This window comes from Mycobacterium sp. DL99 (assembly GCF_004762045.1).
Lineage (GTDB): Bacteria > Actinomycetota > Actinomycetes > Mycobacteriales > Mycobacteriaceae > Mycobacterium.
In genome coordinates this window covers 6,382,583-6,496,515 of record NZ_SJOM01000007.1, presented here as the reverse complement: position 1 = coordinate 6,496,515, position 113,933 = coordinate 6,382,583, and the positions used below count along the sequence as shown (strand labels likewise).

Here is a 113,933-nt window from a genome sequence, read left to right as displayed (position 1 = left end):
TCGCAGCGGCGCACCGCATCGCGGATATGGCTGTAGGTGGGGGAGTGCTGTGGCTGCAGTTGCACACCGATGCGTATGGGGTGGCTCACTTTTACGAGGGTACTCAGGGGTGATCCGCAGCATAGGCTGATTGTGTGCAGCGGATCGCGACTGTCGTGCTCGCCGTTTTGCTGGTCGCGATGCCGATCAGCGGGTGCTGGGCCAGGCCGGCTCCCTCCCAGCAGGACACCGGGAGTCCCACGCCGGCACGACCGCAGAACTCCGTGTCAGAGCCGCAGTTCCCACGGTTCGAGGATTTCACCGCGGTCCCCGTAAACGACTACACGAGGCCATACGAAGGAGTTTTCTTCTCGACTCCGAGCGGTTTGGTCTGTGCTGTGGGCTCGGACCGATTCGGTTGCCACGGGGAGATACCCGGTGCCCCCGGCGGCGCGAACGCGGTCGCGGTCAGACCTGACGGCTCAGTGTGGTTCCTGAAGACGGCAGATCCCGTCCCGCAACCCCAGCCGCCGGTGCTGCCGCCTGGCTCACGGCTTTCCGTCGGCTATGTCGATTGCGTGGTCGGTCCCGATGCGTTGACCGCATGCCGGGTTCGCCGCGAACGGCCGGTCGGGTTCGTGGTGCGGGCGGACTCCGCAGCCCTCACTCCCGTGCCGCGTCTGCCCGCCGGCTTCCCCGATCCGCGGCAGTACGTGTTCGACTCCACGAAGGTCTACTCCAAGCACGGTGGGGGCAAGAACATCACCGAGTACTTCGCGGTCGACGGTGACCTGCGTTGTGAGATCACGTCGTTCTCCGGTGTCCGGGCCAGCTGCCGAGGTCCGATGCCGGGTCGCAACGACAATGTCGTCAGCTTGAACATTTCGGAATTGGCCTGGGGCCGCAGCGATACCGCGATGGATCCCGAGTACGCGGACCCGCTACCCCTTCTCGACCAGGGGCGGGTGGTCGACAGCCGCGACCCGTCCGGGTGGTGCCTGGCGCTGTACGGGGGCGGGGTCGCGTGCAGCGACGACGGGGGTCACGGTTTCGTGATCACCTCGAGCGAAAGCTGGTCGTTCCCCTGAGAATTAGTGCGGCCGGTGACCCTGCAGCGCCGATAGCCTGGGGGAGTTCCGGGCATACACGAAGGGGGAATGTTGACGGCCGTGGTGATGTCCCCGAGTTGGCGCCGGTCGATCCTGCCACGCCGCGACGGCCCCGAGGTGCCGATCGCCGACGTGCGTGACGACGTCGTCGCAGGCATTCGAACCGCGATCACCGACACCCACCGAGTCGAGTTGGAAGCGGTCGCCGGCTACCGCGGAATGGTCGAGGAGCTGGCCGTGGCGCTCCGACGGTTTCTGGCGCCCGGTGGCAACGATCCATTGGGCGCCGCGGTGATTGCCGGACTGGAACTGGTCGCCGATGCCCGGCCGGCGGACTGGGTGGATTTCTGGATCGCCGACTACGGATTCGAGTTCGCGGCGCTGGCAGTGATGCGGTCCCCGCGATGGGTGTTCAATTTCTGGTCCAGCACGGATTACCCGATCCCCCGAATGCCACATGGTGTCGACCGATTCGGACTGGCCCGGCGGATGCGGGAACGGCTCACGCGGATCGAATCCGCCCACTACGACCGAGTGATGTCGGCGATCGACACCGCTCGCGACACCGCACAGGCCAAATGCGCTGCCGCGTTCATGTTCCCGACGAACCAACAGTGGGTCGTCGAAGCGTGCCGCACCCCGATCGGCCTCTCCGAGGACCGCTCGCGCCTGGAGTTGTTGACCTCGGTCGACTCGATCGACGATGTGCACCGCCTGCTCTTCGCGACCAGCGGAGCCTCGTACTACCAGGACTACCGCCATATCCTGCCCACGCTGGTCGATCGGTTCGGTGACGCCCTGGTCCCGATGCTGGACCGGCTGTTGCGCGAGTATCTGTCCAAAGAACGCGTCGGGGTGGTGGCCGAGGCGCTCGCATGTCTGCCCGCCGACGCCGCGTTCGAGACACTGTTGACGTATTCCGGCCGGGAAGGTGTCCGGCCGGGGCTGGCCCGCGCGGTACGCAACTTCCCGCACCGGGCGGACCGCCTCCTCGCGGGGCGTGACGACGACCTGGCCCGGGAGTTGCTCGGCGCGGCCGTGCCTGCACCGGCTGCGCTGTCGCAGGCGTGCGCCTTGCCGGAACTGTTGGCCACTCCGCCGTGGAAGCGGGCCGCCAAGTCGCCGAAGCTGCCTGTCCCGTCCCGGCCGCTACGAGCGCCATCACCCGAACTGTTTTGGACTGACGAGGAGCTCACGGTCGCCCGCCGAGTCGCTGCGCAGCCGCCGAGGATGCTGCGCAGCTGGGCCGACATCGAACGGCATCGCGAGGAGTCGGGCGAATGGATCTGTGAGCGCGACATTCTCGTCCACGGTCCAGACCGCCTGGTGGAGAAGCTCATCGCCTCGGGCTGGACACCGCAGTGGCGGCCGTACTACTACGGCGAATGGTGCGGGGCGGCACTCCTTCGGCTCGGCCCCCGCCTGGACTACCTCGCCCTCGCCTACGCGGACAAGTGCTCTGATGTGGCTTACCTCGGCCCCATCCGTAGCGAACTCGTCGCGGTCCGGATCGCCGAATGGCTTTCTGGACAACGCCGTTCGCTGATCGCTGTGGCCCGTGCCTACCTGCACCGGCACGGACCGGACATAGCGCCGTACCTGCTGCCTGCGGCCACCGACGCCGCCGAGACCCGTGGTGCCGCCCACACTGCGCTGCGCTACCTCGCGGCACACAACTCGGTCGACGAAGTGATCGAGGCGGTGCGCCGGCACGACGCCGAAGCTGTCCCGCTTGTGACGGCGGTGTTGGCCGTCGACCCACTGCTGGTACTGCCGAAACGTGTGCCCCGGCTTCCGGATTGGGCTCGGTCGACGCTGGCTACGCCCGTGCGGCTGGCCGACGACTCGCAACTTCCACCCGACGCGGTGGAGTCCGTCGCGGTGATGCTGATGCTGTCCGGGCCGGTGCTCCCGTACGCGGGGGTCACCCAGCTGATGGACCTGTGCGAAGTGGCCAGCCTCAATGCGTTCAGCTGGGCGCTCTTCGAGGCGTGGTGGGCGTTCGGCGCGCCGGGTGCGCACAAGTGGGCCCTGGACGCGTTGGCGTGGTTTGCCGACGACGAGAGCGTCGACCGCATCGCCGAGATGGTCAAAGCCTGGCCGAGCCAGGGCAGGGGCGGACGGATACCGCACGGGCTGGACGTCCTGAGCACCATCGGCACCGACCACGCGCTGCTGACGTTGTTCCGGCTGTCCAAGAAGGGGCGGTCGAAGCCGTTGAAGGACAAGGCGGCTGAGCGGCTCGGCGAGATCGCCGTCGCGCGGGGTCTTTCCGACGAGCAGATGGCGGATCGCCTGATACCCGACCTCGGACTCGACGAAGCGTCGGCGGCGGTGTTCGACTACGGCCCCCGGCGGTTCACGGTCGAGTTCGACGAATTGCTCCAACCGGTGGTGCGCGACCAGAACGGCGCGCGGTTGCGTAGTTTCCCGAAGCCCGGCGTGCGTGACGACGCCGAGGTTGCCGAGGAGTCGCATCGGCGGTTCACCCGTCTCAAACGCGAGGCCCGAGTCGTGGCCAAGGAACAGCTGCCGCGGCTCGAAACCGCGATGATCCACGAACGCCGTTGGACTGCAACGGAATTTGAACTGATCTTCGCGAATCACCCCGTGATGGTGCACCTGGCCCGGCGTCTGGTGTGGGGGCAGTTCGACGAGTCAGGGTCATTGGCAACCACTTTTCGGATCGCCGAGGACCGCAGCTATGCCGACGTCGACGACACCACTGCGGTGCTGGACCCGGGCCTGCCGGTCGGGATCGTTCATCCTCTGCACGGCGGTCTGGCCGGCTGGGCCGAGGTGTTCGCCGACTACGAGATCCTGCAACCGTTTCCGCAGGTGGCGCGTGAGGTGATCCGGGCGACCGGAGAAGAGCTGGCCGGCAAGACCCTGCGGCGCTTCGAAGGTGCGCGGGCCGAGACCTTCGCATTGCTGGGCCTGGCCAGTCGCGGCTGGACGGTCGGTGAGCCGCTCGACGGCCCGCTGCGGCACGACATCAGCCGCCCGGCACCCCGGAGTCGATCGGTGGGCATCTGGGTGGATCCGGGCATACCGTTCGATCCGCGGGAGATCGACTCCCAGACCATTCAGGTGGAAGTGAGTGAGGGTACGTTCGGCGATCTCGGTGCGGTGTTCACCTCAGAGGTCGTCACCGACGTCACGGCGGTGCTCAGTCGCTGAGCAGGCCGCGCAGTAGCTGCACGAGTGCCGCCGGCTGATCGCCCTGCACCGAATGCCCGGAGTCGGCGACGACGTGGGTGCGCTGGAAGCCGGGCGCGGTCCTGGCGAAGGTGTCGGCGTCCTCGTCGTTGACGAAGAACGAGTTGGCCCCGCGGATCAGGGTGGTGGGCATGGTGATCGCCGGGACGTCGTCCCACAGGCCCTCAAACCCGTCACCCTTGCGGAACGTGTCGTACCGCCAGGTCCAGGTGCCGTCGTCGAGCTGTTTGGAGTTGTGGAAGACGCCGCGCCGCAACGAATTCCGGTCCCGATGTGGGGCGGCTGCGACGGTCACGTCGAGCATCGCCTGGAATGTCGGGAAGGTGCGGTTGTCCCGCACCAGGGCGACGGTGCCCATCTGGGCCTTGGTCATCTCGTTGTGCCGCTCGGGTGCCGACGGTGTGACGTCGACGAGCGCGAGTTCGGGTACCAGCCGGGGTTCGGTCGCCGCGATCCGCAGCGCGGTCAGGCCGCCCAGCGACATGCCGACCACCAGCCGCGGGTTGGGGGCGTGCGCCTCCAGGACCGGAATCAGGCTCGCCGCATTGAGTTTCGGGCCGTAGTCGCCATCCTCGCGCCAGGCCGAACGGCCGTGGCCGGGCAGATCGACGGCCAGGGCGGGCTCGCCGAGGCCGAGGATCACGGTGTCCCAGGTGTGCGCGTTCTGGCCGCCGCCGTGCAGGAACACGATCCGTGGGGCGTCGGTGCCGAACTTCAGCGCGCTGATCGGCCCCTGCTCGATGCGTTCGACCGCAGGCAGCGGGCCACTCGCGCCGATCTGTTCGGCGTTCTCGTGCAGCAGGCCGAACTCGTCAAGACCAGTCAAAGCGTCGTCGCTCACCACGGGCCCTTTATACGCCGAGAGTGCGGTGAGATCGCATCCGGATGGAAATTCGCGATCTCACCGCACTCTCGGTGAAAGAAGAACTAGCCCTCGATGAAGGTCTCCAGCTCGACGCGCGCGACGTCGTCGGCGATCTGCTTGGGCGGGCTCTTCATCAGGTAGGCCGAGGCCGCCTCGATGGGGCCGCCGATGCCGCGGTCCTTGGCGATCTTGGCGGCGCGCACCGCGTCGATGATCACACCGGCCGAGTTCGGCGAGTCCCACACCTCGAGCTTGTACTCCAGGTTCAGCGGCACGTCACCGAAGGCGCGGCCTTCCAGGCGCACGTAGGCCCACTTGCGGTCATCGAGCCACGCGACGTGGTCGGACGGGCCGATGTGGACGTTCTTGTCCTCGACCTTGCCGGCCAGCGAGCCGGTCAGGTTGGAGGTGACGGCCTGGGTCTTGGAAACCTTCTTGGACTCCAGGCGCGAGCGCTCCAGCATGTTCAGGAAGTCCATGTTGCCGCCGACATTGAGCTGGTAGGTGCGGTCCAGCGTGACGCCGCGGTCCTCGAACAGCTTGGCCATCACGCGGTGGGTGATGGTAGCGCCGACCTGGCTCTTGATGTCGTCGCCGACGATCGGGACACCGGCGTCCTCGAACTTCTTGGCCCACACCGGGTCGGAGGCGATGAACACCGGCAGCGCGTTGACGAAGGCCACGCCGGCGTCGATGGCGCACTGGGCGTAGAACTTGTCGGCCTCTTCAGAGCCCACCGGCAGGTAGGAGACCAGCACGTCGACCTTGGCGTCCTTGAGCGCCTTGACCACGTCGACGGGCTCGAAGTCGGAGATCTCGATGGTGTCGGCGTAGTACTTGCCGATGCCGTCGAGGGTCGGGCCGCGCTGCACCGTCACGTTGGTCGGCGGCACGTCGGCGATCTTGATGGTGTTGTTCTCGGAGGCGAAGATGGCCTCGGACAGGTCGAAGCCGACCTTCTTGGCGTCCACGTCGAACGCGGCCACGAACTTCACGTCACGCACGTGGTAGGGGCCGAACTTCACGTGCATCAAGCCCGGCACGGTCGTGTTCTCATCGGCGTTGTGGTAGTACTGCACGCCCTGGACCAGTGACGATGCGCAGTTACCGACGCCGACGATGGCGACCCGGATTTCTCCTGCGTGCTCAGACATGGACGATCTCCTTACTCGTTCTGTGTGCTCGGCCTGGGGCCATGTGCGGGGCTGTGCTCATGCGTTTTCCGAGCGTCCCTGCGCCGTACGTTCGGCCGCGATCAACTCGTTGAGCCATTTGACTTCTCGTTCACTGGACTCCAGGCCCAGCTGGTGCAGCTGACGGGTGTAGCGGTCGAACGAACTACTGGCCCGCGTCACGGCTTCGCGCAGACCTTCCCGGCGTTCCTCCACCTGACGGCGCCGCCCCTCCAGGATTCGCATCCTGGCCTCGGCCGGGGTGCGGTTGAAGAAGGCGAGGTGGACACCGAACCCGTCGTCGGAGAAGTTCTGTGGCCCCGTGTCGGCGACCAACTCGCTGAACCGCTGCTTGCCGGCATCAGTCAGCTGATACACCCGCCGAGCCCGGCGCACCTTGGTCGGTCCCAAGGGTGCGGCGTCCTCGACGATCAGGCCGTCGGCCTGCATGCGACGTAATGCCGGGTAGAGCGAGCCATACGAGAACGCTCTGAACGCCCCCAACAGACCCGTCAATCGCTTGCGCAGCTCGTAGCCGTGCATCGGTGATTCGAGCAAGAGGCCCAGGACTGCGAGCTCCAGCATCGAGATCACCCCTTTCGACAGATCAGATGGAATTGATCGCTACGACGGATCAACACCTCGCCAAACTGTATCGCGCCGATATATTTGGCGCCAAGTGAATGCCGATAGTCATGGACCGGTGGCCGGGCCCGAGCGTCACGTCGGAGCGATGACGAAGGCCCGGCGAATGCCGGCGGCAGCCGAGGGCCGGCTCACCCGTTGTTGCGGTACATCCCCTTGACGGTGCCGTCCGGGTACAGGTTGATGGTCCCGCCCCCGAAATCGCTGCTGACGATGACATCGATGTTGATGGCCTCAGGCGTCGACGGATCTTCCGACGGCGTGATGCGCAGCCAGGTGCTCTTCACGTCGGCGCGTTTGGTGTTGAGCGTGTCGGGCGCGCCCCGCATGATCCCGAGAACCTTCTCGTAGTCGAACGCCGCGAGGTCGACGAGCCGGTCCTCGCTCCTGAGAGTGCTGGGCGAGCTGCTGGGATCGCCCCATCCGCCGGTGTACCGGTAATAGACCTTCATCCGGCTGTCCCGCGGGTCCGGCCGATACGCCATCGCCGAGTCCGGATCGATGTGAAGTTCGAAGCCCATGGTGTTGCCGAACTTCTGCCGCATCTGCTCGAACAGTCCCTTGACCCCGTTGAGCGATTGCAGCTGTGTCGGCGGGGTCAGCACCACCGGGTCGATGCCGTCGGGCACGGCTCCCGGGTCTGGGTTGAAGCTCAACGGTGAGGAGGTGTTTCCGTACAAACCCCAGCCGATACCGATCCCGAGCATGACCAGCACGGCGGCCGAGGCCAGCCGCAGCCCCCACCCGGAGCCGGCCGGCTTGCGGACGCGGGGCAGGCGGGGCTTGGTCAGCGTCGGCAACTGCACAGGTGCGTCCGCGTTCTGCAGATCCTCGACCAGGCGGGCGAGATCCCCCAGGGTCGTGGCGTTGGTCGCCGCCGACACCCGTTGGCGGTGCTCTTCCATGGACAACTGGCCCTCACCGAGTGCGTTGTCGAGCACTTTGCAGGTGTCGTTGCGATCGCTGTCTTTGGCCCGCGTGGTCGGGGTCTGCCGAGTTGCCACGCCGATGATCGTAGGAGGTGTGACGCGGTCGCGCCTCGGCGTGTAGGGGGTCGACGTACTCTGGTCATCGTGCGATTGCAGAGACAGGTGGTGGACTACGCGCTTCGGCGGCGGTCCCTGCTGGCTGAGGTCTATTCGGGGCGCACCGGCGTCTCGGAGGTCTGTGACGCCAACCCGTACCTGCTGCGCGCGGCAAAGTTTCACGGCAAGCAGAGTTCGGTGATGTGTCCGATCTGCCGTAAAGAGCAGCTCACGCTGGTGTCGTGGGTTTTCGGTGATCATCTGGGCCCGGTATCGGGCTCAGCGCGCACCGCGGAGGAGCTGGTGATGTTGGCAACTCGTTACGACGAGTTCGCAGTCCATGTGGTTGAGGTATGCCGCACCTGCAGTTGGAATCATTTGGTCAAGTCATATGTCCTGGGCGCGCCTCGGCCGCCGAAGGCACGTGGCACTCGAGGCACGCGCAAGTCGGCGCGTACGGCCAGTGAATAGCGAAGGGCGCCATAGCCGGTCAGCCAACGACATCCGTAATGCGGCTGACCGCCTCGGCGCGCGCGAAAACCGGCCGCCTGCGCGAGAGAACACACCGGCTCGGGAGAACCCGCCTGCGCGGGAGAAGCCCCCGATGCTGGAGAAGCCGGCGATGCGGGAGAACCGGCCTCCGGGTCGCGAGAAGGCACCCACGGGACGGGAGAACGGTCCCGCGGGTCGTCCCGGTCGTCCGGTGGTACCGCCCGACGATCGGCTCACCACGGTGCTACCGCCGGTACGTGACGGCGGGCCGGCCCCGCTCGATGTCGTCAGGGCGGCGATGGGCGGCACCCCGCCACCCAAACCGCAGCCACCCAAATCTCCGCCTCCGCCCCCGCCGCCGGGAGGCGGCCGTGGATCGGGCCCCTCGGGTCCGTCTGGGCCGGGCCCCAAACCGACGCGGCAATTCCACATCAACTGGAAGTTGGTGCGACGCCTGTCGATAGCCGCGGTGGCGGCAATGATCCTGCTTCCGCTGGTGACTTTCGGTATGGCGTACATGATCGTCGACGTCCCGCAGCCCGGTGACATCCGCACCAACCAGGTTTCGACGATCCTGGCCAGCGACGGCAGCGAGATCGCCAAGATCGTGCCGCCGGAAGGCAACCGGGTCGACGTCGGCATCGACAAGATCCCGGAGCACGTCCGCAATGCGGTGATGGCTGCCGAGGACCGCGATTTCTACACCAATCCGGGCTTCTCGTTCACCGCGCTGTTGCGCGCGATCAAGAACAACCTGGTGGGCGGTGATCTGCAGGGCGGATCGACCATCACTCAGCAGTACGTCAAGAACGCATTGGTCGGTGACGAGCGCTCAGGCGTCGGCGGTTTGATCCGCAAGGCCAAGGAGTTGGTCATCTCGACCAAGATGGCCAGCGAATGGTCCAAAGACGCTGTGATGCAGGCGTATCTGAACATGATCTATTTCGGCCGCGGCTCGTACGGGATCGCGGCGGCGGCCAAGGCGTACTTCGACAAGCCGGTCGAGCAACTCAACGTCGCCGAGGGTGCCTTGATGGCCGCGCTGATCCAGCGCCCGTCGACGCTGGACCCCTCGGTGGACCCGGAGGGCGCTGCCGAGCGGTGGAACTGGGTGCTCGACGGCATGGTCGACATGGGCGCGCTGTCAGCCCAGGACCGGGCCGGTCAGGTGTTCCCGCCGACCGTGCCGCCGGACCAGGCCCGCCAGGCGAACCAGACCACCGGCCCGAACGGACTGATCGAGCGGCAGGTCACCAAGGAACTGCTGGATCTGTTCGACATCAGCGAGCAGGCCCTGAACACCGAGGGTCTGCAGGTCACCACCACGATCGACCCGCAGGCCCAGCAGGCCGCGGAGAACGCGGTGTCGAAGTACATGGACGGGCAAGACCCCGACATGCGGACCGCGGTGGTCTCGATCGATCCGCATGACGGTGCGGTCAAGGCCTACTACGGCGGCTCGGACGCCAATGGCTTCGACTTCGCCCAGGCCGGTCTGCCGACGGGTTCGTCGTTCAAGGTGTTCGCGCTCGTCGCGGCCCTGCAGCAGGGCATCGGCCTGGGCTACCAGGTCGACAGCGGGCCGATCACCGTCAACGGCATCAAGATCAGCAACGTCGAAGGTGAAGGGTGCGGCACCTGCTCGATCGCCGAGGCGCTCAAGCGGTCGCTCAACACCAGCTACTACCGCCTGATGCTCAAGCTCGAGCACGGTCCCGAGGACGTGGCCAAGGCCGCACATGATGCCGGCGTGGCCGAGAGTTTCCCGGGCGTCGAGCACACACTGTCCGAAGACGGCAAGGGCGGCCCGCCGAACAACGGTGTGGTGCTGGGCCAGTACCAGTCCCGGGTGATCGACATGGCCTCGGCGTACGCGACGCTGGCGGCCTCCGGCGTCTATCACAAGCCGCACTTCGTGCAGAAGGTCGTGAACTCCTCGGGGCAGGTGCTGTTCGACGCATCCAGCCAGGACAACGGTGAACAGCGCATCGACAAGGCGGTCGCCGACAACGTCTCAGCGGCCATGCAGCCGATCGCCGGTTGGTCGCGCGGACACAACCTGGCCGGCGGGCGCGCCTCGGCCGCCAAGACGGGCACCAACCAGCTCGGCGACACCGGCGACAATCGCGACGCCTGGATGGTCGGATACACGCCGTCGCTTTCGACCGCGGTCTGGTTGGGTACCTCGGACGGTGTGAACCCCTTGAAGACTCCGGGTGGTGGCCCGGTCTACGGATCCGGGCTGCCGTCGGACATCTGGAAAGCCACGATGGACGGTGCGCTGAAGGGTAGCGACAACGAGACGTTCCCGAAGCCGACCGAGATCGGTGGCTATGCGGGTGTGCCGCAGGCCCCTCCGCCCCCGCCCGCTCCCGGTATGCCGGGCGGCCCGCCGATCGCGGTGATGCCCTCGGAGACCGTGATTCAGCCGACCATCGAAGTGGCCCCGGGCATCACGATCCCCATCGGCCCCCCGACGACCGTGCCGATCGGACCGCCGCCGGGAGCTCCCTTTGCGCCGGGCGGTCCGGTGCCACCGCCGCCTCCGTGACGGACCGGGTATCGCCGGCTCCGCTCGCCGAGGACGAGCGGAGCGCCGACGACCGCGACCTACCCAGCCGCAATGACCGGCTGGCCGAGGCGCTGTCGCAGACGGTCGGTGGACCCGTCGGCCGTCATGCGTTGATCGGGCGCTCACGGTTCATGACCCCGCTGCGAGTGATGTTTGTGATCGCCGTGGTGTTCCTGGCGTTGGGATATACGACCAAGGCCGCCTGCCTGCAGACGACGGGCAAGGGCACCGCAGGCGAGCGGGTGGCCAACTGGGAGAACAACCGGGCTTACTACGAGCTGTGCTACTCCGACACGGTTCCGCTGTACACCGCGGAGCTGTTGAACCTCGGCAAGTTTCCGTACAAATCCAGTTGGGTCGAGAACGACTCGACCGGCAAGCCGCGCATGCAGTACGACGGCAGCCCGGCGATCCGCTACATGGAGTATCCGGTGCTCACCGGGGTTTACCAGTACGTGTCGATGTCACTGGCCAAGACCTACACCGCGGTGACCAAGCTGGTGTCGGTCCCGCTGGTGGCCGAAGTGGTGATGTTCTTCAACATCTCGGCTTTCGGCCTGGCGCTGGCCTGGTTGGCCACGATCTGGGCCACCTCGCGCATGGCCGGTCGGCGGGTGTGGGATGCCGCGCTGGTGGCGGGGTCCCCGATTGTGATCTTCCAGGTGTTCACCAACTTCGACGCGCTGGCCACCGCAGCCGCCGCGGGCGCGATGCTGGCGTGGGCTCGGCGAAAACCGGTGTGGGCCGGGGCGTTGATCGGAATTGGCGTGGCGGCCAAGCTGTATCCGCTGCTGCTGTTCGTCCCGCTGGTGCTGCTCGGGCTGCGCACCGGCCGTCTGCGTGAGGTCGGCAAGGCGGCGCTGACCGCGGTCGTGACGTGGTTGCTGATCAACCTCCCGATCATGGTGCTCTTCCCGCGGGGGTGGTCAGAGTTCTTCCGGCTCAACACCCGTCGCGGCGACGACATGGACTCGCTCTACAACGTGGTGAAGTCGTTCAGTGATTGGCGCGGCTTCGACCCGGACCTCGGTTTCTGGCAGCCGCCGACGGTGCTCAACACGGTCACGGCGGTGTTGTTCGCGGCCTGCTGTATTGCGATCGGCTACATCGCGTTGACGGCACCCCAGCGACCCCGGGTGGCGCAACTGGCGTTCCTGGTGGTGGCCGCCTTCCTGCTGACCAACAAGGTGTGGAGCCCGCAGTTCTCACTGTGGCTGGTGCCGCTGGCGGTGCTGGCGCTCCCGCATCGCCGAATTCTGTTGGCGTGGATGACGATCGACGCCCTGGTGTGGGTGCCGCGCATGCTTTATCTGTACGGCGAACAGAACAAGGGACTGCCCGAGCAGTGGTTCACCACCACCGTGCTGCTGCGCGACCTCGCGGTGATCGTGTTGTGTGCGTTGGTCATTCGCCAGATCTATCGTCCGGAGCTCGATCTGGTCCGCCACGGCGGCCGCATCGACGACCCCACCGGCGGGGTGTTCGACCGCGCGCCCGACAACCCCCCGCGGTGGTTGCCGGACTGGCTGCGGCCCTCGGCTGACCGAGTCCGGATCGATCTCAAGCCGGACCCCGAGCCTGAGTTGGCCGACTCAGCCTCCGTTTGACACGCCAGAGTGACGCTCGGTGCCGGCGGCCACGCCGGCGTGACAACGGGTGGGATCAGCCGTGATGCGGTGGACATCCCGGGTATTGCATCGGATACCCCTGGGAGGGTGGAAACGGCGGAGGCGGGGTGTCCTGAGGTGCAGAAGGAGGCTCGTTCGCTCGGATCCAGGCGCCGGTCGAAGGCAGCATGGCCAGTACGAGCGTGGCGAGCACGTAGATGAGAACCAGGATCCAGAGCAGGAAGCCGGCGGGGCGGCCGTCGCGGGTCGCGTCGGTGTAGGTCGCGGCCATGCCGATGACGGGGACCGGGATGGTCAGCACGGCACCCACGACCACCATCCGGCGACCAGTCCTTTTGGCCTGGTAGAGCTTTTTCGCGCCGCTGAGCATGAGCAGTCCGTACCCGCCGAGCACCAGAGATGTGATGGCGATCGTTATCAGCGCTTCGCCGAGTTTCCCCCGGCCGTTGCTCAGATCCACGAACGTTCCGACCACCCCGGCCAGGAGGAGAACGAAAACCACCACCGCGGCCACGCCCGCCAGGACGGCGGCGGAGACCCCGGTGGCACGGCTGGTCGGGCAGGTTGGCCCCGGTTGCGGCTGGGGTTGCCCGAATCCGGGCTGGTTCGAGTAGACCGGCGGCTGGACCTGGAAACTGGGCTGTTGCGAAAAGTTCTGTTGCTCGGGAAACCCCTGACCTTCGGGCCAATTGGGAAAGGTCACAGATCCCCCCGGATCCACGCCGTGGTTGACGGCAGTGAAGCCGTCACGATGATGCCAATCGGCAGTGCGAGGCTCAGGATTGCCAGCCCGTTGATGGCACCGGCCCCGTAGCTGGATGTCGCGGCCAGACTCAGGCCGAGACTGATCAGGCTTCCCGCGATGATCAATCCGCAGCCGATGACGATGAGGCGGCGGCCAATCATCTTGTGTCGCAACAGCGCCACCGTGCCGGCGAGGAGCAGGAGTCCGCAGGCGACGCTCAGCAGCGTCGCGAGGACCGTCATTGCGAGCACTCCGGGGGTTCTCAGGGCCAGGGTTCGCAAGCCCGCGTCACCGGCCAGAGCGGCGAGTCCGGTCAGGCCGAGGATGCCGTTGCTGAGGGTCAGCAGGGCGCCGATCCCGGCCAGGACAGCTGTGAGGATCGCCGTGACCCCGCTCGGCGATGCGGTGGGCGCCGGCGCCAGTTCGTTCGGCTGCGATTCGCCCTCCGGATGGTCAGGTTGTTGGAGGCCGAGCTGCTCCGCGTAACCGGGCTGATGGGGATAATCCTGACCCTCGGGTCCATGGGGAGAGGTCACTGTGGCTCCGATCGTGGGAGAAGGGCGTACCCGCACATACGGATTCGCAGATTAGCGAGGGTCACCAGCCCGGATACGGCGGGTAGGGCTGGGGCGCAACCGGTTTCTGCTTCGCTTCGATCCATGCCCCAGTCGACGGCAGTAGGGCCAACACGAGTGTCACGATGGGGAAGACGAGAGTCACCAACGTGAAGATGCTGCGGCCGTGGGAACCGAAGGAGGATGCCTGGGCGGCAGTCGCGACGAAGATGACGAGGGTACTGAGGATTGCCATGGCGCACGCCCCGACGACAAGCCGGCGACCGCGCATCTTTCGTTCGTACAGCAGCACCGCTCCGATGGCGTTCATCAGGCCGAAGCCGGAGTTGAGCACGAGCACACTGATCAGCACCGCCACTTCCCGGCCGGAGGCGGCGGAGCTGGTGGCCGCTGCCGCGATGGCGATGGCCGCGATCACGCCGCTGCCGAGGCCTGCCACAGCGCCGAAGGCCGCGAGCACGGCGGCGGTGATTCCCGTGGCACCGCTGGGTTCTCCGGCCGCCACCGCATTGGCCTGCGGTTCGCCCGAATTGCCGGACAGCACCGGGATAACCGGTTGTTGTGGATAGCCCGGCTGTGGCGGATACCCGGGCTGGTCAGGAAACCCCTGACCGAACGGCCCGTTGGGAAAGGTCACAGATCGCCCCTCGATCTTCGATGTTCGACAGGCCCAAGCTATGCGGATTTCGCAGATCAGGGCTGTTTCCGGTAGCCTAACCCGGTTGCCGACGCAGGCGACCCTCCTGCCACGGACACGCCGTGGCCGCAACGACCATAGGAGGTGATGGGTTCCTTATGCGTCCATACGAAATCATGGTCATTCTCGACCCGACACTCGACGAGCGCACCGTAGCTCCCTCGCTGGAGGCGTTCCTGAACGTCATCCGCAAGGACGGTGGCAGTGTCGACAAGGTCGATATCTGGGGCCGCCGCCGGCTGGCCTACGAGATCGCCAAGCACGCCGAGGGCATCTACGCCATCGTCGATGTCAAGGCTGAACCGGCCACCGTGTCCGAGCTCGACCGTCAGCTCAACCTGAACGAGTCCGTGCTGCGGACCAAGGTGATGCGGACCGACAAGCACTAAAGGCTGTCAGTCGTCGGCGGGGCTACGTAGGCTTCGCGCAAACGGACATGCCTATCCCAGGAGGATCTCGTGGCTGGTGACACCACCATCACAGTTATCGGAAACCTGACCGCTGACCCGGAATTGCGTTTCACTCCGTCCGGCGCGGCTGTCGCCAACTTCACCGTTGCCTCTACGCCGAGGATGTTCGATCGGCAGAGCAACGAGTGGAAGGACGGCGAGGCGCTGTTCTTGCGGTGCAACATCTGGCGTGAGGCCGCCGAGAACGTGGCGGAGAGTCTCACCCGGGGTTCGCGGGTGATCGTCACCGGTCGGCTCAAGCAGCGCTCCTTCGAAACCCGTGAGGGTGAGAAGCGCACCGTTGTCGAGGTCGAGGTCGACGAGATCGGTCCGTCCCTGCGCTACGCCACGGCCAAGGTCAACAAGGCCAGCCGCAGTGGCGGTGGTGGCGGCGGCTTCGGCGGTGGCGGTGGCGGTGGCGCTTCGCGCCCTGCCGAGCCCAAGGACGATCCGTGGGGTAGTGCACCGGCGTCAGGCTCCTTCAGCGGGGCCGACGACGAGCCGCCGTTCTGATCAACATCGAAATTTTTGCAAGGAAGAGATAACCAATGGCCAAGACCACTAAGAGGCGGCCGGCACCGGAAAAGCCGGTCAAGACTCGGAAGTGCGTGTTCTGCTCCAAGAAGGGCAAGGGGCAGATCATCGATTACAAGGACACCGCGCTGCTGCGCACCTACATCAGCGAGCGCGGCAAGATCCGTGCCCGTCGGGTGACCGGCAACTGCGTCCAGCACCAGCGCGATGTCGCCATCGCGGTGAAGAATGCCCGCGAGGTGGCTCTGCTGCCGTTCGGCTCGTCGACGCGGTAGGGGATAGACCAATGAAGCTGATTCTCACCGCTGAGGTGGAGCACCTGGGTGTCGCGGGCGACGCCGTCGAGGTCAAGGACGGCTACGGCCGTAACTATCTGCTGCCCCGCGGGCTGGCCATCGTGGCCTCCCGTGGTGCCGAGCGCCAGGCCGACGAGATCCGCCGGGCGCGCGATGCGAAGTCCATCCGTGGCGTCGAGCACGCCAACGAGCTCAAGACCGCGCTGGAGGGTCTGGGCGAGGTGTCGCTGCCGGTTCAGGCCGCTGCCGACACGGGCAAGCTGTTCGGCTCGGTCACCGCTGCGGATGTCGTGGCCGTGATCAAGAAGGCCGGCGGCCCCAACTTGGACAAGCGCACCGTGCAGCTGCCCAAGGCGCACATCAAGTCGGTCGGTACGCATCCGATCACCGTGAAGCTGCACACCGGGGTGGAAGCCAAGGTGTCGCTGAATGTCGTCGCGGAGTAATCCCGTAGCGGAGTAAATCCGCCAGCACTCAATCGCCCGGGTGGGAGCCTGCACAGGTTTCCGCCCGGGCGTTTGCTGTATCTCTGGCGAACCCACAGCGGAAAACTCTGGACAGCGAAGCTCACCGGGTGTTAACCGGCGCGGTTCCTGTGCGCAACACAACACGCCCGGGACGGCAACCCGGCACGACACGCCGAAGAACTTTCCATACACAATCACTGACAGCCTTTGTGGGACCCTGACCTGGGAAAACAACAGATTGTTCTGGAATGATCCACAGGTTCTCCCCAGAGCCTCAACACTGCGACCGAGACCTATCCCCACACCATCCACAGGTTGATCAACAGGGGTGGTTTCGGGCGGCGCCAGCAACGTCTACCGTGATGCGTCGCAGCGCCGTCATGAAAGCTTTGTCGGAGCCCTGTTTTACAGTTGCAGTACCGATTCGAATAAACGTTCGAGCCCATCGCGAGGTGGGGCTCGGAAGGGGGTGGGGAGTCCGTGGCGGTGGTGGACGACCTGGGGCATCCGGATTCGGAGATGGATGGCCCTCCGCCTGGGGAGGACTTCGGCCGGCAGCCGCCGCAGGACATGGCGGCCGAGCAGGCGGTCCTCGGCGGCATGCTGTTGAGCAAGGATGCGATCGCCGACGTACTGGAGCGGTTGCGTCCCGGAGACTTCTACCGGCCGGCGCACCAGAACGTCTACGACGCGATCCTGGATCTCTACGGCCGGGGTGAACCCGCCGACGCCGTCACCGTCGCCGCCGAACTCGATCGCCGGAGCCTGCTGCGCCGCATCGGTGGCGCCCCGTATTTGCACACCCTGATCTCCACGGTGCCGACCGCTGCCAATGCGGGTTTCTATGCCGGCATCGTCGCCGAGAAGGCCCTGCTGCGCCGGTTGGTGGAGGCGGGCACCCGGGTGGTCCAGTACGGCTACGCCGGGGCCGACGGCGCCGATGTCACCGATGTGGTGGACCGGGCCCAGGCCGAGATCTACGACGTCACCGAACGGCGCGCGTCCGAGGACTTCGTCGCGCTCGAAGACCTGCTGCAGCCCACCATGGATGAGATCGACGCGATCGCCTCGGCGGGCGGGATCTCCAAGGGTGTGCCGACCGGGTTCACTGAATTCGACGAGATCACCAACGGTCTGCACCCCGGGCAGATGATCATCATCGCGGCCAGACCTGGCGTCGGGAAGTCGACCCTGGGTTTGGATTTCATGCGGTCCTGCTCCATCAAGCACCGGATGGCCAGCGTCATTTTCTCGCTGGAAATGAGCAAGTCCGAAATCGTCATGCGTCTGCTGTCGGCTGAGGCGAAAATCAAACTGGCTGATATGCGTTCGGGCCGGATGAGCGATGACGACTGGACCAAGCTGGCCCGCCGGATGAGCGAGATCAGTGAGGCGCCGCTCTACATCGACGACTCACCGAACCTGACCATGATGGAGATCCGGGCCAAAGGCCGACGCCTGGCTCAAAAGGCGGATCTGAAGCTCGTGGTCGTGGACTACATGCAGCTGATGAGTTCGGGCAAGAAGTACGAGTCGCGTCAGCAGGAAGTCTCGGACTTCTCCCGAAGCCTGAAACTGATGGCCAAAGAACTTGAAGTGCCGGTGATCGCGATCAGCCAGCTGAACCGTGGGCCGGAACAGCGCACCGACAAGCGGCCACAGGTCTCAGACCTTCGTGAGTCGGGCTCGCTGGAACAGGATGCCGACATGGTCCTGCTGCTGCATCGCCCCGATGCGATCGATCGTGAAGACCCGCGTGGCGGTGAGGCCGACATCATCCTGGGCAAGCACCGTAACGGCCCGACCGCGAATATCACTGTGGCGCACCAGCTTCACTTCTCGCGGTTCACGAACATGGCGCGCTAGGCGCACTGAACTGTAGGTTCTCAAGTTTGACTGCACCTTCTCAGGTTCGGCTGCACCAACGCTGCACCCGTGCGGTGAACTTGAGACATGCGGTGTGAGACAAGAAATGAGACGCCGCGACCTGTGGCTATGCGATGGGGAGCGATGTCGTTACCGGTGTCTCGGTCCTCTAGAAACGAGACAGCAATTTTCCTTACCGCGAAGGCGCTGCCGGCTGTGTCGCGGTGCGGAGTGCCGCGACTCCCATGCCTGCGAACAGGGCCGCTCCGCCTCCGGCGACAATGGCGCCGGTTGTTGACAGAGTGCGTGCCCGGACGCCGCGCACCGCGGCTATGACATCGAGTACGTCGGTGAGCAGGCCCAGCTGCAGTGCGCGCGTCTGTAACCGAGGTGACGCATCGTCGGTGATCGCAACAGCCAACGTCAGCTTGCGAGAGCCGACCTGTTGAGTTGGGGCCAGCCATGCGGCAATGCCGGTGGTGAACCGTAAAGCGGCGAAGGTGCGGATGAGCACGCTGCGTTGCATGTCCCCACCCTTCACGAAGGTGAAGCCCCCTTCAAGAGCCACGCCTGCGAGACAGGATGTGACCGACGTTGTTTCTTTAGTTATGAGATCGCGTCATCCGGGTGGTGTGACAATTGGCCGGCTCCGTCAGGAACCTTACTGTTACCTTAAGTTTCTCTTATTTTCCTTATTTTATGTGTAGGGTCTGCTCGTGGACGCAAGTAATGGAGAGGGCAATGACAGGGCGCAAAGCGACAAAACGCCTCAGCTCCTGCCGATCGGCGACGCGGGCACGGCATATCGTCTGATCTTCGAGCGTGTCGATGCGCTGGTTCGCGGGCGTGCCGGGATCGCTGATCTGGCAGTACCGGCGTGTCCCGGCTGGAACATCCGACAGGTGGTTGCGCACCTGGCTGGCGTTGCCCAGGATGTCGTTGCGCTGAATTTGGAAAAGAAGGGCACTAGCCCGTGGGCGGACGCGCAGGTCGCGCGGCTCGGCGGACACGGCATCGATGACTTGCTCGACATGTGGCGGCAGTCGCTCGACGACGTGGGGGCGAACCTCGCTCTTGCGTCGGATGCTGGGGTATGCCAGCTCGTTTTCGACACCGTGACTCATGAGCACGACATTCGCGGTGCGCTGAGGGAACCAGGTTCTCGCGCTGGCGATCTCGCGTTCAAGGCGGCCCTGGGGTTCGTGACGACGATGGGTGACCAATTCATCCGGCAAGCGCAGCTGCCGGCGCTGTGGTTGAACACTCCCACCATCGGCTCCGTACAACTCGGTGACCCACACACTGCGCGCGGTCACGTCGCACTCAACGTCTCGGATTTTGAGGCCCTGCGTTCCTTCGGCGGTCGACGCAGCATCGGGCAACTGCTAGCGCTCCCTTGGGACGGCGATCCGACGAACCTAATGCCCATCTTCACCGACGTGCTTCCTGCTTTTACCAACGGCGGCTTACGACCTCCAGCCGACGACCTCATCGAATGATCCCCAACGCAATGCGCCGACCGACAGGTCCAGCCGCCCAACGTCCGGCCACCGTTGGGCGAGCACTTACCAAGCCCACATGGGTAGAGCAATGGCAAATGCCGTCGACCGTCTTTGGGCGGTGGCACGCGTCGTGACGGTTTCAGAGGACATCGCGGCCGAACGAGCCATGCTGGCTAACACTCTGGAGGTTGTCGGCCCTCACGCTTCGGCCGGATGCGGTGATTGGACAGCATTCGACCTTGCGGCACACATCGTCGCCGCCGACCGGGCGGCCGGAACGCTCGCATTCTGCATCCGAGTGCTGGCCGCACGGGGCGTCCAATTCAACCCAAAGCCCAAGGTAATCGCCGCCGCCATACACCGTGAACGTCGTGATGGATATCCCGCACTCGTCGCTCGGATCCGCCAGCGCTCTCCACGCTTGCTGTTAACCCCGGCGGTCGCAGCCTCCACACTTTTTGAGGTGTGGATGCATCACGACGACCTCACCACGACCCACGGCCTCGCCCACGGCGCTCCGGACCACCTTGCCCTGGCAATTCCGCCACTAGTGCGGTACCAGGCCAAACATCTGCCCTCTACCCGGTTGATCATCCGCACGACCCACGGGCACGAGTGGACTTTCGGTCCTGATATCGGCGACTCTGCGGCCGTCGTATTGTCCGGGTCCGCAACCTATCTCATACGTTGGCTCTCAGGTCGAGGCTCACTAACGGCACTTGACGTAGAAGCAACACCAGCCGTAGTCGCGCAGCTGCAAGCCTTCGTCGGCAGCATCTAATTGCGCACGCGCAGCACCATCCGGGTCAAGAAATTCTAGAGATTCGAGACAGGATCTGATCGACCTCGAATCTCTAGAAATGAGACAGGCGTTCGGGGTGTGAGCGAGCGCAGGGCTATAGCCGCTGGTTTCTTCTCGATCGACTCAAGTTGCGTGAAAGAGTGAGTTGATGGGCGCCGCTCCTCGCTCTTCGTTTCTTCGCTATTGGTCTGCTGCCGGGGTGGCACCTCGCCCGCGGCATACGCCTGACAACGACCGACCTGGACTGGAATCACGGCAGGGGACCAGAGCTGACCGGAACGGGGGAAGCCGTGCTGATGGCGGTCTCCGGTCGACACAGTGCCATCGGGGAACTGGCCGGCCCCGGGCAGCAGGTCTTGGCCTGGCGGCTTGCCCGCCGACAACGCCGGATGCACGATCGCACGCGGCCTCGTCCGCGGTAGTCCGGAGGACCTGAAGCCGTCAAAGACGACGCCAACCTCTAGGTAATGCAGCACTTCGTGAGACAAATCGGAGTGCAGCGCTAATGAGACGGCTCGAAATGGCCTGGTCAGCAGTGCTCGCCAACGCAGCCAGCTGTGAAAACCTACAAGAAGCTCTGTCGGTTGTCACGGATGATGGCCCGGGTGCTGGTTGGCCTGCCGATCAACGCGCAGCGGAGGGCCTGACGGTCGCAAAACTGGCCTGATTCCGGATCCAGACGACGCCGCAGGCGGAATTCAGGGGGTTTCCCCGATGTCCCGGCTACCTCGACCTCGCTATGGTGAGCCTCCTGCGTGGGTATCAAGCGGGTGTGGCGAGGAATGGTGATCGCGGTGCGGCAGCGTTGGCGACGGGTGTTCGTCGGGGTGTTGGTCGTGCTGGCCGGTGTTGTCGTCGCGGCAGCGGCAGGGGTCGCGGCGACGCTGGGGATGGTCGCACTGATCACCACACCGGGAGTTTTTCTGGTCGTGGGGTTGGCCGTCTTCAGTGCCGTGGTGTTCAGCACTGCCATCGCCGGATTCCGCATCGTGCGGGCCCCGCACCCGCTCGCCGGTGCGACGGTGACGGCAGCGGCGGTCACCCTGTTGACGCTGGTGGGGGCGAGTATGACTGTGCTGCAACCGTTCCCGGTGCGGAATGCCGCTCCAGTGCCGGCGGACGTTCGGTACTGGGAACTGCCCACCGGCACCCGGGCCGCCTATGTTCACGCGCCCGCGGCGACCGGTTCGCCACATCGGGCCACACCGGTGATCTTTCTGCACGGCGGTCCGGGTACACCGGGTGAGGGCATCCCCACCGGAGGAGCCGAACTCGCCGCAGACGGGTTCGACGTATACGCGTACGACCAACTCGGCGCGGGTCGCTCGAACCGGTTGGCCGACGTGACCGGGTATACGGTGGAGCGTCAGGTCGCGGACCTTGAGGCGATCCGTCGCACCATCGGGGCCGAACAGCTCATCCTCGTCGGTCGGTCGTGGGGAGGTTCCCTTGTCGCGCAGTACCTGGCCGCGTATCCCGACCGGGTCGCGAAGGCGGTGTTTGTGGCCCCGGGCGCGATCTGGGGCGGCGGCTATGCCGAGGGGGACGTCGGCGAACCCTGGGACGACATGACGACGGATCAGCAGTCGCGTTACGACGAGCTGACCAGCAGCCCGCGGATGTTTGCGCAGGCACTGCTGATGGCGGTCAACGCGAATGCGGCCCACGCGCTGGTGCCCGATTCGGAGGCCGACTCGTGGATGCACGCCGTCGCGCTGGCCGGCCGCGACGCCACTTCATGCACTCACAGGGTGACCGCGCCGCCACACGAGAACCCCCAGGGTTTCTACGTCAATCAGCTCACCAAAGCTGATTTCGACAAGATCCCGGATCCACGACCGCAACTGCGCAACGTCGAGGTTCGTTCCCTCGTCATCGCTCCGCAATGCGACTTCATCCGCTGGGCCGTCACCCGCGAGTACCGCGATGTGCTGCCCCGCTCCACGCTCGTCGACTTCCCCAACGCTGGGCACGCCGTTCCGTACGACCAACCGGACGCGTTTATCCGTTTGCTCCGCGCATTTGTCCTCGACGAACCGTTGCCACTGCCCGCGTACGCGGCGCCCGAGCCGCCCCCCGGACGCTGGACCCGTTGACGCGGAACCCACGTCGATCCAGGCCCTGCGGCGATTGGGTCCACAGAAGGACAACCTCTTCGCCTCATCGGCGATAGCGGAACCGCAAGAGCCCCAAACTCATCGGGGACCGAGGGGGCGACGCCTGACGGCGCACGAGTAGACATCGCAGGACTCGGTTGAAGGCGAACAGATCGTGCCGAGAACGGCTAACGCCGGTGATGTAGTACATCTCGCTCATTTGGCATATCGACGCGAAGGCGTCAGCCCCGATACGCCTGGATGAGCCAGTGCGCGGCGTTGTAGAAAACGCCTTCATCAGTGAGATGTTGGGAGATGCTGTCGCGCAACTCCTTTAGTGCGCGACTGCGCGAGCAGTCGTCGAGCTCGGCGAACGCCGACGCAGACTGAGCGTAGAGGAAATCGAAGGCGTCTTCGATGTCTCGGCCGTAAAACATCGGGGCCTGTAGTGGGGTCATCACGATATCGACAAACCCGGCGCCGCCCAGGAGTTGGTGCACGCGAGTGGGATCACTGAGCGAGAAGGGGTTCGGCGAGTCAGGCGGTGGAGCCGGTAGATCGCGTCCGCCAGCGGAGATGGTGCGGAACGTGCGGATGCCCTCATTGCGGTCGAGGGGTTGCCACACCAGCTGAACGAACCGCCCGCCTGGTCCGAGGGCACGGGCGATGTTGGCGAATGCCATGGGCGGGTCGCCGAAAAACATAGTTCCGTGCCGGCTCACCGCGATATCGAATCGGGACTCGCTGAAGTCATGTACCTGCGCGTCCGCTTGAACGAACGACACGTTGCTCAGAGCTTCCGCTGCTGCACGGGAGCTGGCCAGCGCCAGCAGTCGCGATGACAGGTCGATCCCTAGTACCAAACCGCGGTGGGCGATCCGTGCGGCATCGCGGGTGACTTGGCCGGCCCCGCACCCGATGTCGAGGACCGCTGAATCCTCGGCGATGCCGGCGGCGTTGAGGAGTTCGGGGTGATAGGCGGCCATGCCTTGGTCAAATCTCTCAGCCCTTTCCGACCAGAACACGCCGTTGGCGCCGTCCCAGGTCTGGAATTGCTGGCGGTTGGTCGAATCGAGGGCGGAAATATCAGGCATCGGGCTGTCCTCTTTTCGAATAAAGGCCTTTCGCGCCCGGCGTTGGACGCATCGACTGGATCGATGACGGCCCAGGGTGCGTGCTGTGCGGGTGGAAATGCAACCTGGACCACCGTAGCGTCAGGACGGCTTGACGAGTTTCCCCGCCAGACGGCCGTACACCGGCGGTTCTCCTGGCCACCGCACACGGCTCCCGAGGGGATCGCCAGCCCGACGCAGGCACCGTCGGTATCAGTCCGTCCGCGACTCGACTTCAAGCTGCGTCACCTGCGCCCGTTGCCTCAACGGTGGTGGGGCCGGGCTGGGCAGCAATCGCATCGACGCGTGGGTAGACATCGTCGGACCCAGTTCGTAGCCTGTCCGGGACATACGTAGCCGGACCACGATCGGTCCCCGCAGCAGAAGGACCGTGACAATCCGAATGACCGGGGTACGCCATTCACTTCGGCGAGCGGCGTACGGTTCGGCAGCCGCGGTACTGGCGTTGGCGATGTCGACGGGCGACGTGAACGCGGACCCCGCGGCCGACGCGATGTCCAAGCTCAACGAGTTGTCGCGTCAGGCGGTGCAGACCCGCGAGGCCGTCACAACGGCCCAACGCGACGCCGATGCCAGGCTGGCCGCCCAGACTGCGGCCGAAGATCGCCACCGCGCCGACCTGCAGGCCCTCGAGGTCGCAAACGCCCAGCTACAGCCCCATCAGGCGGCTGCCAACCGGGTGGCGGTCATGACGTACATGAGCGGTGGCACCGGTCAAATGGCGGCGGTGCTCACCGCAGGCTCCCCCCAACAGCTGATCGGCCACCTGTCACTACGGCGGGTCGTGGCCACCGAGGCGACTGAACAGATGAAGGCCTTTCAAGCAGGACGTGAGCGCGCCGCCGCCGCTGTCCGGGCCTCTGAGGCGTCGGCCGCCGAGGCCCGCGCCGCAGCCGAGCGGTCTGCCGCGGTGCGTACAGACCTGCAGGCGAAATGGGGTGAACTGCAGCGTCAGATCGCCGCCGCGGAGGCGCAGTACGCGGCGTTGACTCCAGGTCAGCGGGCGGTGATCGACAACGCGGCCGCGGCCCCGCCCGTCGATCTCCCGGAGTCGTTACCCGTCGGCGTCGCGTCTGAGGCCGGGTTACAGGCCAACACCATCGTGGCTGCGCGGGCTGTCAGCGCGAGGTTTCCCCAGATCGCCGACATCGATGGGGTGCGGCCGGACTCGAAGCCATGGCATCCCAGCGGTCTGGCGATCGACATCATGATTCCCAATCCCAGCAGCCCCGAGGGCATCGCGCTCGGAGACGAGATCCTCGCGTTCGCGATGAGTAACGCGGCCCGATTCGGGTTACAGGATGTGATCTGGCGGGGCACCTATTACACGCCATCCGGCCCACAGGCATCGGGTTACGGACACTACGACCACGTGCACATCACCACGACGCCTCGCCACTAACCGGCGCTAGACGTGCCCGCCGGGGAACATCGTCTTGACGGCCTGAGTGACGGTGTCGCGAGCGTCGGAGGCGTCACCGGGTTCCAGGGAGCTGATCACCATCACGTAGCGGCGTTCGGGTCCGATCGTGCCGGTGGACACGTGTAGCTGGTTGGCGCCGCTCCAGCAGCAGAACCAGCCCTGCTTGACCGCGACCGGCTCGGCGTAGAGCCCGTCCGGGATGCCGAAGCGCTGCGGGTAACCGTCGGTTCCCGTCGGTGTGGATTGCGCGAGGTTGGTCATGATCACGTCGGCCTGTTCGGGGGGCAGCCCGCCGCTGCCGTCCAACAGCATGTCGTAGTAACGGACCAGGTCGCTTGCGGTGCTCTGCGTGACGTCCCAGTGTCCGTTGTACGGCGCGGTGGTGCCCTTCAACCCGTACCGCGCCACGATGCGTGAGATGACGGCGTTTCCTCCGCTGCGGTCCCAGAATGTCTGGGCCGCGCTGTCGTCGGAGGAGCGCAGCATGATGTCGAGCGACTTGCGGTCGGCAGCAGTCAGTTTCGTCTCGCCCTTCGATTCCTGCAGCAGCAGGTCGTCGGCGATGAACAGCTTCACCACCGAGGCGATCGGGAAGGGTTGGTTGGCGCCGTTGGAGATGACCCGGCCGGAGTTGCGGTCCAGCACGACGATCTCGACGTCGGCCCCGGACTTGGACGCGTCGGCGGTGGCTTGACGGGTGCGGGCCTCGAGCCCGTCGAATGGCGTGGTGGGCTGGGCATCGAGCTCGTCCAGTGGCGCCAACGGGGGCTGCGGGGCGATAGCCGGTGCCTGGGGGACGCTGTGAGCTGATGGCATGCCCCAGACCTGTGCCGCACAACCATTGACGAGCATCGCCACGCTGGCGATTGCCATGCTCGTCATAGCCGGCTTCGACAGCCGCCTCCGCATAAGTCCTCCAAATGATTCAGAACCTGGGCAGCTGGAATGGACTCTGCGCCCGCCGGTCGCCCCAGCCTAATCGGCCACCCAGACGATCGGCGACCTGAGTCGAGGCTGGGAAGAGAGAGACAGCGTGGAGAGCACCTGTCTGGGATGAGCAGGCCTAGGATCCGAGCCGTGGGGATGGAAAAGGTGAAACTGCGTCCGCGAAGAGGATTCGTCTTCGGAATGGTCGCCACCGTCGTGGGCAGCGTCTTGATGGCATGTTCGCCGGGATCTGCGCCGACCGCTCTGGTGGCGGACGTGCCGTTGCAGTCGGGCGAGCAGACCGTGCTTCCGTTCAGTTCCTTTGACTACCGGGAGATGGGGGTCGACGCGAAGAGTGTCCTCTACCTGGGTGGTACCGGCGGGTTCGCGACGTTGACCCCGGGGGCGGCCCGGCCGACCCCGATGAAGCCCAGCGGCAATCCTCCCGTGTCGACGTTCGGGGTGGCACCGGACAGCCGGTTGTCGTTCGTCACTCTCGGTGGTGTGGTCGAGACGATCGCACCGGGGGCCACCACCTCGGAACCGCTGCCTTTCGACAAGCTCACAAAGTACGGCCAGATGGCAGTCGGCAAGGATGGCTCGGTCTACGTGACCGACAACCAGAGCAACAAGCTGTTGAAGCTCGCTCCCGGTGCGACCGCCCCGACGGAGCTGCCCGTCGACATCGGAAATGGCTTGGGGCACTTGGTGATCGATGCCGACGACAATCTGTACTCAGCCAAGGACGGCAAGATTGTGAAGGTCGCGAAGAACGCGAAGGAGGCCGAGCCGATTGCCGGGGTGACGGACAACGTGGCCGGCCTGGCGGTGGACGCAGCGGGCAATCTCTATGCCACCGACCGGCAGGCCGGCACGGTATCCCGGATGCCGGCTCGCGGAGGTGACTGGGTCCAACTCCCGTTCAAGGGCCTTCAGCGCCCATCGGCCATCACTGTCGATGCCGACGGCAACGTCTATGTCATGAATATGAACGTCCGCGAGACGGATACGAGAGACACCATCGTCAGGCTCGCCGCCAAGTAGCCCCGGTGCCCACCTTTCGATCTCACGGGTGGAAGTTCCACTGCCCGCAATCCTGGGCCAGCACGTCGTTGACGTCGACTTCGAGCCCGCCGACCACCGGGCCGGGATTCGACGCTGTGCTCACTACGCGCTGGTAAAGAACTGCGGCAGGGTAGACCTGACCGCCGGACCAAGAGCGGGTCTGCCACGCCCACACGTGACCGGGCGATTGCGACTTGCCGATAACGCCATCGGCTGCAGCCCACTGGCACGGCCTGATACCCGCGTAGATCCCGGTGCGCTGCACCCCGATCACTGAGTTGATTCCGCGGAACCATGGCAGCGCGACGGCGTTCCAGGTGTTGCGGTCGATGTCGTCGTCGACGCTGAAGAAGATCGGTGCGCTCTGTCCACCCCCTGCCGCGGTGTGCAGTTGCCAGGCGGTGCGCGCATCGGCGACACCGCCGGCGTACCCGCGGGTGAAGTCCGACGGTGCGGTCCCGCCGGGCTTGCCGTATTGGTAGTTGCTGACGATCACCAAACCGGCGGCGGTCAGCTCTCGGGCATAGGGCAGGGTGATCGGCTTGGCACCCATGGAGGAGCCGGGCCGCGATGTCGAAACGTAGTTGATCACTCCGGAGTGACCTGCGGCCCGGATATCGCGGGCCGGAATCTGGCGCATGGCGAAGTCGATCAGTGTGGGTGCGGCCGCCGACGCCGTGGGCATGCCTGCTGATGCCACGCCGAGCCCGGCCAGCGAGGCCGCGGTGGCGTAGCGCAAGGCGTCACGCCGGGAAACCTGCACCGCGTGATGTTAACAAAGTGACTGCTGTGACTCGTGTTGCCTCACGCGCCGGTGTCAGTTCGATGCCGCACTGTTATCCAGCTGGTGCTGTGTCCGTTCTGGCTCTCGGGACCGTCACGACAACAAGGTCACGACAACACGAAGACCACCGCCGCGAGCAGCACCGCGGCAGCGACGAATGCCACCGCGCCGGCTGTCCAACGGTTGTTCTTGACCCAGATCCGTACCGACGGCACTGTGATGTAGATGTGTGGTTCCGCGCTGACCATGCAGCCCCCTCATGCCGTTGTCGCCAGGCTACGGCGCCGGTGTCACGTCGGTCCCGGCACCCTTGACCGAAGCCTTGGCCCGATTCTCGGCCCGGACGCCCCTCTTGCCCCGCACGAACCCGGTCGCGGAGATCGCCGCCGACAGCAGTGCGTCCTCACCGTTGACGAACGGGTGGAACCCGACACCGGCACCACCGCGGCCCTTGACCGGGATATCGGCGACTTCGGTGACTTTCCAACCCTTTTCGGAGATCGACAGGATGGCCTCGCCGTTCGCGCAGGAAATCGGCAGCGCCGCGATCACCTCGTCGCCATCACCGGCCAGCTTCACCCCGGCCACACCGTTGCCGGCCGCACCCTGAGGATTCACGGCGGCGGGGTCGATGCGCAGGATCTTCCCGCGCCGCGTCACCAGCGCCAGGTGGTAGCCGTCGGCCAGCACACCCGACCGCAGCAGCCCGGTGATATCCGGGGCCACCGGGATATCGCGGATCTTGAACGGCAGGCCGTTGCCGGTGGTGAACTTGACGCGCCCGTCGGTCCACACCGCCCAGCCCAGGCCCGAGGTGAGCAGGTCGCCGTGGCTTTCGGAGAACACCCCGCGATCGTCCAGGCGCCACGCGGCATTGACCTTCCGCTCGCGGGGACCGTCTTCATCGGCGCTGGACGCGACGGGTGTGGCATCGAAGTCCAGGACCGTGCGACGGTCGAACTCGGGCCCTTTGAACAGTTTTGCGGTCTCCACGAGCTCTTTGTCGATCACCTTCCGGCGCGCATCGGGATCGGCCACCAGCTCGGTGAGCTGGGCGAACTCGGCATCCAGTTTGTCGGCTTCGGCCTGCAGCTCGATGACGTCGAGTTTGGTCAGTCGTCGAAGCTGCAGTGCCAGAACATAATTGGCCTGCTCTTCATCGATCTGGAACCGCTCCTGCAGCCCCTGTCGAGCGTCGTCGACGGTGTCGGAGCCTCGGATCACCGCCACGGCAGCGTCGATGTCGAGGTGGATCTTCATCAGGCCGGCCACCAGATGACGTCGTGCGGTGACCTTTTCCAGCCGGTACTCGCTGCGGTGCAGCACCACCGAGTCACGTAGATGCAGGAATGCGCCGATCAGGTCCCGCACCGACCACCAGCGCGGTACCCGGTCCTCGTCGAGCGCGACCAGGCTGGCGGCGAATGTCGACTCCAGTGGGGTCAAGGCGAGCAGCTGGTCGCGGATCGTCTCGGCACTGTGTCCGCGTTTGGCGGTGACCACGATGCGCAGCCCGTTGCGGCGGTCGGTCAGATCGGACATGTCGGCCACACCCGACATCTCGCCGGACTCGACCAGGGCCCGGATCCGGTCTTGCACAGTGTTACTCGCGACACCGGGCGGCAGCTCGGTGATGATGCAGTTCTTTCCGTCGACGGAAATCGTGCCGCGCACCGTGAACGCGCCCTTGCCGGTGGTGATGTACTCCCGTAGCCCGCTGGCGCCGACGACGGTGGCGCCGCATCCCCAGTCGGGGCCGGGAATGAGCTTCATTAACGTGTCGTCGGTGGTGTTCGGCCTGGCCAGCAACGCTCGGCAGGCCGCCATGATCTCCCGCGGATTGTGTGCGGGCACCTTGGTGGCCCAGCCCTCGGCGATGCCGACGGCGCCGTTGCAGAGCAGCACGGGCCATTGGGCCGGCAGCATTGTCGGCTCGACCCATTCACCGTCAAACGTCTGGACCATCGGAACGGCGTGATCGTCGAGTTCGGCGGTCAGTGCCGCACCGGGCGCCGACAGCCGCATCTCGGTGTAACGGTCCGCAGCGGGTATGTCGCCCTGGATACGGGGGAACGCGCCTTGTCCGTCAATGACTTTCACCCGCTGGAACTCGGCGGCCATCAGCGCCGCGGCGCCGTACATCGACGCCCCGCCGTGGGGGTGCAGGTTGCCGGTGACCGCCGAGCAGATCTTCGACGATTTCTGCGGCTTGTTTCCGGGCAGCAGTTTCGACTCGTGCATCTGGTAGAGCAGACGCCGCTGACCGGGCTTGAGCCCGTCGAATGCGGACGGGATGGCGCGGTCGCTGACGCTGTAGAGCGCGAAGGTCAGCTGATAGTGGTTCCAGTAGTCATCGGCGCTCTGGTCGAGCACCAGGTCGGCGTTCTGCTCAGGAACGTCCAGGGTGGCGGTCACGTCGTGCTCCTAGGTCAAGTCCAGCGTGGAGGTGTCGACGCGGGAGGCGATATCGGCCATCCACGTGCGCCGGCCCTCGGGTGGCCCGCCGAACAAGGTGTGGTGCAGCTTCTTCTCACCATCGTCGAGATGAACCCGAATCACGGTGCGGCGCTGCGGATCCAGCACGGTATTCCAGAAGTCGTCGGCGTCCATCTCGCCGAGGCCCTTGTTGCGTTGCACCTCGACCTTGCGTTTGGAGGTGGCCTTCAACTGGGCCACGGCAGCGTCACGTTCTGATTCGTCCTGACAGTAGATCCGCTCGGTAGCGTCCTTGACCACGAACAGCGGCGGCAGCGTCACATACACCATGCCGGCTTCGACGAGTGGGCGGTAGAAGTCCAGGAACATCGAGATCAGGCTGGAGTTGATGTTGCCGCCGTCGGGGTCTGCGTCGGAAGCGAACAAGATCCGGTCGTAGCGGCACAGCTCGGGGTCGCAGTGGTCACGCACTCCGCAGCCCAGGATGCGTTCGATCGAATCGAACTCGTCTTTGGCCCGTGCCTTGCTCAGAGCGAAGCCGTACACGTTGGGCGGCTTGCCTTTCAGCGGGAAAGCGGCCTGGAATGTGGCGTCGCGCGCCGCTTTGATGGTGCCCAGTGCGGAATCGCCCTCACAGAGGAACAACTCGGCACCCGACCCGCGGCCCGATTCCCGGCTGGGCAGCAGCTTCGGTGGTAGCGACAGATTCGTGCCCAGCCCTTTGGCTTTCGATGCCGCACGGGACCGGGCTTTGGCGCCCTCGGCGCTGCGCCGCGCGCGGGCGGCCTCAAGCGCCAGCTTCGTCCACAGGGAGACGGTGTCGCCGTTGGCGGGGTTGGCTGCCCAGATGGTGACGCTGCGCGCGACATCCGGGGCCATCGCTACGTTCAGCGACCGCGACGACACCGCGGTCTTGGCTTGGGAATCCCACGCCACGTCGGGAGCGCGGGTGTCGACCGCCAGGGCGGTGACCGCGGCGAAATCCTGTGCCTCCGGGCCGTCTTCGCCTTTGGCCAGACCGAGGTCGCGGATTCGGGACGCGCGGTCGGCCAGGGCTTCGGAGAGCCCCTTCACCGCCGCCGTCAGGTGCGATCCGCCGTTCGGGGTGCGCACGGTGTTGCAGAACGCGGCCACGGTCGCCGGTTCGGCCGGGCCCGCGGTCAACGACCAGCGGAACGGGGTCGGGCCGCGTCCGGTGGTGTACTCGCCGCGGCCCTCCACGACGGCGCGGACGTCGGGCAGCGGACTGCCGGCGGCGGTGCACATGAGGTCCAGCAGGGTTTCGGTGCCCCACGGGCCGCTGAACGGCTCGAGCAACGCGGGCGGAACTTCCTCGCCGGGCCAGCCGTCGTCGACGACCGTCAGGTGCACCCCGGGCGACATCCGCGCCGCGGCGTGCGCCCGCAGCAGTACCTCACCGATGTCCACGCTGGAATCCGGCACCACGGTCGGGTCGAAAAGGATGCGCACAGTGGTGCCGTGTGCATCGGGCTTGCGGTTGCCGGAGCCGCGCAGTTTCTGCGTGTCGGCGCGGGTGAACTCCGCGTCGGGGTCAAAGTCCTTGCCGTCGAACACCCCGGGGTAGCCGTGGCCGAAACTCTGCAGGTAGGTCTTTCCGGCCCGGCGCACCGTCACGTCGGTGCGCGCCGAGATGAACACCGCTGCGGCGGCGCCGATCCCGTTCAGGCCGGCCCCCGTGCTGGCCGCGTCGGCGTGGGCGGAGAACTTGCCGCCGGCCCGCGCGGTGCCCAGTGTCTTGACGATGCCGTTCTTCCCGGTCACCGGGTCGGAGTCGACAGGCAGGCCGCGGCCGTCGTCGGCGACGCTGACCGATCCGTCGGCGTGCAAGGTGATCGTCACGGTGGATCCGCCGTGGCTGGGATCGGCGACCTCCTCGACCGCGTTGTCCACGAGCTCGCGCAGTGCGGTGTTGAGCACGTCGAGGCCCAGGTTCACCGCCGGCCGCAGGCGTGTGTGCTGGACATCGTCGAGTTCGGTGATGTCTGCGGCGTTGTAACTCACTGCTGGTCCTTTCCACCAGAGTCGCTGGCAGAGCGATCGGGCCTGGTCGCGGGGGGCTCACCCCGGCATGCGGGCTTTCTGCGATCGTCATCGTCGACAAGGTGTGCCGCAGGAATGGTAAGCGGGCATACCGACATCGCCGTGCATCCCTCCCGTTGTCCGTGGTGTGGCGAGATCCGCATCACTCCGGGGTCAGACCCGGAGTCTGAGAATCCGCGGCCGGTGAACAGGCAGGTCAGAAGACGCGATGGGTGGACTGCTGTCGATACTTCGTGGAGGTTGCAGTCGTGGTGTGCGTCACGAACCCGGCAATTCGGGGAGTGGTCCCCGCAAATGCGACGATGAGGCCATGACCGCAACGCTTGTCGCGAAGAACGTGGCCGGCGGATTCGCCCACCGCACCTTGTTCGAGGGGCTGGACCTGACCGTGGCACCCGGAGACGTCGTCGGGGTCGTGGGAGTCAACGGTGCGGGCAAGAGCACACTGCTGCGCATCCTCGCCGGAGAGCTCGAGCCGCTGGACGGTGTCGTGAGTCTCGCTCCGGTCGACGGTTTCGTCGGGTGGCTACCGCAGGAGCATGAGCGGGTAACGGGTGAGACCGTCGCCGCCTACATCGCGCGGCGTACCGGGTGCACCGAGGCGACCCTGGCGATGGAAGCCGCAGCCGAAGCCTTGGCGGACCCGGCAGCCGACGCCGACGCCTACTCCGTTGCGCTGGACCACTGGCTCGCCACCGGCGCCGCCGACCTCGACGAGCGGATGCCGGTGGCGCTGGCCGATCTCGGGTTCGACATCGACGAGGTGCGCCCGGATTCCACCCTGATGACCGCATTGTCGGGCGGGCAGGCGGCACGGGTCGGGCTTGCGGCACTGATGTTGTCGAGGTTCGACATCGTCCTGCTCGATGAGCCGACCAATGATCTCGACCTCGAAGGCCTGGCCCGGCTGGAGAACATCGTCTCCGACCTCCGCGGCGGCGTGGTGCTGGTCAGTCATGACCGGGAGTTCCTGGCCCGCACGGTAACCCGTGTCCTGGAACTGGATCTGGCACAGAACAGAACCACTGTCTACGGCGGCGGCTACGAAAGCTACCTGGAAGAGCGGGAGGTCGCTCGCCGGCACCGCCGGGAAGAATACGACGAGTTCGCCGAGAAGAAGGCCGATCTCGTGGCGCGGGCACGGACCCAGCGGGAGTGGTCGAGCCAGGGTGTGCGCAACGCGATGCGCAAGGCGCCCGACAACGACAAGAACCGGCGACGGGCGCAATCGGAGTCCAGCGAGAAGCAGGCGCAGAAGGTGCGCCAGATGGAGAGTCGGATCGCCCGGCTGGAGGAGGTCGAGGAGCCTCGCAAGGAGTGGACCCTGCAGTTCACGATCGCGGCGGCGCCGCGGTCGAGTTCGGTGGTGGCGACGCTGGACAATGCGGTTGTGCGGCAAGGTGATTTCGCACTCGGTCCGGTGTCGCTGCAGGTGAACGCCGGCGAGCGGATCGGTATCACCGGCCCGAACGGGGCGGGGAAGTCGACGTTGCTGCGGCTGCTCCTCGGCCGTCGGCAACCTGACGACGGACGCGCAAGCATGGGCGCGAACGTCGCCATCGGTGAAATCGACCAGGCCCGAGCTGATTTCACCGGCACCGGACGGCTCATCGACCGATTCGAGCGGCACGTGCCGGACTGGCCGACGGCCGATGTTCGCACTCTGCTCGCGAAGTTCGGACTGAAGGCCGACCACGTGGAACGCGCGGTCGACGACCTGTCACCCGGCGAGCGAACCCGTGCCGGGCTGGCATTGCTACAGGCGTGTGGCACCAATGTGCTGGTTCTCGATGAGCCGACGAACCATCTGGACCTGCCCGCCATCGAGCAGCTCGAGCAGGCGTTGGAGACCTATGACGGTGCCCTGCTTCTGGTGACGCATGACCGCCGGATGCTGCAGAACGTTCGCCTCGACCGATCGTGGCTGGTCGACAAGGGGCAAGTCACAGAGTTGTAGGAGCTAGCGCTCCACCGTGGCCAGGACGGTGTTGTTTGCGTCGACGATGTTGAGCTTTCGTAGCTTTGGCATCGGAATGGATGTCGCCCCTTGCACGACCCCTGCCCCGGTCGGCATTGCCGCCCAGGTGGCCGCCGGCTGCATCTGTCCGCCGTCGTCCATCGTCCGCAGTGTGAATACACCGTCGGTTGGTAGGTGGTCCAGGTCGAGCACGATGGCGGTCCCCCACGGCTTGGGCGTCAGGGTCACCGATCCAGAGGCTCCGGCGGCGGCTACCGAATGCATCGCAAAGGTGCCCGTACCCGGCGGAGCCGGCTCACTGCGCGGGATGACCAACACCAGTGCGACGGCCGCGATCGCCGCAGCGCACGCGCCCACGACCACCCGGCGGCGGACCCGGCGGTTCGCTGCCGCACGTCGTGCGGCGAGCATGTCGCGCAGCGCCAGTTCCGACTCGGCACGGTCGGCGGGTTCGGTTTCCAGGTCTATCGGGTCGATCTTGCTCAGGAGTGCCGGAAGGGGCGCGAAATCGGCGACTTGAGCGCGGCACTGCGCACATTCTCTGAGGTGCGCCTCGAACTGTCCGCGTTCCTCGGCGTCGAGTCCGCCGAGGATGTAGGCGCCCAGAAGGACATGAGGTTCGTCGATCACAGCAGCCCCATCTCGTCGAACACCGCCCGCAATGCGCGCACTGCGTAGTAACTGCGTGACTTCACGGTACCCACAGCAACATTGAGCCTATCCGCTGCTTCAGCCAGTGTGAGGTCATCGAAGTACAGCGCCTTGACCACCTCGCGATGTTCGGGGGACAACCGTTGCAGGGATTCACCGATGACGATCCGCTCCAGAGACTTGTTGACGGCATCAGCGCTGGGCAACGCGATATCGGTCTCGACGAGCACTTCGCCTCGCCGTGACCGTCGCCGCCATTGATCGACGATGACGTTGCGGGCAATCGTGAACAGGAAGGATCTGGGATTGCCGTCGTCTGTGTCGATCTGGTCGATGTTCTTCCATGCCCGGGCAAACGTCTCCTGCACGACGTCCTCACGGTGTTGTACATCGACGACGTGGCCGGCGACGAACCGTCGGACGGCATCGCCGTGGATGGTGTACAGCATGGTCAAGAGCTGATCGTCAGCCGCACGACCAAGCTGTGCGGCTGACGATCGGCGACGTCGTGGACGGTTCAGCACGGCTCAGTACCGCGGGAGCCCGTCAGATTGCACGACGCCCCACTTGGAGTCGCCGAGTTGCTTTCCCACGCCGTTATGCTGCCCGGCCGTCTTGTCCTGGACGAACGTGTAGAGCGGGCGCGCGTTCAAGGTCAACTGGCGGGTGCCGTCGGGACGTAGGTACACACCCAATACTCCATCAACCCCGGCCGCTTGCGCCGGTAGGGGGTCGGGGGCAATGACGGCCGGCCATTTCTGCAGGCAGTCCTCACCGCATCCGCTGCTTGCGGGGGTGTCGCCCTGGAAGGCATATACCGTCATTCCCTCGGCGTCGATGACGATCTCGCCCAGGTCCGATGTCTGCTTCGCGGTGATCGGTGCCGGGGTGACCGGCTCCTCGGCGTGTGCGTAACCCGGCGCGATGAGTCCGGCCACCATGCCGGCGGAAAACAGGCCCGCACCAACAGTTCTTCTCATCCGATTGATATCCACGGGCTTACGTACGCCGGCGCAGGTCGATAGGTTCATCGTTTCCGAAAGTCATTCGGCGCAACATGCCATCGCGCAGTGTCAGTGTGTGCAGAAGCACCGCTGACACGTGTGCGGCGATCAGCACGACCAGGCCGTAGGCCATGATCGAGTGGCCGTTACGAAGCAGGCCGTACAGGTCAGCGTCCACCGGGGCGATCGGTGGCAGCCGTACGCCGCCCAACACGACGGGGACTCCGCTCGCCGACAGCATTGCCCACCCCAGCAGCGGCTGCGCCAGCAGCAGCACGTACATGCCGAGCTCAGAGCCGATGACGGCGATGCGCTCGACTCGCCCGACCGTGGCAGGCAGGGCGGGCCCGCGATCAGTGAGCCTGTTGATCAGACGGACCACGAATACCAGGAACACCAGGGCACCGAGAGCTTTGTGCACGCTGAGCAGCACTGCGTAGTCCGCCAGAGAGTTGGCCAGGACGAACCCGACGAGCAGCGTGCTGAACACGAGCGCTGCGGCCAACCAGTGCAGGACGCGGGTGCCGAGGGCGTAGCGGGAACCGGATTGTGGGGCCGAGGCGATCATCGCGCCACCTCCCCGGTCTCGACCTGTGGGGCCGCTCCGGCAACGCCGGCACGGCGGCGGAACGACGCCGCGTACACCGCCGAACGCGCAGGCAGCAGTGGGTCTTCCGAGGGCTCGATCCCATCCGGTAGCACCATGGGGTCGAAGTTGACGTCACGGGCGTTTCCGGCCGATTCCGTCGCTATCGAGTCGAGCACCACGGTCCCGGTGTCGATCGTGCGGCGATCCGCAGGCCATGCGCTGGTCGCATCGCGCACGTCGTCCTCCGGTTCACCGATCGTCACGAGAAACCGCCAGCGCAACGGGCCGGACCGGATATCGCGAATAGCGTTGTCGAACAGCCAGTTCGGGCCGGCCGGCGATGTGGAGGGTGGCTTCACCTCCTGTAGCGGGATCAGCGACCATCGCACCGGTATACGCTCACCCGCTGCGTTGACGAAGTAGAAGGCGTTGAGCCCGCGGAAGGTGCTGTCGGCAAAACCAGAGGTGGGCGGTTGCTGCTTGATCGTCGACATCGCCCTGGCGGTTTCGGGGTGGGCGGTCAAGAAACGGGCCATGGCGGCGGGATCCGGCTTCCCGGTATCAGGCACCGGTTTGGAAGCCAGCAAGCGGTCATAGAAACCCTGCACCGAATTGTCCTGGAATACCGGCAGGTTCAGCATTGCGGTCCGCCATTGCTGGCCACCGGGATATCCGATCGCCAACCCCAGGCCGCGTGGGGCCGCGGTGGTATCGGACACCGTGGGGTTGCCTCCCGGCACGGAGAACCGTCCGACCAGGGGAGTGCGGCCGACGCGGAAGACTGCGGCCGTGGTCACGTCGGCACCCGCACCGTTGCTGTCGAAGTAGCCACTGACCGCAACCCCCTTGGCGTGATTGAGGCGATAGCCGGGGTGGATCCCGGCGACCCGGTGGAACGCGTCGACGAATGCCTGAGGGGTCAGTCGCCGCTGTGATCCGAGCGGACCACGCGCGTACAGCACCGCGCCGAGGTCGGCAGCCAGGAACCCGCCGACGGCCGCGATCCCGACCAGGACGCTGCGCCGGCTGGGTGAAGTGCTGCGCCACGATGAGGGCACGATCGATTTCCGGTCCATTGGCGACCTTCCGAACTCGGTAGTTGGGGGCTGGTTTCCCGGAGGAATACGCCCACGGGGCACCGAAGGTTCACCGCGGATCCGGCCATCCCATCTCCAGCGGAAACTGGCCCTCGATCAGATGACGCTTCAAGACTTTTCCCGTGGCGGTGCGCGGGAGCTGATCGACGAATGTCACGTCGCGCGGAATCGAGAAGCGGCTCAGTCGGTTCCGCACGTAGTTCTTGACGGTGTCTTCGTCGAGTGACGACCCCTCGGTGCGGACCACGAAGGCCGCCAGACGCTGGCCGAACTCCGGATCTGGCACGCCGACCACCGCCACATCGGCGACCTGTGGCAGGACGGCGAGAGCTTCTTCGACTGGCCGGGGAAAAACGTTCTCGCCGCCGGAGATGATCATGTCGTCGTCCCGTCCGGCGACGAACAGACGTCCGCTGGCATCGAGGTACCCGAGATCGCCGGTGTCCATCAGCCTGTCCTCGACGGCAGGCGAGGTCGCGTTCGTGTAGCCGTCGAACAGCATGTCGTTGCCGACGAAGATGCGACCGACGGTGCCGGCCGGCGCGATGTTGCCGCGGTTGTCGAGGATGGCGACGCGGGTACCGAGCGGCGGCCGGCCCGCCGTGGTGGGGGCGACGCGCAGGTCGGCGGGATCGGCGATCGTCGCCCAGGACACCTCGGTGGATCCGTAGAAGTTGTAGAGAACGTCGCCGAAGGTTTCCATGAACTTGGTGACGGCCGCGCCCGGAATCGGCGACCCGCTGCTGGCGACCACCTTCAGCGACGACGTGTCGTATCTGCTGACCACTGCGGCCGGCAACTCGAGAATGCGCTGCAACATCACCGGAACCAGGATCACCACGGTGCAGCGGTGGCGCTCAATGGCTTTGAGGCATTCTTCGGCGTCGAACCGTTCCATCAGCACCACCGTTGCCAGCAGCGGGGTGCTCACCTGCAGCGCGGCGAGACCCCAGGTGTGAAACAGCGGCGCGCACAGCAGCATCACTTCGCCACGGTGCAGCGGCATGCGCGACAACATCGCCGCGATGGCGCCGAAGCCGGGCGGCGTGGGCCGTCGGGCACCCTTGGGCGTGCCGGTGGTGCCCGAGGTGAGAGCCACCAGCTTGCCGGGTTGTTTCGGTGGCGCCACCGGTGCGGCGCCGGTGCCGGTGGAAATGAGATCGTCCAGCGAGCGCCGGTGCCGCGTAGCCGAATTCGCGTGTATCGAAATTCGCGGGATATCCGCGGAGACGTACCGAACCTCCGGTTCGAAGTCGCCGTCGACGAATATGGCGTCGACGCCGTGGCGGTTGACGATCTCTTCGATCGCGCGGGCGGCAAGGCCGGTGTTGAGCAACACCAGGTCTGCACCCAGCTTGCTCGATGCCACCATGCACTCGACCATCGCCGAGTGGTTGCGGGCGAGAACCGCGAACGTGCTGTCGCTGGTGAAACCGATTACGGCAAGGCCCGATGCCAAGCGTGTGGTGCGCTCGGCCACGTCCGCGTAGGTCGACGTCCCGTCCCCGTCGATCGACGCTGTTGTGCGCGGTGATCGCACGGCTGCGGCGGTGAGGCCGCCGGCGAGCGTGAATCCCCATTTGGCGAGCGAATTGAGTTGGCGAAGGCCGCGATCGGGTCGAGACGCGCGCACCACACCGCTGGTGATCATGGTCTTCAACACGTTGAGTTGCAGAGATCGCCCATCGCCCATGTTGACCAGCTGCGAGGACGGCTTGCCTTCGAGGTGGTCCGAGATTCGCTGCAGCCCTTCACGGATCCAGCTCTCGACAGCGTTGTCGCTGGCTTTTGAGATGTCGGGGTGGAGCGTGCCGACCGCGAAGATCCTCAATGCGATCCGAGCACCGCCTCCTTCGGGAGTCAGGCGGATCGAGGCGAAACAACGCCCAGTCTCCGTTGCATCAAGGCGCAACTCCATGCCCGACAGGCGGACCGTCCGGCGTATCTCGTGAACGACGACGGCACCGCGAGAGGTGGACAGACGGACCTCGAAGAGCTGCGGGTCGCCGGCAGCCTGCTCGCACGACCCGATGCCACGAAAGAACCGTGGGTACAGATCCGGTGCCGCCAGGATGGGCCAGATATCCGGACATGGGTGATCGAGCGTTGTGTCGACGGCGATCACGTCTCGTGCCACGGTGGTTCTGCCAGGGTTTCGGTAGTTAGCTGCGACTAGCCATTGTGGTTCATCTGTCCCCGGTACGGACCTGTTTCGCGAACGAACCCGAATGTAACCAATCCCCGGGGGTGGAGTTGGGCCGGATCCGTGGATACGCTTCGGTCCGTGACGCGATCTGCCTCACGGCGCGAAGTCCTCAGGTATGCGGCGCTGTTCGCGCCGGCATGGGCCGTGCCGGGAGCGCTGGCCGCGTCGGCCGGCACGCCGACGGCATCTGCCGATGGCCTGCAACTCGTCGATTTCGCCGACCGGTTGGTCCAGCCCGAGCAGATCAAGTCCGCGGGCTTCGGCGGCGCGCTGGTCTACGTCTCCGAACTGCGGCCCGGAGCCACATTCGATTTCAAACCGGTCAACCGGGACTACGCGGACCGCCTGCGGGCGGCGGGCCTTCAGATCGTCAGTTGCTATCAGTTCGGCAAGCCGGGCTGGCCGACGCCGTCGGACTTCACCCGCGGCTACGACGGGGGAGTGGCCGATGCGCAGACGGCGCTGGGGCTGCACACGGCGGCCGGGGGCCCCGCGACGGCTCCGATCTTCTTCAGCGTCGATGAGGATATCGATGCCTCAACGTGGAAAAGCCAGGCAGTCCAATGGTTTCGGGGCATCAACTCGGTCCTGGGCGCCGCCCGTACCGGAATCTACGGTGGCCGCCGTCAGTGCGGGTGGGCCATCGCCGACGGTGTCGTCGGATCCTCGACCAGCCCGGGCTATCGGTGGGCCTGGCAGACCAAGGCATGGTCACGTGGGGAGCGTGAACCGGCCGCCGTACTGTTCCAGAGGGAAGTCGTCACCGCGTCCGATCCGGGCTTCGTGATCGACGGCATCCATGTTGACGTGAACGATGTTCTCGCTGCCGATTACGGCCAATGGGATCTCGCCAGATAGGAGTCACTGCCATGAGCAACACCGACATGCTGGACGCTGCCGCAGCCACGGGAACGGCGATGGAGCAGGCGGTAGCGATCTTCATGCTGCATCCGGAGAACTTCGGTGCCAGTGTTGCCGCCGGCTACGAGAACCCGTTGGCGGGCTACGTGGCCGGCCGCGGCGGAGTGCTGGGCGAGGCGACGGGCGCCACCGTCAGCGCGGTCTTCGCGGTGTTCGAACCGAGCGGGTTGGCTGCGATGTGGGACGAGGGCATTGCGGTGCGCGGTGCTGCCGGTGCGGCGCAACAGTATTGGGATCAGGCCGCGGAGTTCGGGCGTAAGTACCTGTCCGGTGCCCAGGGGCTGGACCGCATCGCCGCCTTGGGAGAGAAGCTCATCGCCGCGGCGCCGATCGCGGGGCTGCCGCTGTACGCCGGGTGGCGTGCGATGCCGTTGGACGAGGATCCCGCCGCGCGGGCGTTGCAGGTGATGTTCGTGCTCCGCGAACTGCGCGCCGGTGTGCACTTCAACGCGCTCACGATCTCGGGCATCGCACCGGTTGAGGCGCACATGCTCAACAAGGGTCCGCAGTACACCACGATGTTCGGTTGGCCCGAACCGTTCGCCGACGGCGCAGACAAGAAGGACCGTTACGCCGAGATCGAGCAGGCGACCAACCGGCGAATGGCCGAGATCTTCGCGGCCGCTCTCGATCCGGCCGAGGCGCAGGAGCTGGCCGAGCTGAGCACGGGCGCGCTGGCCTCGTTGAAGGCGAACGTCCCAGGCTGAACGGACTGAACCGTGCGGCTGGGCCCGGAGGAACGCGAGCGGGTGTTCGCAGCGGTGGCCGACGAGCGCCGGTCGATCGCCACCCTGGTCGAAGGGCTGGACGAAGACCAGCTGGCCACGCCGAGCCTGTGCGCCGGCTGGGACGTCAAAACCGTTGCGGCACATCTGGTCAGCGATTTCACCGATGGGTTCTGGGGCTTTCTGGCCAGCGGTCTTCGGCACGGCAGCATCGACCGCGGGATCGACGCGCTGGCCCGTCGCCGCGCGCAAGCGTCTGCGGCTGAAATAGCTGAGACACTGCGCGGCCGGGCCGGCCACAGACTGAGCCCACCGGTCACAGGTCCGCTGTCAGGCCTGACCGACGTGTTGGTACACGGTGCCGACATGCGGTTACCACTGGGGCTTCCGCATCACCCGGATCCGCAGCATGTCGCGCGGGTGCTCGATTTCCTCACCAGCCGAACGCAGCTCGGTTTCTTCCCGCACCGGCGCCTGCGGGGTATCGCGTTGCACGACGCGGACACCGGGCGGACATGGGGTGACGGCCAGGTCATCACCGGTCCGGGCGTCGCGCTGATGCTGGCGGTGTGCGGACGCACCGTCGCGTTCGACCATCTCGCGGGCCCGGGACTTCCCGTGCTGCGCTCGCGCCTGCACCTGCCGGATTGAGCTCTCTACCACGCATTTCGTCGCGTTTTCATCCGGCAGCCGAGGTTTGCTCCTTAAGCTGACCACGACCACCAAATCCTGTGGCCATTCGAAACGTCGAAGGGCCTGGACGATGACAGCTGCCAATAGGTTTCCGACACGTGTGCCGCGGTCACGTGTTCGATGGCCTTGGGAAAAGGGCCGGGTCGTCGGGTGGCCGAAGGTTGCATTCGTCAACTTCGGGAGGCAGCGGCGATGACAAAAGTATTCCGGAAGGTCTGGCTACCGATCGCCATCATGGTTGCCCTGACAGTGGGTGTGCTCACGGTGTCGCACCTGCGGACCATCTTCGGTGCCCATCCGGTGCTGGTGACACCGATCGGCGCGGACACCGCGGAGAAATTCAATCCCAAGGTCGTCACCTATGAGGTGTTCGGCTCGGGCTCCACGGCCGTGATCAACTACAAGGACCTCGACGGCATTCCGCAGCGCACCGGAACCGTCCCGCTGCCATGGACCTTGACGTTGACGACCACGGCGCCCTCGTCGTCTCCGAACGTCCTGGCCCAGACCGACGGCCAGAGCATCGGCTGCCGGATCACCGTCGATGACGTGGTCAAGGACGAACGCACCAGTACCGGCGCCAATGCACAAACCTTCTGCTTGGTGAAGGCAGCATGAGCGCGCCGGTGGACGACGCCCCGACCGCTCCCGTTCCGGGGCCTCCTCACAGGTCGCGCCCGGCGATCCCCCGGTTCATCCGGATCTTCGCTGTCCCGATCATCGTGGTCTGGATCGCCATGATCGCGATACTCAACACCGTTGTGCCGCAACTCGAGGCTGTAGGCAAGATGCGGTCGGTGTCGATGAGCCCCAACGATGCACCATCGATGATCGCCATCAAACGCATCGGCACAGAATTCGAGGAATACCGCAGTAGCAGCTCGGTGATGATCGTGATCGAGGGCCAGGACAAGTTGGGCGCCGAGGCGCACGCCTTCTATGACCAGATGGTCCGCGACCTGCGCGCCGACACCAAACATGTGGAGCACGTGCAGGACCTGTGGGGTGACTCGTTCACTGCCGCGGGAGCCCAGAGCGTCGACGGCAAGGCCGCTTATGTCCAGGTGTATCTCGCCGGCGATCAAGGCGAGGCATTGGCCAACGAGTCGGTGGATGCCGTTCGTCAGATTGCCGAGAACAGCCCGGCGCCGCCGGGGATCAAGGCGTATGTGACAGGCGCGGCGGCGACCAGCTCGGATCAGAACAGGGTCGGCGACGAGAGCATGCGGATGATCGAGATGGTCACCTTCGGGGTCATCGTCGTCATGCTGTTGGTGATCTACCGATCCGTGACCACAACGCTCCTGCTGTGCGTACTGCTCGTCGCCGGACTGACGGGTGCCAGCGGGCTGGTCGCATTTCTGGGCTACTACAACGTCTTTGGCCTGACCACCTTCGCGACCAACATGGTGGTGACCTTGGCCATCGCCGCGGTCACCGACTACGGGATCTTCCTGATCGGCCGCTACCACGAGGCGCGCAGGGCCGGCGAGGATCGAGAATCGGCGTACTACACCATGTTTCACGGGACAGCCCACGTGGTACTGGCCTCCGGCCTGACCATCGCGGGCGCCACCTTCTGCCTGCACTTCACCCGGTTGCCGTACTTCCAGACGATGGGCTACCCCCTGGCCGTCGGCATGGTGTTCGTTGTCGCGACAGCCCTGACGTTGGGAACCGCGCTCATCTCGATAGCCAGTCGCTGGGGCCGGTTCCTGGAGCCCAGGGGGAAGTCGAAATCCAGAGGGTGGCGCCGGGTCGGTACCCTGGCCGTCCGCTGGCCCGGCCCACTGCTGGTGGTCGCGGTGTCGGCGTGCCTGATCGGCCTGCTCGCGCTGCCCGGCTACCACACCATCTACAACGATCGCAGATATCTGCCCCCCGACGTGTCGGCCAATGTCGGATACGCGGCGGCGACCCGGCATTTCTCCGAGGCCAGGATGAATCCGGACGTGATGATGATCGAGACCGACCACGATATGCGGAATCCGGCCGACTTCCTGGTGATCAACAAGATCGCGAAGGCGCTGGCGCAGGTGCCCGGTATCGCCCAGGTGCAGACCATCACCCGACCCGATGGCAAGCCGATCGAACACTCGACGATCCCGTACACGCTGAGCCAGAGCGGTACCGGCCAGATCATGGGCAACGACTACCAGCAGGGCGTCATCGCCAACATCCTGGCCCAGGCCGGCGAGATGCAGACCTCCATCGACACCATGGAGAAGATGCAGTCCATCACCCAGCAGATGGCTGCGGTCACCCACAGCATGGTGCAGAAGACGAAGAAGACGTCGACGGATACCAATGAGGTTCGCGACCACATTGCCGACTTTGATGACTTCTTCCGGCCGATCCGAAACTACTTCTACTGGGAACCGCACTGTTTCAACATCCCCATCTGTTGGTCGCTGCGGTCGATATTCGACACTCTCGACGGAATCAACACGTTGTCTGACGACATTCAGGATCTCGTACCCGACCTGGAGCGCCTGGACGCCCTGATGCCGCAATTGGTCGCATTGATGCCGTCGATGATCCAGTCGATGAAGAACCAGAAACAGATGATGCTCAATCAGTATCAGGTTCAGAAGACCCAGCAGGACCAGACCATGGCCCAGCAGAAGGACAGCACCGCGATGGGTGAGGCGTTCGACAAAGCCCAGAACGACGACTCGTTCTACATTCCTCCGGAAGCCTTCGAAACCGACGACTTCCAACGGGGAATGAAACTGATGATGTCGCCAGACGGGAAGGCCGTGCGGTTCACCATCATTCACGAAGGCGATCCGCTGACCCCGGAGGGTACAGCTCGTTCCGAGGCGCTCAAAACAGCTGCGGCGGCAGCGATCAAGGGAACACCGTGGGAGGGATCGTCGGTCTACCTCGGCGGTACCGCAGCGATGTTCAAGGACATGCAGCAGGGCGCCAACTACGACTTGCTCATCGCGGCAACGGCCGCGCTCATGTTGATCCTGATCATCATGATGATCCTCACCCGGGCCCTGGTGGCCGCCGCCGTCATCGTCGGCACGGTCGTGGTCAGCCTGGCCACCGCCTTCGGCCTGTCGGTGGTGCTCTGGCAACATCTCGTCGGCATCCCGTTGCACTGGATGGTGCTGCCGATGTCGGTCATCGTGCTGGTGGCCGTGGGGGCGGACTACAACCTGCTTCTGGTGTCGAGAATGAAAGAGGAAATCCACGCCGGCTTGAAGACCGGCACCATTCGCGCCATGGGCGGCAGCGGCCCCGTGGTCACCGCGGCGGGTCTGGTGTTCGCGTTCACCATGGCGTCGATGGCGGTGAGCAAATTGATCGTCATCGGCCAGGTCGGCACGACAATCGGCCTCGGCTTGCTGTTCGACACGTTCGTGATCCGGGCGCTGATGACGCCGTCCATCGCCACCCTGCTCGGGCGGTGGTTCTGGTGGCCCCAGCGGGTGCGTCCTCGTCCGCCGCGCTCGCCGTGGCCCAAGCCGATCCAGCGCGATCCGGCCGAGGTGGCGTCGTGAGGCGGCTTCAGCGGGTCAGCTGAAGCGGATGTTCATCGTCGCCAGGCCGAAGATCTTCTTGCCGTCGGCCTTTGCGGCGACGATGACGACACCGTTGCGGGTCTCCGGGTCAAGCGACTTGATCTTGCCGCTGAACTCGATGTCAGCGCCTTCCTTGGCCGACACGATCGCGGGCTGGGACAGCCGCACGGCGTAGCGGGTGACGGCCCCCGGATCGCCCGACCAGGTGGAGACGAATCCGGCACCCAGGCCCATGGTGAGCATTCCGTGTGCGATCACGTCGGGCAGCCCGGCCAGCTTGGCGATGTCCTCGTCCCAGTGGATCGGGTTGGCATCGCCGGCCACGCCGGCATAGTTCACCAGGTCGCCGCGGGACAGCCGGGTGTGGTGCACGCCGATCTCGTCGCCGACCTTCAGGTCATCGAAGGACGGGGTACCCGGCGTGCGGGTGGTGCTCTCGGCGATCCGGATCTCGCCCTCGGGGCGGACGGTCTTCTCGTACTCGTCGTCGCCTACTCCGAAGATGTCGACGTCGTGCATCATCGCCCGCTGGACGGCGGTCTTGATCTCCGGATTGAGATCTTCGGCGGTGACGCCGACGACGGTGGTGTGCAGGGTGTGCACGCGCTCGCCGGCCCGGTCCGTGAAGGTGTTGGTGACGGTGATCATGTCCCGACCGGCGATCCGGCGGACCGACGTCAGCTCGACGTCGACGTGCAGCTCGTCGCCGGCCACGATCGGGCGGTGCTGCTCGAAGACCTCTTCGGTCTGCAGGTAGGTGTCATAGCCGACGACGATCGACTCGAACATGCGCCGGTTGCAGGCCATGGCCGGGGTCGAGGTGAAGGTCAGCGGCGCGACCAGGCCCGAGTAGCCCAGCTTCGCGGCGGCGTCGACGTCCCAGTGTGCGGGGTTGTAGTCCTGCACGGCACGGGCGTACTCGCGGACCTTCTCGCGGCCGACCAGGTAGAGGCCGTCTGCCTCGTAGTAGTGGCCGACGCGGGCTTCGAGCGCCGATGCTTCTGGTGCTGCGGTCATGAATTTGCTCAACTTTTCTATCGGCCCGTTCGCTGAAGCCGACGAAAGCACACTAACGTCTGACCGCCATTACGCGTACAACCGGCAGCGCTCGATGAGAATCCGGGCCAGCCGCTCGGGCTCACTCACCATCAGGCAGTGACAGGTGTCCATCTCGATGAGGGTGTGCACCCCGCCGAGCGCCTCGATGTAGGTGCGTTGCCGTTTCGGTCTCAGCGCGCGATCGCGCAGGGTGAAGATCCAGGTGCGCGGGACATCGACCGGCATTCCGCGCCGGGACACTTTCTCCGCCATGACGGCAATCGATTCCGAGTGAAGTTTGCCTGCCATGAACCGGCGACGGACGCGGGGCACCCCGTTCAGATACGCGAATCGCACCAGCCACTTCGGTGTCACGCTGGGACGGTTCCGCCTCACTCCACGGAGGGCGACCCTCTTGAACGGAACACGAATGCCGCCGCCGTGCACGAGAACCAGCGCGGGCAATGCCATCGCGGACCTCCTTCAGCTCCGGCTCCGGTGAATCGTGGCACCTCTGGCGGGCGTCGTTGCGAGTAATCAAGTACCCGATTACCGGTCACGATCGGCCGATATGGTTCGGCCATGCCCGACCTCAGTAACTCCGAGCTCGTGTCTGCCTACGCCGCCCAGTTCAACCAGTCGGTGCTCAATGGGCACGCAGTGGCCTCGCCGCTGGGCCTGTGGCTGTTGTTGGCGTTGGTCGGCCCGACGGCCACAGGAGAGTTCCGGCGCGATCTCGAGGCGGCGCTCGGTACGACGGTCGACGATGCCGCCGCGCGGGCCGGCGCTCTGTTGAGTGAGCCGCACCCGGCGGTGTCTGCCCTCGCTGCGGTGTGGGACCGCGAGTTGGGGCCGGCGTTCGACGAATGGGCGCGCACCCTGCCCGATGTCGTGGAGCGGGGACCGGTCCCGGAGCAGGCGCAGGCCGATGCCTGGGCGCGGTCCCAGACGAACGGATTGATCGACCAATTCCCGCTCCAGCTCAACGAATTGACCAGGCTGGTACTGGCTTCCGCGCTCGCCACCGATATCGGCTGGGCGCAACCGCTGGGCACCACGAATGAGTTGGGCGGGCCCTTCGGTGAACAGATCAGCACGGCATTGACGTTCCGGGACGGAATCCAGCTGGTGGTCGACACCGAGGCCGCCGGGCTGGTCGCGGTGGCCGCACCGCCCTCGTCGTCGTCGCTCGATGTCTTCAGCGTGATCGCCGCGCCCGAGGTGGTGCCCCACGATGTGGACACCGCAGCGCATCAGGTGGCGGCGATGCTGCGGGGTGACGGATGCGCGGCGCGTCGTGTCCCGGTCGAGGAACTGGCTGACGGGCATGCGTGGACGGTGACCGAGCGGCACGAGCGCAGGGTGGGAGGCCCCGACGTTCACGCGGAGTGGAGCACGTACCTGCCGGCCTGGTCGGCGACGAGCGACCACGATCTCGAGAACGCACCCGGTGTGGCCCCGGTGTTCGGCGCGCTCCGCGGCTTCGCGCGGCCCGAGGACCTACCGGTGGAGTTCAGCGCCCGGCAGTCGGTCGTCGCCGCCTATACGCGAGAAGGTTTCAAGGCGGCTGCGGTGACGGCGATCGGCATGGTCGCCGGATCCGTACCCCGGTTCCATGAGGTGTTGGTGCGCCGGATCGAGATCCGCTTCAACCGCCCGTTCGCAGTGCTGGCCTGCGCGGACCGCTATGACGGGCCGGAGGCCTGGCGTGGTGTGCCGGTATTCAGCGCGTGGGTCACCGAGCCACAGGACACCGTCATCGACGAGGTCGGCCCGCCGCGGCCAGTCGCTGTTCGATGACGGCCAGTGCCCGGTCCGCCCAGTCGAGGTTCTCTTCCTCGAACCGGATTCCGCGCAGCAGTGTCAGATAGGGGCCGATGCGCTCGGCCTCGGCCAGGTACGCGGCTTCGGTGCGCCCGGCCAGCAGGAGGTCTTGCACGCGGCGGTAACGCGCGAGTTTGGCGGTGGCCCATTGCCGGCGTTCGGTGAGCGCGTCGCGGACCGCTTCGATATTGCCGGAATCCACCGCCTGGACCTGAACGAGGAGATCTTCGCGGATCGCGCCGGGCTTCGGCGGCACCTCGGTGAACTCGAGCAATGCCTGCCGGCCCGCGTCGGTCAGTGAGTAGAGGCGCTTGTTCGGTCGCCGGTCCTGCTCGACGAGCCGGGCGGCGATGAGACCGTCGGCGGCCATACGGTCCAGTTCGCGGTAGAGCTGCTGAGGGGTGGCCATCCAGAAGTTGGCGACCGACGCGTCGAACCCTTTGGCCAGGTCATAGCCGGATGCCTCGCCGTCGAGCAGCGCGGCCAGGACTGCGTCGCGTAACGCCATGAGCAGATGCTAGCAGCGAAGTGATTATTCAAAATATTGACTATTGAAAGCCGTCGCGCCTAGCATCGCCGCTAGTTGATGAATCGGGTATTGGAGGTGGCATATGCATCCGTTCAGGAAGGCAGTGGAGGCCCGCGACGAGGCCGCGATCGAGGCGCTGTTGGCCGACGACGTGGTGTTCACCAGCCCGGTGGCGTTCAAGCCGTATCCGGGCAAGCCGATCACGGCAGCGATCCTGCGTGCCGTCATGCGGGTCTTCGAGGACTTCCGGTACGTCCGGGAGATCGCCGACGCCTCGGGCCAGGATCATGCGCTGGTCTTCGAGGCCACGGTGGACGGCAAGAAGATCACCGGATGCGACTTCCTGCATCACGATGCCGACGGCAAGATCGATGACTTCATGGTGATGGTCCGGCCGCTGTCGGGTGCGACCGCCCTGTCCGAGGCCATGGCCGCGCAGTTCGAGCGGATCAAACAAGAAGCCGCAGAACAGATTCAGCGAGAGTCCGCTCAGGCCTGATCAGCGGCTCGCCGCTCCGGCTTGATCAGGGCCTGATCAGCGTCCCCGCGTCCGAGGCCGCTTTCTTCAGTTCCGGAATCGTCATGCCGGCGTAGTCGGCATTGACCGGGCCCGCCGCGGTTCCCAGCCACGGCACGACGCCGGGATCCGGGGTGACACCCAGGTGGTAGGCCTGGATGCCGGGCAGGTGGTACTGGAGGAAGTTGCCCAGCATGTCGACGAGGAAGATCACGCTGCGGATGGGGCCGGTGCCCCACAGCGCCGCGGCGTTGATCAACGGCGTCGCAGCGGCAGGATCACCGATCATCACGATCGAGCCGTAGTGCGGCTTGCTGCCGCCGCCGGGCACGTACTCAGGCATGAACGGTTGTAGCCCGGGTATATCGGTGGAGAAGTAGGCCGCGGTATCGCCGTAGGTGAGGACGTTGACGAACCCGGAGTCGGCCCCGTTGCCCGGCACCGTGGTGTTGAGACCGGGGCTCTCGAAACCGACGCCGCCCAGGCCTGTCTGCTGGGCCACGTACGCGGCTTCCCAGCCACCGAGTGAGTGGCCGGTGACGAAGATGTCCTCCTTGCGGTAGCCCTGCGCGATGGCGGCGGCCTCCACCTCCCGCTCGAAGGCCACCGAATCGGTGAAGGCCCACGGCGTGGTGTCGGTGAAGATCACCTGCGTATCGGCGATCACCTGGGAGACGGCGATCAGCGGATTGTGCAGCAGGTTCGTGCCACCCGTGGTGCCCTGGTAGGCGATGATGATCTGGCCGTCGGGCGTCACCCATGCTTTGGCGGACATTCCCGACAGCACGTTGGTCGATTCCATCTGCTTGCCGTTGACCACGAACGGTTTCAGGTCGCCGGGGGTGCCGCCGAATACATACGCGGCGGTCGCGGCATTGAGGAACTGTGACACCGTCGGGGTCTTGCCTGTCGTGGGCCCGTCGTAGGTCATGGTCGGCGGCACCGGTTGCGCCGCAGGCGTTTTGGTCAGTCCCAGCTGTCCTTCGATCTCCCGGAACGCCGCGAAGATCGCATCGTTGATCGGTGCGAAGTTGATCGGGCTCTTCGGGCCGTTGGCCGCCACGGTGATGTCCAGCACCTGCAGGACCGTGTTGACGATGCGGCCGGGCAACTCGGCGATCTTGGCGATCGGCGACAACGGCTCCGGGGGTTTCGGAGTCGTCTTGGTGGTGCTGGATACCGCGGCGACCTTCGCCGTCAGGGGGATTTCGTTCGCGGCGACCTTCGGGGCGGCTTGGATGACCGCAGTGATTTCCGGGAGGGTCGCCGTGCGTTCCGGCGCCGGAGCCGGCGACAGGGCGGAGCCGACGTCCTCGCGGTCGGTGACGGCTGACGGGGCGATCGCCGCCGGGCGCTTCGCCGTCACGCGGGGTGTGAAGTCGGACTTGGCCAAGCGCGTGCCATCGATCCGCAGGGGTGCGGCCGTCTTGATGTTACGGAGTTTCCCGCGGACGATGTCGGCGATCGACTCCGGCTGCGGCGCTGTGGAAGTCGGCTGTGCGGCGGGGGAGTTGACGTTATCGTTCGACGGCGTCGGGTCAGGAGCTGTCTTGCCGGCAGTGTCGGAGGCGTCGGTCTTCGCGGGCGACGAGGGCCGGTTCGGACGTGTGCCACGCCGGTCGGTCGGCTTCTTGGGTCCGTGGCCGGTTCCCGTACTCGAGTGACTCGACGTATGGCCCGATGAGGTCGATGAACCGGTCGTGCCGGGGTCCGCCCATGCCACCGGGTGGGCACTGGCGCCTGCGATGCCGATGCCGATGGCCACGACCGACAGGCCGTACCGCAGTGGTATGCGGCCGGCGTTCTCCGGGCAGCGCGAACTGTTCACCATTACCGATGTCCCCCTTGACATTCCGCGGAAGTGTCCGGACCGCTGCCAACGGGAATGTCAGCCGTCGCGAACACACGCCGGCCCAATATATGACAACGTGCGATGGCAGTCTTGGTTTTTGCGGCCAATGTGACGGCCCGGCGTCGTAGTCTCAGGTATGCGGTTCAGGGGTCTTGCCGGGGTGAGTGTCGTTGTTGTCTTGGCTGCCGCGGTGGCCACAGGATGCACTACGACCGCGGGTACACCCGTGGCGAAGACGACGAGCGCCACGGTGTCCGAGCCTCCCAGGGCGGCGGAGTCTCCCAAGGCGGCCGAGCCAACCGGTGCGCCCGTGGGCTCGGCGGTCATGAAGGTGACCGGCGGTAGTGCCCCGGTGACCATCCGCTACCGGATCAACGGCGGTACGGAGCAGACCGAGACGAACGTGACGCTTCCGTGGGAGAAGCAGTACTCCGTCTTCGACAAACTCGAATCGGAGGTTGCCGCGGACGGTGGGAGTGCCGCGCTGACCTGCACGATCATGATGGATGGCGACAAACTCGTGTCGTTCAAGACCGAGGTGAAGCCGGTGTGCAACTTCTCGTACTGGGGTTAGCGATCTGCCGGCTCACGGTTGGCTGAGCTCCTCAAGCGAAAAGTCCGGTGCCACAGGTTCATCGGTTCGTACCCTGCCGGCGGCAGGAGCTTCACGCTGCACCCCCGAGGCATGAAGCTCTTGACAACATACAACCAATTGGTTGTATGTTGGTCTTGTGACCGAGAGCGATGAGGACCGGGCAGACGCCCTGTTCCACGCGCTCGCCGACCGGACCAGGCGGGACATCATGCGCAGGGTCCTGGCGGGGGAGCACTCGGTCTCGGTGCTTGCGGCGAAGTACGACATGAGCTTCGCCGCGGTGCAGAAGCACGTCGCCGTGCTGGAGAAGGCCGGGCTGATCACCAAGCGACGCAACGGTCGTGAGCAGCTGGCCAGCGGCGACGTGCAGGCAGTGCGGTCCGTTGCGTCCATGTTGACTGAGCTGGAACAGGTTTGGCGTGGCCGCATCGCACGCATCGATGAACTGATCGCATCCGATCCCCAGGAGGACTGAACCATGCCCGTGACCGATGTCCAACACGACCTCGACAATCTGACGCTGACGATCACGGCCGATTTCGCGGCGCCGGTGGAGCGCATCTGGCAGGTCTACGCCGACCCGCGTCAGCTCGAGAAGGTGTGGGGCCCACCGACCTACCCGGCGACCGTGGTCGACCACAGCCTCACACCCGGCGGTCGCGTCACCTACTTCATGACCGGCCCGGAGGGCGACAAGCACGCGGGATACTGGGTGGTCACGGCCGTGGACGAGCCGAGCAGCTTCTCGTTCGACGACGGATTCGCCGACCAGGATTTCAACCCGAACCCGGAGATGCCGGTGTCCAAGAACGTCTACACCTTCGCCGAACACAACGGCGGCACGCGCGCGATCTACGTGAGCACCTACTCCTCCGCCGAAGCGCTTCAGCAGGTGCTGGACATGGGCGTGGTCGAGGGTGCTTCGTCGGCGATCAATCAGATCGACGAGCTGATCGCGTCCTGATTCCCGCGCGACCCCTCTGACGCCGCGGCGCGGGCGCCCGGTTTACCGGTGCCGTCCGGCCGTGGCGGCCACGGGACGTGACTCGGCCGCGCTCTCCTCGGCGTTGCGATCAGGTGCCAGCATCACGGCGGTGATCGGCACGACGAGTGCGAGCAGGCCGATCACGAAGACGGGGAACAGGAACGAGAACACCTCGGGCCCAGCGGGAACCGGCATCGTGTGATCGACAGTCACTCGCACTGCGGCCATGCCGGTGTAGTGCATGCCGACGACGGCGACGCCCATCACCAGGCCGGCGACGAAACGCAGTCCGCGTGATTCGAGGACGAGTGTGAACCACAGCGCGGCGGTGGCCGCGACCACGGCGATCACGAACGAGAGGACGACAAGGGTGGTGTCGTAGGTCATCGTGCCCTGCATCTGCACTGCCCACATGCCGGTGTAGTGCATGACCGCGACCGCCAGGCCGGTGATCACACCGCCGGCCAGCAGGCGGCGCAGATCGAAGTCCCGGCCGATGGTGATCAGCCCGACGAACACCGCGACGATCGCGATCACGGCCGACGCGACCGTCCAGCCCAGGTGATACCGGACCATGCTGCTGGGGATCGCGAAGCCGAGCATCGCGATGAAGTGCATGAGCCAGATGCCAACCCCGCCAATGGCGATCGAGGCCATGAGCAGCCAGCGCAGCCGATCGCGTCCACTGGTTGCGGTGGCACCACAACGGGTGCAGGCCAGGCCGACGACCGAGCCGGTCACCGAGACGATGTACGCCAGGAACAGCAGCCAGAGGCCCATGTCGAAGTGATGTACTTGGTGGTTCATGACGGGTTCCTCGAGACTGTGAGACTGACGGGCGGTGGAGCTAGACGGCTGTCGACGGAAGGCGTTCCAGCGCGAACGAGGTGATGGCGATCAACGCGTTCTTCGCCGAATCACGGTCCCGTGCATCGACATTGATGATCGGGACATTGGGGGACACCGACATCGCCTCGCGCAGCTCTTCGATGCTGTGGGTCGGGGAGTCGTCGAACTCGTTGATGGCGATCAGGAACGGCAGGCTGCGGGCCTCGAAGAAGTCGACGGCCGCGAAGCTGTCCTCGAGCCTGCGGGTGTCGACGAGCACCACGGCGCCGATCGCACCGTGGACCAGGTCGTCCCACATGAACCAGAAGCGCCGTTGCCCGGGTGTGCCGAACAGGTACAGCACGAGATCGTCGGCGATCGTGATCCGGCCGAAATCCATGGCGACCGTGGTGGTTTCCTTGCCGGGGATCGCCTCGATGTCGTCGTGGCCCTGCGAGGCGTTCGTGACCAATGCCTCGGTGCGCAACGGCACGATCTCCGACACGGCGCCGACGAACGTGGTCTTGCCGACGCCGAAGCCGCCGGCAATCACGATCTTCGTCGACGACACCGTGGGGCCGGAGTCAGAGTGCGCGTAAACCACTGAGGGTCCTTTCGATCAGTAGGCGCCGTTCTGCAACGGTCGAGCGGTCGGTCAGGGTCGCGTGAACACGAAGGTGGCCGCTGTCCACCAGGTCGCTCACCAGCACCCGGGTCACCCCGATGGGTAGGCCGGCATAGGCCGAGATCTCGGCGATCGACGGCCGGGTGTCGCACAACCGGACGATCACGGCGGGGATGTCGCCCGGCGCGCAGTCGAGCTCACCGGATGACAGCAGGGCCTCCACCGGAGCCTCGATCGGCACCTCGACCCGCGCCCGGGTTCGTCCACCGGTCAGGGTGTACGGCCGCACGCGACTGGCGGACCGCTTCTGCTCGGGTCTGTCCATGCTCAGGGTCATCGAGCTCCGGGCGTGGCGCGCGGCGTCGCCTCGACGGTCTTGCCGACCCGGTCGACCAGCAACGCCATCTCGTACCCGACCTGCCCGATGTCACACGAGGTCGAGGCCAGGGTGGCCAGATATGAGCCGTTGCCGACGCCCATCAACAGCAGGAACCCGTCGTCCATCTCGACGATCGACTGGCGTACGTTCCCCGCCTCGAACAACCTCGCGGCACCGGCCGACAAGCTCGCCAAACCGGAGGTGACCGCGGCCAGTTGCTCCGCACGATCGGCCGGGAGGTGGGAGTTCGACGCCATCAGCAGACCGTCGGCCGACACCAGGATCGCGTGGGCCACACCCGGCACGTCGCGGACGAAGTTGGACACGAACCAGTCGAGGGTCCCGGAGGTCCCAGACGGTGCTGCAGCGGACCCCGCGGACCGTTCATGTGGTTGCGTGCCGGCGTTCATCGATCTCCTTCGATTCGGCTGTGTGCTGCGTCGGTCTCGGCTCGGCCCCTGCGTACGCCGGCCAACTGTCGGCTCAGGATGTCTCGGATGGCCGCGGGATCGTTGGGTCCGTCGGGCCTGGCCCGGGTTTCCGATCTTGCCTCATCCGGCACCAGGCGCGCTCCGCGTTCGCGGATCGGCAGCCCGGATGCGGTGTGCCGCTTCGGTTCCTGTTCGACGGCCTTCGCCGCGGCTTCCCAGCCGGCGTCGGCGGCGCTGGCCCAGACCCGGTTGCGGAATTCCGGTGTCGTCGGATCCATCAGCCACTCCGAGGCCATCCGCTCGAAGATCGGCGCACTCTCGGACTCGACGTCGCGCCACGTGGATTCGCCTGCCCGCTCTGGTTCCGGACTCGGCTGATCCGAGTTGGCCTGGGTGGAACCGCCGGACGTGAAGTACGAAAGCGGATTTCCGCGCTGCGGGCGTTCGGGTTCTTCGGGGACTGCGGCGGGGGCGGGGGCCGGGATGGTCGCGGGATGTCCGTTGACACCGCTGGCGCCGGGCGAGCGCTTCGGCAGTCCGTTGGTGGTCGCCTGGACCGGGGCATCCGGTCCACGTTCGGGCTGCGCCGACGGGGCCGGCGAGGCATTGATGCCGGCGAGCGCCCCAGCGCCGGTGTGCGCACTCCGCGCGTTTCCGGCGGCTCGCGGCCGGGGATCTGCAAGCGAAGACTCGGAGAACGAGCCGGTTCGCAGATCGTCGAGCGTTTCGCCCATCCCGATGGGCGAGACCAGCGTGCCGGGCAGGTGCACACTCGCCGTCACACCGGGCCGCTCGGTCAACGCCGAGGTGGTCCGCAGCCGGACCGTGGCCTCATGGCGTCGCGCCAACCGGCCGACCACGAAAAGGCCCATCCGCTTGGCGGTTTCGGAGGTCACCTCGCCACCGAGCGCGAGTCGCTCGTTCGCGGCGGTCAGATCGTCCTTGGGCATGCCCAGGCCCCGGTCGGCCACCTCGACCAGCAGGCCGGCGTCGACTGCGCGCCCGACGGTCACCAATACCGGCGAGTCCGGTGGTGAGTAGCGCAGGGCGTTGTCGAGCAGCTCGGCGATCAGGTGGCCGATATCGCTTGCGGCCGAGCCGGCGATGGAGACGTCGGCCATGTGCCCGACCTGAACCCGGCGATACTCCTCGACCTCGGACATCGCGGCGCGCAGCATGTCGGGCAGTGCGACGGGTGCTGACGTGCGGTGACGTTCCACGGTGTCGGCGAGGACGAGCAGGTTGTCGCCGTTGCGGCGCATGCGCGTCGCGAGGTGGTCGAGACGGAACAGGTGATCGAGCCGGACCGGATCCTCCTCATCGAGCTCCAGCGTCTCGATGAGGGCCAGCTGCTCTTCGACCAGTGAGCGGCTTCGTCGGGACAGGGTCTCGAACATGTCGCCGATCTGCAGGCGGACCCCGTGCTCGCCGGCCAGGCGGACCGCTTGGGAGTGGATGTCGTCGATCGCGCGCGCGAGCTGCCCGACCTCTTCGTTGGTATGGAACGGCAATGTCTGGATCTCCGGCATGCCGCCGCCCTTGCTGAGGCGTTCGATCTCCTCGGGCAGCTCAACCTGCGCCACCTGCAGCGCACCCTGGCGCAGCCGGCCGATCGACCGGATGAGCGAGCGTCCGACGGCGAGGGCGAAGACGAGGGCGGCCAGCACGGCGCCGAGGATGATCGCGGTGTCACGCAGGGCGTCGGAGCGCAACACGTTGGCCCGGTGGTGCAGCGTGCCGTCGAGGTCGGAGGACAGGCGCTGCGTCATCGCGCGGTACTGGTCGACGCTGGCCCGCATCGCTTCGGTGAATGCGGGTGCGTGCACGCTGTCGCCGGACGGATCCATGTAGGTGTCGCGACGGACGTCGGACTCCTTGGACAACGCGGCGGCTTCGTCCGTGGGCGTCAGCCGGCTGAGCCGGTCGATAGCCGCGGCTTCCGCGCCTGCCGCGTCCGCGACCTCGGTGCGAAGCTCGTCCGTATCGGCGAAATCGGGGGCGGCGATCAGTACCCGCTGCGTCGTCAATGCACGTTGCGCCGTGAGCGTGTCCACGAGTTGGTCGGCGAGCGGTCGCACGGTGCGGTCATCGACCGTCCCGGTGGTCGTCGCGATAGCCGAGACGACGCCGGACGCCACGTCGGACGCGCGCTCGGCGATCACCCGCTGGGGCAGCGGTCCGGAGTTGATGTCGTCGCGCAGCGTCTTGGCGGTCGAGGACGCCGCCGTCAGCTGTGCGGCGGCCGCCGGGTCGAACTCGGCGGAGGTGATCAGGGTGTCGAGGGCCTTGGCGGTCTGGTCGAACTGTGCGAGGGGTTCCTCGAGCGGTGCGCCCGCGGCCGCGGCGTAGGCCAGCCCGTCGAGCCGGTCGACCAGCTCCACCGCGGGCACGACGATCACCGCGTTGTCGGACGCGAGGTTCAACCGCGAGGCGGCCGACAGCTCGTTGTAGATGCGAGCTGCGCCGAAGGTCGCCGCGAGCAGGATCGGCAACACCAAGGTCGCCGCGACCTTCCACCGCAGCGGCCAGCTCTCGATCGACGCGCGAGACGCCAGAGTCACGGCCGGACGCTCATGTTCTCCGACGCTCGGATCATGTGCATCCACAGCCGTACCACCCTTCACCGAGCAAATTGACGTTCCAGCAGGGGTACTCGGCCACCGGACAGGGTAGGTGATAGGTAACGATTCCGCATCGACGGGGCTAAGGGCGGCGCGTTCGCTGGCGCGCTTCCTTAACTTGTGTCCGCGCGCTACGTGCAGGTTTCCGTACAAACTAAGAAGATGCGGCGATCGGCGCCGCCCCATCGGGCAGAGGTCCGCCGCGATGGACGGATTGCGGTAGCTGGCACCGCAGGCCGCGATGACCTTGATCGCTCGATCAGTTCGGATGAGCGCTCGGGGCAGCAAACATGGCGGCGGAAAATGTCAAATTCGCGAGTGTGAAATGAGTGTGAAATACGTCTCTGTCGCGCTTCTTTCAGTGTGCGAACGCTGCTTAAGAGGGATCCTTAATGTGTCCACGGCCAACTCGATGCATCGTCTCAGCTTGGCCGAGCACGCTCGGGACTGAATAGACACCGAATAGAAGTGTCGTGAAGCTCCACCGGAGGTCAGTGAAAATGGCGACAAAAGCTGCCGGCTCGACGGTCATCGAGCTGGCGACGCACCCGCTCTGGTGTTCGTCGCAGCGCTACTCCAGGGAGCTGGCCGCGGCCAAGCGCAGGCATCCGTCGTCCTATCGACCTGAGGCCGAAGATGACGCGCTCGACGTCGAATCTCAGCGGCCGCTGCCATCGGGCTTGCGCACCAACGCTCTGGTGACCCCGCTGTCCTGCGCTCGGGTCCTCAAGTTGAACAGCGCGGCCGGCGAGCTCGTCGGGGACTGACGCCCCGAAGTTCCGGTCGATCTGCCGTGGCCGAAACGTGACGAACGCTTGACCGAATTGTCTACGTGTGACTACACATTCGGACAGCTGCGGGCCAATACCATGACATCGTTCAAGATCATGGGGGCATCGCAGAGAGATCGGTTTGATGCGCGCGGTAGTTCAGGGTGTTCTCGTTCTGGTCGTGGTTGTCATGACCTATTTCTCCGGCGGTACGAATAGCGTTGACACGGCGGCGGTGAGCCTGCCGTTGACGTCGACCATCGAATCGATCGCGCCGGCCCAGGGCGCTGTCGTCGGCGTGGGCCATCCCGTGGTGGTGACGTTCAAGAACCCGATCACCAACCGGTCATCGGTGGAACGTGCCCTCGGGCTGAAGTCGACGCCGGTGCGTACGGGCACCTACGAGTGGCTCGACGCCAACGTCGTGTCGTGGACCCCGGCACAGTTCTGGCCCGCGCACAGCACGGTGATGCTGTCGGTCGGCGGGATGCGGACGGAATTCCAAACCGGCCCAGCCGTTATCGGTGTTGCCGACATCTCCGATCACACCTTCACGGTCACCATCGACGGGTTGGGTGAAGACCCACCGATCGCCCTGCCGGCACCGCATCATCTGCCGCACGCCGGCGAACCGGGGGTGCTGCTGGCCTCTCTCGGGCGTCCCGAGTACCCGACCCCGGTCGGCACCTACACAGTTCTCGGGAAAGACCGCACGGTGAAGATGGATTCGAGCAGCGTCGGCATTCCCGTCGATGCGCCGGACGGCTATCTCCTGGACGTGGATTACGCGGTCCGATTCACCCATCGGGGTCTGTTCGTACATTCCGCGCCGTGGGCAGTCCCGTCGATGGGCCTGGACAACACCAGCCACGGCTGCATCAGCCTGATCCCGGCGGCCGCCGAGTGGTACTTCAACACGGTCAACATCGGTGATCCGGTGATCGTGCAGGAGTAGTGAATCCTGCTGTGAGGCAACGGTAAAAAGGCAATGAGAAAGGCGCCCGGCTGGTGAGCCGGGCGCCTTTTTGCGCTCCGTGACGAGGTGGGATCAGCCGTCCGCGGGACCGGGCAGCGTGGGAGTCCCGGCGACCGGGCCGCCCCCGGGCGAAACGGTCGGGACGCCCTTTCCGGTGCCTGCGGCGATCGCCACCGGAGCGGCGATAGGTGCAGCCGCGGGGACCGGAGCGGCGGCCGGTACGACCGGCACCGGCGGTGCGAGGGGCACCGGAGGCACCGGCACCGGCGGTGGTGCGAGTGGTACCGGCGGGACGGCAACCGGTGGCGGTGCCAGTGGTGCCGGCGGGACCGCGGCCGGGACGATTCCCGCGGCTTCGACTGCCGCAGCCGCGCACGGCGCACCGGGCGCCGCACCGGCGGCACCGTCGACGCACTTGTACCCGCCTGTCTTGAGTTGCAGCGCTGCCGCGGCGTGCGGGCTCAGCGCTACTGCGGTCGCTACTGCGGTCATGCACAATCCTGCGCTGACAACAGTTTTGACCGTGATATGAGCAAAGGTGGCCATCCCCGATCAGCTCCCTTGATTCGTGTGGAAATTACATCGGTGAAAATTGTGACGAGCTGAACCGTAGAACTGTCTGAAATCGGTGTCCACACAAGTTTTCAGATGGTTGCGGGGTTGACATGTGAGCGAGCCGTAGTCGTGACCGCATCGTTTCCAACCGGCGGCGTACGTCGTGATATGGCGTCGCGCGGCAATGGCCCAACTCTGCGCGAGGGCGCGATTCTCGCAAACATCATTGACCGAGCTGCATCCGGATCCCTTTGGCCACAAGTTGTTCGAAGGTGTAGCTGAATTCGCCGCGACGTCCGACGGAGAGCACGTAGCGATCCTGACCTTCGGTCAACGGCACGCTGAAGGAGAAGGTGCAGCTGGCGGCGTCGCCCTTACCGGGCCCCAGGGTGGTGGTGGCGAGTACGTCGCCTTTGCCGTTCTTGACGGTGACGATGGTGCCCGGATTGACGTCGGAGTATCCGTTTGCGCCTTGGCATGCTGTTCCGTCGGAGACGATGCCCTCGGCGCCCACGTTGTCAGAGAGAATGAAAGTACCTGCGACCGTCGTCTTTTCGAGCACATGGAAGCCTTCGGAGAAACGCGGGCAGAACGCTTCGACGGCGATCTTGTCGGCGAGTAGGCCCTGTTGGGCTTCACCGTCTTCCAGCCGGCGGCACACCTGCCGCCCGTGGGCGACAGCGTTGGCGTCGGAATTGAACTGATCGCTGATCCCGGCATCCTTCAGTGCGGCAAGGTATCCGGCCTCCGGCGGGGGCGGCGGTCTGTGGCCCGCCACCAGGAGGATCCATACCACCGCGGCGGTCATCACGATGATCGCCGCCGCCGCGGTGGTTCCCAGCCAGGTCGACCGGATGCCCGCGGTCTTCAACTCGAGGTAGTCGGGCAGCATCCGGCCGCCGACGGGGTCGGTCGACGTGGTCCGGCCGTCACGAACCCGATTCGTCGGATGTCCGGTGACGAAGTAGCGGCCTTCGTGGCGGGCCGTGGGGTCCGGTCGCCATCCGGTCGGTGCGGTTTCGTGGATCTGCCCGCAGCGGCTGCAGGTGTCGGTTTCATCGAGCGGGGATCCGCAATACGGGCAGGTCATAGCGGACGATCCACCACGGGCAATCGACAGCGGTTCGCCTGCGTCATCGATGGGCCATCTGTCATCACTACCCGTTATATGCCGCTCGGTCCGCCTGCACAGCGGGCCGCTCAGATTGGCTGCCGGGAAAATCCCGTCGCACATTCGGGTAGTGCGGTACTCGTGCCTGCTCGTGCGTCTCGGCGAAGACTTCACCCATGGCCGAAGTCAAGCTCGTATCGCTTGTCGCCGTTGACGTGATCGTGGCCGTGGCTGCGCCGATCGCGGCTGCCGAGCTGTCGGAGTACTGGCCACTGCAGGTCGGGGCGGCGCTGGTCGGACTGTGGACGTTCCTGATGGTCTGGATAATTCAGCATGGCAACTCCGACCCGGAGCGCAACCGAACCGCGGTGCGGGATGCGATCGTCTCGGCCTTCGTCACGAGCTATCTGATCATCGTCAGTTGGAGTCTGTTCTCGCGGGCGAACAACGGGCAGCCGATGGGCAATGTGGATCCACTCGCCCACACCCTGCTGGCCCATTTCACCTACCTGACCGGGATCGTGGTCGCCGCCCACGTCGGCGCCGGTGCGCTGGAATCCGTGCGCGCCAGGCGCTCGGGCACCCCATCGGATGGCGGAGACCAGGACACCGCGGCCTGAGGACGCTGAGCAGTTGCACGGCCCCGCCGCGGCGGGGCCCCGGACCTGCGTATACCGTGCTGGTCATGACACGGGTGACGGTGATCACAGGCGGCGCAGGTGGCATGGGACTCGCGACGGCCAAGGTCGTCGGGCGGGACCAGCCGGTGGTGTTGTGCGATGTGCGACAGGAGCGCCTCGAAGGCGCGGCCACCGCGCTGGCCGACCTGGGTATCGCGGCCGCGATCGTCAATGCCGATGTCACCGATCGGGAGGCCGTCGATCGGCTGTTCGAGACCGCGGCCGGGCTCGGCACGGTCGGCGCCGTCGTCCATGCGGCCGGGGTCAGCCCGAGCATGGGTGACGCCGAGTACGTCATGAGAACCAACGCGCTGGGCACGCTGCACGTGAACGAGGCCTTTTTCGCGTCCGCGGGCGAGGGAGCGGCGATCGTCAACGTGGCATCGATGGCGGCGCACCTGCTGCCCGAGGAGATCATTCCTGCGCAGCACTTTCCGCTGGCGCTGCAGGACCAGGACCGATTCCTCACCGAAATGCTCGCGGCGTGCAACATCGCTCCGGAGGACATGCGGTCCGGTTTCTCCTACGCGATCAGCAAGGCGTTCGTGAAGTGGTACAGCTCGTCGCAGGCCGAGCGGTTCAACGGCCGCGGCATCCGCATCGTCTCGGTTTCCCCGGGCTCCATCGACACCGAGATGGGCCGGCTGGAGGAACAGGCGGGGGCGGGTGCCATGGTTGCCGACGCCGCGGTGCCACGGTGGGGCAAGCCGGAGGAGATGGCCGATCTGCTGGCCTACTGCGTCAGTGACCGGGCCGGTTACCTCACCGGTACGGACATCCTCAACGACGGCGGCGTCGTCGCCTCGATGCGGGAACGCGCCCGGCTGGCCGCTGCCGGCAGTTAGTCAGCCGCGCACGGGCTGAACGCCCGTGGGATCATTGATGGCGGCATGGGGGTGCCGGGCCTGAGTGGCCTGGTCGTTCAGCGTCAGCAGTTCGGTTTCCGAACGCCGGTCGGGGGGGCTGGCGTCGAACCTGTCGGGACATTGCCCGCGGACGCGTCGTCGACAACTCGCTGTGGAGTTGGGATCGCGCGTGCGACGGGTACCCCTTGGTGCCGTCAGTGTTCGCACAGGGAGATGCGTTTTATTCGTAAAGTGATGCAGGTCAACAGGAAAGACGACGGTGCCGGTTTGGGCCGTCGTGCCGCGTTCAAGCTGTCGCTGCTCGTCACCGCGGGCTTGTCGGTGGCCAGGGCGCCGGAGGCCCACGCGAAAATCGACGGCCACGGAGCCCGCTGGTCGCCCGAGCGGGCGCACCGCTGGTACGCCGTGCAGGGTTGGCTGGTCGGCGCCAACTTCATTCCGTCCAACGCGGGCAATCAGTTGGAGATGTTCCAACCGGAAACCTATGACCCGCAGCGGATCGACAATGAGTTGCGCATCGCCCGGTTGGCCGGATTGAACACGGTGCGGGTGTTCCTGCATGACCAGCTGTGGGCCCAGGGCCACTTGGGCTTTCAGAACCGACTGGCCCAGTTCGTTGCTCTGGCCTCCAGCCACGGCATCAAACCGCTGTTCGTGCTGTTCGATTCCTGCTGGGACCCGTTTCCCCGGTTGGGGCGCCAGCGGCGGCCACGGCCCGGGATACACAACTCGGTGTGGGTTCAGAGCCCGGGTGCGCAGAACCTGGACGATCGCCGGTACCGGCGAATGTTGCGTGAGTACGTCACCGGGGTGATCAGCCAGTTCCGTCATGATGACCGGGTACTGGGGTGGGACCTGTGGAATGAACCCGACAATCCCGCAGCCAACTACCGCGAGGTGGAACGGCAGGACAAGGTCAGCCTGATCGAGAAACTGTTGCCCGAGGTTTTCGCCTGGGCCCGCTCGGTCGACCCCGTGCAGCCGTTGACCAGTGGTGTCTGGGACGGGGCCTGGGCGGACCCACAGCAGCGCAGTGCGATGGCCACGATCCAGCTCGACCTCTCGGACGTGCTGACCTTTCACAGTTACGACGATCCGGCCGGATTCGAGGCCCGGATCGGCGAGCTGGCACCCATGGGACGTCCGATCCTGTGCACCGAATTCCTGGCACGAGGTGAGGGCAGCACGGTCGAGGGCGTGTTGCCAATCGCCAAACGGCACAACGTCGGTGCCTACAGCTGGGGCCTGGTGGCGGGTAAGACGCAGACCTATCTACCGTGGGATTCTTGGGATCATCCCTATAAGTCGCCCCCGCAGGTGTGGTTCCACGACCTGTTCCACGCGGATGGACGACCGTATCGGGACGGTGAGATTCGCACGATCCGAGAGCTGACCGGACGGCCGTACCCCTGACGCGAGCGTGAGTTCAGCGCCCACCCATGCGACTGACGTCGGCGATCGCGGCGACGAACTGCTCGGGTGCCTCCTGCGGCACGTTGTGTCCGATGCCGTTGAGGATGCGGTGTTCGTAGGGCCCGGTGTAGAGCGCGCGGTAGCCGGCTCCGTCCTTGGCCGCGCCGTCGAAGTCGGAACCGATCGTGATGGTCGGAACCGTGACGGGCGGCTTGCCGGCCAGCCGTGCCTCGTCCGCGTCGTAGCGGGCCTCACCGGGGGCCAGGCTGAGCCGCCACCGGTAGTTGTGCACGACGATGTCGACGTGGTCAGGGTTGTCGAACGCCGCGGCGGACAGGTCGTAGGTGGCGTCGTCGAAATGCCACAGCGGTGAGGCCTTGGTCCAGATCAGCTTGTTGAATTCCCTGGTGTTCTCGCGGTAGCCGAGTTCACCGCGCGGGGTGGCGAAGTAGTACTGGTACCACCAACCCAGTTCGGCCTCGGGCGCCAGCGGCTTGAGGTTGGCGGCCAGGTTCACGGTGATGTAGCCGCTGACCGCGACCAGTCCCGCGCAGCGTTGCGGCCACAGGGCGGCAACGTTGTTGGCGGTGCGTCCGCCCCAGTCATATCCGCCGAGCACGGCCTTGGGGATGTTCAGCGCGTCCATCAAGGCGATGACGTCGTGCGCCAGTGCGGCCTGCTGACCGTTGCGCACGGTGTCGGCGGAGCGGAACCGGGTGGAACCGAAGCCGCGCAGGAACGGCACGATGACGCGAAAGCCCCGCTCGGCGAGCAGTGCCGAGGCATCGGCGTAGCTGTGGATGTCGTAGGGCCAGCCGTGCAGCAGGATCACCGCGCGCCCATCGGCGGGCCCGGCCTCGGTGTAGGCGACATTGAGTTCGCCGGCGTCGATCTGTCTGACCGGGTTCATGGTGTGCGACGGCTTGGCCGGTGGTCCGGGTGGCGGAGCGGGCGCGGGTGAGGTGCCGCAGGCCGCCAGCGTTGCCGCGCCGGCCGCGGCCGCCGTGAGGAAGCCGAAGTTCCTTCTACTCAAACCAGTCACCGTTGCTGCTCCTTCTCGCGGGCTCGTGGTATCCATCCCACCCGCACCACGCCATCAAGTCCAACGATTGGATCTGATGAGACCTATCGATCAGATAGATAGGCTGACACGGTGGAGTTACGACAGATCGAACACTTCATCGCGGTCGCCGGCGAGATGAGTTTCACCCGTGCCGCCGAGCGGGCGCACGTCGTCCAGTCGGCGTTGTCGACGTCGATCGCGAAGCTGGAGCGTGAGCTCGGGGTAGAACTGTTCGACCGGTCGCGGCAACGGATCAGCCTGACCGCCGCCGGGGAGGCTTTCCGGTCGCATGCCTACGAGGTGCTGCACGCGGCCCGTGCGGCAGCTGAATCTGCCGGACAGTTCCGTGGATCACTCATGGGTACGGTCGAATTCGGCTCGTTGATCTCCTATGGTCCGGTCGATGTCGCCGGTGCTCTCGGCGACTTCCACCGTGCCCACCCCTTTGTCCGGTTGCGGTTGCGGCTGAGCCAGTCCGGTGCATCGGCCTATCTGGCGGCACTTCTGGAGGGCTCGCTGGATCTTGCCCTGGTCTCACTGCCCAACCGGTTCCCGGCCCAGCTCGACATGAGGCTGCTGTTCGAGGAGCCCATGGTGTTCGTCTGCCGTGACGACCATGTCCTGGCGCGACGTCGCCGTCTCGAGCTGGGCGACCTGGCCGGTGAGGATCTGGTCGGCTTCCCACCTGAATTCGGACTGCGGCGCCTGATGGACGAGGCGTTTCACCGGGCCGGCGTGCAACCCCAGACGCAGTACGAGGTTCCGGCCGGGTTCGCCGCGATTGCCGAACTGGTCGGCACCGGCCTGGGTACCGCATTCATGCCGGCGTCCGAGGCGCGCCGCTTCGGCGATCTGCGGACCGTTGTGTTGCGCGACCCGCCGGTGTGGCAGGTCTATCTCGCCGCGCCGCCGGTCGAGCGGATGACACCGGCCGCGGCGCGGCTGGCCGAAACCCTGCTCGACGCCGCGGCTTCGGCGCCCGGTTAGCGAGCCAGCGGACTGTAGAAGACCAGGCCGTTGCCCTTGTTGTCGTACACCACAGCCCGGCGCTCGTGGGCATCGTCATACGGGTGCTTGATGATTCCGCCGCCACTTTCTTCGATGGCCTTGGCCGCACCGTCCACGTCGGCGGTCTTGATCCCGACGACGACCTGGCCGGGGATCGGGTGATCCACCGACGTGGCCAGGGCCAGCGTGAGAGATCCACCGTCGAGCGCGGCGAAGTGGGCGCCGTCGCGGAACTTCAGCGGCATTCCCAGTGTCTCGGTGTAGAAGCGGATCGATTCATCCAGGTCGTCGGTCGACAGAATGATCATCCGTACGTCGTGGTCGCTCATCGGTTCCTCCTTTGGACGGGTTCTCAGACTATGGCAGCCCGCCCCGCCCGAACAGCGTCCAAGTCTCTACTGGTATAGAGACTTGGGCACCTTGTCCGTACCGCCGAGTTCCAGGAGACGCCGCCGATGACGCTGCAATTCGATCTGTCGCACCGGCGGGTGTTGATCACCGGCGCCGGACAGGGTGTCGGCCGCGGTCTGGCCGCTGCCTTTGCCGCCGCAGGGGCCACGGTGCTGGTCAACGACCTCCGAGGTGACCGGGCCGAGGCTGTGGTCGCGGAGTTGCGAGAAGCGGGCGGTGATGCGGTGGCGGTGCCGTTCGACGTCACCGACTACCAGGCGGTCACGCAGGCAATCATGACGGTCGGGCCGGTGGACATCCTGGTCAACAATGCAGGCAACGCCGGCGCCGAGGGCTTCGCCGCCCGGATGCCGTTCGCCGAATCCACCCCTGCGGACTGGGATCCGTTCCTACAGGTGAATCTCTATGGCGTACTGCATTGCACGCGCGCGGTGCTGCCGGCGATGGTGGAACGGCAATGGGGCCGGGTGGTGACGATCGTGTCGGATGCCGGGCGAACCGGCGACGCCAGTGGCGCGGTGTACGCGGCGGCCAAGGCCGCTGCCGCGGGCCTGACCCGGTCGATCGCGCTGGAGAACGGCCGCTACGGCATCACCGCCAACAACATCGCGTTGGGCACCATGCGCACGCCGCTCACCGAACCGTTGTGGGCCGAGATGGCCGACTCCCCGCAGGCCAAGGCGATCCTGTCGCGCTACCCCATCCGCAGGCCCGGCCTGCCCGAGGACGTCGCCTACCTTGCTGTGCTGCTGGGCAGCGACCACGGCTCCTGGATCACCGGCCAGACGCTACCGGTCAACGGCGGTTACTCCTTCGCGATGTGAGGTGGCCGGGGCCGCCGCGACGATCGCGGTGATGATGTCGTGGAGTTCCTCGTCGGAGTTGATCGTACGGTCGCCGCGGGCCAGGGCAAGCATCAGTCCGCTGATGAAAGTCAGTAGGACATAGGCCTTTTCATCGATCAGACCCGGGTCGGTGTCGGCCGGGCAGAGCGCGACCACGACGTTCCGGTGCAGTTCGAAGAACCGCTGTTGGTTGTGGCTGAACGCTTCGGCCAGGGCGGCGTCCCGGCTGGACGGCATGACCAGCTCATAGCGGGCCTTGCTCCGGACCAGGCGCGCCCCGGTTCCGGACCGGATGACCAGGCGGGCCAGGCCGGCCGCCGGCGATGGGCCGTCACCGCCGTTCTCCGATCGGGTGGCCGCGGTGAGATCGGCCAGGTCGAGATCGGCGATGCGGTTGGCGGCCGCCCGGATCAGCGCCGAGCTGGTGCGGAAGTAGAACGACGTGGTCCCGTCGGCAACCCCGGCCTTGCGGTCGACCTTCAGATGGGTGACACCCTTGATGCCCTCGCGGGCGAGCAGAGCTATTGCCGCATCGCACAATTCGCGTCGGCGTTGTTCGGGGTTCTGTTTGCCTCCCATGCCGAACCTAGCGGCGGGCCGGCTCAGGCACGTGTTCGGGACGCACCCCGGTCCCCACAAGGTACGCGGGGATCGCGGTGAGTTGGGGGAACCGGCGCATGATGCTCACGAGTGCCCCGGGCGGGGTGACCTCGGCGCCCGCCATGACCGGTGCCAGCACCTGACGATGCAGGATCCGTTGGAAGCCTTGGGTAATGGTGGTCGCCACGGTGCGCGTGCGCTGCACGGCGGCCAGGTCGGACTCGGTGACCCGGTGCTCGCGCAGCGGTTGGTACAGCACGCGTGCGGCCGCGGCGGCGTCCTGGATCGCGACGTTGATGCCCACCCCGCCGACCGGCGACATGGCATGTGCGGCATCGCCGATGCACAGCAGACCGTCGCGATGCCACCGCGGCAGGCGGTTGAGCTGAACATCGAGTTTCTTGACGTCGTCCCAGGAGGTGAGTGTGTCCACGTCGGCCTCAGGGATCAACTGGGCCAGCTCGGTGCGGAACGCGTCCAGCCCACGGGCGCGCAGTCCGGCGTCGCTGCCCTTCGGGATCAGGTAGGCGACCTGGAAGTAGCCGGTGCGAGGAATCATGATCAGTGCACGTCCGGGCGCGGTGCGCGGGATCAGCGAGTACTGGCCGTCCTCGGCGCGCGGCAGGCGGAACCACCACACGTCGAAGGGCACCGGATAGTCCCGCGTGGCCAGCCCGGCCTCCCGCCTCACCACCGACGTGCGCCCGTCGCAGGCCACGGTGAGCTCGGCGCGCAGCTCGCCGTCGCCGTCGGGGCTGGTGTAGCGGACTCCGGTGATACGGTCGCCGTCGCTGCGCAGGCCGGTCACTTCGGTCCGCATGAGCAGGGTGAAGTTGGGTTCACTGCGGCCCGCATCGGCCAGCAGGTCGAGGAAGTCCCACTGCGGCACCATCGCCACGTACGGATGGGACTGGCGCAGCCGCCGGAAATCGACGAACGTCACCGGGGGCCCGCCGTCGACCGGGAATTCGGCCTTCTCGACCTTGCTGTAGCCGATTTTGTCGAACTCGCCGAACAGCCCCAGCTCATCGAGCATGCGCATGGTGCTCGGATGCACTGTGTCACCGCGGAAATCACGCAGGAAGTCGGCGTGCTTCTCCATGACGGTGACCGCCACCCCGCACCGGGCCAGGATCAGCCCGAGCATCATCCCGGCGGGCCCACCACCCACGATCGCGCAGGTGGTGGCTGCCGGCGATGATGCGTCAGACATGGGCGAGTCCGTTCAGCGTGTCGGGAAGTGGTTCGGTGTGCAGAACCCCGAGGCGCTGCGTCGCGCGGGTGAGCGCGACGTACAACTCGGCGGCACCGCGGTCACCATCGGCCAGGATGTGTGCGGGCTCTACGACGAGCACCGCGTCGAACTCCAGGCCCTTGGTGTCCGACGGGGCCACCGCGCCGGGCACCTCGGGCGGGCCGATCACCACACACGTGCCCTCGCGGGTGGCTTCATCGCGCACGAATTCCTCGACAGCAGCGGGGATTTCGGCGGCGGTCAGGTGTTTCGCCCATGGCTGCACACCGCATGCCCGCACCGACTCCGGCGGCTGGACCCCGGGTGCGAACTCAGCGAGCAGTGCACCGGCCACCGCCATGATCTCGGCCGGGGTGCGGTAGTTCACCGACAGCGTCCGGTAGATCCACCGGCCGGGCACATACGGCTCGAGCATGGTGTCCCAGGATCGGGCCCCGGCGGCCGAGCGGCGCTGGGCCAGATCGCCGACCACCGTGAAGGACCGGCGTGGGCAACGACGCATCAGCACCCGCCAGTCCATCTCGGACAGTTCCTGGGCTTCGTCGACCACAACATGACCGTAGGTCCAATCCCGGTCGGCCGCAGCACGTTCAGCGAGTCCGCGGGTGTCGCGTTCGATGAACCGGTCGGCCAGGTCCTCGGCGTCGATGAGGTCGCTGGCCAGCAGGTGGTCCTCGTCGTCCATCAGATCCTCGCGGGCGACCATCAGGTCGAGCACCCCGGCGGCGTAGGCGGCTTCCTCGCGCCGTTCGCGTTCCGCGGCTTCGTCGGCCGCCTTGTCCCGGCCCAGCAGATCGACCAGTTCGTCGAGCAACGGCACGTCCGAAACGGTCCAGGCGCTGGGGTCGGCTCGCAAGAACCGGGCGTCGGCGCCGGCCGCCTGCAGCCGATCGGGCGACGAATACAGCGTGGCCAACAGGGTTTCCGGGGTCAGGATCGGCCACAGCGCATCGAGTGCCCCGGCGAACGCGGCGTTGTCGTCGAGTTCGCTGACCACGCTGGCCCGCAGTTCCTCCCAGGCCGCCTTGTCCTGGCGGCTCAGCCACCCCTTGCCGATGCGCGCCACGGCGCGTTCGGTGAGGACGTAGGTGACGATGTCGCGGAACGTCGCCCGGGCCTCGTTGTGCGGCAGCCCGGTCTCTCGGGCCTCCTCGATGGCCCACTGCGCGGTTTCGGCGTCGATGCGCACGGTGACATCGGGCAGTTCGATGAAGATCGGCTCGGCCGGGACCTCCTGGCGGTCGGCCACCGCGGCGGCCAACACGTCGAGGATCTTCAGCGAACCCTTGATCGCGGCCACCTCGGGCGCGTCCTCGGCGGTGACGTGCAGGCCGGGAACCAGGTCGCCGGGTGTCATGAACACCGCATCGGACTCGCCCAGCGAGGGCAGCACCCGGCCGATGTGGTGCAGGAACGCCTCGTTGGGCCCGACGACCAGAACGCCGTGACGTTCGATGCGCTCGCGGTGGGTGTAGAGCAGATAGGCAACGCGATGCAGCGCCACCACGGTCTTGCCGGTGCCCGGGCCGCCCTCGACCACGAGCACCCCGGTGTGCTCGTTGCGGATGACCTCGTCCTGTTCGGCCTGGATCGTCGCGACGATGTCGCGCATGCCCTCATCGCGCGGGGCGTTCACCGCCGCGAGCAGTGCGGCGTCGCCTTCGTCACCCTCGGTGGGCCGGCCCAGCACCTCGTCGGTGAAATCGAGCACGCGGCGCGCCAGCGTGCGGAACTGGCGGCGCCGGCGCATGTTCTCCGGGTTGGCCCCGGTCGCGGTGTAGAACGGCCGGGCCAACGGTGCCCGCCAGTCCAGCAGCAACGGTTCGTAGTCGTCGTCGCGGTCGAAGAGACCCAGGCGCCCGACGTAGAGACGCTCTCCGTCGACGGTGTCCAGCCGTCCGAAGCACAGGCCGTTGTCCGCTACGTCGAGCCGGTTTCCTTCCTTGGCCAGCGCCAGCACCTCGGCGTCGCGTTCCACCGCGGACCCGCCGTGCTCGCGCAGCGCGGTGCGGTACCGGTCACGCACGAGGTTGCGTTCGGCATCCAAGCGGGAGTAGAGCCCGTCGACATAGGTCTGTTCGGACTGCACTTCGACATCGTGATCGTCAGCTGGCACGTGCTCCTCGTTCATCCGTGGTCAGGTTCGGCCAGCGATTGTGCGCCATCACCGGGGCCTTGCGGCAAGGCCCCGGGGTCGCGATAACCTGGAAGAGGCACGGGGTCAGTCGATCGTGCCTATCCCATCCGGCCCGCATCCACGATACGCAACACCGCGGCACCGTCCTCGTCGCTCGCGGCCAGGTCGACTTCCACTTCGAAGCCCCAATCGTGATCTCCGGCAGGATCTTCGAGGATCTGTCGCACACGCCACACCTGCGGCTGCCGATCGAAGATCAGCAACGCCGGGCCACGTGCGTCGGCTCCGGTACCCACCTCGGCGTGCTCGTCGAAATACGCCTCACCCGCATCGGCCCAGCGCTCGGCCGTCCAGCCGGATGCGGCATCGAGCGCCCCGAGCTCGTCCCAGCGGGACCGGGCGAACAGCTCCACCCGGCGGAACAACGCATTGCGCACCATCGCGGTGAACGCCCGCTCGTTGCCCGTCAGCGGGCGAGGCCGGGCGGGCACGGCCACCGGCGCGTTGTGAGGTTGGTCCGGGCTGGTCAGCTGCTCCCACTCGTCGAGCAGGCTGGAATCGACCTGGCGCACCAATTCGCCGAGCCACTCGACGATGTCGGCCAGCGCTTCGGTCCGCGCGGCCGTCGGCACTCCTGAGCGCAGCGCCTTGAACGCATCGGACAGGTAGCGCAGCACCGCCCCTTCGGAGCGGGTCAACCCATAGACGCTGATGTACTCGCGGAAGGTCAGGGCGCGCTCCCACATCTCACGCACCACGGACTTGGGGGACAGGTGCCCGTCGGCGGCCCACGGATTGGTCTGCCGGTACAGCTCGTAGGTGTGCTCCAGCAGTTCGGCCAGCGGCTTGGGATAGGTGACCTCGTCGAGCAGTTCGATGCGTTCGTCGTACTCGATGCCCTCGGCCTTCATCTCCGCCACCGCCTCGCCCCTGGCCTTGTTCAGTTGGGCGGCCAGGATCTGGCGGGGATCTTCCAGCGTGGCCTCGATCACCGAAACGACGTCCAGCGCATAACTTTCGGATTCGGGGTCCAGTACATCGACCGCGGCCAGCGCGAACGTCGACAGCGGTTGGTTGAGCGCGAAGTCCGGCGGGAGGTCGACGGTCAGCCGGTAGCGGCGGCCGTCTGCCTCGGGTTCGGCAAGCCGCTCGACCACACCGGCCTGCAGCAGCGAGCGGGCGATGCCGACCGCCTCCCGGATGTGCTTCAGTTGACGTTTGCGCGGTTCGTGATTGTCGGTGAGGAGGCGACGCATCGCCGCGAACGGGTCGCCCGGACGGTCGACCACATCGAGGATCATCGCTGTCGACACCCGCATATTGCTGGTCAACGCTTCGGGGGCCGCGTCGATCAGCCGGTTCATGGTGTTCTCACCCCACGGCACCATTCCCTCAGGGACCTTGCGCCGCACCAGCTTTCGACGCTTCTTCGGATCGTCGGCCACTTTGGCGAACTGTTTGAGGTTCTCCACCTCGTGGTCGGGCGCCTGCACCACCACGGTGCCCGCGGTGTCGTACCCGGCGCGCCCGGCCCGTCCGGCGATCTGGTGGAACTCGCGGGCGTTGAGTAACCGCATCCGGGTGCCGTCGTACTTGGACAGGGCGGAGAAGACGACGGTGCGGATCGGTACGTTGATGCCGACGCCGAGGGTGTCGGTACCGCAGATCACCTTGAGCAGTCCGGCCTGGGCCAGCTGTTCCACCAGCCGGCGGTACTTGGGCAGCATGCCGGCGTGGTGGACGCCGATGCCGTGCCGCACGAGCCGCGACAGCGTGGTGCCGAACGTCGTCGAGAACCGGAAGGCGCCGATCATCTCGGCGATCGCGGCCTTCTCCTCCTTGGTGCTGACGTTGACGCTCATCAGCGCCTGAGCCCGCTCCAGTGCCGAGGCCTGGGTGAAATGCACGACGTAGATCGGTGCCTGTTTTGTGTCGAGCAGGTCGGCGATGGTCTCGTGCATCGGCGTGGTGGCGTACGAGTAGAACAGCGGCACCGGCCGTTCGGCCCCGGCCACCAGCGCCGTCTCCCGCCCGGTGCGCCGGGTCAGGTCCTTGCGCAGGAACTCGACGTCACCCAGCGTCGCCGACATCAGCAGGAACTGCGCCTTGGGAAGCTCGAGCAGCGGCACCTGCCACGCCCAGCCGCGATCCGGGTCGCCATAGAAGTGGAACTCGTCCATGACCACCAAGCCGATATCGGCGTCGGCACCTTCACGCAGCGCGAGGTTGGCCAAGATCTCGGCGGTGCAGGCGATGATCGGCGCATCGGCGTTCACCGACGCATCCCCGGTGAGCATGCCGACGTTGTCGGCCCCGAACACATCGCACAGTGCGAAGAACTTTTCGCTCACGAGCGCCTTGATCGGGGCGGTGTAGAAGCTGACGCGGTCCGCGGCGAGCGCCGCATAGATCGCCCCGGTGGCCACCAGAGATTTGCCCGAGCCGGTCGGCGTCGCAAGGATCACGTTCGCCCCGCTGACCAGTTCGATCAGCGCCTCTTCCTGTGCCGGGTACAGCGTGGTGCCGTTGGCCTCGGCCCACGCGGCGAAGTCGGTGAACAGCGTGTCGGCGTCGCCGCCCTTGGCTTGCAGTGCCGAGAGGTCGCTCGGATCGTCGAGCAGGGGAGTGGTCATGTTGGTAACCAGCGTGCCAGCTCGCCCGCATCCCCGATCGCCCAGGCACGGTCCACGTTCGTAACGCAGTGGCGAAAAACAGGCTGCTCGGCCGCCACTGCGTTACGAGCGTGAGAGCGCCGTTATCCGAACTGCCCCGGCTGGTAGTCGCCGGCGGGCATCTGAACGATCACGTTCAAGCGGTTGACGGTGTTCATGAAGGCGATCAGGCACACCAGCGCGGCCAGTTGGTTCTCGTCGTAATGCTTGACCGCATTGGCCCACACGTCGTCACTGACCCCGCCCGCCGCATCGGCGATCCGGGTGCCCTGCTCGGTCAATTCCAGGGCCGCGCGTTCGGCCTCGGTGAATACCGTTGCCTCCCGCCATGCCGCGACCAGGTGGAGGCGCTGCTGGGTCTCCCCGGCGAGCACCGCGTCCTTGGTGTGCATGTCGGTGCAGAAGGCGCAGCCATTGATCTGGCTGGCGCGCAGTGCCACCAATTGCTGCGTCGCCTCCGGGAGCGCCGAGTCCGTGATCACCTTGCCCGCCGAGGTGACGTACTTGAGCATCTTGACGGCGGTCGGGTTCTCGAACAGGTTCAAACGAGCATCCATGGTGCACTCCTGGTTGATGGGGATTACCCCCTCGAGACACCTCGACTCGACGAAATGTGACATGTGCGCCGGAGAACCGGTGTGCGGCGATAATCAGCGGGTGCCGATGCCGACCACGCTTGAGTCCGTCCTGTTGGTCGTTGTCGTCGTGCTGTTCGCGGCGTTCGTCACGTTCCTGGTGCTGTTCATCGTGAGCCGGCGGCAGCTGACGAACGCGCGGCGTGAGATCGAGCGCATGAAGCTCGAGGATGAGGACCGCAGGCGGAAGCGTCGTCGGGGTGTGGCGCCGTTGGCCATCAAGACGGTCTTTCAGACCGCGGACATGCTGATCAACAAGGGGCTGGGCGCAACGGTCCGCAACTCGATCGAGGACCTCGCCGGATGGGCGCAGGTGGAACGCCCGGATCTGGCGCGGCTGACCGCTGACGGACGCGTCGTCATCGTTTTCTCGGACATCGAGGGCTCGACCGAGTACAACGCCGCGATGGGTGACCGGGCCTGGGTGAAGCTGCTGGAGAAGCACAACAAGCTCGTCCAGGCGCGGGTCGACAAACACGGTGGCCATGTCGTCAAGACGCAGGGCGACGGTTTCATGATCGCGTTCGCCGACCCGGAGAACGCGGTGCGGTTCGCCACCGATGTGCAGAGCGCGCTCGCGGAGAACGCCCAGCGGTGGCAGGCCATCCGGGTGCGGATCGGCGTGCACATGGGCACCTCGGTGCGCCGCGGTGACGACCTGTTCGGTCTCGACGTCGCGATGGCGGCCCGCGTGGCCGGTCAGGCTGATGGCGGCGAGATCCTCGTCAGCGAGCCGGTCGGTGACGCGGTCAGGCATCTCGATGACATCGTCCTCGGTGCGGCCCGCGAAGTGGAACTGAAGGGCCTCCCGGGGAAGCACCGGCTCTATCCGGTCCTCAGCCTCGAGCAGCGGGCTTTGGAGGCGGCGGCTGGACGTGACTCGTGACCCATTGCGCGGCGAGCTTGATCAGGCCTGATTTCGGATAGGTGATGTGCGCGTTCCAGTCCCGGCCGGGCGAGCAGATGGGGTCGTTGGTGTTGCACAGGTCCGCGGTCCTGGCGCCGAAGTCGGGGCTCATGCGGGTCAGGGGCTGGCCGAGACGCGCCGACGGGTTACCGAAGACCACGACAGAGGCGACGCGCGGAACGACCGCGGCAGGCAGCGGGGCGGAGTAGCCGAGACCGGCGACCGGTGAGGTGGCCACGACGTCGACCACCGCCGCGCCCTGCGAGTAGCCGCCCATCACGATCTTGGTCTTGGGGCAGCGTGCCGCCGTGGCCTGGATCCGCTTGCTCATGTCGGTGGCTCCGGCCGCGGCCTTCATGAAGTCCCACGACGCGGGGTACTCCACCGCGTAGGTGTCGACCGTCGAGCCTTTGACCATGGGGCGCAGCGTGTCGACGAACGCCTTGCCGACATTGCCGATGCCGGCGGGTTCGTCGGTGCCGCGGGCGAACACGACCTCGATGTCGGGACACTTCGGCGCCGCCGAGGACACGGGTGTCGCGATCGTGCACACGGCGGCGGCCGCAGTCACTGCTGCGATGCCCGCGAGGGCCGACACATCACCCACGAATCACTTCTACCACTCTTTCAACAGTGGTGCTCAGGCATACCAGGTCTGCGTAACGGGTACTCGATGACGGTGACCAGTCCAGTTCTCGACGAACTCCTGCACATCGAACGGGCCGGGTGGGACTCGCTGTGCGAGTCTTCCGGCGCCGATTTCTACGGCGAACTGATGCTGCCCGACGCCGTCATGGTCCTCGCCAACGGCATGGTGATGGACCGGAACACCGTCGTCAGCGCGTTGGCGCAATCCCCGCCGTGGCGTGCGTATGAGATCAGCGGCGTCCGGTTGATCGCCCTCGACGACGACAACGCGGCTCTGGTCTACACGGGTACGGCCTACCGCGACGGCGACGAGCCCGCGTTCGTCGGCGCCATGTCCAGCGTCTACCACCGGGTCGACGGAGTGTGGAAGCTCACGCTGTATCAGCAGACCCGCAAGCCGGACCAGTAGGCGGCGTGGCCTCGCCGGTCGCGTCGAGGGCGTCCCGCATATGGTCGAGCGGTGACGATCGCCTATGACGAAGCCCTGCGGGAACGCATCGGTGCGCATCTGGCGGGGCACGAGCGCCGCGCCGTGACCGACCCGACGAAGCGGCACGCGGCCGTCGCGGTGGTCCTGGTCGACTCCGAACTCGGTGAGGACCGGGTGGATCCGGCTCCGGTCGACGAGTGGATCGGGGGTCGGCCGATGCCGGAGCCCGGACTCGACGGACGCATGGTCGACGTATCCGGCGGGGCCGCTTTCCTGTTGTGTCGCAGGACTTCTCGGCTGTCGTCGCATGCCGCGCAGTGGGCGCTACCCGGCGGGCGGCTGGATCCCGGGGAGTCGGCGATCGAGGCCGCGCTGCGGGAACTGGACGAGGAGGTCGGGGTGAGCCTGCCCGACTCGGCGGTGCTGGGCCTGCTCGACGACTACCCGACCCGCTCGGGATACGTCATCACCCCGGTGGTGGTCTGGGGCGGCGGACGGCTGGATCTGCGCCTGTCGCCCGACGAGGTGGTGGCGGCGTACCGGGTGGGGCTGCATCAGCTGCAGCGCGAGGATTCGCCGCGGTTCATCGCGATTCCGGAGAGCCCGCGCCCGGTGGTGCAGATTCCGTTGGGCAATGACCTGATCCACGCGCCGACCGGCGCGGTGCTGCTGCAGTTGCGCTGGCTGGCCCTGGAGGGGCGCACCGATCCGGTCGACGAACTCGAACAACCGGTCTTCGCCTGGAAGTAGGGCTCAGGACCGGGCCGGGTGTGCCCACCACCCGGGATAGTGTCCAGTCGTAGCCGATTGAGTGGGTTTCATTGAGTCGGGTCAATACGACGGAACGGAATGGCTGTGGCAGACGGGTTGTCTGCGCGTGAGGCGAAGCGCCTGCAGACGCGTGAGCGGTTGATGGGTGCGGCGATCGCAGAGTTCAAACGCGCGGGGATGGCCGAAGCGGACGTGGGCGCGATCGTGACCGCAGCGGGCGTGGCGCACGGCACGTTCTTCTTCCATTTCCCCACCAAGGAGCACGTGCTGCTGGAGCTGGAGCAGCGCGAAGAGGAGCGGATCGCCAAGCAGTACACCCAGTTCCTCAAGAAACCGCACAGCCTGGAGGACGGGCTGCGGGAAGCCATGCGCCTGGTCATCGGGCTGGAACGTAGGCTCGGCGGCGTCCTGTTCAAAGACTTTCTGGCCCTGCACTTCTCGCAGACCCGGCCACCCGCACCGGACAGCCAGGAGCATCCGGTGATCTCCGGGGTGGCCAGGGAGATTGAACTGGCCCAGCAGCAGGGCGCGGTCGCCGCCGACGTCAACCCGTGGAACAGCGCGGTGTTCTTCCTGCTCGGCTTCTACGCGCTGTTGATCACGACCAACGATTGGCCGACCCGCGACGCCCTGCTGGATGACTACGTCGTCAGGACCATGCGGAGCCTCGCGCCCTAGACCTGGCGCTGCCCCTGCGGGCCCCTGTCCAGCCGCCGATTCGTTGACTATAGTCAGTCAACAGTTCGGGACCGGCTCGCAGGAGGACGCTTGAATCTGCCGACCATCAGGCCGCGCCGCACGGCCGCGGCAGGTGCGCCCGCGCGCCCGGTGGCCGACCACGACGAGCAGTCCAGAACCGCGCAGCGTCAGGCCGACAAGTGGCTGATCGCCGGTTCGCTACTGATCGGCAGTGCCGTCCTCGGCATCATCGGGCTGCCGATCTTCCTACGCGGTGTGTGGTTGCTGCGACGTGCCCAGCGGGACGGATTGTCGGTGCGTCCGATGATGGTCACGCTGATCGGCTACCTCGTCGTCATCGATGCGGCGATCAACGCGATGGGCTGGTCGCTGGACCTGATCGGCAACCACTCCTTGCTGGCCAGGGTCCTTCTGACGGGCTGGGGCAACATGTTTGACGCCGGTTACTTCTGGCATTTCAACGAGTTGTGGGTGGGCGGTGCAGGCGGCCCGGGGGAGAAGGCCTGGGAGGTCGCCCTCATCCTCACGGTGTTCACCATGCGCATCGCCGCGGGCATCGGGTTCCTGCAGATGAAGCGGTGGGGGCAGCAGTGGATGATCGTCACCTGCTGGATGGGCGTGCTGATCTGGTGCGTCTACGTCTTCAACATGACGATGTTCGCCGACGTCCGCTACGCCGGGGTGATCTTCCCGGTGATCGGCTGGTGGCTCTACGACATCTTCTACATCACCCCGTTCCTGGCGATCCCGTACCTGCACACGGTCAACCGGGAGATCTTCACCGACTGACGCACTCAGATATTGACTGAAGTCAGAAATTCGATCGCGAAGGAGGGTGCAGTGTTCTGGGAAATCTGCCGCTACATCGGCGCGTGGGGCGGCACCGCCCTGATCATCTGGTTCTGGTACTGGATGTTCTCCAACATCGGCACGTTCTGAACTGATGGCCGACCACGACGCGCTCGCAGTCGAACGCAGCTGTGCCCTGACCGCCGTAGCGCTGAGCGGCGGCCGCCGTGACGGGGTGCGGCTGGTCACCGGAGAGCAGCGTGGTTTCGGGCTGAGCGCGCCGCTCGACTTCGTGCTGGTTCCCCACCCGGCAGCCGTGCCCACCTGGACCCGACGCTCGTTGACCTGCGGGGTGGCGCTGCAATGCGCCCCGTCGAAGGACCGGCTGGTGCACTACCGACTCAACGAGCTGTCCGGCCGTGAGCTGCGGGCCCTGACGCTGATCGAAGCCGGGGTGGCGCTGGGCTGGATCGCGACCCGTTGGCCCGGCCTGATCAGCGAAACCCGAAGACTTCTACCGGAACTGGGGCACGCCGACGGCGATCTGCCGGCCGCCGACATGCTGCAGCGGGCAGTGGAGCTGGCGCGCGGCCGCGGACAGCTCGATGTCGACCCGCTGCTGGGCCGGCTGCCCGTCGCCTGGACCGCGCCGGCCGGTCTGACCGACGGGTTGCGCCGCAGGTTCGGCCGGATGCCGTGGACCAGTACCCAAAAGCGGCTACCCAGGCCGTATTCCGTGCCGGTCGGCGGTGACGGCGGAGTGCGCAACCCTAATCTGCCGCCCCCGAGCCGGCCGCAGGACAACGACCTCGACGTCACCCCGCAGCACCGGCCGGGCATTCCCTACCCGGAGTGGAACGCGTGGACCGACAGTTTCCTGCGCGATCACGTCGCCGTCGTCGAGCACGCCAAACCGCCGCGCAGCCGCCAGTCTGCGCCGGTATCAGCCGATCTGCGGGCCTGGTTCTCAGAACACACCCACCGTGCGATGACCGACGGCCTGGAGGACGGATCCGACCTGGATGTGGATTCCTATGTGCGCCACCACATCGACCTGGCTACCGGAGAGGCGGGCGAACCCAGGGTATTCCGGGAGTTGTTGCCCAGCAGCCGGGACGTGTCCACGGCGCTGTTGCTCGACGGCAGTTCGTCATTGGGGGTGCACGGCGGCCGGATCTTCCGGCTCGAGCTGGCCTGCGCCGACGCGTTGTCGCGGGCGATGACCCAGGCCCGCGAACGCCACGGCATCTTCGTGTTCTCCGGGAACACCCGGCACCGGGTGGAAGTGCAGTGCCTCAAGGACTTCGAGGACCGGCGGTTCGTCCCGCCGAGCGCGGCCGGCCTGGTCGCCGGGGGATACACCCGCCTGGGCGCGCCCTTGCGACATCTGACCAGTCGCCTGCTCGCCCAACCGTCGGAGCGGCGGCTGCTCATCGTCATCGGCGACGGACTGATCTCCGACGAGGGCTATGAGGGGCGCTACGCCTGGGCGGACACCGCGCATGCGGTCGAGGAGGCCAACGACGCCGGAGTCGCCGTGTACTACGTCGGCGTCGGGCCGACCCGTGTCGATCCCCTGCCCGAGGTGTTCGGACCGCGGCGCTCCCAACGGATCCGCCGCGTCGAGGAGCTTCCGCGCGTGCTGGCGCACGTACACCGCGAACTGGTCGCGGCCTGACTGGAGGGACGGAATTGAGTACTGACGTATATTTCGCCAACGGCAACGAGATTCAGCTGTTCGAGCAGGCCTACGCCCGCCGGATACCGGTGATGCTGACCGGTCCGACCGGCTGCGGCAAGACCCGCCTGGTCGAGCACATGGGTTCGTTGTTGAAGCGCCCGGTGGTGACGATCAGCTGCCACGACGACCTGACCAGCTCCGATCTGGTGGGCCGGTTCATGGTCACCGGCGGCGACGTGGTGTGGACCGACGGGCCACTGACCCGCGCGGTCAAGGCCGGGGCCATCTGTTACCTCGACGAGGTGGTCGAGGCCCGGCACGACTCGCTGGCCATCCTGCATTCGCTCACCGACCATCGCCGCGCGCTGTACCTCGACCGGGCCGGGGAGGTGGTGCGGGCACCGGACACCTTCATGCTGGTGTGCTCCTACAACCCGGCCTACCGCAGTTCGCTCAAGGAGCTCAAACCGTCCTTCCGGCAACGGTTTGCGACGCTGCCGATGACGTACCTACCGCCCGAGCGCGAGGCCGGGGTGATCGTCGCGGAGACCGGAGTCGGTCACGACACCGCAGCGCGTCTGGTGGCCTGTGCCGTGGCGATCCGCAGCGCAGACGCCGCGTTCCATTTCGAGCCGCCCTCGACCCGCGTGCTGGTCACCGCGGCACAGCTCGTCGCGGAGGGCGCCACCGAATTCGACGCCGCCGAGGCCTGCGTGCTCGCGCCGCTGAGCACCGACGGGGCGATCAACGACGGGCTCCGCGAGGTCGCGGCAGCCGGCCTGCTCCACGGTGCGGCCCGAAACCGAGGAAAGGACGCCCGATGAACGAACAGGAGCGAAAGCGCAAGCGCGCGTTGATTGTTCTACAGGTTGTCGTCTACGGCTACCTGTTCACGATGTTCTGCATCCAGCTGTACATGTCCTTCGCCAGGGGCTGGTGGGACCTGTGAACCTGCCGCTGGCCCGGTCTGATTCGGTGACACTCGAGGATCACCACGAGCAGTCCCGGCTGGCTCAACGCCGGGCCGACAAGTGGATGATCGCCGGCGCCCTGCTGATGGGCATGTGGATTCCGGGTCTGATCGGGTTCCCGATCTTCATGCGTGGGGTGTGGTTACAGCGCCAGGCCCAGCGCGACGGCTTGTCGGTGCGGCCGATGATCGTCACGCTGATCGGCTACCTCGTGCTGATCGACGGTGCGCTCAACAGCCTGGGATGGGCGCTGGATCTGGTGGCCAACCACACCCTGATCAACCGCGTGCTGATGGTCGGCTGGGGCTACATGTTCGACGCCGGCTACTTCTGGCACTACAACGAACTCTGGATCGGCGGTTCGGCCGGGCCGGGTGAGAAGTCGATGGTCTTCGGCATGATCGTCACGGTTTTCGCGATGCGTTGCGCCGCGGCCATCGGGTTCCTGCAGATGAAACGCTGGGGACAACAGTGGATGATCGTCACCTGCTGGATGGGCGTGCTGATCTGGTGCGTCTACGTCTTCAACATGACGATGTTCGCCGACGTCCGCTACGCCGGGGTGATCTTCCCGGTGATCGGCTGGTGGCTCTACGACATCTTCTACATCACCCCGTTCCTGGCGATCCCGTACCTGCACACGGTCAACCGCGAAATCTTCACCGACTGAACATCTTTCAAGGAGCGCATGGTGTCGATGACTGACGAAACCGAAACAGACCCGGCACAGGATCTGCCGCCGGGTACCACGCCGTACTACGCGAACATGCACAAATGGATCAAACGGGCCGTGATGGTGTGCCTGGTCGCGCTGGTGGTGGAGGGCGCGTTCACGTTGCCGTTCATGGCCGTCTACTACGGGTATCCGACGCTCAGCCTGACGCAGATCTGCAGTGAGCTGCTCAAGGTCCGCTACTCCGATGACACGTTGGAGTGCAAGCATCCCTACCCGATGTTCGGCCCGCCGGAGGGCGCCGAAGGCAAGGACACCGCCCGCGACGAGTGGGGGATCCAGCCGACCCCGAAGTACGACCGGCTGGGCTTCCGCGAGTTGGTGCGCCGGTACGAGGAACGTCAGGCCCGCCAGGTCGCGGAACAGGGCAAGTAGATGCCCAAGTCGGCTGAAGAGCACGCGCGCAACTGGGATCTGCGCCACGAGGACTTCAACGATCACGACCTGCTGTACGAGGTGTATTCGGTGATGCGCCGGCGCGCACCGATCGCGCACACCGAGTCACCGTTCTTCCCGACCGACGGTGCCTGGGTCGCGCTGGGATACGACGAGTGCTACCAGATCGCCCAGGACTGGCAACAATTCTCCAGCAATCCGACGCCGGAGGGTGCTCAGCAGGCCGGCGGTGATCTGGTGATCACCCTCGATCCACCGCGGCAGCAGAAGTTCCGCAAAGTGCTCAACCCCTACTTCTCCCCGGCACGGATGAAGGCGCTGGCGCCGCAGATCCGGGCCGAAACCGACCTGTTGATAGATGAGTTCATCGAAGACGGGGCAGGGGATCTGGCCCAGGTCGCCTGGCAACAGCCCGGCATCGTGTTCTTCAAGTACCTGCTCGGCATGCCCGTCGGCGATGTCCCGTTGTGCATCGAGCTGGTCGACACCGCTCTCAACGGTGGCACCGAGCAGGACCGGATGCTGGCCTGGGGCGGGTTGTATCAGCATCTGCACGATGCGGTGTCAGCCCGGACCAACGCACCTGCGTGTGATGACATGATCGACGTGCTACTGCACGCCGAGATCGACGGTGAACCTCTGCCGTTCAACGACATCGTGGCCAATGCCATTCTGCTCGTTCAGGCCGGCCTTGAAACGACAGCCAGTGCAATGTCTTTCGCATTCCACTATCTGTCGACGCACCCCGGCGAGCGTGACCGGCTGATCGCCGAGCCCGAGATCCTGCCCAGGGCGGTCGAGGAGTTCATCCGGTTCGCCGGCTCGATCCACAGCCTGCCGCGCACCGTGGCCGAGGACGTCGAGCTGAGCGGGCGCCGGTTCTGCCCTGGCGACTCGGTTCTGGTCAATTACGCCGCGGCCAACCGGGATGCCACCCAGTTCCCGGATCCAGATCGCTGCGTGCTGGACCGTTCCGCCAACCGGCACCTGGGCTTCGGGGCCGGTGTGCACCGGTGCCTCGGCTCCAACCTGGCCCGCCTGGAGTTCGCCATCGGACTCGAGCAGGTGCTCGCCCGGATGCCCGATCTCGCCTCGGATCCCGAAGGCGCCGCGGTGTTCCACGGCAACTCCGTGACGCGTGGCTACCGACGGATCCCGGTCGTGTTCACCACGGGCGAGCGGTCGACTGTATTGCGGGGACCTAACGATTCGGTGGTCTCTCGGGGTTGACGCTCGTGCAAGTAGCAAAGCCGTGGTTCAGTGGTAGTCGATGTCTGGTACCTGGTCCCCGCGTCGCTGTATCACCGCTGCGGTGACGGCGGGTATTGCGTTGCTCGCGGTGGGGATTCCTTCGGCCACGGCCGCCCCGGCCAGTGATGCCCGCGGCTATGTCGATTCCACGGCGCGGTGCGACAGTGCGGACGCGACCGTGCTGTTCGGCAGCACCGACGCCTCGCGGGTGGCGATCTGTTCGGTGTCGGGCGGCAAGTACGAGTATCGCGGTGTGCGGTTGCGCGACGGCGCCAAGTTGATCATGCCGGCCACACGCAACGACGACGGTGCGTTCCGCGTGGAGAATGCCGGGATCGAATACCTGGTGACCTCGAAGTCGCTGGTGCTCAGCGTGGGGGAGAAGGTGATCCGCGAGGAGTCGATGATCGACTTCCATCGCCCGGGAGCGCCCGCGGCTCAGGACGTACCGAAGTCCCCGGGTACGGCCCCGGCTCCCGCGACAGCGGCGCCCACGCCGACAACTCCGCTACCGCCGCCGCTTGCCGCCGAAGTCGGTGGAAGCGGCGCCCGTCGTTGAGCCGCTAACCCGCTGACCTGCGCCATCGTCGGTGCCGTTGAACGCAGGCAATGAAAATGATAATCATTAACGGTATGCGTGAGTGCTCGTCGCCCCTGCCGGCATCTGATCTGGACCGCCTGAGACCGGGAACGATCTGTCTGACGGTTCCGCTCGTCGACGAGGTCGTCCAGGTGGGTATCGGCGGCGAGTTTTCGACCACCGTCGTCGCGGTCTCGGTGACGGCGTCATCCGTGCGGGTGCGCCGGCTCGACGGCCGGCGGCTCCAGGCGCACATCGTCGAGGGCTGGCAGGGTGCAACCGAGCCCGGCGTGGCGACTCCGGTATTCGGCGAGCCGGTCGAGGCTTTGGTGCTCGAACGCCGCGGCGGGCGCTGGGTTCCGGGCCCGGGTCTGTGCCGTCGGATCGTCCACCTCGATCCGTTTGTCGGCACGCTCGCACGATTCGCCCTGGCCAAGCAGGCACGTACCGCCGATCAGGCAGTAGGTGCGGCGTAGCTCTGCAGGTACCGGGTCAAAGCCCGTTCGCCCTCGGTGAGGATCGCGCGGTCTGTTTCCGGGCCGGCGTGGAAGGCCATCTCCAGCAGACGATCACCCATCTCCACCGCCACCATCGTCACCAGGGGATCGGTGCCTACGCGGAGTAGACCCCAACGCAGCAGCCCGGCGTGCAGGGCGTAGGCGAACTCGGCCCGGCGCGCCCGCGGGTCGGCGAGCAGGCCGCTGGCCAGGCTGGTGTAGTGCAGGTTGACCAGGTGCGGGTGGTTACGAAGGTGCTCGTAGTGGAATTCGAAGATGCCGTGGGCGACCTCGGCCAGGCTGGTCGGGGCGAGCGCGGCGAGTATCGCCGCGCCTTCGGCGTCACGCCGGTCGAGGTGGTCGGAGACGATCTCCTGAAGGATCGCGTCGCGGTTGGGGAAGAACTGATAGACCGTCGCGACCGGGACCTCGGCCCGGTGAGCGATTGCCCGGGTCGTGACGGCGTCGACGCCCTGCGTTTCGAGTAGTTCCAGTGCTGCGGTCCGGATTCGTTCGACGCGTCGTCGGCTGCGCTCCTGCACAGGTTGTCGTCGCCGTAACGGCTTGTGGGTGACCACCTAGAAATCGTCGCACACGAAAAATGTGAACCCGATTCATGTTAACTATTGTCCCGGGCGTTTCAAGGGGCCAAGGGCTGAGTGCTATGCCGCAGCGCACGGTTGCGACCTCGCGTGGTTGAACTCACAGGGTTGGGACAGTGCGCCGGTACCGTGGGCAATCGTGTCGATACTGTCCACGCCCCTGGTGGCCGATTCCTTGGCCAGGTTGTTCTCCGCGACGGCGCGTCCGACGCCCATGCGCGGCGTCCGGTTCCCCGAAATCACCGGCAGCACAACGCTGATCGAAATCCCGACCCGTCACGGTGAGGTGGCCGCGACGGTGTACCACCCGCCGTCGGGCGACGCGAAGCCCGCGGTGTACGTGAACGTGCACGGCGGGGGCTTCGTCGTCGGGCACCGCGAACAGGACGACCCGTGGTGCCGTTTTCTCGCCGCCCACGCGGATGTCGTTGTGGTCAATGTCGATTACCTGTTGGCTCCGGGGCACCGTTTCCCCACACCGGTCGAACAGATCTATGACGTGCTCAGCTGGGCAGCGGCGCCCGAGCGGGACTGGGACGGCACTCGGCTGTGCGTCGGAGGCCAGAGCGCGGGTGGCAGCCTGTCTGCGGGGGCCGCCCGGCTGGCCTTCGAGAAGGGCGGGCCGCAGATCGCACTCCAGTTTCTGCACTACCCGCCGCTGGATCTCGTCACCGCCACAAGGGACAAGCACTCCCCGCGGGATGCCAAGGCGGTGTTGAAGCCGTGGATGGGCGACGTGTTCGACACCGCGTACGTCCCCGATCGCGCGCAGCGCACTGACCGTCTGGTGTCCCCGGTGTGGGGAGCCAACGCCGACGGACTCGAGGGGATCGCCCCGGCGCTGATCGTCACCGCCGAATACGACCGGCTGCGCGACGAGGCGTGGCAGTACGCGCAGAAGCTCGAGGCGGTGGGCGCCCTGGCCGAGTATCACGAAGTGCCCGACGTCGACCACGGCTACAACATCATGAGCAACGCAACCGAGGTCACCCGCAAGGTCTACGAGCGGATCGCCGCGCACGTCCGCCGCGCCACCGCACCGTGACGCGGATCTCGTTGGGAAGGTCTTGCGGGATGGTCACCTGTATTTAGGCTTCACTTACCTGATGCCGCCTACGGACGGGATGGATCAAACGCGGACCGATCGGCCTGATCGGGCACACCAAGTCCGATGCGGCCGAAACCGTCACGAGTCTGCTCAACGACCTGCCGGGCCTGCGGGCCCCCGAAACCGCCGACCCTGACGCGATACTCGCGCATCTGGCGGCCGGCGGTGTCGACTACACCACCTGGGCCGAATGGGAACGCCTCGACGCCCACGAGGTGTCACGGGGCGAGGTGCAGGGCCGTGAAGGCGTGAAGGTGGTCGCGCGCGAGGACATGATCCAGGCCGGACGCGACGCCCTCGTGCGCGACTGATCAGGATCGCGTTCTTCTTCGGGTAGCCCGATGACCGAACGGCGCAAGCGGCGCCCAACTCTTGCGGCGCATGCTTAGTCGTGGCTTTTGGTGGTGGTGGTGCGGTATTGCGCTGGGGTGAGGCCCGTGCGCTTCTTGAATGTAGTGCTGAAGTGGCTGTGAGTTGTGAATCCCAGTGCGGCACTTATTTCAGTGATCGACCGATCGGTGCTGTTGAGCAGGGTCTTGGCGTGCCTGATACGCCGGTCGAGGATGAACTGATGCGGCGTGGTGGGAAACGCCGCGGCAAACGCTCTGGTGAACCCGCCGACCGTCATACCCACCAGGTCAGCCAGTGTTGCCACGCTGGTGTCGGTCTCACCGCCAGGTGTGTCGATGTGGTTGAGCAGCTGGATCTGTTGTTCGTGGGTGAGGTGACGGGTTGCGTGCGGGTGCGGCGTGGCTGCGGGCGTAAACCGATCGATCAGGTGCAGGCGAAGGGCTTCGGTGAGGGATGCGGTCAGCAGACGCGCGGTCGAGTCGTTGCGTTCGGCGAGCTGTCGCATGTGTTCGACGAGGTGGAGCGTGAATGGGTGGCGTCGCTGGATCACCGACGTGGTGGCATTGACATCGAAAGGCTGGAGTGGGAGCAGGATTTCACAGACTTCCGCCACGGGTCCCAGCGTCACCGCCCCGGTGCGCCAGTCTGCCGGTAACACCCACAGGTCAGCGCGCCTGAGATGTAACTCGGTAGATACGACCCGGCTCGGTCGGAGGCATTGGGGGCTGGGGCACATGATGATCCGCTGCGGCGTGTGAACGTGCCACTCGGGGTGTTCGATCACCGGGTCCGAGGCGAATGCGGCGACAACCCACATCTGTGATGTCCGGTCGCGACGCGGCCCGCTGGAGGAGCGGGGCCGGTGAGAGGATTCGTCCCCGGACGGCGGTATGCGGGACGCGGCGTGGTGGCCATATTCTCGATGAGGCGTTGTCATTTCTGCGCTTCTAATCTGCGGAACCGCACCACCATCGCAGCGAAGAATCAACGAGAACGTCGGTGACCAGCGCCCGCTCAATGGCGTCGAGGGCCGGCATCTGCTCGGTGAGCTGCAGCTGATGCTCCCGCTTAGTAAGTGACGACCGCGCGGAACCGTACGTCGCCCTCGATGACCTTGGTCACGGCAGTACTGACCTGTTCCTTGGGGAAGGTTTCGATCATCGGCGTGACTTTCCCGGCCGCGGCAAACTCCAGGGCCTCGGTGAGATACCGCAGCCCGTTGTGCGTCGAGCCAATGACCTTCTGCCGCTGGGCGAAGAAGGGCCGCTGCCGGTCGGTCGGAATGACGATATCTGCCAAGGGATCGAGTCCCATTGAGATCGCGCGGCCGTCGTGGCGCAGGCCCCGCAACGCGTCGGCGCCTTGGTCGTAGGAGTTACTGCAGAGCAGAAGCACATCGGCTCCCCCGGCGGCCAGCAGCTCTTCACCGTTCGCCACCACCTCGTGTGCTCCGAGTTTCCGGGCCAGCTCCTTCTTGTCGGGTGAGTGGGTGACAGCGATCGTCTGGAGCCCGGATGCCGCCGCGAACTGCACTGCCAGGTGCCCCAGACCACCGATACCGACGATCGCGACGCGCTCATGCGGTGCCGGCTCGGCGGCGCGCAGCCCGCTCCAGGTGGTGTACCCGGCGCAGAAAATCGGTGCGGCCAGCTCGAAGGACAAACTGTCCGGTATCAGCACGGTGCCGGTCGCGGTGACGGCGATGTATTCGGCATGTCCGCCCTGGGCGTTGAAGCCGGTCAGCCGGGGTCCGGCGCAATTGACAGCGGCCTGCCCCGACAGCGGCAGGTTCTCCTGGCAGTAGTCACAGCGCCCACAGGTCGACTGCACCCAGGTAGTCCCGACACGATCGCCTACCCGCCGCGTGTCCACCCCGGCCCCCACCTCGACAACCTCACCGACCACTTCGTGCCCGGTGATGAGCGGAAAGAGGTCGCCCGCCGCTCCCCGTGTGGTCCAGACGTCGGTGAAGCAAATGCCGCAAGCATGCACCTTGATCAGCACCTGGCCAGGTCCGGCCACCGGTGTCGGCACCTCACGCAATTCCCACGCGCCGTTGATTTCCGGGATAACCGCGGCCTTCATGTGTTAGCTCTCCTTAGGTGTCCCGCCGACTCTGAGCCGCCAACGTTAAATGGAGCAAACTGCTCTGTCACTAGCAGATCGCGCCACGTTGGCAATGTGGCGCACGCGATAAAGTCATCGCAATGGGCGCAGACTCCGGGACTTTCACACTTTCGCCAGCGATCACGCCACTGCTTCATAACCTGGGCATTCGGATCGATACTGTGTTGCGGCAGGCTGAGTTGCCGCCAAACGTCTTCACCGAGGGCACGACCGACCTGACGAGTGAGCGCTACTTTGCGTTCTGGCGAGCACTTGAACGTGAGAGCGGGCACGAGGCTCTACCCGTTGCGATCGCTCGGACACTCAGTGCCGAAGTGTTCGACGCACCGATATTTGCTGCACTCTGCAGTCCCAACCTCAATGTTGCGGCCCAGCGGATAGCCAAGTTCAAACATCTGATCGGGCCGATCGACGTCACTGTCGACCAAGACAGCGAACGCACCCTGCTGACCTATACCTGGTTGACCGAAGCGTTGCCGCCCTCGGTGCTGACGACTAGTGAGCTGCTCTTCTGGACAGCATTGGCGCGGCTGGCAACCCGGCAGCACATCACTCCGCTGCGGGTGTGCGCGACCGAGCCACCACCTCCATCGGAGGTCATCCGGGAGTACCTGGGCACCGATATCGAACAAGGTCCGGTTGATGCAATCATCTTCTCCGCCGAAGACTGCGGGTTGCCCTTCCATACCGAGAACGTGCAGATGTGGAACTACTTCGCGCCTCAACTTCGCGCCCGTTTATCGGAGCTGACGCAGTCCTCGCCGATGGTCGAACGGGTGCGGACCGTCCTGCTGGAGGCCCTGCCTGCCGGCCAGAGTGACATCGCCTCCGTCGCTCGGCGATTGAATACAAGCACCCGGACACTGCAGCGGCAGCTCCAGCTCGAAGACAGCAACTTCCAAGCGGTACTCAACAAGACGCGGGAGAACTTGGCTCGTCACTATCTGTCGAAGGGCGATACCAGCACCAGCCAGATTGCCCTCCTACTCGGTTACGAAGACACCAATTCGTTCTTCCGCGCTTTCCGCAGCTGGACCGGCCAAACCCCCGAACAAACGCGACTTCCGGCACCGTGAATCGCGGGTGGATCTGTCCGCAGCTCGATGGCATTCCCCTACACGAGGGTGCCCGAACGGGCCGACATCAACCCAGTGAGCTGTGCAGGGCCAGGGTCGCCGCGACGGCGTTGGCCGCCTCGGCGCCCTTCTTGACGAAGTGCTTGGTGAAGTAGTCGATGTGCTCGTCGTGCTCGTGGAAATGGTGCGGAGTGAGCACGACCGAGAACACCGGCACGTCGGTGTCGAGTTGCACGCGCATCAGCCCGTCGATCACCGCAGTGGCCACGAAGTCGTGACGGTAGATGCCGCCGTCGACGACGAGGCCGGCCGCGACGATCGCCCGGTAACGCCCGGTGAGTGCCAGACGCTTTGCGGTGAGCGGAATTTCGAAGGCACCGGGCACCTCGAAGAATTCGAGGGCCGCGCCGTCGACGCCGTGGGTGCCGATCTGCTCGGTGAATCCCTCGCGCGCCTTGTCGACGATGTTGCGATGCCAGGTGGCTTGCACGAACGCGATCTGAGTGGCTGCGTCAGACATGTGGTGACGCTATCGCACGTCGAGGTAGGCATCGGCCCAGGCGCCGATGATCCGTCCGGCGCGTTTGGCCTGCCCGGGTCCGGTCAGCAGGTGTTCGGAGCCTTCCAGCGAGACGAAGCTGCGTGGATGGCGAGCGGCCCAGAAGATGTCGCTCGCGTTCTTGATGCCGACGGTGTTGTCGGTCGGGGAGTGCAGGATGAGCAGCGGCAGTCTGAGGCCTCTGATCTTGTCGAGCAGCTCGGTGGCCCGGACATCCTCGATGAAGGCCCGCTTGAGTGTCAGCGTCTTCCCGCCGACCATCCACTCGCCGCTGCCCTCGGCGCAGACCTGGTCGATCACCGCGTCGTACTGACGCTCGACGTGGGTGGGGTCGAACGGCGCGCCCACGGTCACCACGGCCCGCACGCCGGGGGATTGCCGGGCCGCGGCGATCACCGCCGCGCCGCCCCACGAATGCCCGATCAGGAGGTCGGCCGGGGTACCGCGCTCGGCCATGAACGTGCAGGCGGCGATCACGTCATTGGCCTTGGCGGTGAAGGAGCCGTCGCCCCAGTCTCCTTCCGAGTCGCCCAGGCCCAGCGCGTCGAAGCGCAACATCCCGATGCCGTCGGCGGCCAGCTGCTTGCAGATGCGAGAGGCGGCCGGTGAGTCCTTGCCGAGGGTGAAACCGTGCGAGAAGACCCCCCAGCCCCGCACCGGCCCGTCGGGCCGATCGATCACACCGGCCAGCATCGGGCCCGTCGAGCTGGGGAAGGTGACGCGCTCAGCCATGAGGGTGGTTTACCACGTAGAGAGCGGTGCCGCGAGGAACGGAAGCGCAGCTCGGGCAGGAAGCGGCCCGGCACTCTAGTTAGCCTGGCGCCGTACTTTGCCTGAAATGCGGCGTTGGTGGGGAGGTACCTGCTTGGTTGCCAGCCTGGCTCCGTAGTCTGGAGGTCAACGTCTGCTGCTGGTCAGTGCCGCCCGGCATGCTGCGACTGAACGCAATGAGATGTGGAGCAAGTTCGTGCCCCTGAACACCATCGCGCTGGAACTCGTCCCGCCGAACCTCGAACGCGGCGTGCAGTACCCCATTGACGAGGCACGGAAAGTGCTCGCGTTGGCGGCCGAGGCCGGCATCGAAGGGCGGATCCGGCACGTCATGATCCCCGGGATGATCGACGAGGACGACGACCGTCCGATCGAGATGAAGCCGCGGATGGATGTCCTGGAGTACTGGAACATCCTGCGGCCCGAACTTCCCGATATGCGCGGCTTGTGCACCCAGGTCACGTCGTTCCTGGACGAGGCCGCCCTGGGCGGGCGGCTGATCGAGCTGAGCGGGGCCGGTTTCGATGGCATCGCGTTCGTCGGCGTGCCCCGGACCATGAAGGACGGCGAGGGCGAGGGCGTCGCACCCACGGACGCCCTCTCGATCTATGAGCAGCTGGTTCCCAACCGGGGCGCCATCCTCATCCCAACCCGCGAGGGTGAGCAGGGCCGGTTCAAATTCAAGTGCGAGCGGGGCGCGACGTACGGCATGACACAGTTGCTGTACTCCGACGCCATCGTCGGTTTCCTCAAAGAGTTCGCCGAGACCACCGATCACCGGCCCGAGATCCTGCTGTCATTCGGCTTCGTGCCGAAGATGGAGTCCAGGGTCGGGCTGATCAACTGGCTGATCCAGGATCCGGGCAATGAGGCCGTGGCCGCCGAGCAGGAGTTCGTCAGCCAGCTGGCCGAACGTGACTCGGATGAGAAGCGCAAGCTGATGCTGGACCTGTACAAGCGGGTGATCGACGGGGTGGCCGATCTCGGCTTCCCGCTGAGCATCCACTTCGAGGCGGCCTACGGGGTGTCGAAGCCCGCATTCGAGACCTTCGCCGAGATGCTCGCCTACTGGGCGCCGGACCGGGTTTCCTAGCTCGTCTCCAGGTCCCCCTTGATACCGGCCTGCTCCAGGAATGCCTGTGCAGTTGCCGGGATCCGTTGTCGATGCCAGATCAAGACCAGGGGCCGCTCGGGGCGCGGCCGGCGCAATTCGATGGTCGCGATGTGGGGCCGGGCCCACTCGGCGGTCGACCGCGGCATGAGCGCGATCCCGAGCCCGGCCCCAACAAGTTCAGCGAGATCGGTGAGGTGGTCGGTCTCGGCCCTGACATCCGGCGTGAACCCCACTTCTGCACAAGCTGTTTCGAGAACGGTGCGTAACCCTGTCCCATTGGTGAGGCATGCGAAGCGCTCGTCGCGCAGTGCGGATATCGCGACCGACGACTGTTCCGCGAGCGGGTGATCACGTGCCACCGCCACCACCAGGGGTTCGGTGACCAGGGCGGCCGCAGCGAGCGCGGCAGGTAGACGCTGCCTGGTCGGGCCGCCGAGAAGCCGCTCGCCGATCAGCCCGATGAGCGCGGTGTCGATGCGGCCGGCCAGGACGTCGGCGACGAGCGAGTCGGAATCGTTGACGCGCAACGTGATCCGCACCTCGTGGTGGCGATGCTGAAATATCCGCAGCGGGGTCAGAAGCTCCGCTGGTGGTGACGCCACGGTACCGATCGTCAAGCGACCGGCAAGAACGCCGTGTAGTGCAGCGACGGCGTGTCGCCCGGCCGCCACCGTGTCCAGAACGGCTCGGGCGTGCGGCAGGAACGCCTCGCCCTCGGCGGTGAGCCGGACCCGGCGCTCGGACCTGTCGAACAACCTGACACCCAGTTCCCGTTCAAGCTGGGCGATCTGCTGACTGATCGCTGGTTGCGCAACGTGTGCCCGCAACGCGGCGCGGGTGAATCCGCCCTCCTCCACCACCGCGAGCAGATACTCGAGCTGGCGCATTTCCATAAGTGAAGCTTATTCAGATCGATCGGAAACATATATTCGACTTCTGGCAATGGGGCGGGCAATGTTGAATTTGTGAACCCCGCAGACAACCGACTGATCGATCCGTACAACGCGGTCGGCCTGATCCCCAACTTCCAGCCCATCAGCGGTCGAGCTGACATCGCTGTCAACATCGACCACCTCGAACACCTGGCAGCGGGCGCGTTCTGGCTGTCGAATCTCGATATCCCGGTGCGGTTGCTGGCCATTCCAGAGGGGGCACTGCAGGGTTTCACCGACGAGATCCGTGATGCCGACCATGCCGAGTATGCGGCGACGTGTGCCATCGACATCCCGGGGCCGGAAACCGACCGACTGGGGGAGATGGCGCGGCGCTGGAATGTGTTCGTCATGGGTCAGGCGAAGGCGCGGCATCCCGAGTGGAAGGACCTGTTCTTCAACGTCGGGTTTGTGATCGCCCCGTCCGGTGAGATAGTGCTACAGCACTACAAGCTGAACGCGCTTCTGCCGGTGGAGCGTTCGGTTTCGCCGCACGATCTGTTCGACTGGTGGGTAGAGCGGTACGGCAGGACCCTCGACGCGTTCTGGCCCGTGGCAGATACCGAGATCGGCCGACTCGGCGTGATGATGGCCATGGAGGGCAACTTCCCGGAAAACGGTCGGGGCCTGGCGATGAACGGCGCCGAGGTGGTTTACCGGGCCTCGCTGCCGGCGGCATTCACCGAGAACGATGTCTTCGAAATCAGCAATCGTGCCCGGGCACTGGAGAACAACTTCTACGTCGTGGCACCGAACATCGGTGGCAGCATCGAGAACGGAGCACCACCGATCGATGCCGGCGGCGGACGGTCGATGATCGTCGACTACAAAGGCGGAATCGTCGGTAAACAGTTCGACACCAACGGCTCGACCTTTGTCGCGGGCACCGTCAACATCCAGGCGCTGCGGCACCACCGGGCCTCTGCGCAGGTGACGAATTGGCTCAAAGATGTCCGTACCGAGCTCGCGGAGATCATCTACGAACGCCCCATGTACCCGAAAAACCGCTATCTACACCGAATCCCGGGAAACCACGCGGAGTTTCGGCGAGAAGTTATCGAGCGCCAGATCGAGCTACTTACCGAGCGCGACATCTGGCGGCCGCCGTACCAGAATCCGACGGCATGATCAGCCCATCGCAGCGGTGACCGCCTGCGCGATGAACCGCACGGCGTCGCTGCGACTGATCGCGGCCATCAGTTGTGCGGCGGCTTGGGTTTCGGGACCCACCAGGCACGTCGGTCCCTCGGTGAGGTTGGCGAACGCGGCCGCCACCACATCCTCGACGGCTGCGGCGCCCGGCGGTGTCTGTGCCGGAGAGTCGATCTGGCCCCGTTCGTGCTCGAGCCTGCGCAGTGCGGGAGTGTCCGTCTTGCCCAGGATCAACCCGAGCACATCGACACCCTTATCGTGCAGCTCGGTCCACAACGCCTCGGCGAACACCATGTCGAAGGCCTTGCTCGCACCGTAGGCCACCATGTTCGGACCGCCGGCGAATCCGGCGCCGGACCCGAAGATGATGATGCCGCCGCGGCCCCGATCCACCATCGGTTGTGCGTAGTGGTGGCACAGCTGCATCGGCACCATGCAGTTGCGCTGCACCAGTGATTCCGCGTCCGCGAGCGGCCCGGACAGGAACGGTGCGAAGTTGGGATCGGCGCCTGCGCAGTACACCAGGAAGCCGATGTCCAGATCCGAGGTGGCTGAGATCACCTCAGCGGCAGCTGCAGGTGCGGCCAGATCAATTGCCAGCGTGCGGGTTTGCACTCCGGTCCGGGCTGCGATACCTGAGGCAACATCGTCGAGAACAGTTTGGCGCCGGGCCAGCAGTACCACGTTGAGGCCGCGGCGGGCCAGCTCTTCGGCCATCGCCGAACCGACTCCGTCGGAGGCCCCGGCCACGAGTGCCCACGGCCCGTACCTGTCTGCGAATTCCATCGATGACTCCTTAGACCGCAACGACTCGGACCGGGGTGAAGTGCCTGCGTGCGATGCGCCAACCGCCGGTGGCGCGCACCAGCTCGTCGTCGTAGAAGCCGACGGCGTTGACGCCGGAGTTGTTGTCTTGAGCCATGATCAGCGCGTCGACGTAGGTGCGGGCCGTTGCGGCGTCACCGTCGACGGCGATTGCGTGGTTACTCAACCGGTGCATGGTGTGTCCGGCCATCGCGTGGGTTTGATCCATGAACTCGGTGACCGCGTCCACTCCGTTCCAGGCACCGATCTCGCCGTAGTCGAGCACGCAGTCGTCGGTGAACACGGTCCGGAACAGCGGCCAGTCCCGCCGGTCGATGCCGGTCGCGTAGCGGACCAGCACGTCGGCGATTTCCAGGCGGTCTTCGTGGTAGGTCATGCGTGATCTCCGTTCGGATGCACAATGATTCGGGCCGGCCCTGCCGAACGGCGGGCCAGGTCGAGCGCGTCGGGAACCTCGTCGAGCGGCACCACCATGCCGATGCTGGGCGTCGGGTCCAGGTCTCCTGTGACGATGGCGTCCAGCGTCCCGTACCAGGCCTGCGGCCACGGTCCACCGCCGAACTGCAGGGTCACGCCCTGGCAAGACGACTGCGCGCATCGCACCTATCAATTCTCGAATAGTCGAGATAATCTCTCGAATTAACAAGACCGACTGTAGGAACCGCCCAGAGGGGAGTCAAGGGTGCGCGGTGCAAGCTCGGCGCCGACGAGCCGGGTGCTGGATGTGATCGAGTTGCTGGCAAGTTCCGGCGATGCGCGGTTGCGGTTCTCCGATGTGGTCAGCGCACTGGACCTGACGCAGGCCACCGCACACGCGATCCTCAAGACCTTGTGCGACCGGGGCTGGCTGATCCGTGATCCCGTGGACAAGACGTTCGCGCTGGGACCGGGCCTGGCCGTGGTGGCTGCCCGAACCGAGGCGGCGCGACCGCTGGCACATGTGGCTCGCATTGCCGCACAAGAACTTTCAGAGCAGTTCGGGCATGCCGCCTCTGTGGTCGAACGGGTCGCCGATGAACTGGTGATCACCGCGTTCGAAGGCGCCGGGCCGCGGCCGGCGGGCACGCCGGGGGATCGCATCCGGTACGCGCCGCCGTTCGGCGTCGCCTTCGCCGCCTGGGATTCGCCCGTTGGGCAGCGGGCCTGGATCGAGCGTGCACCCGCGGCCATCGCGCGGCGGCTGGAGCAGGTGCTGGCCCAGACCAGGGAGCAGGGTTTCGACGTCGACTGGACGACGCCGGATCTGACCCGGGCCGCGCAGATGGTCGGCTCACTGCCGAGTGACGGACTGCCCGACCACGTCCGCGGCATCACCGATCAACTGCTCGCTGAGTTCACCACCATCGGCCTGGCGGCCGGCGACGCGGCCGGCAAGGCACAGCCGGTGGCCACGATCGCCGCACCGGTGTTCGACGCTCACGGCCGGGTCGCACTCATCCTGTCGGTACACCCGCTGCGGCCCATGACCGCCCGCCAGGTGGACACCGCAGGGCAGCGGGTCAGGCGGGCCGCCGATCGGCTGAGCCGACCGTGAAGCTGAACTCGGCAACCCCGTCGACACCACCGGAGACCACGTCGCCGGGTTGCATCGGACCGACCCCGGCCGGGGTTCCGCTGTAGATCAGGTCGCCCGGTGCCAGGTCGACGGCAGCCGAGATCGCGCTGATGACCTCCGGCACCGTCCAGATCAGGTCCTTGAGGTCACCGTGCTGCTTGAGCTCGCCGTTGACCCGCAGCCAGATCTCGCCGCTGTCGGGGTGACCGACTTCGGCGACCGGATGGATCGGCGTGCACGGGGCGGATGCGTCGAACCCCTTGGCCCAATCCCAGGGCCGGCTGAGCTTCTTGGCCTCGTCCTGCAGATCGCGCCGGGTCAGGTCGACGCCGACCCCGTAGCCCCAGACCAGGCCCAGCGCGTCGTCCGGTGCCACGTCGCGGCCCCTGGCACCCAGCGCCACCACGAGCTCGATCTCGTGGTGAAACGACGAGGTCAGCGACGGGTAGGGGACGGTGCCCGCCGCATCGATCACAGCGTCGGCCGGCTTCATGAAGAAGAACGGCGGTTCCCGGTCGGGGTCCTTGCCCATCTCCCGCGCGTGGGCCGCGTAATTGCGTCCGACGCAGAACACCCGTCGCACCGGGAAGCGCTCGGGCCCGGTGCTCACCGGCAGCGACGCCTGTGGTGGCGGTGGGATCACGAAGTCGGCCATGGGAACCATCTTCCCCGGCTGGGCTCAGAACGCGGCGTTGTCCAGGTGCATGACCTCGCCGTCGACCGACTCGACAACTTCGCGAACCGCCGTCAGCAGCGGCAACATGTTGTGCGCGAAGAACTTCGCCACCGCGACCTTGCCTTCGTAGAACGGCCGATCGCGATCGGCGGCCTTCCCGGTCAGACCAGCCAGCGCGGTCTGGGCGACCTGCGCGCCGACCAGCAGGCGCCAGCCGATGAGCAGATCGCCCACCGCCAGCAGGAACCGCACCGAACCGAGGCCGACCTTGTACAGCTGCTCGGGCTGTTCCTGAGCGGACATCAGGTAGCCGGTCAGCGTGGCCGCCATCGACTGCACATCGGCCAACGCAGTGGCCAGCCGCGCGATCTCGGGTTCCAGCCCGGCGCCCTCGGATTCGATCGTGGCCGAGATCTGGGCCGCCACATGCGCCAGCGCTCCACCCTGATCGCGGATGATCTTGCGGAAGAAGAAGTCCAGCGCCTGGATGGCGGTGGTGCCCTCGTAGAGCGAATCGATCTTGGCGTCGCGGATGTACTGCTCGATCGGGTAGTCCTGCAGGTAGCCGGATCCGCCGAGGGTCTGCAGCGATTCCGTCAGGATCTCGTAGGCCTTCTCGGAGCCGACGCCCTTCACGATCGGCAGCAGCAGGTCGTTGACGCGGTGCGCCAGGCCGGCGTCGGCGCCCGAGACATGTTGCGCCACCACAGAATCCTGGTGCGCCGCGGTGTACAGGTACACCGACCGCAGGCCCTCGGCGTAGGCCTTCTGCGTGAGCAGGCTGCGCCGCACGTCGGGGTGCTCGATGATCGCGACCCGCGGTGCGGTCTTGTCGGTCATCCTGAGCATGTCCGAGCCCTGGATGCGTTCCTTGGCGTAGGCCAGTGCATTGAGGTAGCCGGTGGACAGGGTGCCGGCCGACTTCACCCCGACGGTCATGCGCGCGTTCTCGATCACGCGGAACATCTGCGCGATGCCGTTGTGCACGTCGCCGACGAGATAGCCGACGGCCGGGGTGCCGTGCGCACCGAAGGTGAGCTCGCAGGTCGGTGACGACTTGATGCCCATCTTGTGCTCGAGACCGGTGACGAACACGCCGTTGCGCTCCCCGAGTTCGAGGGTCTCGGGGTCGAAGTGGAACTTCGGGACGTAGAACAGGCTCAGGCCCTTGGTGCCGGGCCCGGCGCCCTCGGGGCGGGCCAGCACGAGGTGGAAGACGTTCTCGGCGGTGTCGCCGACGTCGCCACCGGAGATGAAACGCTTCACCCCGTCGATGTGCCAGGTGCCGTCGGGCTGCGCGATGGCCTTTGTGCGGCCCGCGCCCACGTCGGATCCGGCATCCGGCTCTGTCAGCACCATGGTGCCGGCCCAGCCCTTGTCCATGCTCATGCGCGCCCAGCGCTGCTGCTCCTCGGTGCCGACCTCGGCCAGGGTGTGCGCCATCGCCGGGCCGAGTCCGTAGAGGAACATTGCCGACGGGTTGGCGCCCATGATCATTTCCTGGATGGCCCACACCAACGATGCGGGCGCCGGTGTGCCGCCGGCGTTCTCGGCGAGGCCGATGCGCCACCATTCGGCGTCCTTGACTGCCTGCACCGTCTTGGCGAGGGGCCCGGGCATCGTGATCTCGTGGGTTGCCGGATCGAACTCGGGCGGGTTGCGGTCGCTGTCGACGAACGACTCTGCGACGACGCCTTCGGCAAAGCGGGCGACCTCGTCGAGCATGGTCTGTGCGGTCTCTGCGTCGAGGTCGCCGAATGCGCCCGAGTCGAGGACCGGACCCAAGGCGAGAACCTGGAAGAGATTGAATTCGATATCGCGGACATTGGCGATGTAGTGAGCCACGATCTGCAAGCGTTGCCGACGCCGGACGGGGTACGCAAGCGTAGGTGCAGCAACCTACGGCTACGGAACCGGAGGTTGCCAGCTCCGAGCGGGATGTGAGCTACATCACATTTGATCATGCACCTATCCTTGACCGAGTGTCCGAACCGTCAGTCGCCGAGCTTCGCTCCCGCCTCGACGACTTGACCATCCGCGATGCGGATCGGCTGCGCCGCCGCCTGCGGAATCTGCGTGACGCGGAGCCGGCCAAGATCGAGAAGATCGCCGAACAGATCGCGGCCGCGGAAGGCCTCGTCCTCACCCGCCGGGCCGCCGTCCCGGCCATCACGTACCCAGACCTGCCGGTCAGCCAGCATCGCGATGAGCTGGCCAAAGCCATCAGCGAGAACCAGGTGGTGGTGGTCGCCGGCGCGACGGGCTCGGGCAAGACCACCCAGCTGCCCAAGATCTGCCTCGACCTCGGTCGCGGCATCCGCGGCACCATCGGTCACACCCAGCCCCGCCGGCTCGCCGCGCGCACGGTGGCCCAGCGCATCGCCGACGAACTCGGCACCCCGCTGGGCGACGCCGTCGGCTACACGGTGCGCTTCACCGACCAGGCCAGCGATTCGACCCTGATCAAGCTGATGACCGACGGCATTCTGCTCGCCGAGATTCAAAGAGACCGTCGGCTGCTGCGCTACGACACGCTGATCCTCGACGAGGCGCACGAGCGCAGCCTCAACATCGACTTCCTGCTCGGCTACCTGCGTGAGCTGTTGCCGCGACGGCCCGACCTCAAGGTCATCGTCACCTCGGCCACCATCGAGCCGGAGCGGTTCGCGGCGCACTTCAACGATGCTCCGATCGTCGAGGTGTCGGGGCGCACCTATCCCGTCGAGATCCGGTACCGGCCTCTGGAAGTCACCGTCGGCGGCGCAGACGACGCCGATGATCCCGATGATCCCGACCACGAGATCGTGCGGACCGAACTCCGCGATCCGACCGAGGCCATCGTCGACGCGGTCCGCGAGCTGGAGTCCGAACCTCCGGGCGATGTCCTGGTGTTCCTGTCCGGTGAACGTGAAATCCGGGACACCGCAGAAGCATTGAAGGACCTGCGCAACACCGAGGTGCTGCCGCTGTATGCCCGATTGCCCACCGCCGACCAGCAGAAGGTGTTCCAGCCCAGCCGCACCGGTCGGCGAATCGTGCTGGCCACCAACGTGGCCGAGACGTCGCTCACCGTGCCGGGCATCCGGTACGTCGTCGACCCCGGCACCGCGCGGATCTCCCGCTACAGCCGTCGCACCAAGGTGCAGCGGCTGCCGATCGAGCCGATCTCCCAGGCCTCGGCCGCCCAGCGGGCCGGTCGCTCCGGACGTACCGCGCCCGGCGTCTGCATCCGGCTGTACTCGGAGGCGGACTTCGAATCACGGCCCCGGTACACCGATCCGGAGATCCTGCGGACCAACCTGGCCGCCGTCATCCTGCAGATGGCTGCCCTTCAGCTCGGCGACATCGCGGAGTTTCCCTTCTTGGATCCACCGGATGCCCGCAGCATCCGCGACGGCGTGCAATTGCTGCAGGAACTCGGCGCGTTCGATGCGGCGGGTGCGCTGACCGACGTCGGACGACGCCTGGCTCGGCTGCCGCTCGACCCGCGCGTCGGGCGGATGATCCTGCAGGCCGACACCGAGGGCTGCGTGCGGGAGGTGCTGGTGCTGGCGGCCGCGTTGTCGATCCCCGATCCGCGCGAGCGCCCGACTGACCGGGAGGAAGCGGCGCGTCAGAAGCATGCGCGGTTTGCCGACGAGCATTCGGACTTCATCTCGTACCTCAACCTGTGGAACTACCTGCGGGAGCAGCGAAACCAGCGTTCCGGCAGTGCCTTCCGCCGGATGTGCCGCGAGGAGTTCCTGCACTATCTGCGGATCCGGGAGTGGCAGGACCTGACCGGCCAGCTGCGCAGCATCGCCCGCGACATCGGGATCCGCGAGAGTGACGAGCCTGCCGAGCCGGCAAGCATCCACGCCGCGCTGACCGCGGGCCTGTTGTCCCACGTCGGGCTGCGGGAGGGGGAGTCCCGCGACTACGCCGGCGCGCGCAACTCCAAGTTCGTACTCGCGCCGGGCTCGGTACTGACGAAGAAGCCGCCGCGCTGGATCGTGGTGGCCGACCTGGTCGAGACCAGCCGGCTGTTCGGCCGCATCGCCGCCAAGGTCGAACCCGAGGCGATCGAGCGGGTGGCCGGACATCTGGTGCAACGCAATTACAGCGAGCCGCACTGGGAGGCCAGGCGGGGCTCGGTGGTGGCGTTCGAGCGGGTCACGCTCTACGGGCTGCCCCTGGTTCCGCGCCGGAAAATCGGATACACGCAGATCGACCCGGAGCTGTGCCGCGAGTTGTTCATCCGGCATGCACTGGTCGAGGGCGACTGGCAGACCCGGCACCACTTCTTCCGCGACAACGCGCGGCTCCGCACCGAACTCGAGGAGATCGAGGAGCGGGCTCGGCGGCGCGACCTTCTGGTCGGCGACGACGACATCTACGTGCTCTACGACGCCCGCATCCCGGCCGACGTCATCTCCGCGCGCCACTTCGACGACTGGTGGAAGAAGCAGCGGCACAAGACACCTGACCTCCTCACCTTCACACGTGACGACTTGCTGCGTTCCGAGGATGGGGCGGACAATCCCGACACCTGGCAGACCGGCGATCTCGAACTGCCGCTGACCTACCGGTTCGAGCCCGGCGCCGCCGACGACGGAGTCACCGTGCACGTGCCGGTCGGTGTGCTGGCCCGGCTCGGCGGTGACGGCTTCGCCTGGCAGGTACCGGCTTTGCGGGAGGAACTCGTCACCGCGCTGATCAAGTCACTGCCCAAGGACCTGCGGCGCAACTTCGTCCCGGCTCCCGACACCGCGCGCGCCATCCTGGGCGACATCGATCCCTCCGCGGGGTCACTGCTGGACGAGATCCAGCGCGAACTGCGCAGGCGCAGCGGCATTCTGGTACCGATCGACGCGTTCGACCTGAGCAAGATCCCGGACCATCTGCGGATGACCTTCGCCGTGGAATCGGCCGACGGCAAAGAGGTGGCCCGCGGAAAGAACATCGACGCGCTGCGCGAGCAGTTGGCCGTCCCCGTCGCCCAGGCCGTGGCCGACGCGCTGGGCGGTGACCTGGAACGCACCGGGTTGCGGGCCTGGCCCGAGGATCTCGACGAGCTGCCGCGCACGGTGGAAAACGTGAGCGGCGGGCACACCGTCCGCGGATACCCGGCCTTCGTGGATACCGGAAAGGCCGTCGACATCAAGGTGTTCGCCAACCCGGCCGACCAGGCTGCGGCCATGCGGCCGGGACTGCGCAGGCTGTTGCGCCTGACCGTACCGTCACCGGTCAAGGCGATCGAGCGGGGCCTGAGCACCCGGACCCGACTGGCACTCAACGCCAATCCCGACGGCACTCTGGCCGCGCTGCTCGATGATTGCGCCGACGCGGCCGCGGATGTGTTGGTTCCCAAGCCGGTGTGGACGAAGGCCGAGTTCGCCGGCGTCCTGGCCCGGGCCGGCAAGGAACTCGGCCCCACCACGCAAGCCGGGGTGAGCCGGGTCGAGAAGGTGCTGGCCGCCGCGCATGAGGTGCAGGTCGCACTGCCCGACAAGCCGTCAGCCACCCACGCCGATGCCGTCGCGGATATCCGGTCTCAACTGGATCGACTGTTGCCCAAGCGATTTGTCACCATGACCGGCATCGCGCAGCTCAACGATCTGGCGCGATATGTCACCGCGATGGCCCGCCGGTTGGAGCGGTTGCCGCAGGGAGTTGGCGCCGATCGGGACCGGATGTCACGGGTGCATGCCGTCGAGGACGCCTATGACGAACTGGTTCAGGCGCTTTCGCCGGGCCGCGCCGCGGCCGCCGACATCCGAGACATCGCGTGGCAGATCGAGGAACTGCGGGTCAGCCTGTGGGCCCAGCAGCTCGGCACTCCGCGGCCGGTCAGCGAGCAGCGCATCTACAAGGCGATCGACGCCGTCACCCGATAGCCGCCGAAACGGTATTCCAGCAGGTGCCTTCTCGCACTATCTCTGCTGGAATACCGTTTCGGCGGGAGTCAGGCGATGGTGTGCTCGATGTGGCCGATGCCGTCCAGGGTCAGCGTGAGGGTGTCGCCGGGAAGTAGCCAGTGCCCGGTCTCCATGCCGCTTCCGCCGGGAAGTGTCCCGGTGCCGAAAAGCTCGCCGGGATAGAGCGGTTCGCTGCGTGACGCGTGTGCCAGCACCTCGCCCAGGCTGTGTTGCATCCCCGCGCTGCTGACAGTGCTGACCACCGCCCCGTTGAGCGCGACGGAACCGGTGAGGGAATTGATCCGGGGCAGGATCTCATCGGCGGTGACCGCGGTGTCCGACATCGAGCTGGCGAAGTGCTTGGACTTCTGCGGTCCGAAGCCGCTGAGCATCTCGGGGCGTTGCACATCGCGCGCGCTGAAGTCGTTGAGCACGACGAACGCGCCGATCGACTCGGCCGCTTTCTCGGGTGTCGCGTTGAACAATGGTGCGGCGAGGACGAATCCGATCTCCAGTTCGAAGTCGAGCGCCTGCGAATAGTCCGGTATCACAACCGGGGTGCCGGTCGGGACGAAGGTCTGCGCGTTGGACATGTAGTAGATCGGCTGCTGGTAGAACAGCGGCTTGGGTTTGAACTGCGGTACCGGACGGCCGGTCACGCGTTCGTACAGCGAAGTCAGCCGGTACAGGCCGGGATGGAAGCGCCGGATCAGCCCACGCGCGGCGTCGATGTTGTGTTGTTCGTACAGCATGAAGTCGCGGAAGGACACCGGCTGGAACGGCAGCAGATGGTCGCTGTGCTGCAGCTGGCGTTCGGCCGATGCGGCAAGCCAGGCATCGTCGAACACGCGGCCGCCGAGCGGGGTGAGATCGGGGTACGCAGCCCAATTACCTTCGGAATCAAGCGCTTCCACGCTCAGTCCGGTGGCCGCGCGGATGCGACGCAGCTTCATCGGGCACATCCGAGTTGCCTGCGCAGGAACGCGGTGACGTGCCCGGCCACCACGTCGGGTTGTTCGAGCCAGGGCCAGTGGCCGGTCCCGGGCACCGGCTGAACCTCACAGTTCCGGAAGATCCGGCGGTACTCGTCGGTTTGTGCGAACGGCACGTAGCGGTCATCTGCACCCCACACCACCAGGACGTCGCCTCCGTATTCGGCGAGCCGATCGACATACGGGGCAAGGGCATTCGGACCGGTGGACCGGTACAGCTTCAACACCGCATCGGGTGTGCCACGGGCGAACATGTGCTCGGCGATCGATTCCAGCGCATCGGGCGGCAGCCCCGGGTCCCGCATCGCGAGCACGCGACGTAGAACAGCCGGGTTGCCGATCCGCGACAGTGCCTCGGCCAGCATGGGTGTCCGCCACAACTTGGCGGCGAAGTGGTTGATCACCACCGGGGCGTTGATCAACGTGATGCTGCCGACGGAATCGAGATGGTCGGCGGCCCACGCGAGTGCCCAGGGCCCGCCGAAGTCATGGGCGACCAGATGCGCGCGTTCGACGCCGAGTTGGTCCAGGATCGCGTCGAGGTGGGCCGCGTAGGCGGCCACCGTGTACGGCCACTGGGCCGGTTTGTCGGCCGCGCCGAAACCCGGCATCTCCGGCGCGATCACCCGCGCGAAACCGGCGACCGGCGCCAGCAATCGATCCCACTTGGCCCCGGCGTTGTTGCCGTGCACGAACACCACTGCTTCTGGTGCTTGTTGCCGGTCCGGGCCTGATGGCCCGGCAACAAGCACCGGCGACCGCACCCCGTCGACAGCCAGCGTGCGGTGTTCGGCAGCGCTGTCCATCAGCGGGATTTTACGGTCGAGTAACGCTTGCCGCGCGTTTTCAACCGATCATTGCGTACCCGTCGCCACCCATGGCACGCGTTCGGCCTCTGCGTCGTCGAGCACCAGTTCGGCCACCCGCGACCGATGGGCCTCCGCACTGCCCAACAGCGCGGCGTCGGTGGTGGCCCGCTTGAAGTACAGGTGCGCCTGGTGTTCCCAGGTGAATCCGATCCCGCCGTGCACCTGGATGGTGTCGGCGGCAATCTTGGCGAACGCGGCCGACGCGGTGGCCTGCGCGATGCTGGTCGCCAGTGCCGGGTCGTCGGTGCCGTCGGTCAGTGCCCACGCCGCGTGATAGGTCGCCGAGCGGGCGTGCTCGAGATCCACCAGGCAATCCGCCAGCCGGTGCTTGACGGCCTGGAAGGAGCCGATCTGCCTGCCGAACTGCAGCCTGGATTTCGCGTATTCCACCGATAGGTCCAGCAGATGCTGTGCGGCGCCGATCTGTTCGGCGGCCAGCAGTGCCGAGGCCACCTGGAATGCGTGGGTGATGACGCGATCGGCCTCGCCGGTGCCGGCCACCAATTGCGCGGGGGCAGCGGTCAAGACGATCGTGGCCTGCGGCCGGGTGGGATCGAGCGTGACCAGTGCGGTGCGTTGCACTTCTGAGGCCGATGCGTCGACTGCGTACAGAGCCACGCCGTCGGGCCCCGTGGCGGCCACCAGCAGCACGTCGGCCGCGTCGCCATCGACGACGCGCTCGACGGTGCCGGTGAGCGTTCCGTCTTCGGCGGCAGTGACATTCACCGCGGTGGGATCGAATGCGCCCGCCTGATCCGGGACGGCGAACGCCGCGGTGCGCGTGCCTTCGGCGAGTGCGCCGAGCAGTTCGTCGCGTACCGGGCCGGCCGAGGAGGCGACGAGCGCCGGGATCGACAGCAACACGGTGCCGAACACCGGACCGCACGCCAATGCCGCGCCGAGTTCCTCGACCGCGATGGCCTGGTCGACGAGCGTGCCGCCGGCTCCGCCGTCGGCCTCGGGAACCGCCAGACCGAGCACGCCGAGCTCGGTGCCCAACCGCGTCCACACCGACGGATCGAACCGGGGCTCGGACTCCATCAGGGTCCGCACGGTCTGTTCGTCGAGGTTCTCGGCACAGAACTTGCGGACCGCCGTCCGCAGCTGGGCCTGCTCGTCGGTGAACGTGAACTCAGCACTGTTCTCAACGTTCTCAGCCACGCGGGATCTCCTTCCACGGCATACCGGCATCGGCCCGCAGATCGCCGGGTAGCCCGAGGATCCGTTCGCCGAGAATGTTGCGCATCACCTCTGACGTGCCGCCTTCGATGGTGTTGGCCTTGCTGCGCAGGAAGCGCTGCTGGATCGGGCCGCGCCAGTCCTTGCCGCTCTCGTCGTCGTCGCGGTCGCCCGTCCCGTACCCGTGGTACAAGATCCCTTCGGGCCCAAGCAGATCCATGCACCACTGGTAGATGTGCTGATTGAGCTCGGCACCGACGAGCTTTCCGATCGACCCTTCGGGACCCGGCCCGCCGACGGTGGCGGCAGCGCGGGAACGTTCTGCGGTCAGCCGCTGGGCCTCGGAGCGCAGCCAGAGCTGGGTCAGCCGATCCCGCAGCACCGGAGTGCGCAGATCTGGCCGTGATGCCCACAGCGCCACGGCATCCGAGATGGTCCCGGCTCCGCGACGGTTGCCGCTGCCGCCGAGCGCGCTGCGCTCGTTCATCAGCGTCGTCATCGCGACGTTCCAGCCGTTGCCGACCTCCCCGAGCCGATGCGCATCGGGGATACGGGCATCGGTGATGTACACCTCGTTGAACTCGGCCTGGCCGGTCATCTGCCGCAGCGGCCTGGTCTCGACGCCCGGTCCGTGCATGTCCAGCACGAAGTACGTGAGGCCCTTGTGTTTGGGCACATCGGGATTCGAGCGGGCCAGCAGCAGGCCCCAACGGGCCCGGTGCGCCAGACTGGTCCACACCTTCTGACCGTTCAGCACCCACTCGTCGCCGTCGCGCACCGCGGAGGTGGCGAGCCCGGCCAGATCCGATCCCGCGCCGGGCTCGGAGAACAGCTGGCACCAGATGTGCTCGGTGCTGGCGAGCGGCCGCAGCCAGGAACGCTTGAGCTCGTCGGACTGAGCGTGTTCACGCACCGTCGGTGCGGCCATGCCGTAACCCATGGGGTTGAGGCTCAGCGGTATGGGCCCGCCGGCGCCCTGCAGGATGCGGTCGGCCACGGCCTGCAGACCGCGGGATACCCCGAGACCGCCGAGGCCCTCCGGGAAGTGCACCCAGGACAGTCCCGCGTCGTAACAGGCGGCCAGGTACTCGGGGATCGGGACTTTCTTGGGGTCGTGGTCGGCCACGACCCGGCGGGCGAGGTCGGCGACCCGGTCCGCATCAGCGACGCTGCTCATCCAGCCACGATAGGGAAAGGCATTCAGTGGCTCGCGGGCGGGCGGTAGCGTCACGGTTCGTGGACCGTAAGCGCGTGGTGATCGCCGGGCTCGGTGACTCCGGGGTGCTCACCGCGATCCGGTTGGCGCGTCGGTTCGACGTCGTCGGCATCTCGGTGAAACCCGGCCTGGTCAGTGGCCAGGAGCTCGGCACGCGGCTGGCGCGGCCCGACGATTGGGCGCGCGATTACTGGATCGGCTTCGACCGGTTCCGCGAACTCGACCGGGTCCGCACCGTGCACGGCACGCTCACCGGGGCCGACCTGTCCGCACGCACGGTCAGCGTGCGTGAGGCCGACGGGAACGAGCGGGTGGAACCCTATGACGCGCTGGTCATCTCCACCGGTGTCACCAACGGCTTCTGGCGACAAGCCGTTCTGCAGTCGGCGGGGGAGGTCGATGCCGGGCTGCGGACCGCCCACGAGCGGGTGGGTTCGGCACGTTCGGTTGCCGTCATCGGGGGTGGCGCGGCGGCGGCCAGCAGTGCGGCCAATATCGCTCTCCGGTGGCCGGACATCCGGGTGGGGCTGTACTACCCGGGTGAACACCCTCTGCCGCAGCATCATTGGCGGTCCCGGCAACGGGTCGAAAGCCGGCTGACCGCGGCTGGGGTGACCTTGCATCCCGGACATCGAGCAGTGGTGCCCGAGGGTTTCGACTGCGCGGCCATCACCTCCGAACCCGTTCACTTCAGCGGCGGCCAGGCGCCGGTGCAGGCAGATGCCGTGTTGTGGGCCATCGGCCGGGTGCGGCCGAACACGGCCTGGCTGCCCGCGGACATTCTCGATGAGCGCGGGTTCGTGCGGGTGACGCCGGAACTGCGGGTGCCGGGGCACGACGGCGTGTTCGCCGTCGGCGATGTCGCGGCCACCGACCCGCTGCGCTCCTCGGCCCGCAACCGGGCCGACGGACTGCTGGCCCGAAACGTGGCCGCCTATTTCACCGGCGGCCGCATGCGCGGCTACCGTCCGCCGGCCAGCCGCTGGGGGTCGGTACTGGGTGTGCTGCCGGACGGGCTGGAAGTGTTCGCGCCCAACGGGTTTGCCTTCCGATTCCCGTCCTGGTCGATCGAGCGGGTGCTGCAGCCGTGGATCGTCCGCCGCGGTATCTACCGTGGTGTGCGGTCCGACGATCAGTACACGGTCACCAACGGTTGATCGACGGGCACTACGTAGGTGGACAGCATCAGCGTCCTCACCGTGCCGACGTTGTGCGCGTTGTGGACGACGCCGGCCGGGATGAGGAACGGGTCGCCCGAATGCAGGTGCTGGGTGGGCCGATCATCGAAGACCATGTCCACGTCTCCCTGGACGATGTAGCCCACTTCCGGCCCCGGATGACTGTGACGGCCGGACTCCTTGCCGACCGGGATCTCGAACCTGGTCTGGATGATCTCGAATCCCGGCGTGGGAGCGGCGGAACGCTGAAGCTCGGTGCGCGATACTCCCGCGGTCGGGTCGTCGGCGAGCGCGGCCGGGGCGGTGACCAGGCCGCCGGTCGCGGCGGTCAAGGCGAACGCGGCCAGAGCGAGACGTGTGCGTGTCATGGCTCCATGACACCCGGCTCAGCTCATCGAGTCCAACGATGCTTTTCGATGACAGTCATCTGTATTGGTGATAATCCGTTCACGTTTGTAGCGCCATGGCGGGAATTCGGCCGATTTTCCGCCATGGCTCTACGCACGCGGCTCGTTAGCGCGGCAGCGCTACGGGCACGGTTTGCAGGCCAGGTGCCACGGGTGCGACCGGCGCCGCGGCGACGCCTGGCACCCCGGCCACCCGTGGCACTGCGGCCACTCCCGGAACGCCGGCCGTACCCGGTAGTCCGGTCATCCCGGGCACCGCTGGAGCCGCGGGAGCTGCTGCGACGCCGGGGACCTGGCCGGGCACGGCCGGCATTGCGGGCGCTGCCGCAACACCGGGCACCTGCCCGGGCACTGCCGGAGCCGCTGGTGGCGGAGCAGCGGCTGCTGCCGCGTTCTGACTGAGCACCCGCAGCATGTCGGGCTTCATCTGCTGCAATTGCGATCCCCAGTAGTTCCAGTTGTGGGTGCCGTTCGGCGGGAAGTCGAACTTCGCATTCCGCCCGCCGGCAGCCACATACTTCTGCTGGAACTCCTTGTTGGAGTTGATCGTGATGTTCTCCAGGAACTGCGCGCTGTACAGCGTGCCGAAATTGCCGCCGGGGTCGTCGAGTTCGGAGGGAACGCCGTTGCCGCAGTACACCCAGATCGCGGTGTTGTTGGCCACCAGCCGGTTGATGTTGACCGTCGGGTCGTTGCGGCGCCAGGCCGGATCGTTGGAGATACCCCACATGTCGGTGGGGTTGTAGCCGCCGGCGTCCTTCATGGCGAAGCCGATCATGGTGGGCCACAGACCCTGTGACGGATTCAGGAAGCCGGACAAGGCGCCCGCGAAGATGAACTGGGCGGGATGCCAGATCGCCAGGTTGAGGGCCGCCCCACCGGACATCGACAGCCCGACAACGGCATTGCCGGTTGGCGCGACGTCGCGTTTGGCGGCCAGGTAGGCCGGGAGTTCCTGGGTGAGGAAGGTTTCCCACTTGTAGGTGGTGGTGCCGGCACTGCCGGCCGCGGGGCGGTACCAGTCACTGTAGAAGCTGGACTGTCCGCCGACGGGCATGACGACCGAGATGCCCGACTTGTAGAACCACTCGAACGCGGCGGTGTTGATATCCCAACCGTTGTTGTCGTCCTGGGCGCGCAACCCGTCGAGCAGGTACAACGCCTGCGGACCACCGCCCTGGAACTGCACGGTGATATCGCGGCCCATGGCTGCTGACGGAACCTGAAGGCGTTCCACCGGCAGGCCGTCGCGCGAATATGCCGCAGCGGTCGGTGCCGGCCCGGCCATCACCAGCGCCGGCAACATCAACCCTGCAATCGTCGTAGCCGCCACGCGGCGCGACATCCGACCGAACATTCTCAGTCTCACACCGGCACGCTAACAACGCCTGAGCTGGGCCTACCGGGGCCGCGCCTGGCGTAACCCCTCCGTTATCAAGGTGATTCGGTTCCGATGCCGGACCGGCGCCACTCGCGCGGTGACAGGCCGTGTGTCCGCCGGAACTGACGGCTGAAATAGCCAGGGTCGGCCATCCCCACCCGGGCGGCGACCTCGGCCACGGGCAGGTCCGTATCGCCGAGTAGTTGACGGGCTCGACTCATCCTGCGCTCGTTGATCCACTCGCCGACCGTGCGTCCGGTCCGCCGCCGGACCAACGTGGTGAGATGACCCGCAGTCATTCCGACCTCGCTGGCGACGTCGCGCAACGACAGCGGCTCCGACAACCTGCGGTCGATCGACGAGAACACCTCGGCCAGCAACGGCTCGCCACTGCGTCGCAAGTCGCTGACCACATCGTCGGCGAGACGGGCCAGATCGATGAGCACCAGGGTCAGATGGGCCAGCGCGGCTTGACGATAACCCTCGCGCCGACCGGTCAGCTCCGCCTCGATCGATCGGATCGCGCTGTCCCAGAAAGGCTGTCGATCGGCGGGCACGTGCAACTGCAGTAATCCACCGGAGTTCCCGTGGATGAACGGGAACAGCAGGGGGTGGGCCTGCCAGGTGGGCCATGGCGAGCCGGCGTCGTACCCCAGCGCGGTGGGGTCGAAGTACACGCCGATCCCGTCGGAGTCGGCGGTCAGCGGTCGTGGGTCGATCACCTCGCCTGCTGCCACCACGTAGACGACTCCATCGGCCGGCACGTACCAGAGCACCGGGAAGTCGTGAATGTGCGGACGGTGTTCGGGGAGATCTGCGCGCCGGCCCCGGGTCACCGACACCGGCGGCGCGACGCGTTCGCCGCCTGCGATTACCGGTCGTTGACCCGGGCCGAGCTGATCGCGGTGCTCGACGAATACGAGACCCTGACCTGCCAGATGCCCGCCGTAGTGCACCGACTGCTGGCCCAACTGCAAGCCGACACCACCCCGCGCGAGATGGGCGCCAAGACGTGGAACGAGGTGCTGCGCATCCGCTGGCGACTATCCACCACAGAAGCCGGCCGCCGTTTGGGTGAGGCCGCCGAGCTGGGGCCGCGGCGTGCCCTGACCGGTGAACCCCTGGCCCCGGTACTGCCCGCGGTCGCCGCCGCGGTTGAAGCCGGCCTGATCAACGCCGACCACGTCAAAGTGCTGCGCGACGCGATCAACCGACTCCCCGGATTCCTCGACCCCACCACCGGCCAACAGTTCGAAGCCGACCTGGTCCGCGTCGCGGTCGGGGTCGGCCCCAAAGAACTCAAAAACACCGCCGAACTGCGATTGTTCCTGCTCGATCAGGACGGACCCGAACCCGACGACACCGAACGCGCCCGCAAACGCGGCGTCAACGTCGCCGCACAGGGCCGCGATGCGATGACCGGTCTGACGGCCAACCTCACCCCCGAAGCCGCCGCCGTATGGGAAGTCCTGTTCGCCAAATTCGCCGCCCCAGGCATGTGCAACCCCGACGACGACGAGCCCTGCACCACAGGTACCCCCACCCAAGCCCAGATCGACAACGATCACCGCAGCCTGGCCCAACGCCAACACGACGCCCTCCTCGTCATCGGACGAATCGCGTTGATGAGCGGCGATCTCGGCCAACTCAACGGGCTACCCGTCGCGGTGATCATCCGCACCACTCTGCAAGACCTCGAATCCCGCGCCGGGATCGGCGTCACCGGTGGCGGCACCAAACTGCCCATCAAAGACGTCATCCGCATGGGCGCACACGCCAACCATCACCTCGCGGTGTTCGACCAGGCCACCGGAGCAGCCCTGGACTACTTCCGGGCCCGCCGCACCGCCAGCCCCGCCCAACGCATCATGCTCATCGCCCGCGACGGCGGCTGCACCAAACCCTGCTCCACCGTCGGCGCCTACGGCACCCAAGTCCATCACGCCGTCACCGACTGGGCCGACGGCGGCAACACCAACGTCGATGACATGGCCCTGGCCTGCGGCCCCGACAACCGCCTCGTGCACACCGACGGCGGCTACACCACCACCATCAACGACCACGGCGAAGTCGAATGGCACCCACCACCAGAACTGGACCACGGCCAACACCGCATCAACTACCACCACCGCCCCGAACTACTCCTCACCCCACCCCAGGACCAACCAGAACCGGAACCACAGCAGCACCCCGAACACGACCCCGAACGGGACCTGACCCACGAACTCCAGCAGCCTGCAGACTGGGAACTGCAATGGGACCCGCAATGGGACCTGGACTGGGACAACGACTTCGACCAACCCACACCCAACACACCCAATGTGGAACACCTCTGGAACCCCGAACCATCCGCCCCAGAACCGCTCGACCCCGGACTTCCACCCGGCTGGACACTGCTCAACAACAACCATGCCCTCAGCGGCAAAGCAGT

The 113,933-nt window shown here is 66.4% G+C and carries 111 protein-coding genes and 2 pseudogenes (1 of these 113 cut by a window edge); 55 read left to right on the top strand and 58 right to left on the bottom strand.

Annotated elements, in window-relative coordinates; translation table 11 throughout:
* Positions 1-107, bottom strand: partial view of an LLM class F420-dependent oxidoreductase gene (locus tag EYZ64_RS31605; protein WP_167858217.1) — the start only. The gene continues 718 nt to the left of window position 1, outside the view; only the first 107 of its 825 coding nucleotides appear in the window; the start codon lies at positions 105-107; its stop codon lies beyond the left edge, outside the window.
* Positions 108-377: 270 nt separating this feature from the next.
* Between EYZ64_RS31605 and EYZ64_RS31600 the strand changes: the two genes are divergently transcribed.
* Together EYZ64_RS31600 and EYZ64_RS31595 are read left to right on the top strand one after the other, a co-directional pair.
* Entirely contained in the window at positions 378-1,067 is a 690-nt protein-coding gene (locus tag EYZ64_RS31600; RefSeq protein WP_135459659.1) for a hypothetical protein, read from the top strand.
* Between the two features lie 69 nt (positions 1,068-1,136).
* Positions 1,137-4,268: a DUF4132 domain-containing protein gene (locus tag EYZ64_RS31595; RefSeq protein WP_135459658.1), complete on the top strand. Its 3,132-nt coding sequence runs from the start codon at positions 1,137-1,139 to the stop codon at positions 4,266-4,268.
* Here EYZ64_RS31595 and EYZ64_RS31590 read toward each other — a convergent pair.
* From EYZ64_RS31590 to EYZ64_RS31575, 4 genes are all read right to left on the bottom strand, one after another.
* Complete coding sequence (locus EYZ64_RS31590) at positions 4,258-5,151, bottom strand: Rv0045c family esterase (protein ID WP_135459657.1); 894 nt, start codon at positions 5,149-5,151, stop codon at positions 4,258-4,260. The two genes, EYZ64_RS31595 and EYZ64_RS31590, sit on opposite strands and share 11 nt — an antisense overlap.
* A gap of 83 nt (positions 5,152-5,234) precedes the next feature.
* The gene (locus EYZ64_RS31585; RefSeq protein ID WP_044514262.1) at positions 5,235-6,326 is read right to left on the bottom strand and encodes an inositol-3-phosphate synthase; all 1,092 of its coding nucleotides are present in this window, start codon (positions 6,324-6,326) and stop codon (positions 5,235-5,237) included.
* A 57-nt stretch (positions 6,327-6,383) separates the two neighbouring features.
* Positions 6,384-6,929 carry a PadR family transcriptional regulator gene (locus EYZ64_RS31580; protein WP_167858052.1) on the bottom strand — a complete coding sequence of 182 codons (546 nt, stop codon included), beginning with the start codon at positions 6,927-6,929 and terminating at the stop codon, positions 6,384-6,386.
* Positions 6,930-7,120: 191 nt separating this feature from the next.
* A complete protein-coding gene (locus EYZ64_RS31575) occupies positions 7,121-7,993 on the bottom strand; it encodes a DUF1707 SHOCT-like domain-containing protein (protein WP_135459655.1) in 873 nt (290 codons plus the stop codon).
* Between the two features lie 69 nt (positions 7,994-8,062).
* On the opposite strand from EYZ64_RS31575, the gene EYZ64_RS31570 reads away from it, so the two are divergent.
* From EYZ64_RS31570 to EYZ64_RS31560, 3 genes are all read left to right on the top strand, one after another.
* On the top strand, positions 8,063-8,485 hold the full coding sequence (locus EYZ64_RS31570; protein ID WP_036443617.1) for a DUF5318 domain-containing protein: 423 nt from the start codon (positions 8,063-8,065) through the stop codon (positions 8,483-8,485).
* Between the two features lie 151 nt (positions 8,486-8,636).
* Complete coding sequence (locus EYZ64_RS31565) at positions 8,637-11,057, top strand: transglycosylase domain-containing protein (RefSeq protein WP_135460364.1); 2,421 nt, start codon at positions 8,637-8,639, stop codon at positions 11,055-11,057.
* Positions 11,054-12,685 (top strand): glycosyltransferase family 87 protein, encoded by a 1,632-nt coding sequence (locus EYZ64_RS31560; protein ID WP_135459654.1) that lies wholly within the window; start codon positions 11,054-11,056, stop codon positions 12,683-12,685. The genes EYZ64_RS31565 and EYZ64_RS31560 overlap by 4 nt, the downstream gene beginning before the upstream one ends.
* Before the next feature lie 55 nt (positions 12,686-12,740).
* Here EYZ64_RS31560 and EYZ64_RS31555 read toward each other — a convergent pair whose 3' ends face one another.
* From EYZ64_RS31555 to EYZ64_RS31545, 3 genes are all read right to left on the bottom strand, one after another.
* Positions 12,741-13,409 (bottom strand): hypothetical protein, encoded by a 669-nt coding sequence (locus EYZ64_RS31555; RefSeq protein WP_135459653.1) that lies wholly within the window; start codon positions 13,407-13,409, stop codon positions 12,741-12,743.
* Positions 13,406-13,987: a hypothetical protein gene (locus tag EYZ64_RS31550; RefSeq protein WP_135459652.1), complete on the bottom strand. Its 582-nt coding sequence runs from the start codon at positions 13,985-13,987 to the stop codon at positions 13,406-13,408. The genes EYZ64_RS31555 and EYZ64_RS31550 overlap by 4 nt, the downstream gene beginning before the upstream one ends.
* A 61-nt stretch (positions 13,988-14,048) precedes the next feature.
* Positions 14,049-14,663: a hypothetical protein gene (locus EYZ64_RS31545; protein ID WP_135459651.1), complete on the bottom strand. Its 615-nt coding sequence runs from the start codon at positions 14,661-14,663 to the stop codon at positions 14,049-14,051.
* Between the two features lie 158 nt (positions 14,664-14,821).
* On the opposite strand from EYZ64_RS31545, the gene rpsF reads away from it, so the two are divergent.
* The 5 genes from rpsF (at position 14,822) to dnaB (ending at position 18,335) form a co-directional block, all read left to right on the top strand.
* A complete protein-coding gene (gene rpsF / locus EYZ64_RS31540; protein WP_135459650.1) occupies positions 14,822-15,112 on the top strand; it encodes a 30S ribosomal protein S6 in 291 nt (96 codons plus the stop codon).
* Between the two features lie 69 nt (positions 15,113-15,181).
* Positions 15,182-15,685, top strand: a complete 504-nt coding sequence (locus EYZ64_RS31535; RefSeq protein WP_135459649.1) for a single-stranded DNA-binding protein — start codon at positions 15,182-15,184, stop codon at positions 15,683-15,685.
* 35 nt (positions 15,686-15,720) lie between these two features.
* Complete coding sequence (gene rpsR, locus EYZ64_RS31530; protein ID WP_135459648.1) at positions 15,721-15,981, top strand: 30S ribosomal protein S18; 261 nt, start codon at positions 15,721-15,723, stop codon at positions 15,979-15,981.
* A gap of 11 nt (positions 15,982-15,992) precedes the next feature.
* Complete coding sequence (gene rplI / locus EYZ64_RS31525) at positions 15,993-16,448, top strand: 50S ribosomal protein L9 (protein WP_044514249.1); 456 nt, start codon at positions 15,993-15,995, stop codon at positions 16,446-16,448.
* A gap of 501 nt (positions 16,449-16,949) precedes the next feature.
* Positions 16,950-18,335 (top strand): replicative DNA helicase, encoded by a 1,386-nt coding sequence (dnaB, locus tag EYZ64_RS31515; protein ID WP_135459647.1) that lies wholly within the window; start codon positions 16,950-16,952, stop codon positions 18,333-18,335.
* A 193-nt stretch (positions 18,336-18,528) separates the two neighbouring features.
* Here dnaB and EYZ64_RS31510 read toward each other — a convergent pair whose 3' ends face one another.
* A complete protein-coding gene (locus tag EYZ64_RS31510) occupies positions 18,529-18,861 on the bottom strand; it encodes a hypothetical protein (protein ID WP_135459646.1) in 333 nt (110 codons plus the stop codon).
* 190 nt (positions 18,862-19,051) lie between these two features.
* Between EYZ64_RS31510 and EYZ64_RS31505 the strand changes: the two genes are divergently transcribed.
* The 3 genes from EYZ64_RS31505 to EYZ64_RS31490 all read left to right on the top strand — a co-directional run bounded on the left by EYZ64_RS31505 (position 19,052) and on the right by EYZ64_RS31490 (position 22,735).
* Positions 19,052-19,834, top strand: a complete 783-nt coding sequence (locus tag EYZ64_RS31505; protein ID WP_167858051.1) for a maleylpyruvate isomerase family mycothiol-dependent enzyme — start codon at positions 19,052-19,054, stop codon at positions 19,832-19,834.
* 91 nt (positions 19,835-19,925) lie between these two features.
* Positions 19,926-20,618: a maleylpyruvate isomerase family mycothiol-dependent enzyme gene (locus tag EYZ64_RS31500; RefSeq protein WP_167858050.1), complete on the top strand. Its 693-nt coding sequence runs from the start codon at positions 19,926-19,928 to the stop codon at positions 20,616-20,618.
* Between the two features lie 776 nt (positions 20,619-21,394).
* Positions 21,395-22,735 carry an alpha/beta fold hydrolase gene (locus tag EYZ64_RS31490; RefSeq protein WP_135459643.1) on the top strand — a complete coding sequence of 447 codons (1,341 nt, stop codon included), beginning with the start codon at positions 21,395-21,397 and terminating at the stop codon, positions 22,733-22,735.
* A 242-nt stretch (positions 22,736-22,977) separates the two neighbouring features.
* Here the strand turns inward: EYZ64_RS31490 and EYZ64_RS31485 are convergent, their stop codons facing one another.
* A complete protein-coding gene (locus EYZ64_RS31485) occupies positions 22,978-23,829 on the bottom strand; it encodes a class I SAM-dependent methyltransferase (RefSeq protein WP_135459642.1) in 852 nt (283 codons plus the stop codon).
* Between the two features lie 421 nt (positions 23,830-24,250).
* Between EYZ64_RS31485 and EYZ64_RS31480 the strand changes: the two genes are divergently transcribed.
* On the top strand, positions 24,251-25,270 hold the full coding sequence (locus EYZ64_RS31480) for a VldE C-terminal domain-containing protein (RefSeq protein WP_135460363.1): 1,020 nt from the start codon (positions 24,251-24,253) through the stop codon (positions 25,268-25,270).
* A 6-nt stretch (positions 25,271-25,276) separates the two neighbouring features.
* Here the strand turns inward: EYZ64_RS31480 and EYZ64_RS31475 are convergent, their stop codons facing one another.
* Complete coding sequence (locus tag EYZ64_RS31475) at positions 25,277-26,200, bottom strand: serine hydrolase (RefSeq protein WP_135459641.1); 924 nt, start codon at positions 26,198-26,200, stop codon at positions 25,277-25,279.
* A 168-nt stretch (positions 26,201-26,368) separates the two neighbouring features.
* Between EYZ64_RS31475 and EYZ64_RS31470 the strand changes: the two genes are divergently transcribed.
* Positions 26,369-27,262, top strand: coding sequence for an NHL repeat-containing protein (locus EYZ64_RS31470; RefSeq protein ID WP_135459640.1), 894 nt, complete (start codon positions 26,369-26,371; stop codon positions 27,260-27,262).
* Between the two features lie 22 nt (positions 27,263-27,284).
* Here EYZ64_RS31470 and EYZ64_RS31465 read toward each other — a convergent pair whose 3' ends face one another.
* The 4 genes from EYZ64_RS31465 to EYZ64_RS31455 all read right to left on the bottom strand — a co-directional run bounded on the left by EYZ64_RS31465 (position 27,285) and on the right by EYZ64_RS31455 (position 32,525).
* Positions 27,285-28,046, bottom strand: a complete 762-nt coding sequence (locus EYZ64_RS31465) for a DUF1906 domain-containing protein (RefSeq protein WP_135459639.1) — start codon at positions 28,044-28,046, stop codon at positions 27,285-27,287.
* 128 nt (positions 28,047-28,174) lie between these two features.
* Positions 28,175-28,315: a hypothetical protein gene (locus tag EYZ64_RS32170; protein ID WP_167858049.1), complete on the bottom strand. Its 141-nt coding sequence runs from the start codon at positions 28,313-28,315 to the stop codon at positions 28,175-28,177.
* A gap of 28 nt (positions 28,316-28,343) precedes the next feature.
* Positions 28,344-30,482, bottom strand: coding sequence for a DNA gyrase subunit A (locus tag EYZ64_RS31460; protein ID WP_135459638.1), 2,139 nt, complete (start codon positions 30,480-30,482; stop codon positions 28,344-28,346).
* Positions 30,483-30,491: 9 nt separating this feature from the next.
* On the bottom strand, positions 30,492-32,525 hold the full coding sequence (locus tag EYZ64_RS31455; protein ID WP_135459637.1) for a toprim domain-containing protein: 2,034 nt from the start codon (positions 32,523-32,525) through the stop codon (positions 30,492-30,494).
* Between the two features lie 349 nt (positions 32,526-32,874).
* On the opposite strand from EYZ64_RS31455, the gene abc-f reads away from it, so the two are divergent.
* The gene (gene abc-f / locus EYZ64_RS31450; protein WP_135459636.1) at positions 32,875-34,521 is read left to right on the top strand and encodes a ribosomal protection-like ABC-F family protein; all 1,647 of its coding nucleotides are present in this window, start codon (positions 32,875-32,877) and stop codon (positions 34,519-34,521) included.
* Positions 34,522-34,524: 3 nt separating this feature from the next.
* Here the strand turns inward: abc-f and EYZ64_RS31445 are convergent, their stop codons facing one another.
* The 6 genes from EYZ64_RS31445 to EYZ64_RS31420 all read right to left on the bottom strand — a co-directional run bounded on the left by EYZ64_RS31445 (position 34,525) and on the right by EYZ64_RS31420 (position 40,020).
* Positions 34,525-35,172 (bottom strand): zf-HC2 domain-containing protein, encoded by a 648-nt coding sequence (locus EYZ64_RS31445; RefSeq protein ID WP_167858048.1) that lies wholly within the window; start codon positions 35,170-35,172, stop codon positions 34,525-34,527.
* Positions 35,169-35,717, bottom strand: a complete 549-nt coding sequence (locus EYZ64_RS31440; protein WP_286175232.1) for a sigma-70 family RNA polymerase sigma factor — start codon at positions 35,715-35,717, stop codon at positions 35,169-35,171. The genes EYZ64_RS31445 and EYZ64_RS31440 overlap by 4 nt, the downstream gene beginning before the upstream one ends.
* A gap of 3 nt (positions 35,718-35,720) precedes the next feature.
* Entirely contained in the window at positions 35,721-36,173 is a 453-nt protein-coding gene (locus EYZ64_RS31435; protein ID WP_167858047.1) for a COG4315 family predicted lipoprotein, read from the bottom strand.
* A gap of 19 nt (positions 36,174-36,192) precedes the next feature.
* On the bottom strand, positions 36,193-36,765 hold the full coding sequence (locus EYZ64_RS31430) for a cytochrome b (RefSeq protein ID WP_135459633.1): 573 nt from the start codon (positions 36,763-36,765) through the stop codon (positions 36,193-36,195).
* A complete protein-coding gene (locus EYZ64_RS31425) occupies positions 36,762-37,862 on the bottom strand; it encodes a catalase family peroxidase (protein WP_167858046.1) in 1,101 nt (366 codons plus the stop codon). Before EYZ64_RS31425 ends, EYZ64_RS31430 begins: the two co-directional genes overlap by 4 nt.
* Before the next feature lie 70 nt (positions 37,863-37,932).
* Complete coding sequence (locus EYZ64_RS31420; protein WP_135459632.1) at positions 37,933-40,020, bottom strand: AMP-binding protein; 2,088 nt, start codon at positions 40,018-40,020, stop codon at positions 37,933-37,935.
* 147 nt (positions 40,021-40,167) lie between these two features.
* Between EYZ64_RS31420 and EYZ64_RS31415 the strand changes: the two genes are divergently transcribed.
* The 5 genes from EYZ64_RS31415 (at position 40,168) to EYZ64_RS31395 (ending at position 45,940) form a co-directional block, all read left to right on the top strand.
* The gene (locus EYZ64_RS31415; protein WP_135459631.1) at positions 40,168-40,947 is read left to right on the top strand and encodes a DUF1906 domain-containing protein; all 780 of its coding nucleotides are present in this window, start codon (positions 40,168-40,170) and stop codon (positions 40,945-40,947) included.
* A gap of 11 nt (positions 40,948-40,958) precedes the next feature.
* Entirely contained in the window at positions 40,959-41,717 is a 759-nt protein-coding gene (locus EYZ64_RS31410) for an SCO6745 family protein (protein ID WP_135459630.1), read from the top strand.
* 12 nt (positions 41,718-41,729) lie between these two features.
* A complete protein-coding gene (locus tag EYZ64_RS31405; RefSeq protein WP_135459629.1) occupies positions 41,730-42,386 on the top strand; it encodes a maleylpyruvate isomerase family mycothiol-dependent enzyme in 657 nt (218 codons plus the stop codon).
* 234 nt (positions 42,387-42,620) lie between these two features.
* Positions 42,621-43,046: an MmpS family transport accessory protein gene (locus tag EYZ64_RS31400; RefSeq protein WP_044514215.1), complete on the top strand. Its 426-nt coding sequence runs from the start codon at positions 42,621-42,623 to the stop codon at positions 43,044-43,046.
* Positions 43,043-45,940, top strand: coding sequence for an MMPL/RND family transporter (locus EYZ64_RS31395; RefSeq protein WP_135459628.1), 2,898 nt, complete (start codon positions 43,043-43,045; stop codon positions 45,938-45,940). The genes EYZ64_RS31400 and EYZ64_RS31395 overlap by 4 nt, the downstream gene beginning before the upstream one ends.
* A gap of 15 nt (positions 45,941-45,955) precedes the next feature.
* Here the strand turns inward: EYZ64_RS31395 and EYZ64_RS31390 are convergent, their stop codons facing one another.
* Positions 45,956-46,978, bottom strand: coding sequence for a fused (3R)-hydroxyacyl-ACP dehydratase subunits HadA/HadB (locus EYZ64_RS31390; RefSeq protein WP_135459627.1), 1,023 nt, complete (start codon positions 46,976-46,978; stop codon positions 45,956-45,958).
* A gap of 69 nt (positions 46,979-47,047) precedes the next feature.
* Positions 47,048-47,470 (bottom strand): hypothetical protein, encoded by a 423-nt coding sequence (locus EYZ64_RS31385; RefSeq protein WP_210115609.1) that lies wholly within the window; start codon positions 47,468-47,470, stop codon positions 47,048-47,050.
* A gap of 111 nt (positions 47,471-47,581) precedes the next feature.
* Between EYZ64_RS31385 and EYZ64_RS31380 the strand changes: the two genes are divergently transcribed.
* On the top strand, positions 47,582-48,799 hold the full coding sequence (locus EYZ64_RS31380; protein ID WP_135459625.1) for a serpin family protein: 1,218 nt from the start codon (positions 47,582-47,584) through the stop codon (positions 48,797-48,799).
* Here the strand turns inward: EYZ64_RS31380 and EYZ64_RS31375 are convergent.
* The gene (locus EYZ64_RS31375; protein WP_135459624.1) at positions 48,756-49,331 is read right to left on the bottom strand and encodes a PadR family transcriptional regulator; all 576 of its coding nucleotides are present in this window, start codon (positions 49,329-49,331) and stop codon (positions 48,756-48,758) included. The two genes, EYZ64_RS31380 and EYZ64_RS31375, sit on opposite strands and share 44 nt — an antisense overlap.
* Before the next feature lie 103 nt (positions 49,332-49,434).
* On the opposite strand from EYZ64_RS31375, the gene EYZ64_RS31370 reads away from it, so the two are divergent.
* The gene (locus EYZ64_RS31370; RefSeq protein WP_135459623.1) at positions 49,435-49,851 is read left to right on the top strand and encodes a nuclear transport factor 2 family protein; all 417 of its coding nucleotides are present in this window, start codon (positions 49,435-49,437) and stop codon (positions 49,849-49,851) included.
* 25 nt (positions 49,852-49,876) lie between these two features.
* Here EYZ64_RS31370 and EYZ64_RS31365 read toward each other — a convergent pair whose 3' ends face one another.
* Positions 49,877-51,700 carry a hypothetical protein gene (locus EYZ64_RS31365; protein WP_135459622.1) on the bottom strand — a complete coding sequence of 608 codons (1,824 nt, stop codon included), beginning with the start codon at positions 51,698-51,700 and terminating at the stop codon, positions 49,877-49,879.
* Between the two features lie 247 nt (positions 51,701-51,947).
* Here EYZ64_RS31365 and EYZ64_RS31360 point away from each other — a divergent pair, with 247 nt between their 5' ends.
* From EYZ64_RS31360 to EYZ64_RS31350, 3 genes are all read left to right on the top strand, one after another.
* Complete coding sequence (locus EYZ64_RS31360; RefSeq protein ID WP_135459621.1) at positions 51,948-52,295, top strand: hypothetical protein; 348 nt, start codon at positions 51,948-51,950, stop codon at positions 52,293-52,295.
* Positions 52,296-52,452: 157 nt separating this feature from the next.
* Positions 52,453-52,791 carry an ArsR/SmtB family transcription factor gene (locus EYZ64_RS31355; protein WP_210115608.1) on the top strand — a complete coding sequence of 113 codons (339 nt, stop codon included), beginning with the start codon at positions 52,453-52,455 and terminating at the stop codon, positions 52,789-52,791.
* Between the two features lie 3 nt (positions 52,792-52,794).
* Positions 52,795-53,280, top strand: a complete 486-nt coding sequence (locus EYZ64_RS31350; protein WP_135459619.1) for an SRPBCC family protein — start codon at positions 52,795-52,797, stop codon at positions 53,278-53,280.
* 42 nt (positions 53,281-53,322) lie between these two features.
* On the opposite strand, the gene EYZ64_RS31345 is transcribed toward EYZ64_RS31350, so the two are convergent.
* Genes EYZ64_RS31345 through EYZ64_RS31325 form a run of 5 tightly spaced genes read right to left on the bottom strand, consistent with a single transcriptional unit; the run spans position 53,323 to position 58,125 of the window.
* On the bottom strand, positions 53,323-54,108 hold the full coding sequence (locus EYZ64_RS31345; RefSeq protein WP_135459618.1) for an MHYT domain-containing protein: 786 nt from the start codon (positions 54,106-54,108) through the stop codon (positions 53,323-53,325).
* A gap of 40 nt (positions 54,109-54,148) precedes the next feature.
* Complete coding sequence (locus EYZ64_RS31340) at positions 54,149-54,733, bottom strand: GTP-binding protein (protein ID WP_210115607.1); 585 nt, start codon at positions 54,731-54,733, stop codon at positions 54,149-54,151.
* On the bottom strand, positions 54,714-55,091 hold the full coding sequence (locus tag EYZ64_RS31335) for a DUF742 domain-containing protein (RefSeq protein WP_135459617.1): 378 nt from the start codon (positions 55,089-55,091) through the stop codon (positions 54,714-54,716). Before EYZ64_RS31335 ends, EYZ64_RS31340 begins: the two co-directional genes overlap by 20 nt.
* On the bottom strand, positions 55,088-55,543 hold the full coding sequence (locus EYZ64_RS31330; RefSeq protein WP_286175228.1) for a roadblock/LC7 domain-containing protein: 456 nt from the start codon (positions 55,541-55,543) through the stop codon (positions 55,088-55,090). The genes EYZ64_RS31335 and EYZ64_RS31330 overlap by 4 nt, the downstream gene beginning before the upstream one ends.
* Entirely contained in the window at positions 55,540-58,125 is a 2,586-nt protein-coding gene (locus EYZ64_RS31325; protein ID WP_210115606.1) for a sensor histidine kinase, read from the bottom strand. Before EYZ64_RS31325 ends, EYZ64_RS31330 begins: the two co-directional genes overlap by 4 nt.
* A gap of 560 nt (positions 58,126-58,685) precedes the next feature.
* Here EYZ64_RS31325 and EYZ64_RS31315 point away from each other — a divergent pair.
* Both EYZ64_RS31315 and EYZ64_RS31310 read left to right on the top strand, forming a co-directional pair.
* Positions 58,686-58,952: a hypothetical protein gene (locus EYZ64_RS31315; RefSeq protein ID WP_135459614.1), complete on the top strand. Its 267-nt coding sequence runs from the start codon at positions 58,686-58,688 to the stop codon at positions 58,950-58,952.
* 148 nt (positions 58,953-59,100) lie between these two features.
* A complete protein-coding gene (locus EYZ64_RS31310; protein WP_135459613.1) occupies positions 59,101-59,910 on the top strand; it encodes a L,D-transpeptidase in 810 nt (269 codons plus the stop codon).
* A gap of 93 nt (positions 59,911-60,003) precedes the next feature.
* Here the strand turns inward: EYZ64_RS31310 and EYZ64_RS31305 are convergent, their stop codons facing one another.
* Positions 60,004-60,423, bottom strand: a complete 420-nt coding sequence (locus EYZ64_RS31305) for a hypothetical protein (RefSeq protein ID WP_135459612.1) — start codon at positions 60,421-60,423, stop codon at positions 60,004-60,006.
* Between the two features lie 286 nt (positions 60,424-60,709).
* Complete coding sequence (locus EYZ64_RS31300; protein WP_135459611.1) at positions 60,710-61,576, bottom strand: DUF732 domain-containing protein; 867 nt, start codon at positions 61,574-61,576, stop codon at positions 60,710-60,712.
* Between the two features lie 197 nt (positions 61,577-61,773).
* Here EYZ64_RS31300 and EYZ64_RS31295 point away from each other — a divergent pair, with 197 nt between their 5' ends.
* From EYZ64_RS31295 to EYZ64_RS31285, 3 genes are all read left to right on the top strand, one after another.
* Positions 61,774-62,217: a hypothetical protein gene (locus EYZ64_RS31295; protein ID WP_135459610.1), complete on the top strand. Its 444-nt coding sequence runs from the start codon at positions 61,774-61,776 to the stop codon at positions 62,215-62,217.
* Positions 62,218-62,282: 65 nt separating this feature from the next.
* Positions 62,283-63,122 carry an SDR family oxidoreductase gene (locus EYZ64_RS31290; protein ID WP_135459609.1) on the top strand — a complete coding sequence of 280 codons (840 nt, stop codon included), beginning with the start codon at positions 62,283-62,285 and terminating at the stop codon, positions 63,120-63,122.
* Positions 63,123-63,410: 288 nt separating this feature from the next.
* Complete coding sequence (locus EYZ64_RS31285) at positions 63,411-64,556, top strand: glycoside hydrolase 5 family protein (RefSeq protein ID WP_135460358.1); 1,146 nt, start codon at positions 63,411-63,413, stop codon at positions 64,554-64,556.
* Between the two features lie 13 nt (positions 64,557-64,569).
* On the opposite strand, the gene EYZ64_RS31280 is transcribed toward EYZ64_RS31285, so the two are convergent.
* Positions 64,570-65,634, bottom strand: coding sequence for an alpha/beta fold hydrolase (locus EYZ64_RS31280; RefSeq protein ID WP_135459608.1), 1,065 nt, complete (start codon positions 65,632-65,634; stop codon positions 64,570-64,572).
* Between the two features lie 75 nt (positions 65,635-65,709).
* Between EYZ64_RS31280 and EYZ64_RS31275 the strand changes: the two genes are divergently transcribed.
* Positions 65,710-66,606 (top strand): LysR family transcriptional regulator, encoded by an 897-nt coding sequence (locus EYZ64_RS31275; RefSeq protein ID WP_135459607.1) that lies wholly within the window; start codon positions 65,710-65,712, stop codon positions 66,604-66,606.
* On the opposite strand, the gene EYZ64_RS31270 is transcribed toward EYZ64_RS31275, so the two are convergent.
* Positions 66,603-66,956 carry a VOC family protein gene (locus EYZ64_RS31270; RefSeq protein WP_036443520.1) on the bottom strand — a complete coding sequence of 118 codons (354 nt, stop codon included), beginning with the start codon at positions 66,954-66,956 and terminating at the stop codon, positions 66,603-66,605. The two genes, EYZ64_RS31275 and EYZ64_RS31270, sit on opposite strands and share 4 nt — an antisense overlap.
* Before the next feature lie 126 nt (positions 66,957-67,082).
* Between EYZ64_RS31270 and EYZ64_RS31265 the strand changes: the two genes are divergently transcribed.
* Positions 67,083-67,862 carry an SDR family NAD(P)-dependent oxidoreductase gene (locus tag EYZ64_RS31265; RefSeq protein ID WP_135459606.1) on the top strand — a complete coding sequence of 260 codons (780 nt, stop codon included), beginning with the start codon at positions 67,083-67,085 and terminating at the stop codon, positions 67,860-67,862.
* Here the strand turns inward: EYZ64_RS31265 and EYZ64_RS31260 are convergent.
* The 5 genes from EYZ64_RS31260 to EYZ64_RS31240 all read right to left on the bottom strand — a co-directional run bounded on the left by EYZ64_RS31260 (position 67,827) and on the right by EYZ64_RS31240 (position 75,104).
* Positions 67,827-68,462, bottom strand: a complete 636-nt coding sequence (locus EYZ64_RS31260; RefSeq protein ID WP_135459605.1) for a TetR/AcrR family transcriptional regulator — start codon at positions 68,460-68,462, stop codon at positions 67,827-67,829. The two genes, EYZ64_RS31265 and EYZ64_RS31260, sit on opposite strands and share 36 nt — an antisense overlap.
* A gap of 7 nt (positions 68,463-68,469) precedes the next feature.
* Positions 68,470-69,696 carry an FAD-dependent oxidoreductase gene (locus tag EYZ64_RS31255; RefSeq protein ID WP_135459604.1) on the bottom strand — a complete coding sequence of 409 codons (1,227 nt, stop codon included), beginning with the start codon at positions 69,694-69,696 and terminating at the stop codon, positions 68,470-68,472.
* Positions 69,689-71,854 carry an RNA polymerase recycling motor ATPase HelR gene (gene helR, locus EYZ64_RS31250; RefSeq protein ID WP_135459603.1) on the bottom strand — a complete coding sequence of 722 codons (2,166 nt, stop codon included), beginning with the start codon at positions 71,852-71,854 and terminating at the stop codon, positions 69,689-69,691. The genes EYZ64_RS31255 and helR overlap by 8 nt, the downstream gene beginning before the upstream one ends.
* 119 nt (positions 71,855-71,973) lie before the next feature.
* Positions 71,974-74,508 (bottom strand): DEAD/DEAH box helicase, encoded by a 2,535-nt coding sequence (locus EYZ64_RS31245; protein ID WP_135459602.1) that lies wholly within the window; start codon positions 74,506-74,508, stop codon positions 71,974-71,976.
* A gap of 122 nt (positions 74,509-74,630) precedes the next feature.
* Positions 74,631-75,104 (bottom strand): carboxymuconolactone decarboxylase family protein, encoded by a 474-nt coding sequence (locus EYZ64_RS31240; protein ID WP_135459601.1) that lies wholly within the window; start codon positions 75,102-75,104, stop codon positions 74,631-74,633.
* Between the two features lie 106 nt (positions 75,105-75,210).
* Here EYZ64_RS31240 and EYZ64_RS31235 point away from each other — a divergent pair, with 106 nt between their 5' ends.
* Entirely contained in the window at positions 75,211-76,068 is an 858-nt protein-coding gene (locus tag EYZ64_RS31235; RefSeq protein WP_210115715.1) for an adenylate/guanylate cyclase domain-containing protein, read from the top strand.
* Here the strand turns inward: EYZ64_RS31235 and EYZ64_RS31230 are convergent.
* The gene (locus EYZ64_RS31230; protein ID WP_450071600.1) at positions 76,019-76,687 is read right to left on the bottom strand and encodes a cutinase family protein; all 669 of its coding nucleotides are present in this window, start codon (positions 76,685-76,687) and stop codon (positions 76,019-76,021) included. The two genes, EYZ64_RS31235 and EYZ64_RS31230, sit on opposite strands and share 50 nt — an antisense overlap.
* A gap of 75 nt (positions 76,688-76,762) precedes the next feature.
* Here EYZ64_RS31230 and EYZ64_RS31225 point away from each other — a divergent pair, with 75 nt between their 5' ends.
* The 12 genes from EYZ64_RS31225 (at position 76,763) to EYZ64_RS31175 (ending at position 85,514) form a co-directional block, all read left to right on the top strand.
* A complete protein-coding gene (locus EYZ64_RS31225) occupies positions 76,763-77,146 on the top strand; it encodes a nuclear transport factor 2 family protein (protein WP_135459600.1) in 384 nt (127 codons plus the stop codon).
* 51 nt (positions 77,147-77,197) lie between these two features.
* Positions 77,198-77,917 carry an NUDIX hydrolase gene (locus tag EYZ64_RS31220; protein ID WP_135459599.1) on the top strand — a complete coding sequence of 240 codons (720 nt, stop codon included), beginning with the start codon at positions 77,198-77,200 and terminating at the stop codon, positions 77,915-77,917.
* A 99-nt stretch (positions 77,918-78,016) separates the two neighbouring features.
* A complete protein-coding gene (locus EYZ64_RS31215; RefSeq protein WP_135459598.1) occupies positions 78,017-78,616 on the top strand; it encodes a TetR/AcrR family transcriptional regulator in 600 nt (199 codons plus the stop codon).
* Positions 78,617-78,766: 150 nt separating this feature from the next.
* Positions 78,767-79,426: a hypothetical protein gene (locus EYZ64_RS31210; protein WP_210115714.1), complete on the top strand. Its 660-nt coding sequence runs from the start codon at positions 78,767-78,769 to the stop codon at positions 79,424-79,426.
* 154 nt (positions 79,427-79,580) lie between these two features.
* A complete protein-coding gene (locus tag EYZ64_RS31205) occupies positions 79,581-81,104 on the top strand; it encodes a nitric oxide reductase activation protein NorD (RefSeq protein ID WP_135459596.1) in 1,524 nt (507 codons plus the stop codon).
* A gap of 14 nt (positions 81,105-81,118) precedes the next feature.
* Complete coding sequence (locus tag EYZ64_RS31200; RefSeq protein WP_135459595.1) at positions 81,119-81,931, top strand: CbbQ/NirQ/NorQ/GpvN family protein; 813 nt, start codon at positions 81,119-81,121, stop codon at positions 81,929-81,931.
* Positions 81,928-82,056 carry a hypothetical protein gene (locus EYZ64_RS32560; protein WP_286175227.1) on the top strand — a complete coding sequence of 43 codons (129 nt, stop codon included), beginning with the start codon at positions 81,928-81,930 and terminating at the stop codon, positions 82,054-82,056. The genes EYZ64_RS31200 and EYZ64_RS32560 overlap by 4 nt, the downstream gene beginning before the upstream one ends.
* Positions 82,053-82,748, top strand: a complete 696-nt coding sequence (locus tag EYZ64_RS31195; protein WP_286175226.1) for a hypothetical protein — start codon at positions 82,053-82,055, stop codon at positions 82,746-82,748. Before EYZ64_RS32560 ends, EYZ64_RS31195 begins: the two co-directional genes overlap by 4 nt.
* A 27-nt stretch (positions 82,749-82,775) precedes the next feature.
* Positions 82,776-83,186, top strand: a complete 411-nt coding sequence (locus EYZ64_RS31190) for a hypothetical protein (RefSeq protein WP_135459594.1) — start codon at positions 82,776-82,778, stop codon at positions 83,184-83,186.
* The gene (locus EYZ64_RS31185; RefSeq protein WP_135459593.1) at positions 83,187-84,437 is read left to right on the top strand and encodes a cytochrome P450; all 1,251 of its coding nucleotides are present in this window, start codon (positions 83,187-83,189) and stop codon (positions 84,435-84,437) included. It abuts the gene before it with no gap.
* Between the two features lie 40 nt (positions 84,438-84,477).
* Positions 84,478-85,017, top strand: a complete 540-nt coding sequence (locus EYZ64_RS31180; RefSeq protein ID WP_135459592.1) for a hypothetical protein — start codon at positions 84,478-84,480, stop codon at positions 85,015-85,017.
* A gap of 74 nt (positions 85,018-85,091) precedes the next feature.
* Positions 85,092-85,514: a hypothetical protein gene (locus EYZ64_RS31175; RefSeq protein WP_135459591.1), complete on the top strand. Its 423-nt coding sequence runs from the start codon at positions 85,092-85,094 to the stop codon at positions 85,512-85,514.
* Here EYZ64_RS31175 and EYZ64_RS31170 read toward each other — a convergent pair.
* Entirely contained in the window at positions 85,493-86,113 is a 621-nt protein-coding gene (locus EYZ64_RS31170) for a TetR/AcrR family transcriptional regulator (protein ID WP_135459590.1), read from the bottom strand. The genes EYZ64_RS31175 and EYZ64_RS31170 overlap by 22 nt on opposite strands.
* A 163-nt stretch (positions 86,114-86,276) precedes the next feature.
* Between EYZ64_RS31170 and EYZ64_RS31165 the strand changes: the two genes are divergently transcribed.
* Both EYZ64_RS31165 and EYZ64_RS31160 read left to right on the top strand, forming a co-directional pair.
* Positions 86,277-87,182, top strand: coding sequence for an alpha/beta hydrolase (locus EYZ64_RS31165; protein WP_135459589.1), 906 nt, complete (start codon positions 86,277-86,279; stop codon positions 87,180-87,182).
* Positions 87,183-87,256: 74 nt separating this feature from the next.
* Positions 87,257-87,556, top strand: a pseudogene (locus EYZ64_RS31160) (pyridine nucleotide-disulfide oxidoreductase); the annotation flags it as partial.
* A 74-nt stretch (positions 87,557-87,630) separates the two neighbouring features.
* Here the strand turns inward: EYZ64_RS31160 and EYZ64_RS32165 are convergent.
* Together EYZ64_RS32165 and EYZ64_RS31150 are read right to left on the bottom strand one after the other, a co-directional pair.
* Entirely contained in the window at positions 87,631-88,209 is a 579-nt protein-coding gene (locus tag EYZ64_RS32165; RefSeq protein ID WP_167858043.1) for a helix-turn-helix transcriptional regulator, read from the bottom strand.
* Between the two features lie 455 nt (positions 88,210-88,664).
* Positions 88,665-89,681 carry an alcohol dehydrogenase catalytic domain-containing protein gene (locus tag EYZ64_RS31150; protein WP_135459587.1) on the bottom strand — a complete coding sequence of 339 codons (1,017 nt, stop codon included), beginning with the start codon at positions 89,679-89,681 and terminating at the stop codon, positions 88,665-88,667.
* Between the two features lie 122 nt (positions 89,682-89,803).
* Between EYZ64_RS31150 and EYZ64_RS31145 the strand changes: the two genes are divergently transcribed.
* Positions 89,804-90,799 (top strand): AraC family transcriptional regulator, encoded by a 996-nt coding sequence (locus EYZ64_RS31145; RefSeq protein ID WP_135459586.1) that lies wholly within the window; start codon positions 89,804-89,806, stop codon positions 90,797-90,799.
* Between the two features lie 67 nt (positions 90,800-90,866).
* Here the strand turns inward: EYZ64_RS31145 and EYZ64_RS31140 are convergent, their stop codons facing one another.
* Complete coding sequence (locus EYZ64_RS31140) at positions 90,867-91,319, bottom strand: 6,7-dimethyl-8-ribityllumazine synthase (protein WP_135459585.1); 453 nt, start codon at positions 91,317-91,319, stop codon at positions 90,867-90,869.
* A gap of 9 nt (positions 91,320-91,328) precedes the next feature.
* Positions 91,329-92,090 (bottom strand): alpha/beta hydrolase family protein, encoded by a 762-nt coding sequence (locus EYZ64_RS31135; protein ID WP_135459584.1) that lies wholly within the window; start codon positions 92,088-92,090, stop codon positions 91,329-91,331.
* Between the two features lie 235 nt (positions 92,091-92,325).
* Between EYZ64_RS31135 and EYZ64_RS31130 the strand changes: the two genes are divergently transcribed.
* Positions 92,326-93,222, top strand: a complete 897-nt coding sequence (locus EYZ64_RS31130) for a mycobacterial-type methylenetetrahydrofolate reductase (protein ID WP_167858042.1) — start codon at positions 92,326-92,328, stop codon at positions 93,220-93,222.
* On the opposite strand, the gene EYZ64_RS31125 is transcribed toward EYZ64_RS31130, so the two are convergent.
* Complete coding sequence (locus tag EYZ64_RS31125; RefSeq protein ID WP_167858041.1) at positions 93,219-94,130, bottom strand: LysR family transcriptional regulator; 912 nt, start codon at positions 94,128-94,130, stop codon at positions 93,219-93,221. The two genes, EYZ64_RS31130 and EYZ64_RS31125, sit on opposite strands and share 4 nt — an antisense overlap.
* A gap of 78 nt (positions 94,131-94,208) precedes the next feature.
* Here EYZ64_RS31125 and EYZ64_RS31120 point away from each other — a divergent pair, with 78 nt between their 5' ends.
* Positions 94,209-95,303: a nitrilase-related carbon-nitrogen hydrolase gene (locus tag EYZ64_RS31120; protein ID WP_210115604.1), complete on the top strand. Its 1,095-nt coding sequence runs from the start codon at positions 94,209-94,211 to the stop codon at positions 95,301-95,303.
* Here EYZ64_RS31120 and EYZ64_RS31115 read toward each other — a convergent pair whose 3' ends face one another.
* The 3 genes and pseudogenes from EYZ64_RS31115 to EYZ64_RS31105 form a co-directional block, all read right to left on the bottom strand.
* Positions 95,304-96,113, bottom strand: coding sequence for an SDR family NAD(P)-dependent oxidoreductase (locus tag EYZ64_RS31115; protein WP_135459581.1), 810 nt, complete (start codon positions 96,111-96,113; stop codon positions 95,304-95,306). It abuts the gene before it with no gap.
* Positions 96,114-96,123: 10 nt separating this feature from the next.
* Positions 96,124-96,528 carry a nuclear transport factor 2 family protein gene (locus tag EYZ64_RS31110; protein WP_135459580.1) on the bottom strand — a complete coding sequence of 135 codons (405 nt, stop codon included), beginning with the start codon at positions 96,526-96,528 and terminating at the stop codon, positions 96,124-96,126.
* Positions 96,525-96,731, bottom strand: a pseudogene (locus EYZ64_RS31105) (zinc-binding dehydrogenase); the annotation flags it as partial. The gene EYZ64_RS31110 and the pseudogene EYZ64_RS31105, both read right to left, overlap by 4 nt.
* 136 nt (positions 96,732-96,867) lie before the next feature.
* Here EYZ64_RS31105 and EYZ64_RS31100 point away from each other — a divergent pair.
* Positions 96,868-97,686, top strand: a complete 819-nt coding sequence (locus EYZ64_RS31100) for an IclR family transcriptional regulator (RefSeq protein WP_135460353.1) — start codon at positions 96,868-96,870, stop codon at positions 97,684-97,686.
* Here the strand turns inward: EYZ64_RS31100 and EYZ64_RS31095 are convergent.
* Positions 97,652-98,362, bottom strand: coding sequence for a fumarylacetoacetate hydrolase family protein (locus EYZ64_RS31095; protein ID WP_135459579.1), 711 nt, complete (start codon positions 98,360-98,362; stop codon positions 97,652-97,654). The two genes, EYZ64_RS31100 and EYZ64_RS31095, sit on opposite strands and share 35 nt — an antisense overlap.
* A 24-nt stretch (positions 98,363-98,386) precedes the next feature.
* Positions 98,387-100,228: an acyl-CoA dehydrogenase gene (locus EYZ64_RS31090; RefSeq protein WP_135459578.1), complete on the bottom strand. Its 1,842-nt coding sequence runs from the start codon at positions 100,226-100,228 to the stop codon at positions 98,387-98,389.
* 137 nt (positions 100,229-100,365) lie between these two features.
* Here EYZ64_RS31090 and hrpA point away from each other — a divergent pair, with 137 nt between their 5' ends.
* The gene (hrpA, locus tag EYZ64_RS31085) at positions 100,366-104,259 is read left to right on the top strand and encodes an ATP-dependent RNA helicase HrpA (RefSeq protein WP_135459577.1); all 3,894 of its coding nucleotides are present in this window, start codon (positions 100,366-100,368) and stop codon (positions 104,257-104,259) included.
* Positions 104,260-104,327: 68 nt separating this feature from the next.
* Here hrpA and EYZ64_RS31080 read toward each other — a convergent pair whose 3' ends face one another.
* From EYZ64_RS31080 to EYZ64_RS31065, 4 genes are read right to left on the bottom strand one after another with little or no spacing between them, the layout of a single operon-like run.
* Positions 104,328-105,233, bottom strand: a complete 906-nt coding sequence (locus EYZ64_RS31080) for a fumarylacetoacetate hydrolase family protein (protein ID WP_135459576.1) — start codon at positions 105,231-105,233, stop codon at positions 104,328-104,330.
* Entirely contained in the window at positions 105,230-106,078 is an 849-nt protein-coding gene (locus tag EYZ64_RS31075) for an alpha/beta fold hydrolase (RefSeq protein ID WP_135459575.1), read from the bottom strand. The genes EYZ64_RS31080 and EYZ64_RS31075 overlap by 4 nt, the downstream gene beginning before the upstream one ends.
* A 48-nt stretch (positions 106,079-106,126) precedes the next feature.
* Positions 106,127-107,302: an acyl-CoA dehydrogenase family protein gene (locus EYZ64_RS31070; protein WP_502702998.1), complete on the bottom strand. Its 1,176-nt coding sequence runs from the start codon at positions 107,300-107,302 to the stop codon at positions 106,127-106,129.
* A complete protein-coding gene (locus tag EYZ64_RS31065) occupies positions 107,295-108,497 on the bottom strand; it encodes an acyl-CoA dehydrogenase family protein (protein WP_135459573.1) in 1,203 nt (400 codons plus the stop codon). The genes EYZ64_RS31070 and EYZ64_RS31065 overlap by 8 nt, the downstream gene beginning before the upstream one ends.
* Before the next feature lie 59 nt (positions 108,498-108,556).
* Between EYZ64_RS31065 and EYZ64_RS31060 the strand changes: the two genes are divergently transcribed.
* Positions 108,557-109,693 (top strand): FAD-dependent oxidoreductase, encoded by a 1,137-nt coding sequence (locus tag EYZ64_RS31060; RefSeq protein WP_167858040.1) that lies wholly within the window; start codon positions 108,557-108,559, stop codon positions 109,691-109,693.
* Here the strand turns inward: EYZ64_RS31060 and EYZ64_RS31055 are convergent.
* The 3 genes from EYZ64_RS31055 to EYZ64_RS31045 form a co-directional block, all read right to left on the bottom strand.
* Positions 109,669-110,082, bottom strand: coding sequence for a cupin domain-containing protein (locus EYZ64_RS31055; protein WP_135459571.1), 414 nt, complete (start codon positions 110,080-110,082; stop codon positions 109,669-109,671). The two genes, EYZ64_RS31060 and EYZ64_RS31055, sit on opposite strands and share 25 nt — an antisense overlap.
* Before the next feature lie 145 nt (positions 110,083-110,227).
* Complete coding sequence (locus EYZ64_RS31050) at positions 110,228-111,466, bottom strand: esterase family protein (RefSeq protein WP_135460352.1); 1,239 nt, start codon at positions 111,464-111,466, stop codon at positions 110,228-110,230.
* Between the two features lie 89 nt (positions 111,467-111,555).
* Entirely contained in the window at positions 111,556-112,374 is an 819-nt protein-coding gene (locus tag EYZ64_RS31045) for a helix-turn-helix domain-containing protein (RefSeq protein WP_135460351.1), read from the bottom strand.
* Here EYZ64_RS31045 and EYZ64_RS31040 point away from each other — a divergent pair.
* Positions 112,294-113,933 (top strand): HNH endonuclease signature motif containing protein (locus EYZ64_RS31040; protein ID WP_502702997.1); only part of this gene is annotated, 1,640 nt, incomplete at its 3' end. The two genes, EYZ64_RS31045 and EYZ64_RS31040, sit on opposite strands and share 81 nt — an antisense overlap.

What these genes read in the sequence shown, in the direction of transcription:
- EYZ64_RS31270 (WP_036443520.1), bottom strand. Translation starts at nt 66,956, where the DNA reads ATGAGCGACCACGACGTACGGATGATCATTCTGTCGACCGACGACCTG.
- EYZ64_RS31080 (WP_135459576.1), bottom strand. Translation starts at nt 105,233, where the DNA reads ATGAAGCTGCGTCGCATCCGCGCGGCCACCGGACTGAGCGTGGAAGCG.
- EYZ64_RS31280 (WP_135459608.1), bottom strand. Translation starts at nt 65,634, where the DNA reads ATGGATACCACGAGCCCGCGAGAAGGAGCAGCAACGGTGACTGGTTTG.
- EYZ64_RS31310 (WP_135459613.1), top strand. Translation starts at nt 59,101, where the DNA reads ATGCGCGCGGTAGTTCAGGGTGTTCTCGTTCTGGTCGTGGTTGTCATG.
- EYZ64_RS31295 (WP_135459610.1), top strand. Translation starts at nt 61,774, where the DNA reads ATGGCCGAAGTCAAGCTCGTATCGCTTGTCGCCGTTGACGTGATCGTG.
- rpsR (WP_135459648.1), top strand. Translation starts at nt 15,721, where the DNA reads ATGGCCAAGACCACTAAGAGGCGGCCGGCACCGGAAAAGCCGGTCAAG.
- EYZ64_RS31135 (WP_135459584.1), bottom strand. Translation starts at nt 92,090, where the DNA reads ATGGCTGAGCGCGTCACCTTCCCCAGCTCGACGGGCCCGATGCTGGCC.
- EYZ64_RS31190 (WP_135459594.1), top strand. Translation starts at nt 82,776, where the DNA reads ATGACTGACGAAACCGAAACAGACCCGGCACAGGATCTGCCGCCGGGT.
- EYZ64_RS31595 (WP_135459658.1), top strand. Translation starts at nt 1,137, where the DNA reads ATGTTGACGGCCGTGGTGATGTCCCCGAGTTGGCGCCGGTCGATCCTG.
- EYZ64_RS31335 (WP_135459617.1), bottom strand. Translation starts at nt 55,091, where the DNA reads ATGACCCTGAGCATGGACAGACCCGAGCAGAAGCGGTCCGCCAGTCGC.
- EYZ64_RS31305 (WP_135459612.1), bottom strand. Translation starts at nt 60,423, where the DNA reads ATGACCGCAGTAGCGACCGCAGTAGCGCTGAGCCCGCACGCCGCGGCA.
- EYZ64_RS31140 (WP_135459585.1), bottom strand. Translation starts at nt 91,319, where the DNA reads ATGTCTGACGCAGCCACTCAGATCGCGTTCGTGCAAGCCACCTGGCAT.
- EYZ64_RS31485 (WP_135459642.1), bottom strand. Translation starts at nt 23,829, where the DNA reads ATGCCTGATATTTCCGCCCTCGATTCGACCAACCGCCAGCAATTCCAG.
- EYZ64_RS31300 (WP_135459611.1), bottom strand. Translation starts at nt 61,576, where the DNA reads ATGACCTGCCCGTATTGCGGATCCCCGCTCGATGAAACCGACACCTGC.
- EYZ64_RS31375 (WP_135459624.1), bottom strand. Translation starts at nt 49,331, where the DNA reads ATGGCGTTACGCGACGCAGTCCTGGCCGCGCTGCTCGACGGCGAGGCA.
- EYZ64_RS31050 (WP_135460352.1), bottom strand. Translation starts at nt 111,466, where the DNA reads ATGTCGCGCCGCGTGGCGGCTACGACGATTGCAGGGTTGATGTTGCCG.
- EYZ64_RS31125 (WP_167858041.1), bottom strand. Translation starts at nt 94,130, where the DNA reads ATGCGCCAGCTCGAGTATCTGCTCGCGGTGGTGGAGGAGGGCGGATTC.
- EYZ64_RS31265 (WP_135459606.1), top strand. Translation starts at nt 67,083, where the DNA reads ATGACGCTGCAATTCGATCTGTCGCACCGGCGGGTGTTGATCACCGGC.
- EYZ64_RS31290 (WP_135459609.1), top strand. Translation starts at nt 62,283, where the DNA reads ATGACACGGGTGACGGTGATCACAGGCGGCGCAGGTGGCATGGGACTC.
- EYZ64_RS31430 (WP_135459633.1), bottom strand. Translation starts at nt 36,765, where the DNA reads ATGATCGCCTCGGCCCCACAATCCGGTTCCCGCTACGCCCTCGGCACC.
- EYZ64_RS31510 (WP_135459646.1), bottom strand. Translation starts at nt 18,861, where the DNA reads ATGCAACGCAGCGTGCTCATCCGCACCTTCGCCGCTTTACGGTTCACC.
- EYZ64_RS31390 (WP_135459627.1), bottom strand. Translation starts at nt 46,978, where the DNA reads ATGACCGCAGCACCAGAAGCATCGGCGCTCGAAGCCCGCGTCGGCCAC.
- EYZ64_RS31330 (WP_286175228.1), bottom strand. Translation starts at nt 55,543, where the DNA reads ATGAACGCCGGCACGCAACCACATGAACGGTCCGCGGGGTCCGCTGCA.
- EYZ64_RS31385 (WP_210115609.1), bottom strand. Translation starts at nt 47,470, where the DNA reads ATGGCATTGCCCGCGCTGGTTCTCGTGCACGGCGGCGGCATTCGTGTT.
- EYZ64_RS31255 (WP_135459604.1), bottom strand. Translation starts at nt 69,696, where the DNA reads ATGTCTGACGCATCATCGCCGGCAGCCACCACCTGCGCGATCGTGGGT.
- EYZ64_RS31400 (WP_044514215.1), top strand. Translation starts at nt 42,621, where the DNA reads ATGACAAAAGTATTCCGGAAGGTCTGGCTACCGATCGCCATCATGGTT.
- EYZ64_RS31075 (WP_135459575.1), bottom strand. Translation starts at nt 106,078, where the DNA reads ATGGACAGCGCTGCCGAACACCGCACGCTGGCTGTCGACGGGGTGCGG.
- EYZ64_RS31235 (WP_210115715.1), top strand. Translation starts at nt 75,211, where the DNA reads ATGCCGACCACGCTTGAGTCCGTCCTGTTGGTCGTTGTCGTCGTGCTG.
- EYZ64_RS31245 (WP_135459602.1), bottom strand. Translation starts at nt 74,508, where the DNA reads ATGACCACTCCCCTGCTCGACGATCCGAGCGACCTCTCGGCACTGCAA.
- EYZ64_RS31185 (WP_135459593.1), top strand. Translation starts at nt 83,187, where the DNA reads ATGCCCAAGTCGGCTGAAGAGCACGCGCGCAACTGGGATCTGCGCCAC.
- EYZ64_RS31410 (WP_135459630.1), top strand. Translation starts at nt 40,959, where the DNA reads ATGAGCAACACCGACATGCTGGACGCTGCCGCAGCCACGGGAACGGCG.
- abc-f (WP_135459636.1), top strand. Translation starts at nt 32,875, where the DNA reads ATGACCGCAACGCTTGTCGCGAAGAACGTGGCCGGCGGATTCGCCCAC.
- EYZ64_RS31260 (WP_135459605.1), bottom strand. Translation starts at nt 68,462, where the DNA reads ATGGGAGGCAAACAGAACCCCGAACAACGCCGACGCGAATTGTGCGAT.
- EYZ64_RS31565 (WP_135460364.1), top strand. Translation starts at nt 8,637, where the DNA reads ATGCGGGAGAACCGGCCTCCGGGTCGCGAGAAGGCACCCACGGGACGG.
- EYZ64_RS31110 (WP_135459580.1), bottom strand. Translation starts at nt 96,528, where the DNA reads ATGACCTACCACGAAGACCGCCTGGAAATCGCCGACGTGCTGGTCCGC.
- EYZ64_RS31370 (WP_135459623.1), top strand. Translation starts at nt 49,435, where the DNA reads ATGCATCCGTTCAGGAAGGCAGTGGAGGCCCGCGACGAGGCCGCGATC.
- EYZ64_RS31145 (WP_135459586.1), top strand. Translation starts at nt 89,804, where the DNA reads ATGGGCGCAGACTCCGGGACTTTCACACTTTCGCCAGCGATCACGCCA.
- EYZ64_RS31350 (WP_135459619.1), top strand. Translation starts at nt 52,795, where the DNA reads ATGCCCGTGACCGATGTCCAACACGACCTCGACAATCTGACGCTGACG.
- EYZ64_RS31425 (WP_167858046.1), bottom strand. Translation starts at nt 37,862, where the DNA reads ATGGACCGGAAATCGATCGTGCCCTCATCGTGGCGCAGCACTTCACCC.
- EYZ64_RS31365 (WP_135459622.1), bottom strand. Translation starts at nt 51,700, where the DNA reads ATGGTGAACAGTTCGCGCTGCCCGGAGAACGCCGGCCGCATACCACTG.
- EYZ64_RS31115 (WP_135459581.1), bottom strand. Translation starts at nt 96,113, where the DNA reads ATGGAATTCGCAGACAGGTACGGGCCGTGGGCACTCGTGGCCGGGGCC.
- rpsF (WP_135459650.1), top strand. Translation starts at nt 14,822, where the DNA reads ATGCGTCCATACGAAATCATGGTCATTCTCGACCCGACACTCGACGAG.
- EYZ64_RS31580 (WP_167858052.1), bottom strand. Translation starts at nt 6,929, where the DNA reads ATGCTGGAGCTCGCAGTCCTGGGCCTCTTGCTCGAATCACCGATGCAC.
- EYZ64_RS31180 (WP_135459592.1), top strand. Translation starts at nt 84,478, where the DNA reads ATGTCTGGTACCTGGTCCCCGCGTCGCTGTATCACCGCTGCGGTGACG.
- EYZ64_RS31500 (WP_167858050.1), top strand. Translation starts at nt 19,926, where the DNA reads ATGGCAAATGCCGTCGACCGTCTTTGGGCGGTGGCACGCGTCGTGACG.
- EYZ64_RS31095 (WP_135459579.1), bottom strand. Translation starts at nt 98,362, where the DNA reads ATGGCCGACTTCGTGATCCCACCGCCACCACAGGCGTCGCTGCCGGTG.
- EYZ64_RS31315 (WP_135459614.1), top strand. Translation starts at nt 58,686, where the DNA reads ATGGCGACAAAAGCTGCCGGCTCGACGGTCATCGAGCTGGCGACGCAC.
- EYZ64_RS31215 (WP_135459598.1), top strand. Translation starts at nt 78,017, where the DNA reads ATGGCTGTGGCAGACGGGTTGTCTGCGCGTGAGGCGAAGCGCCTGCAG.
- EYZ64_RS31380 (WP_135459625.1), top strand. Translation starts at nt 47,582, where the DNA reads ATGCCCGACCTCAGTAACTCCGAGCTCGTGTCTGCCTACGCCGCCCAG.
- EYZ64_RS31225 (WP_135459600.1), top strand. Translation starts at nt 76,763, where the DNA reads ATGACGGTGACCAGTCCAGTTCTCGACGAACTCCTGCACATCGAACGG.
- EYZ64_RS32560 (WP_286175227.1), top strand. Translation starts at nt 81,928, where the DNA reads ATGAACGAACAGGAGCGAAAGCGCAAGCGCGCGTTGATTGTTCTACAG.
- EYZ64_RS31240 (WP_135459601.1), bottom strand. Translation starts at nt 75,104, where the DNA reads ATGGATGCTCGTTTGAACCTGTTCGAGAACCCGACCGCCGTCAAGATG.
- rplI (WP_044514249.1), top strand. Translation starts at nt 15,993, where the DNA reads ATGAAGCTGATTCTCACCGCTGAGGTGGAGCACCTGGGTGTCGCGGGC.
- EYZ64_RS31475 (WP_135459641.1), bottom strand. Translation starts at nt 26,200, where the DNA reads ATGCGGAGGCGGCTGTCGAAGCCGGCTATGACGAGCATGGCAATCGCC.
- EYZ64_RS31395 (WP_135459628.1), top strand. Translation starts at nt 43,043, where the DNA reads ATGAGCGCGCCGGTGGACGACGCCCCGACCGCTCCCGTTCCGGGGCCT.
- EYZ64_RS31585 (WP_044514262.1), bottom strand. Translation starts at nt 6,326, where the DNA reads ATGTCTGAGCACGCAGGAGAAATCCGGGTCGCCATCGTCGGCGTCGGT.
- EYZ64_RS31480 (WP_135460363.1), top strand. Translation starts at nt 24,251, where the DNA reads ATGACCGGGGTACGCCATTCACTTCGGCGAGCGGCGTACGGTTCGGCA.
- EYZ64_RS31055 (WP_135459571.1), bottom strand. Translation starts at nt 110,082, where the DNA reads ATGACACGCACACGTCTCGCTCTGGCCGCGTTCGCCTTGACCGCCGCG.
- EYZ64_RS31065 (WP_135459573.1), bottom strand. Translation starts at nt 108,497, where the DNA reads ATGAGCAGCGTCGCTGATGCGGACCGGGTCGCCGACCTCGCCCGCCGG.
- EYZ64_RS31435 (WP_167858047.1), bottom strand. Translation starts at nt 36,173, where the DNA reads ATGAGAAGAACTGTTGGTGCGGGCCTGTTTTCCGCCGGCATGGTGGCC.
- EYZ64_RS31345 (WP_135459618.1), bottom strand. Translation starts at nt 54,108, where the DNA reads ATGAACCACCAAGTACATCACTTCGACATGGGCCTCTGGCTGCTGTTC.
- EYZ64_RS31205 (WP_135459596.1), top strand. Translation starts at nt 79,581, where the DNA reads ATGGCCGACCACGACGCGCTCGCAGTCGAACGCAGCTGTGCCCTGACC.
- EYZ64_RS32170 (WP_167858049.1), bottom strand. Translation starts at nt 28,315, where the DNA reads ATGGTCAGCGCGGAACCACACATCTACATCACAGTGCCGTCGGTACGG.
- EYZ64_RS31150 (WP_135459587.1), bottom strand. Translation starts at nt 89,681, where the DNA reads ATGAAGGCCGCGGTTATCCCGGAAATCAACGGCGCGTGGGAATTGCGT.
- EYZ64_RS31175 (WP_135459591.1), top strand. Translation starts at nt 85,092, where the DNA reads ATGCGTGAGTGCTCGTCGCCCCTGCCGGCATCTGATCTGGACCGCCTG.